Here is a 112,317-nt window from a genome sequence, read left to right as displayed (position 1 = left end):
TTCCCCGATCGGCCCGGCCAGCGCCAGCGCCTTTTCGGTCGGCTGCATGCCCGCGCCGGCACGCAGGAACAGTTCGTCCGCAAACAGCGCACGCAGCCTTCGCAACGCGCTGCTCATGGACGGCTGGGCGAGCCCGATGCGCTCGGCCGCCCGGGTGACGTGGCGCTCCTCCATCAGCGCTTCGAAGGCGACCAGCAGGTTGAGATCGACGGCGGATAAATTCATCATAGCAATAATGCTTATAAGAATAATCGATTTCAACAATGATTTGCCCCGGCCTATGCTTGTTGGTCGGACATGACGACGGGACCCAGGAATTTGGCGAGATTTGCGAGGCTGGTGCCAAGCGGGCCGACACTGCTGATCATCGGCGTGCTGGCAGGATTGGCTTTCCCCGCCTTGGCGGACGGCGCCCGCCCGCTGATGGCGGCGGCGATCTTCGTTCTGGTGCTAGGCACCTTCCTCCAGGTCGACGGCACGGCGTTCCGGCGCGCGTTGCGGCGGCCGCTGGTCTGGCTGCTGTTGCCGGCGCTGGCCATGCTGGCGAGCCCGCTTGCAGTCGGCCTTGCCGCGCGCGGCGCCGGCTTTCGACCCGAGCTGATCGTCGCATTGGTGCTGTCGGTGTGTGCGCCACCGTCGAGCGGCACGGCGGCCGTCGCGCGCATGCTCGGCTTCGATGCGACCATTCCGCTTGCCGTGACGCTGCTGTCGATGGCGCTGGCGCCGGTTACCGTGCCGCTGATCGCCGCGGGATTTGCCGGTCTCGCGCTCGATCCGCTGGCGCTTGCGACGCGGCTGGTCCTCCTGGTTGGCGGCGCCGGCGCGTTGGCGTTGCTGTTGCGCCGTCAGGCCGCTGCACGATTGGTGCAGCATGCGCGCATCATCGACGCGCTCGTGCTGGCCTCGCTGCTGCTGTTCGCGATCGCCACCATGGCGGGGGTGCGCACCCAGATCGAAGCGCAACCGGCCGCCGCGTTCACCTACGTCGGCCTTGCTTTCGCCTGCAATCTTGCCCTGCAATTGTGTGGCGCGCTGCTCACGCCGGGCAATCTGGCTGCACGGCTGACCAGCGGCCTCATTCTCGGCAACCGCAATGTCGGACTGGTCTGGTCGGCGATGGGCGCTGCGGTGTCGCCGATGACGGCGTTGTTCTTCGCCGCCACGCAGTTTCCGATCTATATGACGCCGCGGCTGATCGAGATGCTTGTTCGCCGCGAGCGCAAGGAGAATGCCTCACCATGAGCGCGACGATCCTGACCGAAGACCTCGCTGTCCGCTTCGCGCGCATCGCGCTCGGCCATGTCACGCGCGAATATCCGAACAAGCCGGATCACGTGCTGGCGGGGCGGCAGGACGCGCGCACGCCGCGCGAGCTGCATCCGGTGTTCTTCGGCAGCTACGACTGGCATTCCTGCGTCCACAGCTACTGGATGCTTGCCCGGCTGCTGCGCCGCTATCCCTCATCCCAAGCGGCGGACGATATCCGCGCGCTGTTCGACGCGCAGTTCGTTGCGGAGAAGATCGCGGCCGAATGCAGCTATCTCGCCGCCCCGACCGCGCGCGGCTTCAAGCGGCCTTACGGCTGGGGCTGGCTGTTGAAGCTCGCCGCAGAGCTCTCGCTCCTCGAGAACACCAACTGGCGCGACCGGATCGCTCCGCTTGCCGAGATCTTCGCGCAGCGCTTCCGCGATTTCCTGCCGCTCGCCACCTATCCGGTGCGGGTCGGCACCCATTTCAACACCGCGTTCGGACTGCGCATGGCAGCCGACTACGCCGCGGTGACACAGGACGATGCGCTCAGTGCGCTGTTGCGCGACACAGCGCTGCGCTGGTACGGCGCCGATCAGGACTGCCCCGCCTGGGGTGAGCCGAGCGGTGATGACTTCCAGTCGTCCGCGTTGATCGAAGCGGAGTGCATGCGCCGGCTGCTGGCACCGGGTGACTTCCTGCCCTGGTTCGACCGCTTCCTGCCGCGGCTCGAGCTGCGCGAACCCACAACCCTGTTCCGTCCCGCCACGGTCACCGATCGCTCGGATGGCAAGCTGGCACATCTCGACGGGCTCAATCTCAGCCGCGCATGGTGCTGGCGGGCGCTGGCCGGTGCGTTGCCCGCGGCCGATGCGCGCCGTCCGATCCTGCAGGATGCCGCGCGCCGGCATCTCGACGCCGGCCTGCCGCATATCGCCAGCGACTATATGGGTGAACACTGGCTTGCGAGCTTCGCGGTGCTCGCGATCGACGCCGATGGCTGACGAAGGCGCCGCCTACGCGACGCTTTCCAGGTAAGCTTCTTCCGCAGCCTGGATCGCGTCCGGAGTCCCGACATGCATCCAGACGCCGTCGAGGCGCAGGCCGAACAGCCGCTCCTGCTCGTTGGCGCGGTCGAATATCTTGGTCAGCGAGAACTCGCCGGCCGGCGCGTCGGCGAACAGCGCAGGCGACATGATCGCGGCGCCGGCATAGACGAACGGCACCACCTGGTGCTCGCGCCGCTTGCGCAACGCGCCATCCGGCAACATCGAATAGTCGCCGCGCCCGCCATAGCCGATGCTCGTAGCGGTCGGCGCCATCAGCAGCAGGATATCCATCCGCGCCGGATCGAAGGTTTCCGCGAGCCGCGCCAGATTGGAGCGCACGCCGTCGATCCACATCGTGTCCGCGTTCAGATGATAGAACGGCGCATCGCCGAGCAGCGGCAACGCCTTCACCACCGCGCCGCCGGTGCCGAGCACCTGGTCGCGCTCGTCGGAGATGATCACGCGCGGACGGCTGCGGGGCTTGACGTGCTCGATGATCTGGTCGGGCAAATAGTGCACGTTCACGACCGCTTCGCTGACGCCGGCGCCGGCGAGCTTGTCGAGCACATGGTCGAGCAGCGGCTGGCCGGCGACGCTGACCAGCGGCTTCGGCATCGTGTTGGTCAGGGGGCGCATGCGCACGCCGAGGCCCGCAGCGAGCACCATGGCTTTATGGGGAGTGACGGGCATCTTCCGGATATTCTCGGTCATCATCTCTCATGCGCCGATCATATCACGGCGATTCGGCAAGCACATCAATCAGACGCCATAGTCACGAGACATGACGGCCGTAAGACGGCAATGACGACCCTGGCCTAGACGTCGGCAGCTTGCGTGCCGCGTCTGGCGGTTTTCTTCTTCTTGTCGCCTTGTTTGAGAAAGTTGACGCCGATCTGGTCGCCATTGACCCATGCCAGCTCGCAGCGGCGATAGGCCAATCCTGTGGACGACAGCAGCAGAAAGAACTCCTTCAGGTTCAGGCCCTCGACCGAGCCGTCGACGGAGAGCTTGGCGCCCGTCTCCGACACGTCTTCCATGGTGCAGTCGCGCCGCCAGGTGCCGTCGATGCCCATCATGTGCGCTGCTATGCCGCGCTCAAACGTGACACGATCGCCCTTGCGTCGTTCCGTCCCCATCGTGTGGTCCCGCTCCAGATCCGGCCGCGCCATGGATCAGGTGCGGGCTCCGCAACCTTAGGGGAGGCGAGGCTAATAACCCGTAAACTACGGTACTGGAGGAGGGACGTTGGCTGTGTACCAGATGCGGAAGCTGGTCAGCGCGGGGTGAGCCAGCGACCGCTCGAGATAGGTCCAGATCCGCGGCTGGTGCTTGAGATATTGCGGCTTGCCGTCGCGGCGGTTGAGTCGCGCAAAGGTGCCGAGCAGGCGGGTGTTGCGCTGCGCCGACATGATCGCATAGAGCTCGGCGAAGCCGGCCGGATCGAAGCTTTCATCGGTCGCGCGCCGCGCCTTGATGTAGCGGGTCAAGAGCGACAGCTCGAGCTGCTCGGGCACATCGATCCGGGCATCCTGCAGCAGCGACACCACGTCATAGGCCGCGGGGCCGAGCAGCGCGTCCTGGAAATCGATGACGCCGACGCGCAGGATGCCGGTGCGTTCGGCAAGCCAGATGATGTTCGGCGAATGGAAGTCGCGGATCACCCAGGTCTGCGGTGCGGCTGCGGGCTTCTCCAGCAGGCCGCGCCACATCCCGAGAAATTCGGCGCGAAGCTCCTCGCTCGGCTGCGCGCCGCGGTCTGGCAGGTACCATTCCAGCATCAGCCCGATCTCGATCAGCCAGGCGTCGATGTCGAACACCGGGATGTCGTAGCTCTCGTCCGACGTCAGCGGCAATTGCTCCGGCAGCACCTCGCGGTGCAGCGCCGCCAGCATGTCGACGGCGGCCTCGTAACGCTCGGCGATCGGCTGCGGTGGGTCGCCCTCGATGACGCCCTCGGCGCCGAAATCCTCGGTGATGAGGAAGCCGGATCCGAGATCGATGTGACGGATCGCGGGCGCCGAGAAACCATGCTTGCGCAGGCCGTTTCCGATCGCGACGAACGGCCTGACGTCTTCGGCGAGATGCACCGCTGCGCTGTAGGACTGGCCGCTGTAGATCGCCGGGCCGTCGGGACGGCGCGGCGAGTTCATCAGGATGACGGTGCCGTCGTCGTTGCGCAGCCGCGCATAGGAGCGCGTCGAGGCATCGCCCGGCATGCGTTCGCGCCGGGCATTGAGAAAGCCCGCGCGGTCGAGGAACTGGCGCAGCTCGTTGAGCCGCGCGACCTTCGCCGCGCCCTTGCCATGGCCGGTGATCTCGGCCGCGCGTGCCGCCGATCCGAGCGCCGGGCGATGGCTGAACGCGATATCGATGCGGTCGGCGGGCATCGCGTCGGGCGCGCGCTCCGGCCACTCGATCAGCGCCACGACGTCGTCGGGCAGCGGCGACAGCCCAATCTCCTCGAGCTCGCCGGCGTCGTTGATGCGGTAGAGGTCGGCATGGACCAGCGGAAACGACGGCAGCTCGTAGCTCTGCGCCAGCGTGAAGGTCGGGCTCGGCACCTCCAGCGCGTCGTCGTCGGCGAGGTAGCGGATCAACGCGCGCGCGGCCGTGGTCTTGCCGGCGCCGAGGTCGCCGGACAGCGTGATGACGTCGCCGGCGCCGATCAGGAGCGCGAGGTCGGCCATCAGCTCTGCTGTCGCGGTCTCGTTCGCGAGTGCCACCGAGAATGTCGAGGTCGCCGTCATTCAGCAGCGTTGCGATGTGCGGTCTGGTCGATCGGGAAGTCGCAGGTCACGGTCGTGCCGCGGCCTACGGTCGAATCGACGCGCACCCGTCCGCCATGGAGTTCGACGAAGGAGCGGACCAGCGACAGGCCAAGGCCCGCGCCGCGGTGCCGCGAGCCGTGCGAATGGCTCTCGAACCAGTTGAACACCTTGTCGCGCATCTCCGCCGGAATGCCGGGACCGGCGTCGGTCACCGCAAACACCACGCTGTGCTCGGTGCGGTGGGCGCTGATCGTGACGGTGGCGTCGTGCGGCGAGAAGCCGACCGCGTTGGCGAGCAGATTATAGAGCACCTGCACCACGCGCCGCTCGTCGCCGACGAAGGCGCCGATGTCGGGCTCAATATCGACCTTGAGGGTGATGCGGTCGGTCGCGAGGCGGTCCTGGATACCTTCGGCGGCGGCCTCGATCGCCTGGCCGATATTGACCGGACCGAGCTCGAGCTTCATCGCGCCGGCGTCGATGGTGGCGAGATCGAGAATGTTGTTGGTCAGCGCCAGCAGCGCGTTGGTCGATTTGGTGACGTAGTCGAGATATTCGGCCTGCTTCGGCGTCAGCGGTCCGGTCGAGGGATCGCTGAGGAAATGCGCGAAGCCGATGATGGTGGTGAGCGGCGCGCGCAGTTCGTAGGAGACGTGGTGGACGAAATCCACCTTCATCTGGTCGGCGGCTTCCAGCGCCTCGTTGCGCTCGCGCAGCGCCCGCTCGACATTTTCGGTGTCGGTGATGTCCTGGAAGGCGAGCAGGGTCTTGCCGTCGGGCAGCGGGATGGTCATGCAATTCAGCACGCTGCCGTCCTTGCGCTCGAGCTTGAGCGCGACCTGGGCGCGGTTCTCGATCGCGGTGATCTGCTCGCGCAGCGTCCGCCAGGTCAGGGCGTCGTCGAACAGCGGCCGGCACAGCGCTTCCACCGCCTCGATATGCGGTTCGCCCTGCAGCGCGTCGGCCGGCAGCTTCCACATCTTGGCGAAGGGCGGGTTGAACAGTTCCGCGCGGCCGTTGCTGCCGAACACCGCGACCGCCTCGCCGAGATTGTCCAGGGTCTCGCGCTGCACCCGCGTCAGGCGGTCGTAGCGGCGCGCGAGGTCGAGGCTCTCGGTGACGTTGTCGAACAGATAGGTGACGCCGCCCTCGAGGTTCGGCGTGGTGACGACGCTGATGGCGCGGCCGTCGGGCAGGAACCAGGTGTAGGTCTCGGATTCGACCGCGCGATAGGCTTCGTGCAGCTTGGCCTTCCAGGCGCGGAAATCCGGCTGCTCGGGCAGCTTGCGGTTGGCGCGCAGCCGGTCCAGCACGCTGGAATCGTCGGGGTTGCCGTCGAGGAAGGCCTGGTCGAGGCCCCACAGCCGCCGATAGGACTCGTTGTAGAAGGTGAGCCGCCGGTCGGCATCGAACACCGCGACGCCCGAGGACAATTGGTCGAGGGTGCGCCGGTGCGCTTCGACCATCCGAGCGATCGCCGCGCGCAGCGCCGCAGCTTCGCTGGCGTCTATCGCGATGCCGGCGCTGCCGCCGGAGAGCTTGAGCGCCTGCACGTCGTAGATCCGCCGCTCGCCGCTGACCACGATCGGCAGCCGCGCGGCATAATTGGCGTTGTCGTTCAGCGCGCGGGTCAATTCGCCGCGCTGGTCGCTTTCGAGCAGTTCGAGATTGCGCTGCAGCGCATCCGACACGCTCTTGCCTTCGGTGGCGCGGACATAGGCCGCGTTGGCATAGCGCAGATTGCCCTCGAGGCTCTTGGCCCAGATCGGCCACGGCGCGGCGGCGGCGAAATCGCGCAGCAGCTCGGTTTCCTCCTGCAGCGTCTTGTAGCGCAGGTTGGATTCGGCGAGCTCGCGGCGCAGGCCGCCGAGCTCGCGGATCCGCACGATGGCCTGGCCGCCGATCGCGCGGCCCATCGCCTCGATGGCGCGGCCGGCCGAGGTCGAGAGGTTGAGCAGGAACGCCTCGCCCTTCTCGCGCAGCGCGTCGACGGCGTGATCCATCTGCAGCGCCGGCTCGGGCGGCAGCCAGGTTCCGAAGGCGAGGACGCGCTGCGGCGAGCCTTCCTGCGACATCACCAGCGAGATGTCGCCCGAGATCTGCGGCCGGTTGTCGCCGGCGGCCCAGGAGATCAGGACCTGCGGCTCGACGAACAGCAGCGCGCGCAGCCGGTCCGATTGCGCCTGCAGGTCGGTGATCTCGGACTGCAGCTGCTCCTCGTTCCTCGTCGCGCGCACCCGGGTGCGCATCAAGAGGATCGCGGCGACGGCCGAGAAGCCGACCAGCGCAAGCGACGTCGCGAGGACCGCGACCTCCTGGTGATTGAAGCCGAAATGATCCGACATCGCCTGGGCGACCGGGCTCTCGGCGGCCAACGCGGTGCGGGCCGGCAGCAATGCGGTGATGGCGAGCCCAATCATGCCGTCGCGCGCCAGTGAGGTGCATGACAGCAGGGTTCGACGCATTGCCGCGACTACGCCCGACATATGTTGCCCCAGAACGCACAAACCCCAGGCATGATCCGGAAAAGAGGAGACCGGTGTTCCCTCACGGCAAACGTACGACGTTTGTCCGCCGATCATGCCCAAGCAGGACCAGTCAGCCCGACGAAGACCCCCCGTCGCGCTCGAATCAAAACAGAATAGTCCCAACGGGACTCGGCGAGTAAGAGTCCAGACCGTGAACGCAGAATCCCCTGTGAAAAAATGCCGCCGGGTTGGGCGGATTTTATGCGAATTGACTCCGTATTGGTGCGGAGAGCGCGCACGAAGCGTGATCTTCCCGAGCTCGTCCGCACACTTCTCCGATGCGAAGGCGCTTGGCTCCCTCTCCCCGTTCTTACGGGGAGAGGGTTGGGGTGAGGGGCCGTCTCCGCATATCCGGTGATAGCTGCGTTCGCGGAGACTCCCCCTCACCCGGAACGCATCTGACGATGCGTTCCGACCTCTCCCCGCACGCGGGGCGAGGTGAAGTGGCGCCGCCGCTCGAGTGAAGTCGTCGCGCACTAGCGTCCGGTCGAGCCGAAGCCGCCGCTGCCGCGCCCGGTCGCCGGCAGCACGTCGACTGGAACCAGCTCGGCCCTGGTGACCGGCGCGATCACCATCTGCGCGATGCGCTCGCCGCGCCGGATCGAGAACACCTCGTGGCCGTGATTGATCAGCAGCACGTTGATCTCGCCGCGATAGTCGGCGTCGATCGTGCCGGGCGAGTTCAGCACCGTGACGCCGTATTTGGCGGCAAGGCCGGAGCGCGGCCGCACCTGGGCCTCGTAGCCCGGCGGCAGCGCGATCGTCAGTCCGGTCGGAACCATCTCGTAGCGGCCCGGCAGCAGCAGCAGCGGCGCCGACTGCGGCACCGCCGCAAGCAGGTCGAGGCCGGCCGCGTCGGCGGTCTGATAGATCGGCAGCAGGAGATCGGCGCCGTGCGGCAATTGGTGGACTTCGACCTTGATGGTGGCGCTCACGATGCGGTTCCTACGGCTCTAGAGCATGATCCGATTGAATCGGATCATGCTCTAATCCTTTTGTTTGGTCGCGTTTTCTTGACGCGAACCGGTGACCACTTCGCTCGAAAACGCTCTTGCGATGCGCGACACCAGCGCGGTCGCGACTTCCTCCTTGGTCATCACAGGCCAGGAGTCGACGGTGACGTCCTTGCCCTCGCGCGAGAGCAGGTGAACGGTGTTGCGGTCGCCGCCCATCACCCCGGTCGCCGGCGAGACGTCGTTGGCGACGATCCAGTCGCAGCCCTTGCGCGCGAACTTCGCCTTGGCGTTCTCGATCAGATGCTCGGTCTCGGCGGCAAAGCCGATCACCAGCAGCGGCCGCTGCTCCTTCAGCTTGGAAACTGTCGCGAGGATGTCGGGGTTCTCGACCAGCTGCAGCGGCGGCATGCCGGCCGCGGTCTTCTTCAGCTTCTGGCTGCCCTCGGTGGCGACCCGCCAGTCGGCGACCGCGGCGGCGAAGATCGCGACGTCGACCGGCAGCGCCGCCTCGACCCGGTGCAGCATGTCGCGCGCGGACTCCACGCGCATCACGGAGATGCCCTGAGGGTCGGCGAGCTCGACCGGGCCGGTCACCAGCACCACCTCGGCGCCGGCGGCGCGCGCGGCGGCGGCAATGGCAAAGCCCTGCTTGCCGGACGAGCGGTTGGCGATGTAGCGGACCGGATCGATCGCCTCATGGGTCGGGCCCGCGGTGATCAGCACCCGCTTGCCGGCCAGCGGACGCGGCTGCGGCGGACGCAGCATGCGGTCGGCGGCGGCTGCGATCTCGGTCGGCTCGGCCATCCGGCCGACGCCGGCTTCGCCGGCTTCCGCCATCTCCCCGGCATTGGGGCCGACGGTATGGACGCCGTCGCGGCGCAGCTGCAGCACATTGCGGCGGGTGGCCGGATTGTTCCACATCAGCGGGTTCATCGCCGGCGCCAGCAGGATCGGCCGGTTGGCCGCCAGCAAGGTGGCGGTGGCGAGGTCGTCGGCATGGCCCTGCGCCATCTTGGCCATCAGGTCGGCGGTCGCCGGCGCCACCACGATCAGGTCGCAGTCCCGCGCCAGGCGGATATGGCCGGCGTCGAATTCGCTCTCGGCGTCGAACAGGTCGGTGTAGACGCGCTCATGCGACAGCGCGCTGGCGGCGAGCGGGGTCACGAACTGCTGGGCCGCCTTGGTCAGTACGCAGCGGACCTGGATGTGCCGTTCCTTGAGCCGCCGGATCAGATCCAGCGCCTTATAGGCCGCAATCCCCCCGCCGATGATCAGGGTGACGCGCGGCTCGCCGGCCACGCTGGCGGCCCTTGGAGCAGGGGCTGCCACTGTCGCGGAACCTGGGCCGGGCGCCTCGGCAGGCTCCGAACCGCCGTCTGCGAGGTCCCGGAGGATCACCCGCACCTCCTCCTCGACCGAGCGGCCGTTTTTGGCGGAGCGCAGCCGCAGATAGGCCTTCAGCGTGTCGTCGAGTTTGCGGATGGTCAGGCTGGCCATGGCGTGCTGCCCTCAAAGCATGATCCGGAAAAGTGCGAAGCGGTTTTCCGGGAGCGATCATGCTCAAACAAATATGATAGCGATGCTATCACATGGTGCATGCATTGCAATCAGTGCGCCCGGATGGCGAAAAAGATCGCGATGGAGGCGATCGCAATGACCCAGAGGCCGACGGTCTGCACCCGCGCCTTGCGGGCCTCGGCGCGGGCCATTTCGTCGATCGAGTCCGACGACAGCATGTGGCCCTCCAGCGTCATGGTCTCGAGCTGCTCGAGCACCGTGACGGCGCGGTTGGCGATCGACGGCAGGTTGGCGAGGATGCGACCGAGTTCGCCCGCGCCCGATAGCGCGCCCTGGATGCGGCCGGCCGGGCCGAGATTCTGCGTGATCCATTCGCGCACCACGGGGTCGGCGATCTTCCAGATGTCGAGCTTCGGGTCGAAGCCGCGCGCCACGCCCTCGACCACCACCATGGTCTTCTGCAGCAGGATCAGCTCGGGGCGCGTCTGCATGTCGAACAGGCCGGTGACCTCGAGCAGAAGCGTGAGTAGCTTCGCCATCGAGATTTCCTCGGCGGTGCGGTTGTGGATCGGCTCGCCGATCGCGCGGATCGCTTGCGCGAAATTCTCCACCGAATGGTGGCCCGGCACGTAGCCGGCCTCGAAATGCACCTCGGCGACGCGGCGATAGTCGCGGGTGATGAAGCCGAGCAGGATCTCGGCCAGGAAGCGCCGCTCCTTCAGTCCGAGCCGTCCCATGATGCCGAAATCCACGGCAACGAGCCGGCCGGCCTCGTCGAGGAACAGATTGCCGGGATGCATGTCGGCATGGAAGAAGCCGTCGCGCAGCGCGTGGCGCAGGAAGCTCTGGATCACCTTGCGGCCGAGATCGGGCAAATCGACCTTGGCCTGCGCCAGCCGGACGTGATCGTTCAGCGCGATGCCGTCGATCCACTCCATCGTCAGCACGCTGTGCGCGGTGCGATCCCAATCCACCGCGGGGACGCGGAAGTCCGGATCGTCGCGGGTGTTCTCGGCCATCTCGGACAGCGCGGCCGCCTCGAGCCGCAGGTCCATCTCCATCGCGACCGAGCGTGACATCGTGTTGATGACCTCGATCAGGCGCAAGCGCCGCGCATCGGCGGAATGCGCCTCGGCCTTGTGCGCGACAAAGAAGAAGTCACTGAGGTCGCGGCGGAAACGCGCGGCGACGTTGGGCCGGAGCACCTTGACCGCAACCTGATGCCGCACGCCGTCGCGCTCGATTTCGCCGCGATGCACCTGCGCGATCGAGGCCGCGGCAACCGCAGGGCCCAGATGCACAAAGGCCTGCGGCAGCGGCCGTTCCAGCGATTGCGTGATGACGGTTTCGGCCGCTTCCTGCGCGAACGGCGGCAGCCGGTCCTGCAGGGCTTCGAGATCGCGCGCCATTGCCACGCCGACCACGTCGGGGCGGGTGGCGAGGAATTGCCCGAGCTTGAGATAGGCCGGTCCGAGCCGCGTCAGTGCGCGCGACAACCGCGGACCTGACTTGGCCGAGCGGCGCTCGATCAGCCGCGCCAGCTTCAGCGCGAGCTGCCCGGGCGGCGGCACCAGCGCGGGATCGACGACGCCGAACACGCCCTCGCGCGCAAACACGAAACCGGCGCGGGCGAGGCGCGTGATGTGGGTCAGTGCAGAGATCACAAACGCCAGCCCGAATGCAGCGCCACGATGCCGCCGGAGAGGCTCTGCCACTTCACGCGGGCAAAGCCGGCGGCGCCGATCATCTCGGCGAACGCGTTCGGCCGCGGGAATTTGCGGATCGACTCGACGAGATATTGATAGGACTCGGCGTCACCGGTGACGGCGCGGCCGAGCGGCGGGATCACCTTGAAGGAAAACAGATCGTAGATCTTGTCGAGGCCGGGCACGTCGACGGTGGAGAATTCCAGGCACAGGAAGCGGCTGCCCGGCTTGAGCACGCGATAGGCCTCGCGCAGCGCAAGGTCGATCTGCGGCACGTTGCGGATGCCGAACGCGATGGTGTAGGCGTCGAACGCGCGGTCGGCAAAACCCAGCGTCTCGGCATTGCCCTCGACGAACGACACGCGGTCATCGAGGTGCTGCTTGGCGGCGCGCTCGCGCCCGACGGCGAGCATATCGGCATTGATGTCGCAGACCGTGGCATGAAAGCCCGCGCCCGCGGTCTTGGCGGCCCGGAACGCGATGTCGCCGGTGCCGCCGGCGACGTCGAGCAGCGCGAACGGCCGGTCGCCCTTCGGCGGATCGAGCATCGTGATCATGACGTCCTTCCAGGCCCGGTGCAGGCCCGCCGACATCAGATCGTTCATCAGGTCGTAGCGGGACGCCACGCTGTGAAACACGTCGTTCACCAGCGTCTGCTTCTCGCCCAGGGGCACATCCCTGAAGCCGAAATGGGTGGTTTGATCCGGCCGATCCATCACTCAGAACTCTTACCCTTTTTGGTCGCGTTTTCTTCACGCGAACCGGTAGCCGCTTCGCTCGAAAAACGCTCCAGCCAAACCATAGCGCGGCGGCCGCAATGGCGCTATCACGTCACTTCCAAAAGGTGAATGCCTGCTATGCCGGAATTACCCGAAGTCGAGACCGTCCGCCGCGGCCTGCAGCCGGCCATGGAGGGGTCCAAGATCCTCAAGGCCGAGGCCCGCCGCAAGGATTTGCGGTTTCCGTTTCAAAAGGACTTTATCGCCCGGCTCGAGGGCCGGACCATCACCGGGCTCGGCCGCCGTGCCAAATATTTGATGGCCGACCTGAACTCCGGCGACGTGCTGCTGATGCATCTGGGCATGTCGGGCTCGTTCCGCGTGCTGAAGCAGGACGGCGCGGCGACGCCGGGGCAATTCCACCATCCGCGCAGTGACGATCGCGCGCATGATCACGTCGTGTTCCACATGTCGTCGGGCGCGGCCGTCGTCTTCAACGATCCGCGGCGCTTCGGCTATATGAAGATCATCGCGCGCAACGCGATCGAGGATGAACCGCTGCTGAAAGGGCTCGGTCCCGAGCCGCTCGGCAACGAGTTCGACGCGGCGATGCTGGCGCGCTCCTGTCACAACAAGAAGACCAGCCTGAAGGCCGCCCTGCTCGATCAGCGCGTGGTGGCGGGGCTTGGCAACATCTATGTCTGCGAGGCGCTGTTTCGTTCGCACCTGTCGCCGCGGCGATTGGCCGCGACGCTCGCGACCAAGTCCGGACAGCGCAAGGGCGTTGCCGGGGGCGAGCCGACCGACCACGCCAGGCGGCTCGTCGACGCGATCCATTCGGTGCTCAACCAGGCGATCAAGGCCGGCGGCTCCTCGATCAGCGACCATCGATTGACCAATGGCGATCTCGGCTATTTCCAGCATTCGTTCCAGGTCTATGACCGCGAAGGCGAGACGTGCCGCACCTCGGGCTGCGAGGGCATCGTCAGGCGCTTTACCCAGAACGGCCGTTCGACGTTCTGGTGCCCGAAGTGCCAGAAGTAGCAATGTTCGAGACCCCGCGCATCGCGACGCAGCGCCTGATCCTGCGGCCGCTTGCGCTGTCGGATGCTCCGGCGATCCAGCGGCACTTCAACAATTGGAACGTGATCAAGACTCTCGCCACGGTGGTGCCGTGGCCTTATCCCGGCGATGGCGCGGAAAGCTTTGTCAGGCGCGAGCTCGACAAGATCGCGGCCGGTGAGGAAAGCTATCAATGGGTGCTGGTGTTGCGTGCCGGCGATGCCGAGGCGATCGGCAACATCAATTTCCGGCCGCGCGCCGACGGCCGCAAGGGCAATCGCGGATTCTGGCTCGCTGAGCCGTATTGGAATCAGGGCCTCATGACGGAGGCGATCGCGGCGGTGAACGATTTCGCCTTCCTGACGCTCGGCCTCGATCACTTCCATGTCTGCAACGCGCCGTCCAACGTCGGCTCGCGCCGGGTCAAGCAGAAGACCGGGGCCGAATTCGTCGGCTTCGTCGAGCTTCCGCACCACAATGGCGAATCCAGAGCGGAGAAATGGAAGGTCGCGCGCGAGACCTGGCTGCGCGATCGCGCCAAGCCGTGACCTCAATTGCGAATACCGCCGCGGGGAAAAACGCCGTGTCTTGACCGCGCATAAAGGGTTGGCGAACATGGTCCATCGCTCCATCAAGAACGAGAACACAATGGCGATGAACGGCATGTCGATGAATGGCGCCTGGCGCGACCGCGCCGCGACAAGTTTTCAATGCGAGAAGCAGTCGGCCACCAGCAGCCGCGGCATGGTGGTGAGCAATCATCCGCTGGCATCGAGCGCGGGCGCCGAGATGTTGGCTGCCGGCGGCAATGCGATCGATGCGGCGATCGCCACCTTGTTCACCCTGACTGTGGTCGAGCCGATGATGGTCGGCATCATCGGCGGCGGCATGGCGCATATTCGCCTCGCCGACGGCAGCCATCGCTTCATCGACGGCCAGAGCACGGTGCCGCAGGCGGTGCGGCCGGATACCTACACCTCGAAGCCAGGATCGGCGCACGACGTGTTCGACACCGTCGGCAACGAGAATTTGAACGGGCCGAAAGCGGTCGCGGTGCCGGGCTCGCTGAAAGCCTGGTGCGAAACGCTGCGCCGCTTCGGCACCATGAGCCTTGCCGACGTGATGCAGCCCGCGATCAAGCACGCCGCGCGCGGCTATGCGGCGACGCCCTATTTGCACGAATGCATCACCGACGGCGCCGAGGAGATGCTGAAGGATAAACCGATCTCGGCGATCTATCTGCCTGATGGCACGCCGCTGAAGCCAGGCGAGCGCGTGGTGCAGGCGGAATATGCCGAGACGCTGAAATACATCGCGGATCATGGCGACAACGCGCTCTACCAGGGACCGCTCGGCGACATCCTGGTCGACTACATGAAAAAGAGCGGCGGCTTCATCGCACAGGAGGATCTCGCGACCTACAAGGCGGTCGAGCGGCAGCCGATCCGCTGCGACTACCGCGGCTGGGAAATCCTCGGGCCTCCGCCGCCCGCGGCATCGGGCGTGCATATCACGCAGATGCTCAACATCCTCGAAGGCTATGACATCGCGCGCCTCGGCTTCGGCACGGCCGAGACCATCCATTACCTTGCCGAGGTGCTGAAGATCGCCTTTGCCGACCGCGCGGCCGCGAGCGGCGATCCCGCCTATATCAACGTGCCGGTGGAGCGGTTGACCTCGAAGGCCTATGCCGAGGAGCGCCGCCGCGCGATCGATCCCGCCGCTGCGCAAGCCTGGAGCGCCGGCGTCACCCAGCTCGAAAGCGCGCACACCACGCACATGACCGCGGCGGATGCGATGGGCAATGTGGTCGCGACCACACAGACCATCAACAATCTGTTCGGCGCCAAGATCCTGATCCCCGGACTCGGCACCGTGCCGAACAACTACATGAACCTGTTCGATCCGCGGCCGGGGCACGCGCTGTCGCTGGCCGCCGGCAAGCGCGTCACCACCTCGATGTCGCCGATGATGGCGCTGCGCGACGGCAAGCTCGCCTACGCGCTCGGCCTGCCCGGCGGCAAACGCATCTTCCCGAGCGCGATGCAGGCGCTGATCAACCTGATCGACCACGGCATGAGCCTGCAGGAAGCGGTCGAGGCGCCGCGGGTCTGGACCGAGGGCAACGCGCTGGAGGTCGAGCAGGCAGTGCCGGAGGCCGTCCGCGCTGCGCTGTCAGCCAAGGGCCACAAGGTGCAGGTCGTGCCGACGGTGGCCGGCGGTATGAACGCGATCCAGTTTCATGCTGACGGCACGATGTCGGGCGCAGCCTGCTGGCGCGCCGACGGCACCCCGGTCGGCATTGCCGGCGGCCTCGCCCGCGCCGGGGTGCGCTTTGCGCTGAGGTGAGGTGAGGTGAGGTGGTTAGGCTCCCTCGCCCCGCTCTTGCGGGGAGAGGGTGGGGTGAGGGGCTCTCTCCACGAGGTGGTGTCCATTGATGGACCTGTACCCCCCCTCACCCGGATTGCATCTGGCGATGCAATCCGACCTCTCCCCGCAAGCGGGGCGAGGTAACTCTACTTCCTGACGCAGATCACGCGGACCACGGCGGCCTTGGCGTCCGCCGAGTCGCCCGACGCGGTGACGCCATGCGCCTTCAGGAAGCTGCGCACCGTGTCGGCCGGCACCAATGCGGCCTGCGCCGGCGGCGCAGCGTTTGCGGGGCCCGCGACGATAACGGGTTTCAGCGTCGCGATGCCGGCAAACCTGCCGCCGCCGTCGAGCGCCGCCGCGCCGGAGAACCCGAGCGCCGGCGCCGGTGACAGCGCCTGATCGCCGCCGCCGATCTGTGCGACCGAAGCCTTCACGCTGCTCGCGGCCGCTCCGCCGCCCTGGTTCTGCGGATCGGCAATCCCGGTGATGTCGAGCGCGGTCTGCGTCGCCTGGCCTGCGATATTGAGCGGCTTCAGCCCGCGCGCGCCATAGATGCGCAGCAGCGCGAGGTCGTGATCCTTATCGTCGGCGACCCGATCGGCATTGCCGTAGCCCGGGATCGTCAGCGCGATGCAGTCGTCGGTCGCCACGCGATCGGTCACGATGGCACCGTCATCGCTGACCACGACGCCGCTGGCATATTCGACGGTCTTGCGCGGCGGCGGACCGGCCTGCACGGCGGACGGAAATGCGTTGAAGGCGCTCGACATCGCGATCACCACCGGCTCGACCGTGGTCTGCATCGCCTGGTCATAGAGGATGGTGAGGATGCGGACCTCGTCACCCTTCAAGGTACCGCGCAAATAGAACTTCTTCAGCCCCTGCATGCCCGACAGCACGAAGAAATCCGGCTTCACCACGGTGTAGTCGATGGTGCGGCCGGCCGGTTCCTTCTTTTCCTGCTCGGCAAGCTTTGCGGTGGTCGGGCTGGCTTCCTTGCGCCGGGTCAGCAGCACCTGGACGGTGCCGGTCGGCGAGGTCCATTTGGCCCCGGCGGCATCGCTGGTGAGCTGCGGCACCAGCTTGGTGGGAATGCCGAGCCGCGCCCCGGTGGCCGGCTCGGTGACGATCCGCCAGCCGACACCTTCCTGCTTCCGCCGCGCCGTGTCGGCGAGCACGCCGCGCTCCTGCGGATTCAGCACCCCGGTCGGCTTGCCGCCGCGCTTCTTCTGGAATTCCTTGATCGCATTGACCATGCGCTCGCTGACGTCGCCGGTAATGGCGCCGTTATATTCGCCGACCCAGGCGAGGTCGGATTGCAGCGCCAGCCGCTCGGCCTGCGCCATCGCGCCAGCGGTATCCTCCGGCTTCTGCAGCCCGGGGCGTATCGGCACCGTCGTCACGGTTTTCGGCTTCGCCCCCGCCGTCGAGGGCGGCGTCATCTGGGCCTGCGCCATGCCCATGGAAGCGGCCATCAATGTTGCCGAAAGCACCGATCTCATGACAAATCCGGGGGGAATGACTGACACCATTGACGTCCAGGCAATTAAGCACATCTGCTTGGTCGGCAACAACCGCGCTCCGGTTCAGGGAACAGCGCGCAGGACACCGCAATGCTGAGTGCCGACGAGCTTGAACGTTATGCCCGCCATATCGTGCTGCGCGAGGTGGGCGGCCCCGGCCAGAATGCACTGAAAGAAGCGTCGGTGCTGGTGATCGGCGCCGGCGGCCTCGGCGCGCCGGTGCTGATGTATCTGGCTGCCGCAGGTGTCGGCCGGCTCGGCGTGATCGATGACGATATCGTCTCGCTCTCCAATTTGCAGCGCCAGATCATCCATGCGACGTCTGACATCGGCAAGCGTAAGGTCGACAGCGCGGCGGCGCAGATCCATGCACTCAATCCGCATGTGACGTTCGAGGTGCATCCGATGCGGCTCACCGCCGACAATGCGATGGCGCTGATCGCGAACTACGACCTCGTGCTCGACGGCTCCGACAATTTCGAGACCCGCTATCTCGTCGCCGATGCCTGCTTCCTCGCGAAGCGGCCGCTGATCACTGCCGCACTGGGCCAGTTCGACGGTTCGCTGACCACGATCCGCGCGCATGAGAAGAATGCGGAGGGCGAATTCAACCCGACCTATCGCTGCCTGTTTCCCGAGGCGCCGCCGCCGGGCACGGTACCGGCCTGCGCCGAGGCCGGCGTGATGGGCGCGCTCGCCGGCGTCCTGGGATCGATGATGGCGCTGGAGGCGATCCGCGAGATCGTCGGCTTCGGCGAGGGCCTGGTCGGTCGCCTTCTGATGGTGGATGCGCGCGCGATGCGGTTCGAAACCCTGCGCTACGCGCGCGATCCGCAGAACCCGCTCAATGGCGATGGGCCTGTCATCACTGACCTCGGCGCCCATCGCACCTGAGTGCTGCCGTCACCTGCTGGCCGGCTTCTCGCTGTCGAGATGCGCCATCTGCTCGGCCGCATAGCGCGTGCCGGCCGCGATATCCGGCGGGAAGGCTTTCGCCAGTGCCGCGAGATGAGCTTGCGTCAGCGTCAGCCTGGTCGCGCCGAGCGCTTCGGTGAGACGATTGCGGGTGCGGGCGCCGACCAGCGGCACGATCTCCCTGCCCTGCGCCGCGACCCAGGCGATTGCGACCTGCGCCGGCGTCGCCCCGATCTCGGCGGCAATGGCGCGCAACTGCTCCACCAGCGCGAGATTGGCATCGAGGTTCGCGCCCTGGAAGCGCGGCGTCATCAGCCGGTAGTCCCTGCCGATCTTGCCGGACTCCTTCGACCAGTGGCCGCTGATCAGCCCGCGCGACAGCACGCCGTAGGCTGTGATGCCGATGCCGAGCTCGCGGCAGGTCGTCAGGATGTCACGCTCGATGCCACGCTCGATCAGCGAGTATTCGATCTGGAGATCGACGATCGGATGCACGGCATGAGCACGGCGGATGGTGTCGGAGCCGACCTCGGACAGGCCGATATGTCTGATGTAGCCGGACTTCACCAGATCGGCGAGGCCGCCGATCGTCTCCTCGATCGGAACGTTGGGATCGAGACGTGCCGGGCGGTAGATGTCGATGTAGTCGGTGCCGAGACGTTGCAGCGAATAGGCGAGGAAATTCTTCGTCGCGGCCGGCCGGGTGTCCATTCCGGCGAATTCACCCGCGGGGCCGCGCAGCGCGCCGAACTTGACGCTGATCTGCAGCCGGTCGCGCGCGACGTCCTTCAGGGCTTCCTGCACCAGCATCTCGTTGTGGCCCATGGCGTAGAAGTCGCCGGTATCCAGCAGCGTGATGCCGGCATCGAGCGCCGCATGCACCGTGGCGATGCTCTCGCCGCGATCGGCCGGGCCATAGACCTCGGACATGCCCATGCAGCCGAGGCCGAGGGCCGAGACGGTGGGCCCGGTTGAGCCGAGTTTGCGTGTGTCCATGTGGATGTTCCTCGAACGTTGGCGGCGGAAAATCCGTCGCTAAATGCCGAGGTGATATGGGCCGGACGGTTTCGGACGATAAGCTGGACAATCGCGAATGGCTTGTTCACTATATCGAACAATGCAGGATTTCGACCTTCGCGACCTCGACGCCTTCGTGGCGGTGGCGCGCACGCGCAATTTCCGGCGTGCGGCGCTCGAGCAGCGCGTCTCGGTTTCCAGCCTCAGCCAGCGCCTGCGCGACATGGAAGAGCGGCTCGGCGTCCGCCTGATGAACCGCACCACCCGCAGCGTCGCGCTGACCGAGGCCGGCGAACTGCTGCTGGCCCGCGTCGCGCCGGCCATGGTCAACGTCGCCGATGCGATCACCGAGGTGCGCGGCCTGCGCGCCGAGCCGTCGGGGCGGTTGCGCATCAACGCGCCGCCGCCCGCGGTCGATCTGGTGCTGGCGCCGATGATCGCGCCGTTCCTCGCCAGATATCCACGGGTCGAGCTCGACGTCGTCGCGGAGAGTGCGTTCGTCGACATCGTCGCGCAGGGCTTTGACGCCGGCGTGCGTTACGGCGAGCACCTGGCGCAGGACATGGTCGCGGTCCCGCTCGGCGCGCCGCAACGTTACGCGATCGTGGCGTCCAGTGAGTATGTCGCAAGGCACGGCCGGCCGATGCATCCGAAAGATCTGCTGGCGCACCCCTGCATCCGCAGCCGATTCAGCAACGGCGTGATGTTCGATTGGGAGTTCGAGAAGAACGGCCGCGTGGTGAAGATTTCGCCGCCGGCCAGGTTGACCGCGACCCATCTCGGCCTCGCGCTGCGTGCGGTCCATGACGGCGTCGGCTACTGGGCGACGTTCGAGGGCTATGTCCGCTACGGCGTCAAGTCCGGCGCGCTGGTCAGCGTGCTCGACGACTGGTGCCCGCCGTTCGACGGACCGTTCCTCTACTATCCGAGCCGTCGCCAGCCGCCGCCGGCGCTCGCCGCGTTCGTGTCGTTCGTCGCCGACTGGCGCAAGCAGGCGCGACGGAAGAAGTAGAGCAGGACCTCGCCACATCGTCGTCCCGGCCTTGAGCCGGGACCCATAACCACAGCTCTTACAATGACCAGGGCTGGAGCTCCAGCTCGGTCCAATCATGAGCTTCGGTGGTTATGAGTCCCTGCGTTCGCAGGGACGACACCGAATGCGTGATTACAGCATGCGCCTCGCCGGCCGCACCGGCTCCTTTGCATGGGGTTGTTTTCGATATTTTGGCAGCGCGCCCCCGCGACGGCGGGGCTATCGCATATGACTACCCACGTCCCGTAGCCCGGATGGAGCGAAGCGTAATCCGGGGCGGTCTGTCCGCGGATACAGACCCCGGATTTCGCTGCGCTCCATCCGGGCTACAGATCTCTCTTCTCCTTCCCCCTGAAAGGCAGGGGTGTCCGGGGAAATTCAGGCATAGCGGAGCTCCATCTGGTCAGGTGAGATGGTTGATTTCCGACGGCTGGGGTTGATGGGCGGAGGTTTGTCGATGGCAGCGAGGGATCGACGCGTGAGCAGGAGCTGGCCGACGAGTTCGGCGAACCTGAGCGGGAGCATTTTGATGCAGTTGGTGTGAGCGGCGATGCGCAGCAGCAGGTAGGCAATCATCGCAGCGAGCACCTGAAGGCGGATCGCGTTGTCGTTGGCGCCGAGGAACTTGCGAATATCGAGATGCTGCTTGATCCAGCGGAACAGCAGCTCGATTTGCCATCGGCTCTTGTAGAGGGCGGCGATCTCGACGGCGCTACGGGCAAGGTCGTTGGTCAGGAGTGTGATCTTGCCGCCTTTCTCGCGTCTGATCTTGATGCGGCGGAGCGGGATTGGAAGGCGCGAATCGCCCTTGCTGGTGAGCTTCACCTCGTCATCGGCAAGGATTTCGAAGCCATCCCCGTTACGCTTGCGGATGGCGCGATGCCTGAGCGAGCGAAGACGGATGCTCGTCTTCGCCCGGGTAACGAAGAAAGCCTTGCTATCATTGATCTTCTGCCACCAGTCGAAACGGCAATAGCCCTTGTCAAACACATAGGTGGTGGCGGGCTGGATTGGGGTCTGTCGGCCGATCTCGATGTCATTGACGTTCGCGGCCGTCATCTCGACGCAGGTCGGGACATCGCTCCTTGGGTCGTAGACGACATGCAGCTTCATGCCGCGGATGCGGCCGTTCCACGTCGCCCAACTGCAGACCTTGCCGAGCGGGATCGGACTGGCGTCGATCAGACGCACCATCTCCATGCCTTCACTCCGCAGCTGGCGACGCGCCATCGCCGACAGCGCCGCAAAGGTTTGCGCGAAAATGCCGATCGGACGGCGGGCATTGGCATCGGACAACGTCGAGCGCGACAGCTTGCCGGTTCCCAAGTGATAGTGATGCTGCGAATTGGCGTTGAAGCCAGTCACCACCCCGCGCAGACTGCTGTTGCCGCTAAGCTGGGCATAGATCAGCGCCACCAGATGATCCCAGCTCCTGAACGACTTGTCGTAGGCATCCCCGTCCAGACGATCCACAACCGTCTGAAACTGCCGTCGATTGATCGGTTCAAGCAGCCTTCCAAAAATGCTACCGCGATATCGCATGCTCGGCCCTCTGTGTCTCGACAACCAGAAAAGACCGATTTGCCTCGGTCCTGCCGAGCATGCACCGCGACACAGTGAATCATTCCCCGGACACCCCTGCCTGAAAGGGGGAAGGTCGGGATGGGGGTCCAGCCACACGCACCGTCGCTCGTGGAGAGAGATGATCCCCACCCGCTTTGCTCTGGCGAGCAAAGCGACCTCCCCTTTTCAAGGGGAGGTTGGAGCTGCGTGGCTTGGATCGAGCGCGGCGTAATCCCGGCTACGAAATCACAGCATGCTCGGCAGCACGCGATCCGGCGGCTTGTGGGCGTCGAGGAAGGTTCGGATGTTGATGATCACCTTCTCGCCCATCTCGACGCGGCCTTCGATGGTGGCCGAACCCATATGCGGCAGCAGCGTCACCTTGCCGGCCTTGGCGAGCCGCACCAGCTTCGGGTTCACCGCGGGCTCGTGCTCATAGACGTCGAGGGCTGCGCCGCCGATATCGCCGGCTTCGATCAGCTTGATCAGCGTGTCCTCGTCGATCACCTCGCCGCGCGCGGTGTTGACGACATAGGCCTCTTTCCGGATCAGCTTGAGCCGCCGCGCCGAGAGCAGGTGATAGGTGGCCGGCGTGTGCGGGCAATTCACCGAGATGATGTCCATCCGCGCCAGCATCTGGTCGAGGCTTTCCCAATAGGTGGCCCCGAGCTCTTCGGCGATCATGGGCGCCACCGGGCGGCGGTTGTGATAGTGGATTTGCAGGCCGAAGGCGCGGGCACGGCGCGCCACGGCCTGGCCGATGCGGCCCATGCCGACGATGCCGAGCCTCTTTCCACCGATGCGGTGGCCGAGCATCCAGGTCGGCGACCAGCCCGCCCAATGCTGCTTGCCTTCGGTCAGGATCGAGGCGCCCTCGATCAGGCGCCGCGGCACCGCGAGGATCAACGCCATGGTCATGTCGGCGGTGTCCTCGGTCAGCACCTTCGGGGTGTTGGTCACGGTGATGCCGCGGGCATGCGCCGCGGCGACATCGATATTGTCGACGCCGTTGCCGAAATTGGCGATCATCTTCAGCTTGCAGTCGGGCTGATTGATCACGTCCTCGCGGATCATGTCGGTCACGGTCGGCACCAGCACGTCGGCGGTTCGCGCCGCCTCGGCGATCTGCTCCGGCGTCATCGGCGTGTCGTCGAGATTCAATCTGGCGTCGAACAGCTCGCGCATCCGGGTCTCGATCGAGTCCGGCAGCTTGCGGGTGACGACGACGAGAGGCTTTTTCTTCACCGACATGTCCTGCTTTCATGAGGCGCGCGGCTTGCCAAAAAACAAACCGTTCAGGCCTCATTAACCCGGTTGTTCGACACTGCTGATAGCCGCGCTGTCCCGGCGTTTCCTTCGCGTTTCCTAGGGTTCCCCGATACTTGCCCCGGCTTTTCGCCAAGGCGAAACGAGGGAAATTCGGGTGTTCTGGCTCTCAGGCGTTCCGTCCTCTCTAGCAGAAGGCCGGGCCAAGACAAGAACCCCTCGGGCTTGCAGTGCGGGAGCGAACGGGCGCGGGCGCAGGGGCCCTCGGGCGTGGTTTGGGTTGCAGTTCGCCGAATGCGGGTTGGGCATCTCGGCAGGAGACGGGTTGATGGTGGCGTTCTGGCGTTTCGGTTCATTGGTGGCGCTGGTCGGAAGCATGCTGAGTGCGTCGGTCATGCCCGGACATTCCGCCAAGGATTTGAGCCCCACCACCAGCGGCCTGCCGATCCCGCGCTATGTCAGCCTGAAGTCGGATCACGTGAACGTCCGGGCCGGCCCGACCAAGGACAATGACGTCGCCTGGGTCTACACGCGGTCGGGGCTGCCGGTCGAAATTACCGCCGAGTTCGAGAACTGGCGCCGGGTGCGCGATTCCGAGGGCGCCGAAGGCTGGGTCTATCATTCTCTGCTGTCCGGCCGCCGCACCGCCGTCGTCACGATGAAGAACAAGGACGATCTGGCCTCGCTCTACGATCGTCCCGACGCCACCAGCGCGATCGCGGCGCGCCTGCAGGCCGGAGTCGTCGCGCAGGTGAAGAAATGCGCCAATAACTGGTGCCGGGTCACCGGCAGCGGGTTCGACGGCTGGATCGAGCAGCAGCGCCTCTGGGGCGTCTACGCCGACGAGAAGGTGGACTGAGTTTTCCTCGTCCCGAACGACAATGGCCGGGACGAGCCCGGCCATCACAACTCAAATCGACGGTAAGACCGTTCAGCGCTTCTTGCGCAGCCGCACCACCATGTCGACGCGGGAGATCTCGTAGCCTTCCGGCACGTCGGGCATCTTCGACAGCACAAGGTTCGGGTCGGGAATGTCGACCAGCTCGTGGTTGTGCTCGAGATAGAAGTGGTGGTGCGTCGACACGTTGGTATCGAAATAGGTTTTCGTGCCGTCGACGCTGACCTGGCGCAGCAGGCCGGCGTCGGTCAGCTGGTTCAGGGTGTTGTAGACGGTCGCCAGCGACACCGGAACCTTGGCCAGCGTGGCTTCCTCGTACAGCATTTCAGCGGTCAGGTGGCGGGCACCCTTGCCGAACAACAGCCAGCCCAGCGCCATGCGCTGACGGGTCGGCCGCAGACCGGCAGACTGCAACATCTCGTTGACGTCATGCCACGGACAGCCGGTCAGGGCAGGGTGGTGCCCAACGCCCCGGGCAGCCGGGTGCACGGCATCATCGTTCACAGCCGGTACTTCCTCGTTCATATCCACTCTATGCACCCAACTCAGGCAATATTCCTCATAAATATAAAAAGGATGCCTATCAGATGCAAGTTTTTCGCAACTAGAACGAATCCAAGCTGCGGTAGAAACCTAAGGAGAAGCGGTCATTTATCCTCGGAATGCCGCTTTGCCGCCCAGTTGGCGCTATGTTAGAGAGCGCGCGGACCACATATGCGCTTTCGGCAGAGATAACAGGCCGTAGCGTACCCAGGTAGCGCCAAGATGCGGGACGGGTTATTCCGGTTCCCGTGGGTAGATCAAGGTCCGACCAAGCAAAGCGCTCATCGGGACATCAGAGGTGGAAAGAGGATGCTGGATCGGCGCGGCGGTTACGAATACGAGGATTTGCTGGCTTGCGGGCGGGGCGAGCTTTTCGGTCCCGGCAACGCCCAGTTGCCGCTGCCGCCGATGCTCATGTTCGATCGCATCAGCGAGATTTCGGAGAATGGCGGCGAGTTCGGCAAGGGGCTGGTGCGCGCCGAGCTCGAGGTGAAACCGGATCTCTGGTTCTTCGGCTGCCATTTCAAGAACGATCCGGTGATGCCGGGCTGCCTCGGCCTCGATGCCATGTGGCAAATGGTCGGCTTTTACCTCGGCTGGATCGGTGGCGAAGGTCGTGGCCGCGCGCTCGGCCTCGGCGAGCTGAAGTTCTCCGGACAGGTGCTGCCGCAAGCGCGCAAGGTTGTGTACAACATCGATATCAAGCGCGTGATGCGGTCAAAGCTCGTGCTTGGAATTGCCGACGGGTGGCTTTCCATGGACGACGAGATTATCTATCGCGCCAAGGACTTGAAGGTCGGGTTGTTCAAGCAGGGCACGGCTCCATCTTGAGCAGGATCATCATGCGGCAACATAAAGGCAGGGCGAGGCGAACATGAGGCGGGTTGTCATCACGGGGATGGGTATTGTCTCGTCCATCGGTAACAACACCCAGGAAGTGCTTGCGAGCCTCTACGAGGCGAAGTCGGGCATTTCGCGCGCGGAGAAGGCCGCCGAACTCGGCTTCCGTTCGCAGGTGCACGGTGCGCCGACACTCAATCCTGCCGAGGTGATCGATCGCCGCGCGATGCGGTTCCTTGCCGAAGGTGCGGCCTGGAATCACGTTGCGATGGAACAGGCGATCCGCGACTCGGGCCTCGAGGAAAGCGAAGTCTCCAACATCCGTACCGGCATCATCATGGGATCCGGCGGTCCGTCGACGCGCACGCTGGTGGAGGCCGCCGACATCGCACGCGCCAAGGGCCCGAAGCGCGTCGGTCCGTTCGCGGTGCCGAAGGGCATGTCCTCGACCGCGTCGGCGACGCTCGCCACCTGGTTCAAGATCAAGGGCGTGAACTATTCGATCTCGTCGGCCTGCGCGACGTCGAACCACTGCATCGGCAACGCCTATGAGACGATCCAGATCGGCAAGCAGGATGTCATCTTCGCCGGCGGCTGCGAGGAACTCGACTGGACGCTGTCGGTGCTGTTCGACGCCATGGGCGCGATGTCCTCGAAATACAACGACACGCCCGCCACCGCCTCGCGTCCTTACGATCTCAACCGCGACGGCTTCGTCATCGCGGGCGGCGCGGGTGTCGTGGTGCTGGAAGAGCTCGAGCATGCCAAGGCGCGCGGTGCCAGGATCTATGGCGAGGTCGTCGGCTACGGCGCAACCTCCGACGGCTACGACATGGTGGCGCCGTCAGGCGAGGGCGCCGAGCGCTGCATGCGCATGGCGATGTCGACGGTGAACTCGCCGGTCGACTACATCAATCCGCACGCCACTTCGACGCCCGCCGGCGATCCGCCGGAGATCGAGGCGATCCGCAAGGTGTTCGGCACCGGCGACAAGTGCCCGCCGATCTCGGCGACCAAGGCGCTGACCGGCCACTCGCTCGGCGCCACCGGCGTGCAGGAAGCGATCTATTCGCTGCTGATGCTGAACAACGGCTTCATCTGCGAGAGCGCGCATATCACCGAACTCGATCCGGTGTTTGCCGACATGCCGATCGTGCGCAAGCGCATCGACAACGCCAAGCTCAACACCGTGCTGTCGAACTCGTTCGGCTTCGGCGGTACCAACGCGACGCTGGTGTTCAGGCGGCTTGACGCGTGATTTCGCCTCTCCTCGCTTGCTGAGGGAGGTCCGCAGGCAGCGAATGGGAACATTGCAACGATCCGGAATGGGGTGGGAATGATTATTGAACCGCGCGTGCGAGGCTTCATCTGCACGACGGCACATCCCGTCGGCTGCGCCACGAATGTCCGCGAACAGATCGCCTATGTTCTGAAGCAGGGTCCGGTCGCCGACTGCCCGAAGCGCGTTGCCGTGCTGGGCTGCTCGACGGGGTATGGCCTCGCGAGCCGCATCGTCGCGACCTTCGCCGGCGGCGCCGATACGATCGGCGTGTCGCTGGAGCGCGAGCCGTCGGAAAAGAGAAGCGCCAGTGCCGGCTGGTACAACAACCGCGCCTTCGAGATCGAGGCCCAGAAGATCGGACGCTCGCCGCTCACGCTGGAGGGCGACGCCTTCTCCGACGAGCTGAAGGCGACCTTCATCGAGCGCGTGCGCGAGAAATTCGGGCAGCTCGACCTCCTGGTCTACAGCATGGCCGCTCCGGTCCGCACCGATCCCGACACCGGCAAGACCTATCGTTCGGTGATCAAGCCACTGGGCGCCCCGGTCGAGATCAAGACGCTCGACACCGAGGCCGGCGAGGTGTTCCAGACCACGCTCGAACCGGCGAGCGAGGAGCAAACGGCGGCCACCGTCGCGGTGATGGGCGGCGACGACTGGAAGCGCTGGATCGACCAGCTCGCGGATGCCGGCGTGCTGGCGCCGGGCTTCCGGACGCTCAACTACACCTATATCGGCAGCGAGCTGACCTGGCCGATCTACTGGAACGGCACGCTCGGCCGCGCCAAGGTCGATCTCGACAGCAAGGCGGAAGCGATCCGCGGCCGGCTCGGTGCGGACGCCGCCCGCGTCGTCGCGCTGAAGGCCGTGGTCACCCAGGCGAGCTCGGCGATTCCGGTGGTGCCGCTCTATGGCACGGTGCTGTTCAAGGTGATGAAGCAGCTCGGTCTCCACGAAGGCTGCATCGAGCAGATCGATCGCCTGTTCCGGACGAAGCTCGGTAAGGGCGTCGAGCTCGATGACGCGCAGCGCGTCCGGGTCGACGACTGGGAGCTGTCGCCCGAGGTGCAGACGGAAGTGTCGCGGCGCTGGCCACTGCTCACCACCGAGACGCTCGGCGAGTTGGCCGATCTCGGCGAGTACAAGAGCCAGTTCCTGCGCCTGTTCGGCTTCGGCATCGACGGCGTCGACTATACGCAGGATGTCGATCCCCGCGTCGTGCCGGGTTAGGCCGTTCGGGAAACATCGCAATCACAGCTTCGTAGCCCGGATGGAGCGCAGCGCAATCCGGGACAGTCCCTCTGTGGCAGAGAGCCCCGGATTTCGCTGCGCTTCATCCGGGCTAGATGTCTCACCCCGCCGCGATCTTCTCTGCGCGCTGGAACGCGGGCCGGGCCACGCAGCGGCCGATATAGGCCTCGAATGACGGCCGCGGCGGCACCATCTTGAACACGCGCACCGCAAAGTTCAGTCCCGCGCCGATCGCGATGTCGGCAGCGGAGAATTGATCGCCGAGGATCCATGGCCCCTTCTGCAGCTCGGCGTCGAGCACGTCGAACACCTGCGCGGCGCTGCCCCATGCCGCGGTGCTGGTCGGCACCTCGAGCTTGGTGAAGAGCTGGATCAGCGCCGGCTCGATGCAGCTCGGCGAGAAGAACAGCCACTGCAGATAGCGCGCCCGCTTTGGGTCCGTCGCTGCCGGCGCGAGTTTGGTCTCGGGATAGCGGTCGGCGATATAGGCGCAGATCGCGGCGGCCTCGGCGAGCTGCGCGTCGCCGTCGGTCAGCGCCGGCACCTTGCCCATCGGGTTGATCCTGAGGAAGTCCGGCGATTTCTGCGCGCCGGTGCTGATGTCGGTCAGCACCCGTTCGTATGGCAGGCCGGATTCCTCCAGCAGCCAGATGGCTGAGAACGAGCGCGAGCGCGGCGACCAGTACAGCTTGATCATGGCTTAGCCTCCGATGTGCGGTTTGTTCTCATCCACCGATAGTGCTTCATCATGAAGCCGGTGACCGGATTGGGCGCTTCCTTGTCAAACACAAAGCCTTCGCGCTCGTACCAGCGCCAGGCCTTCTCGTTCTCGCGGACGCATTTCAGCCGGATCTCTTCGGGCATCTGCCGGCGCGTGAAGGCAAGCAGCGCGCGTCCCAGGCTCCGGCCCTGATAGGCGGGGACCACCATCAGCTGATCGAGCAGCAAGGTCGGCAGGTGCAGCGCCAGCATGGCGGCGATGGCGCCGCGATCGTCGGCCACGAACAGGCTCCAGCCGCCGGCAATCTCGCGCGGCAGGCGGATACGCAGGTCGTTCAACAGGCTGTCGCTGGCTTGCGTGAGCCCGGTCGAAACCCAACTCGCCATCCAGGCGCGCGCGATCGCGTCATGTTCGTCGGGACGAGCGGGGCGGATGGTCGGCAGCGTCATTGTTCCCTATCGCGTTCGACGCCGGCGGCGCGACGCTGTGGGTGCATAAAGTTGAAAGCCCGCGATCGTCTCGCGGAGCTTTCAACTCTAGCGCAGTTGTGTGCGACCGGCGAGCCCGGCGGCTCACACGCCGAGCGTGCCGGCCTTTGCTGCCGCATAGCGCTCAGCCACGGCCTTCCAGTTCACCGTATTCCACCACGCCTTGAGATAATCGGGGCGGCGGTTCTGATAGGTCAGGTAATAGGCGTGCTCCCAGACGTCATTGCCGAGCAGCGCGCGCTTGCCGTCCATGATCGGATTGTCCTGGTTCGGCCGGGTCTCGATCGCGAGCTTGCCGTCCTTGGTCACGGTGACGAACACCCAGCCGGAGCCGAACACGCGCCCGCCGGCGGCGTTGAAATCGGTCTGGAATTTTTCCATGCCGCCGAGGTCGCGAGCGATCGCGGCGAGCACCTCGCCGTCCGCCTTGCCGCCGTTCGGTCCCATGATCTGCCAGAACATGGTGTGGTTGGCGTGGCCGCCCATGTTGTTGCGCACGCCGGTGCGGATCGCCTCCGGCACGCTGCCGAGATTGGCGAGCACCTCGACGACCGGCTTCTCGGCGATCTGCGGATTGTCCTTGGCGAAATTGTTGAGGTTGGTGACATAGGCCTGATGATGCCGGTCGTGATGGATTTCCATCGTCTTGGCGTCGATATGCGGCTCCAGCGCATTGGTGGGATAGGTCAGCGGATCGATCTTGAACGGTCCGGCTGGGACCTGCGCCGTGGCCTGCGCGAATGCCGTGCGCGATGCGGCTGCGGCCGCGGCGATGCCGCCTGCTGCGATGATCAAATGGCGTCGGGACATCGAGGACATCGTGGTTCTCCGTGCTGGGAAAGCTTCCTGATGTTAGGCCCGAGTTGTGAACGGGTTCCAGCGAATCCGGTCACAATGCCGGGTCAAAACCGCGCATGCCGATCAGCGGAGATTGATTTGCGTCCAATCTCGGCAAACCAAAAAGGGCGGCCACAGGGCCGCCCTTTTCGTAACAGTCGATTTGGTAACAATCGATTTGCCCTGGCTTACTCGCCGGCAGCTTCGCGCGGCGCCGCAGCCGGCGCTTCGGTCTTCTGCTTGGCCTCGAGATCTTCGCCGGTCTCCTGGTCGACCGCCTTCATCGACAGGCGGGTCTTGCCGCGATCGTCGAAGCCGAGCAGCTTGACCTTGACCTTGTCGCCTTCCTTGACGACGTCGGAGGTCTTCTGCACGCGGTTGGACGCGAGCTGGCTGATGTGGACGAGGCCGTCCTTGGCGCCGAAGAAGTTCACGAACGCGCCGAACTCCATCACCTTGACGACGGTGCCCTCGTAGATCTGGCCGACCTCCGGATCGGAGGCGATCGACTTGATCCACTTGATCGCAGCCTTCATCGCCTCGCCATCGTTGGAGGCGACCTTCACGGTGCCGTCGTCCTCGATGTTGACCTTGGCGCCGGTCTTCTCGACGATCTCGCGGATCACCTTGCCGCCGGTGCCGATCACTTCGCGGATCTTGTCGGTGGCGATCTTGAAGGTCTCGATGCGCGGTGCGTATTCGCCGAGCTCGGCGCGCGCCGCGGTCAGTGCCTTGGCCATCTCGCCGAGGATGTGGATGCGCCCTTCCTTGGCCTGGCCAAGCGCAACCTTCATGATCTCCTCGGTGATGCCCTCGATCTTGATGTCCATCTGGAGCGAGGTGATGCCGTGGTCGGTACCGGCGACCTTGAAGTCCATGTCGCCGAGATGATCCTCGTCACCGAGGATGTCCGACAGCACCGCGAAGCGCTGACCTTCGAGGATCAGGCCCATGGCGATACCGGCGGTCGGCCGCTTCAGCGGCACGCCGGCGTCCATCAGCGACAACGAGGCGCCGCACACCGAGGCCATCGAGGACGAGCCGTTCGACTCGGTGATCTCGGAGACCACGCGGATCGTGTACGGGAACTCGTGATGCGGCGGCAGCACCGGGTGGATCGCGCGCCAGGCGAGCTTGCCGTGGCCGATTTCGCGGCGCTTGGTGCCGCCGAGGCGACCGGTTTCACCGACCGAGTAGGGCGGGAAGTTGTAATGCAGCAGGAACGTTTCCTTGTACGTCCCCGACAGTGCATCGATGTACTGCTCGTCCTCGCCGGTGCCGAGCGTGGTCACGACCATCGCCTGGGTCTCACCGCGGGTGAACAGCGCCGAGCCGTGGGCACGCGGCAGCACGCCGGCTTCGGCGATGATGTTGCGCACGGTCTTGGCGTCACGGCCGTCGATGCGCTTGCCGGTGTCAAGGATGTTCCAGCGAACGATCTTGGCTTCCAGTTCCTTGAACACGCCGGCGACGCGAAGCTTGTCGTATTTCGGCTCCTGGCCTTCCGGGAAGAAGTGCGCCAGCACCTTCTCCTTGACGGCGCCGACCGCGGCATAGCGTTCCTGCTTGACCGGGATCGCATAGGCCTTGCGGAGCTCCTGTTCGGCGATGCCGAGCATCTCCTTCTCGATCTCCGAATTGTCGATTGTGGTGACTTCGCGCGGCTCCTTGGCGGCCTTCTCGGCGAGCTCGATGATCGCGTTGATGACCGGCTGGAAGTGGCGGTGGCCGAACATGACCGCGCCGAGCATCACGTCCTCGTTGAGCTCCTTGGCTTCCGATTCGACCATCAGCACGGCGTCGGCGGTGCCGGCGACGACGAGGTCGAGCTGGGTCTCGGTCATCTCGTCCAGCGTCGGGTTGAGCACGTATTCGTCATTGGCAAAGCCGACGCGTGCGGCGCCGATCGGGCCCTTGAACGGCGCGCCCGACAGCGTCAGGGCGGCGGAGGCGGCGACCAGCGACACGATGTCCGGATCGTTCTCCATGTCGTGCGAGAGCACGGTGACGATCACCTGGGTCTCGTTGCGCCAGCCGTCGACGAACAGCGGACGGATCGGGCGGTCGATCAGGCGGGAGACCAGCGTCTCCTTCTCGGTCGGACGGCCTTCGCGCTTGAAATAGCCGCCGGGAATGCGGCCCGCGGCGTAGGTCTTCTCCTGGTAGTCGACCGTGAGCGGCAGGAAGTCGACGCCCTCGCGCGGCGCCTTCGCCGCAACGACGGTGGCAAGCACCACGGTCTCGCCGTAGGTGGCCATCACGGCGCCGTCGGCCTGGCGGGCGATCTTGCCGGTTTCAAGTTTGAGGGGACGTCCACCCCAGTCGATTTCGACGGAATGCGAATTGAACATTTCGGTTTTCTTTCATGGTTTCACGAAAGCACGGCGCCCTGAAACACAAAGACCATGCCAAGACGGCGAGACACTGATGCGCTGTCGCGATCAGCATCCGGCGATCCTGCCATGGTCCCTGGATTTCGGATGGCGTCCATCCTTTCGGTCATCTGGGCATCTTGCCCGGTCCAGCGGCCGGATTGCTGCTGGACGCTAGTGTGCATGGCGCGACTGCCATGCTGCGCATGGTCATCTTTCGACAATTCGAAAGCCCGAGTTCACGGACGACCATGCGAAAACGCGCGCGAACCCTCGCGCGCGTGCTTCTCAAATCAACGACGGATGTTGTGCTTTTCGAGCAGCGCCTTGTAGCGCGCCTCGTCCTTGCGCTTGATGTAGTCAAGCAGGGAACGACGCGTCGACACGAGCTTCAGGAGGCCGCGGCGTGAATGGTTGTCCTTCACATGGCTCTTGAAGTGCTCGGTGAGGTTATTGATGCGTTCCGACAGGATCGCGACCTGAACCTCGGGCGAGCCGGTGTCGCCGGCTTTGTTGGCATTCGTCTTGATGACTTCCGCTTTGCGTTCGGCGGTAATCGACATCGTCAGTTACTTTCATCGTTGCGAGCCGGACCGGCAGTCAGTCCGTTCAGGTTGAACACGCGCTTGGGGATGAGTTCGCCATTGCCAATTTCGGCAAGCGCGAGAAGCCGGCCTGCCACCGTGACATAGACTGTGCCGCTGGTATTGGGCGCATCCCGTCCGCGCAACAAAACGGCCTGGCCCCTGTGGAGCCTTGCCGCATCAGCCCGTGTGACGGCCAGTGCCGGGATGTCGTCCAGCGCGGTCTCAACGGGCAAAAGCGCGTCGGCGAGGCTGCCCTCGCCAGACGCGGCTCTATTGCATAAAGCCTCCAACTGTTCCAGCGGAATCATGTCCCGTTCGGTAAACGGACCGACAAGGGTCCGCCGCAGGGCGCAGATATGGCCGAAACAGCCCAGAATCCGGCCCATATCGCGGGCCAGCGCCCGGACATAGGTTCCCTTGCCGCACTCGGCCTCGAACACGGACTGACCGTTATCGCCATGTTCCACGAGGGTTAATTCGTGGATCTCGACCGGGCGGGGCTTCAGTTCCACGGTCTCGCCGTCGCGCGCCAGATCATAGGCGCGCTCGCCCTGCACCTTGATCGCCGAATATTGCGGCGGGATCTGCTCGATCACCCCGGTAAAGCGCGGCAACAGGTCCCTAATCGAATCGGCGGTCGGCCGGCTCTCGCTGGTCCTGACCGGCCGTCCCTCGGTGTCGTCGGTGTCGCGCTCCTCGCCCCAGCACACCGTGAAGCGGTAGCGCTTGCGGCCGTCCATCACGAACGGCACCGTCTTGGTGGCCTCGCCCAGCGCGATCGGCAAGCCGCCGGAGGCGAGCGGATCGAGCGTGCCGGCATGGCCGGCGCGCTTGGCCTGAAACAGGCGCTTGAGTACCGCGACCGCCTGCGTCGAGGTCATGCCGATCGGCTTGTCGAGCACCACCCAGCCGTGGACGTCGCGCTTGTCGCGGCGCGGCTGCTGGTTCTGCCTGCCCTGCTTCTGGCGCGGGTCGTTGTTGGTGCGGCGCGCATCGTCGGTGCGCTGGCCGGCAAAAGCATCCCGCTCAGCGTCGCGCGCGTCGGCATCCTTCGCGTCGACAACGCTGTTGGTCGTCATCACAGTCATCACTCGTCGTCCGAATCGGGTGCAAGGTCTCGCTGCACCGCAGGTGTCCGCAGTAGTTTCTCGATGCGCTCCGCCTCGTCGAACCGCTCATCGACGCGGAAGCGAATGTCGGGTGCAAATTTCAGGTTGACGCGGTGCGCGATCTCGCCGCGAAGGAATTTCTTGTTGCGCTCGAGCGCGGATATCACCGTGTCGGTGTCGTGGCCGCCGAGCGGCATCACGTAGATCGTGGCGAGCTTCAGATCCGGCGACATACGCACCTCGGGAACGGTGATGATGTGGCCTTCCAGATCGGGATCGTGAACCTCACCCTGTGACAGAATCTCGGCAACTGCATGGCGAACCGTTTCGCCGACGCGCAGCTGACGTTGCGATCCGCCGGGGCTGGAACTCTTCTTTTGACGGGGCATGACCTTTTTCCAAAACCGTCGCGCCCGCCAGCCGTGGCCGCGGGCATCAATGTCCTTGCTTTGCTTTCAATCGGACGATGCGCTGGTGGCCGGACTAAAGTCCGGCCACGCCGTCGCATTTTCAGTTAAATGGACCCAACGCCTAGCAAGATCTGCGCTTCGTAAGATTTGGACTTACAGAGAGCGCTGGATCGTCTCGATGCGGTAACACTCGATCACGTCGCCGACACGCATGTCGCCGTAGTTCTCGAACGCCATGCCACACTCCTGGCCGGAGACCACTTCCTTCACTTCATCCTTGAAGCGCTTCAGCGTCGACAGCTTGCCTTCGTGCACCACGACGTTGTCGCGGATCAGGCGAACATTGGCGCCGCGTTCCACGGTGCCGTCGGTGACGCGGCAACCCGCGACCTTGCCGACCTTGGAAATGTTGAACACTTCCAGGATCTGCGCGTTGCCCAGCATGGTTTCGCGCAGCGTAGGCGCGAGCAGGCCGGACATCGCCTTTTTGATGTCATCCACGAGGTCGTAGATGATGTTGTAGTAGCGGATCTCGATGCCGTTGCGCTTGGCCGCGGCCGCCGCTTCCTTGTTGGCGCGGACCGAGAAGCCGATGATCGCGGCGTTGAAGCCTTCCGCCAGCGTGACGTCGGATTCCGAGATGCCGCCGACGCCGGCATGCAGGATGCGGGCGGCGACTTCGTCGGTGCCGAGCTTCTCGAGCGAGCCCAGGATCGCTTCCAGCGAGCCCTGCACGTCGGCCTTGACGATCAGCGGGAACTCCTTGCGGCCCGCGGTCTTGAGCTGCGACATCATCTGCTCGAGCGAGCCGCGCATGCCCGAGATCGAGGCCGCGGCATTCTCGCGCTTCTGGTGCGCGCGATAGCTCGTGACCTGACGGGCGCGGGCTTCGTTCTCGACAACAGCGAGACGATCGCCGGCTTCCGGCGGACCGTTGAAGCCGAGCACCTCGACCGGCACCGAAGGGCCGGCCTCTTCGAGATTCTCGCCCTGGTCGGAGATCAGCGCGCGGACGCGGCCCATCTCGGCGCCGGCCACGATGATGTCGCCGACGCGCAGCGTGCCGCGCTGCACCAGCACGGTCGCGACCGGACCGCGTCCGCGATCGAGCTTGGCTTCGATCACGGTGCCTTCCGCCGGACGCTCCGAGTTGGTCTTCAGGTCGAGGATTTCAGCCTGCAGCGCGATCATCTCGAGCAGCTTGTCGAGATTGGTCTTGTTCTTGGCCGAAACCTCGACGTCGACGACGTCGCCGCCGAGCGATTCGACCTGCACCTCGTACTGGAGCAACTCGGTGCGCACGCGCTCCGGCCGCGCATCCGGCTTGTCGATCTTGTTGATCGCCACGATCATCGGCACCTTGGCCGCTTTGGCGTGATTGATCGCCTCGATCGTCTGCGGCATCACGCCGTCATCGGCCGCGACCACCAGCACGACGATGTCGGTGACCTTGGCGCCGCGGGCGCGCATCGCGGTGAACGCTGCGTGGCCGGGCGTGTCGATGAAGGTGATCTTGGTGCCGCTCTCGGGCGACAGCACCTGGTAGGCGCCGATATGCTGGGTGATGCCGCCGGCTTCGCCCGATACGACGTTGGCGTGGCGCAGCGCGTCGAGCAGCGAGGTCTTGCCGTGGTCGACGTGACCCATGACGGTGACCACCGGCGAGCGCGGCTCGGTGTCGGTGGAATTGTCGACGACGTCGAACAGGCCCTCTTCCACGTCGGACGCCGCGACGCGCTTGACGCTGTGGCCGAGTTCTTCAGCGATCAGTTGCGCGGTGTCGGCATCGATCACGTCGGTGATCTTGTGCATCGCGCCCTGCTTCATCAGCATGCGGATGACGTCGACCGCGCGTTCCGACATGCGGTTCGCGAGTTCCTGGATCGTGATCGCTTCCGGAATGGTGACTTCGCGGATCAGCTTTTCCTTCGGTTCGTTCGACGCATGCCCCTTCAGGCGCTGGGTGCGGCGGCGGAACGAGGCGATCGAACGCTCGCGCACGTCGTCGGCGTTGAGCGCAGTGGTCAGAGTGAGGCGGCCGCGCTCCTTCTGCGGACCGGGCTTGTGGGTGGTCTTCGGAGCCGCGGCGGGGCGCACGGCGCCGCCGGGGCGGCGCACCAGGCGCGGACCTTCGTCTTCGTCCGGCCCGGCCGCAACTGCCGCCGGCCGCGGCGCAGAGGCTGGTGCGCGCGCGGTTGTCGTGGTGGTCGGGCGTGCTGCGGGCGCGCGGGCAGGCGGAGCAGACGCAGGTGCGGCTGTCGCGGGCCTGGCCGCTGTTGTGGCCGGAGCGCCGGGTTTGGCTTCGCCCTCGCCAAAGCGGCGCTTGGCCTCGACCTCGGCCTTGCGCTTGGCCTCTTCCTCGTGGCGGTGGCGCTCCTCTTCCGCTTTGCGGCGGGTTTCGGCGGCCTCGCGCTCTGCCTTCTCGGCAGCCTCGCGGACGGCGCGGCGCTTGGCTTCCTCTTCGGCCTGGCGGCGCTCCTCGATGTCGCGCTGACGGGCGTCGGCCAGCGCGCTGGCGCGCGCGGAACGCTCGTCCTCGGTCAGGGTCGGCAGCACCACGCCGGAGCGGGTGTTACGCTGTTGCTGGCCGGGAGGCGGGCCTGAGGGGCGGCCGAGCGGCGGCCTGGCGGCCGGCGCCGCAGGCTTTGCAACCACGGGTTCCGGCGCGTGCGCCTCGCCGGGACCATCGCCACCGACGCGACGCTTGCCGCGCTTCTCGACCACGACCTGCTTGGTCCGGCCGTGGCTGAAGCTCTGGCGCACGGTGCCCGTCTCGACGCGCGGCTTCAGCGACAACGTCTTGCTCGGGACACTCAAAGTCTTGTCGCCAGGGGTCTTGGTATCAACCATTCAGCAGTCCTAATCTCGTTTCGCTGTGCGTTTGCCGCACAAATCCTTCAACGTGTCGTCGTTTGCTGAGCATGACCGGTCGGAAAGACGGCGTCCGCCTTCCCGGATCACGCTCTGGAATTTCTGGCCGCTTCGGCGGTCTTGTCGTCGTCGGCCATCCGGTATCGGACCAGCATCTGGCAGCGCGACAGGAACGTCTTGCTCGCCGGGCCCGCGAGCAGCGCAGCATGTATCACATTTGACCGCCCAAGTGCCAAATCCAATTCTTCCGACGTCAAAACATTGACGACGGGGATTACCGGCGATTCACCACGTTTTTCGCCCCTTTGCCCCACGATCGCGTCCAATTTGCGGATTCCGTCCGCCGCGCCGTCGGAAGCGTGGATCAGGGCTGCAGTTTCGTTCCGGTTGAGTGCGTCCTCGACCTTGCCGAAGCCCGAAACCACCTGACCGGCCTTGGCGGCCATTGCCAGGGCCTCGGTGACGCTGCGCACCAGGAGGGTGTCGGTATCGGTGGGAAGGGTCGGCGCGACGCGGACATCGCGCTTGAATCCCTTGCTAAATTGGTGACGGCGGACGGCTTCCGCAACGCTGCGCCGCGACGCGGAAACCCAGAGTCCGCGGCCGGGCAGCTTGCGCTTGATATCCGGGATCACCTCGCCCGTGGGCGCGACGACGAACCGGATCAGCTCGTCGATCGGACGCACCTCGCGGCTGACCGCGCACATCCGCGTGGTCGCGGACTTCTGCGTCCGCGGCCCATCGTCGAGATCGGGGTCAGCCTGAGCCAGCATCCGTGGGGCATCTCCTTACGAAGCCGTCGTTTCTGCTTCGGCGGCCTCGGCCTCCTCAGCAGGCTTGGCGAGGTCGGCCTCGGTGATCCAGCCGGCCTTCAGACGGGCCTGCATGATCAAGGCCTCGGCCTCGTCGCGCGAGATTTCGATGCCGTCGAGGAACCCGGCATGCTTGGTCGGCTCGCCGCCTTCCTTGCGCTCGGTCCAGCCGACCAGATCGTCGGTGGCGCAGCCGGCGAGATCCTCGACCGTCTTCACATCGTTCTCGCCGAGCTTCACCAGCATCTTGCCGGTGATGCCGGGCACGTCCTTCATGGCGTCCTCGACGCCGAGTTCCTTGCGCTTGGCTTCCAGTTCCGCCTCGAGCTGTTCCAGATATTCGCGGGCGCGGGTCTGCAACTCGGTGGCGGTCTCCTCGTCGAAACCCTCGATGCCGGCGAGTTCCTTGACATCGACCAGCGCGAGTTCCTCGACCGAAGTGAAGCCTTCGGAGGCGAGCAGCTGGCCGACCACCTCGTCGACATTGAGCGCTTCCATGAACACGCGGGTCGAGTTCTCGAAGTCGGCCTGGCGGCGCTCCGACTCTTCCTGCTCGGTCAGGATGTCGATGTCCCAGCCGGTCAGCTGCGAGGCGAGGCGGACGTTCTGGCCGCGGCGGCCGATCGCCAGCGACAGCTGGTTGTTGGTGTCGGGAACCACGACCTCGATGCGCTCGCGGTCCTCGTCGATCACGACCTTGGCGACTTCAGCCGGCGCCAGCGCGTTGACGACGAAGGTCGCAATGTCGGGCGACCACGGGATGATGTCGATCTTCTCGCCCTGCAGCTCGTTCACCACGGCCTGCACGCGCGAGCCGCGCATGCCGACGCAGGCGCCGACCGGGTCGACCGAGGAATCGCGCGAGATCACGCCGATCTTGGCGCGCGAGCCCGGATCGCGGGCGACCGCCTTGATCTCGACGATGCCGTCGTAGATCTCCGGCACTTCCTGTGCGAACAGCTTCGCCATGAACTGCGGATGGGTGCGCGACAGGAAGATCTGCGGACCACGCGTCTCGCGGCGGACGTCGAAGATATAGGCGCGGACGCGGTCGCCGTTGCGGAACACTTCGCGCGGCAGCATCTCGTCGCGGCGCACGATCGCTTCGCCACGGCCGAGGTCGACGATCACGCTGCCATATTCGACGCGCTTGACGATGCCGTTGACGATGTCGCCGATGCGGTCCTTGAATTCCTGGTACTGCCGGTCGCGCTCGGCCTCGCGCACCTTCTGCACGATCACCTGCTTGGCCGACTGCGCGGCAATGCGGCCATATTCCAGCGGCGGCAGCGTGTCGGCGATGGTGTCGCCGACCTGAGCGCCCGGATTGGCGCGCTGCGCGTCGTGCAGCGAAATCTGGTTCGACGAGTTTTCGACGACGTCGACCACCAGCATGTGTCGGGTCAGTCGCAGCTCGCCCTTCTTGGCATCGATCTCGGCATGGACGTCGGTCTCGCTGCCGTAGCGGGCACGCGCGGCCTTGGCGATGGCGTCTTCCATCGCCGCGATCACGATGGAGCGGTCGATCGACTTTTCGCGCGCAACTGCGTCTGCGATCTGCAGCAGTTCGAGTTTGTTGGCGCTGACTGCCATGGCTTAGTCTCCTTCGGATGGATCGATCTCGCCACGGCGCGCGCGCTCGGCCGCCAGGCGGTGCTTTTTGGTGTTAGTCGGAGCCGGTTTCTTGCCGGGCTTGTGAGCAGGCTTATCACCAGGCTTGGGTTTCGGCTTCTGGCTCTTCGCCGGATCGCTCTTCTTGGCGTGGGCCGGTTGCGGCGGCGCGAGGCCGAGCTCGCGGCGCAGCTCGCGCTCGGCGGCCTTGCCGCGGCGCATCGATTCCTCGATCAGCTCATCGGTCAGCACCAGCCGCGCGTCCGAGATGTCCTCCATCACCAGGAGAACCTCGGCGTCCTCGTCCGGACGCGGATCGTCGCGCCTGATGCGCACCGCATCGCCCTCGACGCCGGCAAGCACACCGCGGAACCGCTTGCGGCCCTGATGCGCCACCGCCATCTCGATCTTCACGAGATGCCCGGTGTAGCGCTCGAAGTCGGAGCGGCGCACCAGCGGGCGGTCGATGCCGGGCGAGGAGATTTCCAGCCGGTAGGCGCGCTCGATCGGGTCGGCGACATCGAGCACCGGCGACAGCGCGCGCGAGATCGCCTCGCAATCCTCGAGCTGCATCGAGCCGTCGGGGCGCTCCGCCATGATCTGCACGGTGCAGCCGGCATCGCCCGAGACCTTGATGCGCACCAGGCGATAGCCCATGCCCTGCAGCACCGGGACCGCGACCGCGGCGATGCGCGCCGCAACCCCGGGCTCGACGACGAGACGCGGCTCGGCGAGCAGTTCGGTGTCCACGGACGTGGCGGTCGGTTCGGTCATATCCAGTGTCAAAGGCTGTCTAAGGTCTAAAGGCTGCTGAGGTCTGTTGTGTTGTTCAGGTGGCCTTAAGGGGCCGCTAACGCTACCCAAACCGGACCCGGCCTCGTTGGGTCCCGTCAGGTAATAAAAAAGAGCGGGTCCCGGGGGGCCCACTCTCCTACGCGATCGTATGAGATACCATAAGTTGCGCTGGATATAGCTCTTTTGCCCGGGTCCGGCAAGGCCCCCGGGTCCGGCGGGAGGCGATTTTACGGCTCTCCGGATGCCGGATTGATCTAACCCCCCGTTTACGAACGGGACCATAGATTGCCGAAAATCGGCAGAAGTCGCCGGTTGGACAAGGCTCATGACGACAGCCCCCGCGCTGATTCCGGAACTCGACGACATCGTTCGCCGTGGCGACCCCAAGCGCCGCGCCGAGGCCGCGCGGCGGCTCGGCGAGCTGTTCCTGCAGGGCGCCGCGAGTTTTCGCCCCGACCATATCGACTTGTTCGACAGGGTGCTGACCAGCCTGGTCCCGCACGCCGAGCTTGCCGCGCGGGTCGATCTCGCCGAACGGCTCGCGCTGCTCGCCAACGCGCCGCGGCATCTGGTCGGGCAGCTCGCCCGCGACGACGAGGTCGCGATCGCGGGGCCGCTGCTGCGCCGATCGCCGGTGATTGACGAAAAGGTGCTGGTCGAGATCGCCAATGCCAAGGGCCAGGGCCATCTGCTCGCGATGGCCGAGCGATCGAAGCTCTCGACTGCGCTGACCGACGTCCTCGTCCGACGCGGCGATCGCGACGTGATCCGATGCGCGGCCGGCAATGCGGGCGCGGCGTTCTCGGACGCCTCCTTCACGACGCTGGTACAACGCGCCGGCCAGGACGGCGTGCTGACGCTGCGGATCGGCCGCCGCGATGATCTTCCGCCCGAACATCTGAAGGGCCTGCTCGCCGGCTCGATCGACGTGATCCGCCGCCGTCTGCATGCCGTCGCCAAGCCGGAACGCCAAGCCGAGATCAAGCTGGCGATGACCGAGATCGAGGGCGTGATCGTTCAGGTCGAGGGCCGCGATTTCACGGCCGCGCAGCGCGCCATCCTGGCGCTGCATCGCGCCGGCGAATTGAACGAGGCCGCGGTGGCCGGCTTCGCAAAGGCCTTCAAATATGAGGAATGCGTGGCGGCGCTCGCCGCGATGGCCGGCGTGAAAATCGTCGCGCTCGATCGCCTGATCTCCGGCGACCGTTACGATCCGATCCTGATCGCGAGCAAGACGATCGGCTTCGAATGGCCGACCGTGCGTGCCCTGATCCTGATGCGGCTCGGGCCCAACCGCGTGCCGTCTCCCGCCGATATCGAAGGTGCGCGGGTGAATTTCGTGCGCCTGATGCCCTCGACGGCGCAGCGCGTCGTGGAGTTCTGGAAGTCGCGCTAGTCCGCAAGGGGACTCTTCATTCCGTCATCCTGAGGAGCGCGCATTTGCGCGCGTCTCGAAGGATGCACGGCCACGCTGTTGCAGCCGGGCCGTCGTGCTTCGAGACGGCCGCTTTGCGGCCTCCTCAGCATGACGGATCATAGTGCACACTTCCCAAACCCAAAATCGTTCCGCTATGCTTTCCGCAAGGCGCGACACAGCGCCAACAGGGAGATCGCCATGCTGACGGACGCCGACATCCAATCGCACGCCGCGCGGATCCGCGACGACGGATACACCGTGATCGAGCGCGCCGCCTCGCCCGATCTGGTCGAGGGGTTGAAGGCGGCGGTGCTGAGAATCGAGAGCGAGCGCAATCTCGCACCTGCCAGGACGTCGTTCGAAGGCTTCAAGACGCTGCGCATCAACAACCTCCTGACCTATGACGATCTGTTCTGGGAGGTGCCGCTGCATGACAACGTGCTGCCGGTGGTCGAACGCGTGCTGGACAGGGAATGCCTGCTCTCGTCGTTCTGCTCGCTGGTGCTCGGGCCCGGCCAGGAGGCGCAGCCGATTCACGAAGACACCCAATTGATCCCGTTGCCGCGGCCGCACATTCCGATCACGATCAATGCGATCTGGGCGCTGTCCGATTTCCGCGAGGATAATGGCGCGACGCGGATCATCCCGCGCAGCCACAAATTCGATTCGTCGCCCGAATACGGCAAGGAGTACGACGCGGTCACCGCGACCATGCCGGCCGGCAGCGTGATGCTGTTCGACAGCGCGCTGTGGCATGGCGGCGGCGCCAACAGCAGCGACGCCAGGCGCTTTGCCTTCTCCTGCGCCTATTGCTGGGGCTGGATGCGGCAGCAGGAGAATCTGCAGCTCGGCATTCCGCGCGAGACCGCGGCCCGCTTTCCGCGCCGTTTGCAGGAATTGTGCGGCTACAGCGTCTACAAGGGCCAGTTCGGCCACATCGACAATCACGATCCGATCGAGCTGCTCGGCCGCGAGCGCGGCAAGCGGATGGTGTGGCAGGCGACCGACGTCAGGAAGGCGCGGCTGGCGGGGCAGGCGTGAAGATATCCGTCATTCCGGGGCGGCGCGATAGCGACGAACCCGGAATCTCGAGGTTCCGGGTTCGATGCTGCGCATCGCCCCGGAACGACGGCGTCAAGGCAAGCGCTTGAACCTCAAATACGCCGCCTTGCGCCCCTCGCGCTCGGCTTTGGCGCCGTAGCGCGTCATTGTGTAGTTCGGCCACGGCTGCTGCCAGTCGATCGCGCGCTCGGCGAGCCAGGCGAAGTCGGGCGAGCGCATCAGATGCGCCAGCGTCCAGGCGCAATAGTCGTCGATGTCGCTGACGAAGCGGAATTCGCCGCCCGGCGGCAGCAATCGTGTCATCGCAGCGACCGTTGCATCCTGCACGAAGCGCCGCTTCCAGTGCCGCCGCTTCGGCCAGGGATCGGGGTGAATCAGGTCGATGCGCGCAAGCGAGCGCGTCGGCGCCCAGGCCAGCAGTTCGGCCGCGTCGCCGGCGAACAGGCGGATATTGCCGATATTCAGCGCCTCGATCTGGGTCAGGATCTTCGCCATGCCGTTGACATAGGGCTCGCAGCCGATGAAGCCCGTGGTCGGAAAGGCCTGTGCTTCCGCGATCAGATGCTCGCCGCCGCCGAAGCCGATCTCGAGCCTGACATTCTCGATGCCGTCATCGAACAACTCGGTCAGCGCCTCGGGCGCGGGCGCCGAGATGTCGACCGCCAGATGCGGCAGCAGAGTGTCGATCAGGTCGGCCTGATGCGGGCGCAGCTTGTGGCCCTTGCGCCGTCCGAAGAACGAGCCGCGCGCATGCGCCATCGCGCCGTCGTCGGGGGAATCGCGATCGCCGCGGTCGCCTGGAGCCGGTGTCATCGCAGCGTTTGATAGAGACGGTGGAGCAGCCGCGCGCGCGGCTCGATCGACGAGATGTAGAGCTGCTCGTAATGGGTATGCGCGCCCTTGCCGTCGACGCCGAGGCCGTCGAGGGTCGCAGTGTGTGGCGCGGTGAAATTGCCGTCGGAGCCGCCGCCGGTGAACACATCCGCCAGCTCGAAGCCGAGCTCGGCGGCCAGCCCCTTGGCGTGCTCGTAGAGCGCGGCGCCGGCGTTGCTTTTCTCATAGGGCGGACGGTTCAATTCGCCCGATATCTTCACGCTGACGCCCTCGGTGCGTGAGGTGATTCCGAGGATCCTCGGCACCAGCTCGTCGGCGTCGGCCATCGTCGGCACGCGCATGTCGACTTCCGCATAGGCCTCCTCGGCGATCACGTTCGGCTTGGTGCCGCCGCGGACGACGCCGACATTGACGGTGACGCCGCGCTTCAGGTCGTTCATCGCCTCCAGCGCCTGGATCACATTGCCGAGCTCCCGGATCGCGCTGCGGCCGTCCTCGGGGCGCGTGCCGGCATGGGCCGGCGCGCCCTTGATGAACACGTCGAAACGCGCAACGCCCTTGCGTCCGGTGACGATCTTGCCGCCGTCGCGCGCCGGCTCGGTCACCAGCACGTATTTCGCCTTGCGGCCCTCGGCCTCGATCAGCGCCCGCGAGGTCGGGCTGCCGATCTCCTCGTCCGATACGTAGAGCTGGGTGATGCCGAGCGGCGGGCGCGCGTCGTCGGCGCAGACCTGCCTGAACGCATGATGGGCGAGGTAGGCTCCGCCCTTCATGTCGTAGATGCCGGGGCCGAAGGCGCTGTCGCCGTCGACCTTGAATGGTAACCGTTCGATGAATCCCATCGGATGAACTGTGTCGAGATGGCTCAGCACCAGGATGCCCGGCGCGTCCTGGCCCCAGGACGAGCGCGTCACCAGGTGATCGCCGCAGCCGTCGCGTCCCGCAATGCGCTCCACCGTGGCCGGCAGGTCGCGATAGCCCGACGCGACGAGATCAGCCAGCTTGTTGACCTGATCGGGCCGCTCGGTCGGAGATTCGATCTCGACCCAGCGGCGGATGCCGTCGAGAATCACGGCGGTTTCGAACGGATTGCTGGACATGCTGTTGTCGTCGCCTGTGAATTCGCTTTGTCATTGCGCGCACGCGCCGAAGCACGATCAGGAATCATGCTCAAAGGAGGCGCTCAAGCGCGATGATGCTCAAGCTGAGCTCATCGCGTTGGCGCGCGCGCCGGAATGGCATATTCCAGATTTGACGATCTCTCAAACGGATATGGCTGAATCAGGCCTGCTCGGCCGCCTCGCGCGCCGCGATCTGCTCGACCAGTTCGACGATGCTGCGGCGGAGCTTGGCGTCCGCAATCCGCGTGAAGGCGCGGGTCAGGGCCAGGCCCTCGGCGGTTGCCAGAAAATCGGAGACATAGGTCGGCGAGGCACCCTCGCTGAAGCCGTCGGCGGTCTTGACCCCGCTCGGGCCGCCGTCGAACAGGAAGGAGACCGGCACCTGCAGGATTTCGGAGATCTGCTGCAGCCGGCTGGCGCCGACGCGGTTGGTGCCCTTCTCGTATTTCTGCACCTGCTGGAACGTCAGGCCTAGCGCCTCGCCCAGTTTCTCCTGGCTCATGCCGAGCATGATGCGTCGCATACGGACGCGGCTGCCGACATATTTGTCAACAGGATTGGGCGCTTTGGTGGACATCTCCAACTCTCCTAAGGGATTGCGCGCCCGTGGATGAGGCAAGTTGGAAGTGGAGTATGCCTCAGGCGCCGGTGCCGTCAAATCCTGCAAGGAGGATCGGGACGAAATGCGGACAATTTGCGCAAAGGGGCTGACTTGGCTTGTGATTTCGCGTGGACCCGTACAATGCGAAGTGCACGGTCGATCTGTCAACTGGTGGAATCATACTGAGGTAAATTTCGACGTTTTTTCGGGTTCGTGACAACCGGCGATATGCAGCCGTCAGGGTTTTCGCCTCACAAACCGCCGCCGCAACACGAACGCCAGGGCTGTGATCACAATCACAGCGGCGGGGACGTTCCCGACACGCGCATAGATCGTCGGCGCGATGGCCGCCGGCAGGCCGGCATCGAGCACGCCTTCGATGCCGAGCCCGAGTTGTGCAACGATCCGGCCAACCGGGTCGATCACGGCCGAGATGCCCGTATTGGCGGCGCGGACCATCGGCAGGCCTTCCTCGATGGTGCGCAGCCGGGCCTGTTGCAGGTGCTGGTAAGGGCCGGTCGAAATTCCGAACCATCCGTCATTGGTGACATTGACGATCCAGCCGGGACGGTCGTCGCGGCTCACGACATTGCCGGGAAAGATCGCCTCGTAGCAGATCAGCGGCAGGGCGCGTGGTGCATTCGGAATATCGAGCGTGCGGCGGATCGTGCCGGGAATGTAGCCGCCCTGCACCTTGGTGAGCTGCACGAAGCCGAGCTTCTCCATCCAGTCCTGGAACGGCAGATATTCTCCGAACGGGACTAGATGCAGCTTGTCGTAGACCGCGAGCACGCTGCCGTCGTGGTCGATGACGTAGATGGAATTATAGGCGCGCGTGACGCGGACGCCGGGCGGCAGATCGGGCGCGCGCACCGAACCCGTGATCAGCACGGTTCCCTTCGGCAGCAGGTCGGCGATCTGCGCCATCGCGTCGGTTTCCTTGGTCAGGAAGAACGGAAACGCGGATTCCGGCCAGATCAGGATGGTGGCATCCTTCGCGCCGGTGGCATGCGGCCCGGAGGCGCGATCCGACAGGGTGAGATATTTCTGCATCACCGCCGCCTTGGCGGAGTAGTTGAACTTGGCGTCCTGCTGCAAATCGGGCTGCATGATGCGCAGCTTGACGCCGTCGACCATCCTGGTCGGCTGCTGCGCGAGGCGGACCACGCCGAACGCCAGCATCGCCGCCAGCACCAGCACCGCGGCCACCGGCGCGCGCCACGGCTTGCGGCCGCGCGAGCCGCCGTCGATCAACACGGCCGGGCTTGCGAAGATCGCGACGGCCAGGAACGTCATGCCCCACAGCCCGATCAGCGACGCGGTCTGCGCCAGCGCCAGCGGCTCGGCCAGTGCGTAGCCGAACGCATTCCACGGAAAGCCGCTGAGGAGATGGCCGCGCAGCCATTCCGAAATCGTCAGGCTGACCGCGAGCGCCAGCACGCGCGAGGCGTCGCGCGGCCAGATCAGCCGCGCCAGCGCGAAGCCGAAGGCGGTGAACAAAGCGAGATAGGCAGGCAGGCCGAGCACCGCGAACGGCGTCAGCCAGGCGAAGGTGTCCGCATCGACGAAGAAGGCGTAGCCGATCCAGTACAGTCCCGGCACGAAATAGCCGAGGCCGAACCAGAAGCCGGACAGCGCCGCGGCAGGCAGACCGCGCCAGCGGCCGGCCGCGCTGCCGTCGATCAGCCAGACCGCGATGGAAAAGGTGAGAAACAGAACCGGCCAGGCGTTGAACGGCGCCATCGCCAGCGCAGACAGCGCGCCGGCCGTGAGCGCGAGGACGGCGCGTTTCCATCCCCAGGTCAGGATGATTGCAAGGCCGATCGATCGGAGCTTGTCGGACAGCCTCACTGCGGACCGGCTCCCTCGCCGGGCGGCGGCATGTTGTCATTCGCCTGCGGGTTTCCGGAGTCCGGCGACTGCTCGCGGCGCCGCTCGCGCTCCTTGCGCGGCGTCGGCCGCTCCTTGCGCGCGGTGATGCGCACGCGCTTGACCCGCCGCGGATCGGCGTCGAGCACCTCGACCTCGTAATTGCCGGGCCCCGAAATCACCTCGCCGCGTACCGGCAGGCGCCCGACGAACGATACGAGGTAGCCGCCGAGCGTCTCGACCTCCTCGCCGGCGTCGCCGATCACGAAATCCTCGCCGATCACTGAGCGGACATCGTCCAGGCTGGCGCGCGCGTCGGCGATGAAGGAGTTGTCCGGCTGGCGCACGATGGACGGCGGCTCGTCGGAATCGTGCTCGTCGTCGATCTCGCCGACGATCTGCTCGACGATATCCTCGATCGACACCAGCCCGTCGGTGCCGCCATATTCGTCGACCACCAAAGCGAGATGGATCCGCGAGGCCTGCATCTGCGCCAACAGGTCGATCGCGCGCATCGATGGCGGGATGTAGAGCAGCTTACGGATGATATTGGCTTCCGACAACGGCAGCGCGAGGTCGACGCTGCGCAGATCGAGCCCGGCCGGGAACGGCTTCTTGCGCCGCGTCTTGGTCATGTCGGTGACGCGGGCCTTCGCGGTCATGAAGGCGAGCAGGTCGCGGATGTGCACCATGCCTTCGGGGTCGTCGAGGGTTTCGTTGTAGACGACGAGCCGCGAATGCGCCGCGCTCTCGAACAGGCTCATCAATTCGCCGAGCGGGATGTCGCGCTTGACCGCGACGATGTCGGCGCGATGCACCATGACGTCGGCGATCCGCCGCTCGTTCAGCGACAGGATGTTGCGCAGCATGGTGCGCTCGATCGCCGAGAAGCCGACGTCGTCGGGCGTCGAGGCGTCGAGCACCACCTGCAAATCGTCGCGCACCGAGCCGGCCTTCCAGCCGAACAGGGTGCGGATCGCGCGCACCAGCCAGCCCTCGGCCGCCGGGCGCTGCACCTCGCCCTCGTGCACCACGGCGGGCAGGTTGCTCACGTTGCGCGGGTTGTCGTGCGTCGGTTCGGAATCCGGCATGTCAGGCGATCCGATCCGCATAGGGGTCGGGAATGCCGAGGGAAGAGAGGATCTCGCGCTCGAGCGCCTCCATGTTCTCGGCATCGTCGTCGTTCTCGTGGTCGTAACCGATCAGGTGCAGGAAGCCATGCACCGCGAGATGGCTCAAATGATGGTCGAACGGTTTCTGTTCTTCATCGGCTTCCCGCCGTGTCGTCTCATAGGCGATCGCGATGTCGCCGAGCATGCGCGGGGCGTCGTCAGGTCCGCCGCCGGCGGCGCCCTCCGGCTGCAGCGCCGGGAACGACAGCACGTTGGTCGGCTTGTCGATGCTGCGCCAGTTGGCGTTGAGCGTGCGGATACCGGCATCGTCGGTCAGCATCACCGCAAGCTCGGCGTCGGCGACATCGGAATCGGCGATTTCAGCGGCAGCCTCGATGGCGCGGTGGATCACCGCGTCGGCATTGGGCTCGGCCTGCCAGCATTCGGCGGTGACGAGAACCTCGGTGGCAGGAAAAGCGGACACGTTGGTTTCAAAATCTGCGTTATGGCCGGATCCCGCATCGTGCGGGCTCGCGGCCGAAGCTATTGGTCTCAAGATCTGGCGTTTGCCGGCTTTTGCGGCAATCCCTCATAGGCGGCCACGATGCGCGCCACCAATTCATGGCGGATGACGTCCTCGGCCTTGAAATGCACCTGGGCGATGCCCTCGACGCCGTCGAGCAGCTTCACGGCTTCCGTGAGGCCCGAGGCCTGGCCATGCGGCAGGTCGACCTGCGACGGGTCGCCGGTGACGATCATCCGGCTGTTCTCGCCGAGACGCGTCAGGAACATCTTCATCTGCATCGTCGTGGTGTTCTGCGCCTCGTCGAGGATGATGGCGGCATTGGTCAGGGTGCGGCCGCGCATGAAGGCGAGCGGGGCGATCTCGATCTCGTTGCCCTGCAGCGCGCGCTCGACGACGCGGGCGTCCATCAGATCGTACAGCGCGTCATAGATCGGGCGCAGATACGGATCGACCTTCTCCTTGAGGTCGCCGGGCAGGAAGCCGAGCCGCTCGCCGGCTTCCACCGCGGGCCGCGTCAGGATGATGCGATCGACCTCCTTGCGCTCGAACAGCTGCGCGGCGTGGGCGACCGCGAGCCAGGTCTTGCCGGTGCCGGCCGGGCCGATGCCGAACACCAGCTCATGCCGCTTCAGAGCGCGGATGTAGGAATCCTGCGCCGCGGTGCGGGCGCGCACCGGACGCTTGCGCAGATTGATGGTCTCGAAGGTCGGCTTGGCGGTCTTGTTGTCGAATTCGAACAGCGAGCCCTGTGCGATCACGGCGCGGATCGCGCCTTCGACCTCGCCCTGATCGAGGTCGTGTCCTTCGACGGCCTGCGCGTAGAGCGTCTCCAGCACGCGCCGCGCCGCGTCGCAGCCGTCGCGGGAGCCTGCGATGGTGAGATGATTGCCGCGGGAATCGACCACGACGCCGAGCCGCCGCTCGATCAGCGCCAGATTCTGTCCGTAGGGGCCGACCAGCGCGGATGCCGCGCGGTTGTCGTCGAAATCGATGACGACCTGAGTTTCAGGGGGCCGGGTCTCAGGTGGCATTTGCATGTCGCGGTCAGGTTTGCGGCTGGGAGCGAGCGAAGACGAATCCGATGCGCTTTTGGGCAAGGATTTCAGGCTCCAATGGTCTGCGAAATGAGGCCGGGCACGGGTCGCGTCGCGAGCTCGCCGATCAGGCTGTAGCGCTCGAGGCTGTCGATCCTCACCGGGAGGACCTGGCCGATGATGTCAGGCGACGCCATCACATGGGCGGGCTGCAGATAGGCGGTACGGCCGACGATCTGGCCCGGATTGCGCGCGGCGCGCTCGAACAGCACATCGACCGTTGTGCCAATCGCAGCCCGGTTGAAGGCCGATTGCTGGCTGTCGATCAATTCCTGAAGCCGCCCCAAGCGCTCGTCCATCTCGGCTGCTGACACTGTCTCCCGCATCTCCGCCGCCGGCGTGCCCGGCCGTGGCGAATACTTGAATGAATACGCCGCAGCGTATCCGATTTGCGTGACAAGCGCGAGGGTGGCGGAAAATTCTTCCGCGGTCTCTCCGGGGAAGCCCACGATAAAATCTGATGAAAAAGCAATGTCTTGCCGCGCGGCGCGGAACCGGTCGATGACACGCCGGTAGTCATCGGCGGTATGTTTGCGGTTCATGGCGGCAAGGATCCGGTCCGACCCCGATTGCACCGGCAGGTGCACGAACGGCATCAATTCGGGCAAATCGCGATGGGCCGCGATCAGGGCGTCGTCGACGTCGCGCGGATGGCTGGTCGAATAGCGCAGCCGCGCGACGCCGGGGATCTCGGCGAGGCGCTGCAACAATTTGCCGAGCGGCCAGACGCGGCCGTCGGGGCCTTCGCCATGATAGGCGTTGACGTTCTGTCCGATCAGCGTGAATTCGCGCACGCCATTGTCAGCGAGCTGCTTCACATCGTCGATGATCCTGGCGACCGGACGCGAGACTTCCGCGCCGCGCGTGTAGGGCACCACGCAGAAGGTGCAGAACTTGTCGCAACCTTCCTGCACCGTGACGAAGGCGGAGATGCCGCGGGCGCGGATCGCATCCGGCTTCGGCTGCGGCAGGAAGCCGAACTTGTCCTCGACCGGGAATTCCGTTTCCAGCGCGCGGCCGTTTGCCTTGGCGCGCTTCAAGAGCTCGGGCAGATGATGATAGCTCTGCGGCCCGACCACGATGTCGACGGTCGGCGCGCGATGGATGATCTCTGCGCCTTCGGCCTGCGCGACGCAGCCGGCGACCGCGATCTTCATCTCGCGGCCCGCCCGCGCGGCCTCGTCCTTGGCGACGCGCAGCCGCCCGAGCTCGGAATAGACTTTCTCCGACGCCTTCTCGCGAATGTGGCAAGTGTTGAGGATGACGAGGTCGGCGTCTTCGGCGCTCGCGGTCTCGACAAAGCCCTCGCCGGCCAGCGTGTCCGCCATGCGTTGCGCATCGTAGACATTCATCTGGCAGCCATAGGACTTGATGTGCAGCTTGCGCGGCGTCGTCATGGAACCCTGAGAGTGAAAAATGGAAACGGCGCCATCGGGGCGCCGAGGCTGAAATATAGCTTAAACCGGGGAAAATCCAGCGGTCTGGACGTCATTCCGGGGCGATGCGTCAGCATCGAACCTCAGGTGCGCAATTGCGCACCGGGGAATCTCGAGATTCCGGGTTCGCTCCCTTCGGTCGCGCCCCGGAATGACCTCGCAGGGTCAGTCAGCGCTCGCCGTGGCCCCCACCCGGGCGATCAAATCGGGCAATTTCCGCATATCGGCGAAGGTGACGGCCGCGCCGGCCTGGCGCAGCATGTCCTCGTGTTCCGCCGTGCAATGGCTGCCGCCGTAAAAACCGAGCACGGTCATCCCGGCGGCGCGGGCGCCGGTGACGCCGGCCACGCTGTCCTCGATCACGACGCAACGCGCAGGGGTCACGCCCATCTGCGTGGCCGCGAACAGGAAGAGATCGGGCGCCGGCTTGCCGCGCTTGACCTGCGTGGCGGAGAAAATATGCGGTGCGAGCTGGTCGTAGAGCCCGGCGCAGGTCAGGCCGTGATGGATCTTTTCCGGCGTGCCGCTCGACGCCACGCATTTCGGCAAGCCGAGCGCGGCAATGGCGTCACCGACATGCGCGATGGCGCTGAGATCGTCGGCATAGAAACTGAGCGTCGCGTGCTTGACCTCGGCCTCGAAGGTCTCGGGCAGCGCGCGGCCGATCTCGGTCTCGACAATCCGCCGCGCCTCGCGGTCGGACACGCCGAGGAAGCGCTTCAGCACGCCGTCAGGCGTAATCGGAAAGCCGTGCCGCGTCAGCGTCTCCGCATGCGCGCGACAGGAGATCACCTCGCTGTCGACCAGCACGCCGTCGCAATCGAAGATGACGAGGTCGAAACTCACCCGGCTTACGACTTGCTGTCTTCGTCGAGCGGGACGCAATACAGCTCGAGACGGTGATCGACCAGCTTGTAGCCGAGCTTGCGCGCGATCTCGGCCTGCAGCTTCTCGATTTCCTCGGAGGTGAACTCGATCACCTTGCCGTCGCGCAGATTGATCAGGTGGTCGTGATGGCTCTCGGGCATCTGCTCGTAGCGCGCGCGGCCCTCGCGGAAGTCGTGGCGCTCGATGATGCCGGCATCCTCGAACAGCTTGACGGTGCGATAGACGGTCGAGATCGAGATCTTGTCGTCGACCGCCACGCAGCGGCGATAGAGCTCCTCGACGTCAGGGTGATCCATGGCCTCCGCCAGCACGCGTGCGATCACACGGCGCTGTTCGGTCATGCGCATGCCGGTCGCGGCGCAGCGCGCCTCGATGCCGGTATTCTTCTGCGCAGGCGTGATTTTCACCGTCGTCATGGGTCCTTGGCAGGTCCTTGGCCAGTCCTTGGGCCTTGGATGGCAGAGCAGGGCGCTGTTCTGCCATCGCGCCGATGTTACGACAAGTCGCGGCGCATCAGAAGCGCGTTCAAATGTTCCCCGCCGGGCTGCTTGTAGTAGCGTTCGCGGCGGCCGATCACGCCGAATCCGGCCTTTTCGTAGAGCCGTCGCGCCGGCTGATTGTTCTCTTCCACCTCGAGGAAGATGGTGCGGATGCCGCGGCCGGCAAGATGGCCGAGATGGGTCAGCAGCAGGTCGCGCGACAGGCCGCGGCCGCGCTGATTGGAATCGATCGCAATCGACAGAATTTCGGCTTCGTCCGCTGCCATCCGTGAGACGGCAAAGCCGATCACCTTGCGTCCCTGCCGCAGCCGGTGCACCAGCGTGTTGCGCTCGGTCAGCATCGCCTCGAATTCGCCCTCGCCCCAGCCGCGATGAAACGACGCGCCGTGCAATTGCGCGAGCCGCGCCGCATCGCGCAGCGATGCAGGCTCGACCGCGGGCGGACCGCCGCCCCACCATCGTGACAGCCAGCCGATCATGTCGATCGCGGCGTGCTGATTTCGAGCCGGTCCTTTGGCGGCTTGGCGTCGGGCGCACGTAGATAGAACGGCCGCGGCGGCGCGGTTTCAGGATCCACGGCCGCGCCGATCCAGGCGACCCAGGTAATATCGGGCGCGGGCTGCCGGTCGACCTTGACCGGCGGTGCTGCGTCGGCGGGCCAGCGCTCGGCGAGGATATCGGCGGCGTTGCCGACCAGATGCAGCGCGCCGTGTTGGGAGGCCTCGAGCGCTTCCGCGATCGGCGCCACCTTCGGCTTGATGATCGGGCTGCCGTCGCCGCCGACCAGCTGGAAATAGACGTGATCATGCCGCGCATCGATCGCCGACAGGATCGCGGCCGCGCCATTCTCGGCGACGACGGGCGCGGCGTAGGCGGCGAGCGTCGACAGTCCGACCACCGGCTTTTCCGCGGCCAGCGCCAGGCCGCGCGCCGCCGAGAGGCCGACGCGCAGGCCAGTGAAACTGCCGGGGCCGGTGGTGACGGCGATGCGGTCGAGCCCGGCAAAGCCGATGCCGCTCTCTTTCATCACCCGAGCGATCAGCGGCATCAGCGCCTCGGCATGGCCGCGCTGCATCGCCTGCGATTCAATGGCGATTGTATTGCCGGAGGTGGTGTCGAGCACCGCCGCGGAGCAGGCGTCGAGCGCCGTATCGATGGCGAGAATCATCATGGGAGGGCGAATGGCGAATAGGGAATGGCGAACAGGGATCCAGAGGAGAATGCTATTCGCGATTCGCCACTCGCCATTCGCCGCTCCATCACATCGGCCGGACTTCCTGCACGTCGGGCACGAAGTGCCGGAGCAGGTTCTGGATGCCGTGTTGCAGGGTTGCGGTCGATGACGGGCAGCCGGCGCAGGAGCCCTTCATGTTGAGGTAGACGATGCCGTCCTTGAAGCCGCGGAAGGTGATGTCGCCGCCGTCATTGGCGACCGCGGGACGCACGCGGGTCTCGATCAGGTCCTTGATCTGCTCGACCGTCTCGGCGTCGGCCTCGTCGAAGAACTCGTCTTCCTCATCGCGGGCGTCGTCGCTGGCCGCGGTGCCGTCGGCGAGCAGCGGCGCGCCGGACATGTAGTGCTCCATGATGGCGCCGAGGATCGCGGGCTTGAGGTGCTGCCAGTCGCCGTCCGCCTTGGTCACGGTGATGAAGTCGCCGCCGTAGAACACGCCGGTGACGCCGGATACGGCGAACAGCCGTTCGGCGAGCGGCGAGCGTGCGGCGGATTCGGGCGAGGAGAATTCCATGGTGCCGCTGTCGAGCACCATGCGGCCCGGGATGAATTTCAGCGTGGCGGGATTGGGCGTGGCTTCGGTCTGAATGAACATCTGCTGTCTCCGGCGTCGCCGGTTCAAGGCCGGCGCGTTGGGTTCCATTATAGCGTTTTCGAGCGAAGTGACACCGGTTCGCGAAGAAAACGCGTCAAATCAAGGAGTCAGATGGCAACTAAAAAGCCCGCGATCAAGCCGCAAAACCGCGGTTCCAGGCGCATACCCATGCCCGGAAGCGGGTCCGGCGCCGGTAACGCGTTAGGACAGGGCGTCGATCTCGGCGTCGGTCAGGCCGCCCGGCACGATGGTTACCGGGATCGGGAATGCCCCCATGGTCTTGGCCATGGTGGTGATGATCGGCCCGGGCCCCTCGGCGCCCGGGTTGGCGGCCAGCACCAGCGCTGCGATATCGACGTCCTTGTCGATCACGTCGAGGATCTGTTCGATCGGGTCGCCCTCTCGAATCACCCGCTCCGGGGTGATCGCGGCGATGCCGTTGGCGCGGCCGGCGGCGCGGTCGAGCGCCTCGTTGGCGGCCTCCTCGGCCTCCGCGCGCATGATGTCGGCGACCCCGAGCCATTGCTGGTTCTGGTCCTCGGTCTCGATCACCCGCAGCATCACGACGCCGCCGCCGACCCGGATCGCCCACCGGCTGGCGTAATAGACTGCGCGGTCCCATTCCGCAGTGTCGTCAACGATGACGAGGCATTTCGGCTTGTGACCTGACTCGTAGCTTCGTCGCTGGGTGGTCATGCATGTCCCGGTGCTGAACCAAACCAACCGATGGTGCCATACTCCCTCGCCGTTTGGGAGAGGGAGCGCGCAGTTCCTGCCTTGTGTGTCAGCGCGGGCGGATGAAGCCGACGATATCCTTGGTGATGCGCATGGTCTCGTCGGCGATGCCGCGGGCGCGGTTGGCGCCGTCGGCGAGGACCGCGTCGACATGGCCGGGATCGGCGACCAGCTTCTTCATCTCGGAGGCGATCGGCGCCAGTTTCGCGACGCAAACCTCGACCAGCGCGTTCTTGAAGCTGGAGAACTGCCCGCCGCCGAACTGCGTCAGCACCTCCTGCTTGGAGATGCCGGCCAGCGCCGCGTAGATGCCGACCAGGTTGTCGGCCTCGGGGCGCGTCTCCAGGCCCTTTGCCTCCGACGGCAGCGGCTCCGGATCGGTCTTCGCCTTGCGGATCTTCTGCGCGATGGTGTCGGCGTCGTCGGTGAGGTTGATGCGCGAATTGTCCGACGCATCCGACTTCGACATCTTCTTGGTGCCGTCGCGCAGGCTCATCACCCGCGTCGCCGGCCCCGTGATCAGCGGCTCGGGCTGCGGGAAGAACAGGCCGTCGGCGAAACCATGACCACGAATTGAATCAGCGAAATCGTTGTTGAACTTCTGCGCGATGTCGCGGGACAGCTCCAGATGCTGCTTCTGGTCCTCGCCGACCGGCACATGGGTCGCGCGGTAGAGCAGGATGTCGGCGGCCATCAGCACCGGATAGTCGTAGAGGCCGACCGAGGCGTTCTCGCGGTCCTTGCCGGCCTTCTCCTTGAACTGCGTCATGCGGTTCAGCCAGCCGATCCGCGCGACGCAGTTGAAGATCCAGGTCAGCTCGGCATGGCCGGCGATCTGGCTCTGGTTGAACACGATGTGCTTCTTGGCATCGATGCCGGCGGCGATGAAGGCCGCGGTGACCTCGCGGGTGTTGCGGGCGAGCTCGGCCGGGCCGCCCCAGACCTCGACGCCCTGCGTGATCGCATGCATGTCGACGACGCAATAGATGCAGTTGTGGGTCTGCTGCATCTTCACGAAGTTGACGATGGCGCCGAGGTAGTTGCCGAGGTGCAGATTGCCCGTCGGCTGGACGCCTGAGAAAACCCGTTCAACGAACGCCATGGTCTAATTCCCGGAAATGGCTAGTTTTGCCGCGTCGTTTGCCACTTAAGCTCCGCGCGCGCAAGTCAGGCGGGGCGCCTTTGCCTGACGGCGTTAACCGCCTCGCGCCAGCCGGTGACGCCGAAAAGCTGCAAGAACAGCCCGTAAGCGGCGATACCTGCCGCGATCAGCACGAGCAGGGAGGCTGCTTGCACGAAACCGTGGCTGCCGGCTGACGGCAGCCCGCCCTCCGCGAGCCAGAGCAGGGCGCCCATCGCGAGCGCCGCGGCCAGGATGCGTGGCAGCCGGCGGCGCGCATCGGCGTCGATCGAGAAGCCGAAGGTCGCGGCTCCCTTGCGGATCAGTGCCAGTGCGTTGCTCCAGGCGCCGAGCGCGATGCCTGCGGCAATTCCGCTCGCCCCGAAGAGATGGCCGAGCAGGAAGGCCGCCGCAATCGCCACCACGACCGCTTTCAGCGTCGCGAGCAGCGGCGTCAGAGTGTCCTCGCGCGCAAAGAATGCCGGCGACAGCGCCTTCACCAGCACATGCGCCGGCAAGGCCAGCGTCAGCCAGATCAAGGCTTGCGCGGTTGCCGCGCTATCCTGGGCGGTGAACGCGCCGTGCTCGAACAGCATCCGCACGATCGGTTCGCTCAGCACCATCAGGCCGAGCGTCGCCGGCAGCGCCAGCCCGACCGCGAGCTCGAGGGCACGTGATTCCGCATGCGCGATTGCGCTGGATTCGCCGCTGCGCACGGCGCGCGTCATCTCCGGGATCAGCACGGTGCCCATGGCGACGCCGACAATGCCGAGCGGCAGCTCGAGCAGGCGGTTGGCGAAATAGAGCCAGGACACCGCCGACGGCGAGGTCGATGCGATCACCGCGCCTGCCACCATCAGCCATTGCGGCGCGCTACTCGCGACCATGCCGGGGATCGCGCGGCCGAGAAAGCCGCGCATGTCAGGATCGAAGGACACGCGGAGCGGCGAGGCGAGCCTTGCGCCGCGCAGCGCCAGCATCGACAGTTGCAGGAAGCCGGCGATGCCGATCGTTGCCGCCATGACAATCGCGGCCTGCGCCGGCTCCTGCTGCCGCACCAGCAGCACGGCCATCACCGATATCAGCGCGATGTTGAACAACAGCGGCGAGAACGCGGTCAGCGCGAAACGTCCCTGGGCGCTGAGCAGCGCCATCATCACGGTGACCGGGCCGGCGAAGGCGAGATAGGGCAGCATCAGCCTTGCATCGTCGACGGCGAATTGCAGCGTGTCGCGGCCGACAAAACCCGGCGCGATCGCCGCGATCACCAGCGGCATCAGCAGGCCGATGACGAGCGCGGATGCGATCACCGCGGCGCTGACGGTGCCGAGCACGCGGCCGGCAAAGGCGGTTGCCGCCTCCAAGCCGCCGGCATCGCGTGCCTTCAGCCAGGCCGGCACCAGGGCGGCATTCAGTCCGCCCTCGGACAACAGCCGTCGCACAACATTCACAAGCTGGAATGCCGCCAGGAAGGCATCCGCCACCGGTCCCGCGCCCAGCAGCGCCGCGATCGCGGAATCGCGCACGAAGCCGAGCAGTCGCGAGGCCAGCGTTCCCGAGGAGACCGTGAGGAAGGAGCGGAACATGAGGTCTGTATAGCAGCAGCGCGCTTTGCTGCCAGCGGCACTCTAACGGACCCGTCATCCTGAGAGCCTGACTGAAAAATGGGTGAGTGATCTCAGTGGGGTGTGATTCCATCGGATTTGCAAAGATTCGAGGGAGAGCACGATGCCCTGGACCAAGATCACTCGGGAGCAATATCGGCGGGACGATCTGCGTTATGCAAGCGATATGACCGATGCGGAGTGGGCGCTGATCAGACGCCTGTTGCCGCGAGCGAACCGGCGCGGCCGGCCGCGTAAGACGGAGCTGCGTCGTGTGATCGAAGCGATCCTCTATATCGTTTCGACCGGCTGCCAGTGGCGGGCGTTGCCGCAGGAGTTCCCGCCCTATTCGACGGTGCAGGGCTATTTTTATAGATGGCGGGATACAGGCCGGTGGCAGAGGATTGTCAGCGTGCTTGTCCGACGGGCGCGAAAAAAGCTTGGACGGACACCGAAGCCGACGGCAGCCGTGATCGACAGTCAAAGTGCGCCGACCACCCAAGCTGGCGGACCGCGCGGCTACGATGCAGGCAAGCGCATCTACGGCCGCAAGCGGCATATCGTGACGGATACCAATGGCCTCCTCCTCGGGGTTCATGTTCATCCGGCCAACGTTCAGGACTGCCATGGCGCCGTACCGCTGCTGAAGAACGTGCGGATGAACTTCCCCCGGCTGCGCCACGTCTTTGCCGACCGGATCTACCGCGGAAATCAACTCCTCGACGCGCTCTCAGACTGCGGTCCATGGACTGTCGAGATCGTCGAGCGGCCTCAAGGCGTCAAAGGCTTCCAGCTTCTGCCGAGGCGGTGGGTGGTTGAACGCACATTCGCTTGGTTCGGCAGATGCCGCCGCCTCGCCAAGGACTTCGAGGCGACGGTGGCAACCGAAGCTGCCTGGCTGCTGATTGCACACATCAGGCTCCTGACCCGCAGACTCGCGGCTGCAGCTAAGGTTGGGTGATTTATGAGTCAGACTCTGAGGTGCGAGCCTTGCGGCGCAATTGCGCCGCTGGGCGAGCCTCGAAGGATGAATCGGCCGGCGTGGGGCCGCGCATCCTTCGAGACGCGCGTTCCGCGCTCCTCAGGATGACGGAACGTAGATCTCGGGATGACGGAACGTAGAGCTTCCCTTGCTGCCCCGAGGCGTAACGTGATAGGCCGCCACTCTTGTTGGGTGGCGTTAACACAGGGCAGGTCTATGGCTGACGCAAAATACGACGTTCTTGGGATCGGCAACGCGATCTTCGACGTGCTGGTGCAGACCGACGAGGGGTTCCTTGCCCGTCACGGCATGACCAAGGGCTCGATGCAACTGATCGACGAGGCGCGCGCCACCGCGATCTACAGCGACATGGGGGTGGCGACCGAAATGTCGGGCGGCTCGGCCGCGAACACCATCGTCGGCGTCGGCAATCTCGGTGCCCGCGCCGCCTATGTCGGCAAGGTCAAGGACGACCAGATCGGCAAGCTCTACGTCCACGACATCCGCGCCGCCGGCGTCGCCTTCGACACCGCGCCGGCCAGGACCGGACCGGCCACCGGCTGCTCCTACATCCTGGTGACGCCGGACGGGGAGCGCACCATGAACACCTATCTCGGCGCCGCGCAGGATCTGACGCCGGACGATATCGATCCGAACCAGATCGCAGCCGCCAGCATCATCTATCTCGAGGGCTATCTCTGGGATCCGAAGAACGCCAAGGACGCTTTCGTGAAGGCGGCTGATATCGCGCATGGCGCGGGCCGCCAGGTCGCGCTGACGCTGTCGGATTCGTTCTGCGTCGATCGCTACCGCGACGAATTCCTCGACCTGATGCGTAAGGGCATCGTGGACCTGGTGTTCTCCAACGAGTCCGAGCTGCACTCGCTGTACCAGACCTCGGATTTCGACACCGCGCTGAAGCAGTTCGGCAAGGACACCAAGCTCGGCGTCGTCACCCGCAGCGAGAAGGGCTGCGTCGTGATATCAGGCGACAGCGTCGTCGCGGCGCCGGCCTCGCCGATCGACAGGCTGGTCGACACCACCGGCGCCGGCGATCTGTTCGCCGCCGGCTTCCTGGTCGGTCTCGTGCGCAATGTCGGCCATGAGAATGCCGGCCGGCTCGGCGCGCTCGCCGCAGCCGAAGTGATCCAGCACATCGGCGCCCGGCCGCTGGTGTCGCTGCAGGATCTGGCGAAGCAGCGGGGGCTGCTGGTTTAAGGGCGCCGCTCTTTCTCGCCTCGCCCCGCCTGCGGGGAGAGGCCGGATCGCATCGCAAGATGCGATCCGGGTGAGGGGGAGTCTCCGCGTACTCATCTTCATCCAGTTTGCGGAGGCGGCCCCTCACCCCGACCCTCTCCCCGCAAGAGCGGGGCGAGGGAGAAGAGAGATCACGCCGTCTTCGCCGCCTTGAGCCCGAGCCGCTGCTCCACCGCGTCGCGCATCACGAACTTCTGGATTTTCCCCGTCACCGTCATCGGGAATTCCTCGACGAATTCGACATAGCGCGGGATCTTGTTGTGGGCGATCTGGCCATGGCAGAAGGCGCGGACCTCGTCGGCGCTGAGCGTTTCACCCTGCCTGATCCTGACCCAGGCGCACAGCTCCTCGCCATAGCGCTCGTCGGCGACGCCGAAGATCTGCACGTCCTGGATCTTCGGATGGCGGTAGAGGAATTCCTCGATCTCCCTCGGATAGAGGTTCTCGCCGCCGCGGATCACCATGTCCTTGATGCGGCCGACGATGTTGCAGTAGCCCTCGTCGTCGATCACGGCGAGATCGCCGGTGTGCATCCAGCCATTGGCGTCGAGCACGTCTGATGTCTTCTCCTTCTCGTTCCAATAGCCGAGCATGATGCTGTAGCCGCGGGTGCAGAGCTCGCCGCGTTCGCCGCGCGGCACCACCTTGCCGTCGAGATCGACGACCTTGACCTCGACATGCGGATGGATGCGACCGACGGTGGAGACGCGGCGCTCCAAGGGATCGTCGGTCGCGCTCTGGAAACTCACCGGGCTGGTTTCGGTCATCCCATAGGCGATCGTCACCTCGCGCATGTTCATCTCGGTGTTGACGCGCTTCATCACCTCGATCGGGCAGGGCGCGCCGGCCATGATGCCGGTGCGCAGCGACGACAAATCGAAGCGCGCGAAGTCGGGATGGTCAAGCTCGGCGATGAACATGGTCGGCACGCCGTACAGCGTCGTGCATCTCTCCTGCGCGACCGTGGTCAGCGTCGCCAGCGGATCAAAACCTTCGCCGGGATAGACCATGGTGGTGCCGAGCGTGACCGAGGCGAGGTTGCCCATCACCATGCCGAAGCAGTGATAGAGCGGCACCGGAATGCAGATGCGGTCCGCTTCGGTCAGCCGCATGGCGAGGCCGGTGAAGTAGCCGTTGTTGAGGATGTTGTGATGGGTCAGCGTCACGCCCTTGGGCGAGCCGGTGGTGCCGCTCGTAAATTGAATATTGACCGGGTCGTCGAATTGCAGGCTTGCGCCAAGCGCCGCAAGCTGCTCGCGAGGGCGATCGCCGCCCATCTGCGATACCGCATCGAACGGAATGGTGCCCGGCGCCGCCGGTCCGCCGATCTGGATCACGGCGCGCAGTTGCGGCAGCCGCGCCGAGCGCAGATGGCCGGGCTCGGAGCTCGCAAGCTCGGGCAGCAGCGTGTTCAGCATCTCCATATAGGCCGAGGTCTTGAATGCGGTCGCGGTCACGATCGCGGCGCAGCCGACCTTGCCGAGCGCGAATTCCAGCTCGCTGAGGCGATAGGCCGGATTGATGGTGACGAGGATCAGTCCGGCTTTCGCGGCGGCGAATTGCGTCAGCGTCCATTCCGGCCGGTTCAGCGACCAGATCCCGATCCGCTCGCCGCGTTGTAGCCCGAGCGCGATGAAGCCCGCCGCCAGCGCCTCGACGTGACAGGCGAATTCGTTCCAAGTCCAGCGCACGTTGTGGCTCGGCGAGACCAGCGCCTCGCGCTCGCCCCAGCGCGCCCGTGCACGGTCGAGGCTGCGGCCGATGGTTTCACCGAGCAGCGGCGTATCGGAAATGCCGCAGACATAGCTGTCTGCCTTGCTGTCTCCCTTGGGTGTGGGTGCCAAGCTCGTCCTCCTCGCGGTCGTGTTCGTGTCGTCGCGCTTTTTTGCGCGATCTTAGTCGTTTGGCGCCGATGGGACAGGCCCGACCTATGGCGGGTATGGTTTTCGATTGTGGCGGCGACGGGTTCCGCTTCACCTCGCCCCGCGTGCGGGGAGAGGTCGGATCGCATCGAAGATGCGATCCGGGTGAGGGGGAGTCTCTGCGAGTCCAATTGCGACCGTCTGCGCGGAAGTGGCCCCTCACCCCAACCCTCTCCCCGTAAGAACGGGGAGAGGGAGAGGAGTCCCGTCACGGCTGGTACGACTTATCTCATCGAGCCTTACGCCGCCCTTTGCCCGCTACCGGCGTCGAGCCCGGCATAGATGCCCTTCTCGAAGCCTGCGAAGGCTTCCAGGCTGTGCTTGTCGGCGAACGGCAACAGCTGGGTCAGGATCACGCCGCAGACGTCGCGCGACGGATCGATCCAGTAATAGGTGTTGGCAAGGCCCGCCCAGGCGAGGCTGCCGGCGCTGCGGCCTTCCGGCGTCTTGGCGGTGTTGATGAGGAAGCTCAGTCCCCACTTCTTGACGATGTCGGGATAGAGATCGACATCGTTGGTGTACATCGGCAAGGCCGTCGTCATCTTGCCGACGGTGAGCTCGCCGATGTGATTCTGCCCCATGGTCGCGACCGTCTCGGCCTTCAGCACCTGGTTGCCGTTGCCTTTGCCCTTGTTGAGGATCATCTGGCAGAACTTGATGTAGTCGGCCGCGGTCGAATACAGGCCGCCGCCACCCATGTGGAATTCAGGATTCTGCTCGAGCTCGAACGGGATTGCCGCCAGCGTGCCGTCCTCGCCGCGGGCATGCATGCCGACCAGCCGCTTGCGCATGTCGTCGGAGATCTTGAAGGCGGTGTCGCTCATGCCGAGCGGCGCGAACACGTTGTCGCGCAGATAGGCATCGAGCTTCTTGCCGGATGCGGCCTCCACCGCCTTGCCGACGAAGTCGATATTGGTGCCGTATTCCCAGCGCGTGCCGGGATCGGTCATGATCGGCGTCTTGAGCGCGGCATTCAGGCAGGTGATGATGCCGGGCGTGCCGGTCTTTTCGAGATACTTGCCGAGATTGCCGTCCCACATGTCGTAGGCGAAGCCGGCGGTGTGGGTCATGAGCTGGCGCAGCGTGATCGGCTTTTTCGCCGGCCGCAGCTGCGGTTCGCCCTTGGCGTCGAAGCCGTCGAGCACCTGCACCGCGGCGAGATCGGGCAACAGCTTGCCGATCGGCTCATCGAGCGAGAGCTTGCCCTGCTCGACGAGCTGCATCGCGCCCGCCGAGGTCACCGCCTTGGTCATCGAGGCGATCCAGAACACGTTGTCTGCCGTCATGGGATCGCTCTTGGAGAGGTCGCGCTTGCCGAACGCGCCTTCGTAGATCACGTCCTTGCCGGTGGCCGCGATGGCGACCACGCCGGGAATTTCCTTTGCCTCGCTCTTCTGGCGCAATACCTGATCGATCTGAGCCTTGCTCTGCATTGGGGGCTTCCTCCGGTGGGGTTTATTGTTTTGAAGTGGGCGGATCATCCTCCCGCTTTTCCGCTCCCGCAAGGCGGGCGCGATGCGACGACGTCGCGATGTCGTGAAGGCCGGCCGCCAGGAACGGCCTTGGTCGGGAGGCGTTCACCACGCGCGTAGATTTTGCAGGGGACTTCGAGCAAGTCCCGGTGACCTTCGCGGGTGGCCACGGTAACGTGATCAAGGAATGATTTTCGTACCTGATTATTTGCATTAACGCATTCAGATCGCTGCACAAACGGTGCGGCGGATTGGACCGGATTTGACGAAAAGATTCGTCATTCCCGCCTTGCGGGGGCGCAACAATGATTTCGACATGGAGTGAATGGAAGCGCTATCCGCGGCCGGGCCGCGGCGAGAATATCGAAGCGCCGATCAGCCCAGGTCTCTACGAAGTCCGCTACGCAGGTACCGGCGCACTGCACTCCTTCGAGGCCGTCGAGAATGTCGCGCGGGCGCTGGCGCTGCTGCAGACCGGCGCCAAATCCTGGTTCGGCCGCCGCGATGCGCGGGCGCAGGCCGACCTCGAATACCGGACCTGCGCGACCTCGACCAAGGCGGACGCCAAGGCCGCGGCCGAGCGCATGATCGGGCGTCGTGAAACCTATATGTCCGGCGGCGCGGTCTGATCAGAGCCGTCATTCCGGGGCGATGCGCAGCATCGAACCCTCAGGTGCGCAACTGCGCACCGAGAATCTCGAGATTCCGGGTTCGGCTCTTAGAGCCGCCCCGGAATGACAACCCTCCAACAATCGCGCCGCGTTTGCGTCCAAGCAGGGTCGCGCCCGGCGCCGGTGCATCGCAGCGGCTTTCCGCTTATATAGGCGGCGAACACCGCCAAGAAATTCCAGAAATGACAGGAGTAACGCCATGACCCCGCCCGTTGCCGCACGCGCCACCCAATCCGCAGCATCCTCCCTGCAGAGCCGCCTGAAGGACCCCTCGCTGCTGCGCGACCGCTGCTACATCGACGGCGCCTGGGTTGGTACCCCCGAATTCGCCGTCAACAATCCGGCGACCGGCGTCGAGCTGATCAAGATCCCGCAGCTGAGCGCCGATGACGCGACCAAGGCCGTCGAGGCCGCCGAGCGCGCGTTTCCGGCCTGGGCCAAGCTGACCGCGAAACAGCGCTCCAACATCTTGCGCAAATGGTTCGATCTGATCATCGCCAACCGCGAGGACCTTGCGCTGATCCTGACCTCCGAGCAGGGCAAGCCGCTGGTGGAAGCGCTCGGCGAGGTCGATATCGGCGCCGCCTATGTCGAATTCTTCGCGGAAGAGGCGCGTCGCGTCTATGGCGAGACGATTCCGACCCAGCGTCCGGACGCGCGCCTGCTCGCGATCCGGCAGCCGATCGGTGTCTGCGGCGCCATCACCCCATGGAATTTCCCGAACTCGATGATCACCCGCAAGGTCTCGCCGGCGCTGGCGGCCGGCTGCACCGTGGTGCTGAAGCCCGCCAACGAGACGCCGCTGTCCGCGCTCGCGCTGGTTGCGCTGGCCGAGAAGGCCGGCGTGCCGAAGGGCGTGTTCAACATCATCACCGGTGATGCGCCGCCGATCGGCAAGGTGCTGTGCGAGCATCCGGCGGTGCGCTTCGTCGGCTTCACCGGCTCGACCGAGGTCGGCAAGATCCTGTACCGGCAGGCGTCGGTCGGCGTGAAGAAGCTCGGCCTCGAGCTCGGCGGCAACGCGCCGTTCGTGGTGTTCGACGATGCCGACATCGATGCCGCGGTCGAAGGCGCCATCGTTTCGAAGTATCGCAACATGGGCCAGACCTGCGTCTGCGCCAACCGTCTCTATGCCCAGGACAAGATCTACGACGCGTTCGTCGCGAAGCTGTCGAAGAAGGTCGCGGAGATGAAGATCGGCGACGGCACGGAGCAGGGCGTGACGCAGGGGCCGCTGATCAACATGGAAGCGATCGAGAAGGTCGAGCGGCACATCGCCGACGCTGTCAAGGGCGGCGCCAAGATCGTGACCGGCGGCAAGCGCTCGTCGCTCGGCCGCAGCTTCTTCGAGCCGACGGTGCTGTCGGATGTGCGGCCGGACGCGCTGGTCTCGCACGAAGAGACCTTTGGCCCGCTCGCGCCGGTGATCCGCTTCAAGGACGAGGCCGACGTGATCGCGATGTGCAATGCCTCGCCGTTCGGCCTCGCCTCCTACTTCTATTCGCGCGACATCGGCCGCGTCTGGCGCGTCGCCGAGGCGCTGGAGTCGGGCATGGTCGGCGTCAACTCCGGCCTGATCACGACCGAAGTGGCGCCGTTCGGCGGCGTCAAGGAATCGGGCCTCGGCCGCGAAGGCTCGCGCCACGGCATGGATGAATATGTCGAGATCAAATACGTGATGATGGCCGGCGTCTGATCGCCGTCATTACCTTTGAGAGTGTAGCGAGATTAGGCCGTATCGTGACGGCAACTGCCGCTGCGCACCCTCTCCCCGTTCTTGCGGGGAGACGGTTGGGGTGGGGGCATGCCGGGCAGCATCCATTGCCGGCCCGACGGCGGCGATCACGGCGAGTGGATCAAGCTCGGCTGGGCGTTCAACGCGGAACAGATCACCGAGCCGGTTCGCGAGCCGGAACTGAATCCCTATTTCCCCGAAGTCGTGCTGCGCGCGGCGAGCCGGCTGCAGCCAAAGCTCGCGCACTATCTCGGCGCGCTACCGCGCGACCGCGTGCATTACGGCGGCTACTATCCGATGACGAGAGAGAATTGGCCACTGATCGGGGCGGCGAAGACGCCAAGCGTGTTCCTCGCCACCGCGCTGTCGGGCTACGGCACGATGGGCGCCCGCGCCACCGGCGACCTCTGCGCCCGCGCTGTGGTCGGCGCGCCCGTGCCAGTCTTCGCCCGCAGCCTTTCGCTCGCGCGCTATGACGACAAGGCGCTGATGGGTCAGCTTGCGGCGAGCGAAAGCCGCGGGTCGCTGTAGTTCTCGCCTTCGTAGCCCGAATGAAGCGAAGCGAAATCCGGAGTCTCTCCGCATTACCTTCCCCTGAAAAGGGGAGGTCGCTTTGCTCGTCAGAGCAAGCGGGTGGGGATCAGCTCTCTCCGCATACGGCATCGCCTGCGGCTCACCCCATCCCGACCTTCCCCCTTTCAGGAAAAGGAGAAGGCTAGCGAGACATAATCTTCAGCCGTGGCCGCTCTCACTGCCGAAGGCGCCGTGACGGCCGACGCCGGAGGCAAAGCGCGCCGCGCCCGACAGCGTTTCGCCTGACGCTATCACGTCGAGCCCGCCGCGCATCTCGTTCCTGATTGCCTCTTCCTCGTCGAGGTCCCACTGCCGCAGCGCCGACAGCCGGTCGGCGCGCAGGCAGTTCTGCGGGAATCTCGCGATGTCCTTGGCGAGCGAGATGGCGTGCGCGCGCGTCTCGCCCTTCGGCACCAGCCGGTTCGCGAGCCCCATGCGATGCGCCTCGGGCCCGGCAACCGGGCGTCCGGTGAGGATCAGGTCGATCGCCTGCGAATGGCCGATCAGTCGCGGCAGGCGGATGGTGCCGAGATCGATCAGCGGCACGCCGAAGCGGCGGCAGAACACGCCGAAGGTTGCGTCCTCGGCCACGACGCGCATGTCGGCCCACAGCGCGAGCTCCATGCCGCCGGCGACCGCAAAGCCTTCGATCGCGGCGACCACCGGCTTCGAAAGCCGCAGCCGGCTCGGTCCCATCGGCGCGATCGTGTTGTGGCCGCCGACCTCGCGCTTCTTCTCGGGATCGCCCGCCGCCACCGCCTTCAGATCGGCGCCGGCGCAGAAATAGCCGCCGGTGCCGGTGAACACCGCGACGGATGCGCTCGCATCCGCATCGAAGGCGAGAAACGCGTCATACAGCTTGCGCGCGGTGGCGCCATCGACGGCGTTGCGGTTGTGCGGACGGTTGATCGAGATGATGGTGACAGGACCGTCGCGCTCGACGAGCACGGTATCGGCATCGGACATGGGGCGCTCCCAGGGCTGTTCTTGTTGTGCCGGAGAGTGGCTCAGAGGTGAGTTCGGTGCAATCCCACGACAGACAGCGCAATTCCGCAGGGTGGGCAAAGCGAAGCGTGCACCGCTCATTCCCCGTCATCCTGAGGTGCGAGCGGAGCGAGCCTCGAAGGATGGACGGCCACCAGCCGGGCCGTCGACCCTTCGAGACGGCCGCGTTGCGGCCTCCTCAGGGTGACGGTGAAAGAGCGAACGCGCCGACGGTGCAGCTAAACCTTCAGCTCGCTTCCCGTCACGCGGCGATACGCTTCCAGATACCGCTTGCTCGTCGCATCCACCACGCTGGCCGGCAGCGGCGGGGCCGGCGCGTCGCCGTTCCAGCGACCGGCGCGGCGCTCGACGTCGAGATAGTCGCGCAGTGGCTGCTTGTCGAAGCTCGGCTGCGACTGGCCGGGCTTGTAGGCATCGACCGCCCAGAACCGCGACGAATCCGGCGTCATCACCTCGTCGATCAGGATGATGTGGCCGTCCTTGTCGCGACCGAACTCGAATTTGGTGTCGGCGATGATGATGCCGCGGGCGCGGCTGGTCTGCTCGCCATAACCGTAGACGTCGCGCGCCATCTTCTCCAGCGTCGCGGCGACGTCGGCACCGACGATCTCGCGCACCCGCTTAATCGTGATGTTCTCGTCATGGCCGGCCTCGGCCTTGGTCGCCGGGCTGAAGATCGCGGGCTCGAGCTTCTGGCTCTCGACCAGGCCCGCCGGCAGCTTCTCGCCGGCAAGCGTGCCATCGGCCGCGTATTCCTTCCACGCCGAGCCGGAGATGTAGCCGCGGATCACGCATTCGATCGGGAACACGGTGGTGCGCTTGCACAGCATCGCGCGGCCGAGGATGTCGGCGCGATGATCCTTCAGTTCAGGCACCGCGCGGATGATCTCGTCGGCATCGGCGCTGATCATGTGATGCGGCACGGTGCCCTCGAGCTGCCGGAACCACCAGGCGCTGATCTGGGTCAGCACCGCGCCCTTCATCGGAATGGTTTCCGCCATCACCACGTCGAATGCCGAGATGCGATCGGTGGTCAGCAGCAACACGCGATCGTCGCCGACGGCGTAGATATCGCGCACCTTGCCGCGGCCGATCCTGGGCAGGGGCAAATCGCTGGATAGCATCGCGGTCATGGCGTGATCTCTCTAGGTGGCCTTCAAAGACGAGCGCCCGCACACGGCCGTGCGGGCGTTCGAGGTTATCACAGGAAATAGCTCACTCCGGCAGCGGAATGAACTCGTGTTCGTGCGGAACCTGCGCGAAACGGCCGGTTTTCCAGTCCTGTTTGGCCTGCTCGATCCGCTCCTTCGAGGACGAGACGAAATTCCACCAGATGTGGCGCGGCCCCTCCAGCGCGTCGCCGCCGAGGAACATCATGCGGGTCGGCCGCAGCGTCTTGACGGTGATGCGGTCGCCGGGCCGGAAGATCAGGAGCCTCGGCCCCTCGTGGCGGTCGCCCGCGATCTCGACCTCGCCGTCGACGAGGTAGATCGCGCGTTCCTCGTGATCGGGGTCGAGCGGCACTGAGGTGCCGGCCTTCGCGGTCACCTCGGTGTAGAACCAGGGCGAGACCATGCTGACCGGTGAGGTGATGCCGAACGCCGAGCCGGCGATGATGCGCGCGGTGAAGTCGCGCTCGGAGATCATCGGCAGATCGCCGGCGCCATAATGCTGGAACGACGGCGCGATCTCCTCCTTGCCCGCCGGCAGCGCGATCCAGCTTTGCAGGCCCAGCATCTTCTGGCCGTCGCGGCGCTGCACGTCGGGGGTGCGCTCGGAATGCGCGATGCCGCGGCCTGCGGTCATCAGGTTCATCGCGCCGGGCTGGATCTCCTGGATGTTGCCCTCGCTGTCGCGGTGCATGATGCTGCCGTCGAACAGATAGGTGACGGTGGCGAGCCCGATATGCGGATGCGGCCGCACGTCCATGCCCTTGCCGGCGAGATACTGCACCGGCCCGAAATGGTCGAAGAAGATGAAGGGTCCCACCATCTGGCGCTTGCCGTGCGGCAGCGCGCGGCGCACCGCAAAGCCGTCGCCGAGATCGCGGGTGCGCGGCACGATGATCAGATCCAGCGCGTCGCAGGTCTTGGGATCGCCGAGTTCGGGATCGGTCGAGGGCTGCCAGCTCATGTCGGACTCCTTACAGTAGTGTAGCGATGATACTCCAATTGTCGTCCCGGCCAAGCGAAGCGCGAGCCGGGACCCATAACCACAGGGCGCGGTGATGGAGCAGGGCTGTGGCCAGGGCTTCGTCTAACAACGAAGCCCTGTGGTTATGGGTCCCTGCTTTCGCAGGGACGACAGAACTACTTCTGGCGCGTGCGCGCGCGTGATAACAGCGTAATCTTGGAAACCGGAGGTGCCGATGGTTTCTCTGATCAAGCCAGGCGCAAGACTGCTGCAGGTCGATGGTCCCGTGATCGAGACCGCGCGGCTCATCCTGCGGCCGTGGCGCGCATCCGATGTTGTTGAGAACACGAAAATGCTGTCCGATCCCGAGACGGCGCGCTTCATCACGCCGGATCATCAGCCGGTCACGTCGGCGCTGAAGGGCTGGCGCAATGCCGCCGTCATCTCGGGCCACTGGGCGCTATACGGCTTCGGCATGTTCGCGGTGGAGGAGAAGTCTTCCGCCCACTACATCGGGCGCGTCGGCCCGTATTATCCGCCGGAATGGCCGGGCTTCGAGGTCGGCTGGGGCATTGCCAAAGAGCACCGCGGCAAGGGCTACGCGGTGGAGGCGGCGCGGGCCGCGATCGATTGGGTATTCGACAACTTCACGGTCGACCGCATCATCCATTGCATCGATCCGGCCAACGTCGCCTCGCAGGCGGTGGCGCGGCGACTCGGTGCCGTGAACGAGGGGCCGGGCAGGCTCGAGGGCGATGTGGTCGATATCTGGGTTACGTCGCGCCAGCGCTGGCAGCGTGAGCCATCTTGAAAAACCATGTCCGACCGACGATTGTTCGGCGATGACATCGGCTGCTTCAGATTGGGCCGCACTTGAACTCTGCCTGCGCAGCGCCAGCGTGGCGCTGCTGCTGGTGCTTGCCGTCTTGCTGCTGACTGATTTTCGTAAGGCGCTTTCCGGGCGCCTTGCGGCCGCTTTCGCGCTCGGTTCGGCCGCGCATGCGGTGACTGCGTCGATCGGTGCCGGGCCGCCGGTCTCGGACTGGCATGCGCCACTGATCGCGCTCTCGACCGGCGATATCGTGGTGTTCTGGCTGTTCACGCGCGCGCTGTTCGATGACGCGTTTGTGCTGCGCTGGTGGCACGGCCTGATCTGGGCCGCGGTCGTGGCCTACAGCTTCGTCAGTTGCATGTGGATTGCACCCGCCGGTCACGCGCAGATCGCGATCATCATGGTCAATTCGCTCACGCTCGTCTTCGTTGCGCTCGCGGTGGCGCAAACCATCGGATCGTGGTCGGCGGATCTGGTCGAGCGTCGCCGACGTGTCCGCGTCTTCATCGTCGCCGCGTCTGCGCTGTACGGCGGATTCAATGCGCTGCTTCAGATTGCCTATGCCGGCAGCCGCGTGACCGTGGAATGGGCCAACTTGGTGAACGCGGCCGTGCTCACCGCCATCGTGGCCGCAATCACCTGGGCGATGATGCGCGTCGACGGCGCCGACCTGTTCACGGTGCCGGCGGAAGCCGTCGTGCTGACGAAGCCGGCCGCGGCTGAGGAGGCGGCCGACCGCAAGCTGGTCGATGCCCTGATGCGGCTGATGGCGGACGAGCGCATCTATCGCCACGACAACGTCACGATCGGCACGCTGGCGACCCGGTTGAAAATCCCCGAATATCGTCTCCGACGGCTGATCAACCAGCGGCTCGGCTACCGCAACTTCAATGTCTTCTTGAACAACCACCGGATCGAGGAGGCCAAGGCGGCGCTCGCCGATCCCTCCCAAGCCGAAGTCCCGGTCATCACCATCGCCATGGACGCCGGCTTCCAGTCGCTCGGCCCCTTCAACCGCGCCTTCAAGGCGACCACCGGCGTGACGCCGACGGAGTACAGGAAGCTGAAGGCAAGCGCGGTGTAGATGTCCTGCTTGCGGCGGATACCGCTGCACCCTCTCCCCTTGTGGGAGAGGGTGGATTCGATGCGGTAGCATCGAAGCCGGGTGAGGGGTTTGTCTCCTCGGATAGAGACCCCTCATCCGTCGCGGACTTCGTCCGCGCCACCTTCTCCCACAAAGGGAGAAGGTAGGAGGCGTCGCGATTACAGGCCCTTGTAATCGCTGTAGAATTCCAGAATCGACCAGTCGCCTCCAATCCTCGGCCAGCCCGATTTCCGAATCCGGCGAGCGCTATCCCACCCCCTGCGGCCTGATCCCGGCCATGCCCATCGCGTCATAGCCGGAGGATCCCGTGACCCGTCGAAAGCTCTTTCTCATTCTCGCCGCCACCACCGCCTTCGGTGCGTTGGCGCTGTCCGCCGCCCGCGCCCGCGATGTGCCTGAGGTCGCGACCGGCTTTGTCGCCAATGCGATCTGCTCGGAGACCTTCGTCAGCGGGCTCGACCCCAGGCGAAACCTGACCGAGACCACTGACGCGATGCCGGGGGCCGGCCTGATCACCTGGGCGATGGACACCGAGGTCGACCTCGACCGCAAGGACGTCACCGTGACGCTGTTCGGGCTTGGCCGCAGCCATGCGGTCTATCGCGAGGGCATGGGCTGCACGCTCGAACATGGCGAGACGCTGGCCGGGACTGCGCTGCCGTCCGCCGAGCGGCAGGCCGCGCTGCTGCCCGAGATCGCGGGTCCGGAGCTCGTCCCGCCGCAGACCCCGCAGCTTGCGGCTGCGCTCGACCGCGCCTTTGCCGAGCCGGCCGAGCCGCCGTTCCGCCGCACCCGCGCTGTCGTCGTGATGAAGGATGGCCGCATCGTCGCCGAGCGCTACGCCAACGGCATCGGCATCGACACGCCGCTGCTCGGCTTCTCCATGAGCAAGTCGGCGATCTCGGCCCTGATCGGAATCCTCGTCCGCGAGGGCAGGCTGACGCGCGACCAGCCGGTCCCGATCGCGGCCTGGCGGAATCCCGACGATCCGCGCCACGCGATCACGGTCGACGAGCTGTTGCGCCACACCGCAGGGCTTGCGCTCGGCAGCTCGCTGCAGGCGTCGCTGGCATCCGTGCTCGAGCCGGTCAACCGCATGAAGTTCATGGAATCGGATATGGCCGCCTTCGCCGAGAGCGCTCCGCTGGAGAGCGCGCCCGGCCGGGTCTGGAACTATCACGACGGCAACTACCTGATCCTCTCGCACCTGATCCGCAACGCCGCCGGCGGGCATGCGACTGATGTGATGCGCTTCGCGCGTGAGGAGCTGTTCGGACCGCTCGGCATGCGCAATGTCGTGATGCAGTTCGATGCTGCGGGCACGCCGGAAGGATCGGGCGCGATGATGGCGAGCGCGCGCGACTGGGCGCGCTTGGGTCAGCTCTATCTCAATGACGGCGTGGTTGGCGGCAAGCGCATCCTGCCAGAGGGCTGGGTGAAGTACTCGGCATCGCCGACGCCGAATGCCTGGGTCGGCTATGGCGCGGGCTTCTGGACCAATCTCGGCGAGAGCTTTGGCGCCCACTACCGTGTCGAGCACGGTTGGCCGCGCGATGCCTTCTTCGCCAAGGGCACGATCGGGCAGTATGTGATTATCGTGCCGTCGCAGCACCTCGTCATCGTCCGGCTCGGCCGCTCGCCGAACATGCCGCCCGAGGCGGACGGTGTGTTCGATCTGGTCCGTGACGTCGTCACAGCGACGTCTGCAAGTGCGCGGCTCGCGGGCGGCAATTGACCGGCATGTCACACAACACCCGCGCGATCGTGAATTGAATCTCGGCCTCCGGAATTTTCTGATGCTGTGGCGCATCTCGCGAGGAGGCGCGCCATAGTTTCTTGAAGCACGCGTCAACCGGAGACCATCATGCCGAAAGCCTACTGGATCGTGCACGTCACGGTTCACGATGAAGCCCGCTATCCCGAATATCTCGCCGTCGCGATGCCGGTGTTCGAAAAGTACGGCGCCAATTTCATCGTGCGCAACGGCCCCTATGACGTGATGGAAGGCGCAACGCGCCAGCGCAACTTCGTCATCGAATTCAGGGACCGCGCCACCGCGATGGAATGCTACACCTGCCCTGAATATCAGGCCGCGAAGGCGATCCGGCAGAAATACTCGGAGGGGGATTTTGTGATTATCGATGGAGCGGAGTAGGACGCGCCGTCATTCCAGGGCATGCGAAGCATGAGCCCGGAATCCATTTCGCCACGCGGGCGATGACACCGCGCTGTTTGACTTCTTGAATTACGACGCATCCCCGCCGTCGTCGTCCCGGCGAAGGCCGGGACCCATTACCCCAAATGAGACTTGTTGCGCGACGCTGGGGCCACGATCCCGTTCATGATCAAATGCGGTGGTTATGGGTCCTGGCTTTCGCCAGGACGACAGCTGTGGGCGTGGCGTGCAGCCTGCGCCTCGAACGCCCCGCCTACTGCCTTCCCAGCTGCGTTGCCTTCTCCACGCGATCGAAGCGTTCCAGCGTCAGGATGGCGTCGGCGAGCTGGTCGGCCCGCTTGTCGAGCACCGGGCGGGCCAGCGTCAGGAATTTCTGCTGCATCGCCTTTGCGTCGGGGAAAGAGGTCGGCTCGCCGGAGGGATCGGCGTAGAGGCGCTCATGGGTGCCGTCATCTGTCGTGATCGAGACGCGGGCGCCGAACGGATGGGTGCGGCCGACCTCGAGCCGGTCGTCCTGCACCACGTCGAACTTGTCGGCGAGCGCGTCGATGGCCTTGTCGCCCAGCCGGTCGTAATCGTCCCAGCCGAAATGGCCCTGGTCGAGCGCGATCGCGCCGGTGAAGAACATCGAGAACTGGCCGCCGACCACCGAGGTCGGGTGGCGCTTGGTGGCGGCGTCGCCGGTCAGCGTGATGCCGTTGCGGTGCAGACCGATTTCGACCTTCCTGATCTGGTCCGGCGTCAGATTGTGCTCGCGCCGCATCGCGATCAGCGCGTCGATCGCGGCGTGGGTGTAGCGGCAGCTCGGATACGGCTTCACGCCGATCTTCAGCGTCTCATAGGTGTGGCCCAAGTCCGCCACCGCCTTGTCCGGATGAGCGTCATCGGTATAGCCGACCAGAAGGCCGTGTTTGCCTTCGACCGACTCGCTCGAGCCGATGAAGTCGTTGCGCGCCAGGGTCGCGGCGATCACGCCGTTCATCGCGGCGGCGCCGACCTGGTAGCGCTTGTTCCAGGCGCCGTTGACCAGGAATTGCAGCGAGCCCGCGGCCTGGCTGCCGGAGACGCCGAACGCAGAAATGATCTGATCCTTCGACAGGGCGAACAGCTTGGCTGCCGCCGCGGCGGCGCCATAGGTGCCGGCGGTCGCGGTCGGATGGAAGCCGCGGGCGTAATGCGAGGTCGGGTCCAGCGCGTTGCCGAGCCGGCAGCACACTTCATAGCCGGCGACGATCGCGGTCAGCACGTCGCGGCCGGAGGCGCCGACCATCTCGCCGACCGCGAACGCGGCGGGCACCACCGGTGCGCTCGGATGCAGCGAAGAATCGGCGTGGGTGTCGTCGAAATCGAGCGAATGGCCGAGCGCGCCGTTGAGCAGCGCCGCGACCGCCGGGGTCCAGGTCTTGGTGTCGCCGAATACGGTGGCTTCGCCCTTGCCGTCGAGCGCCAGCGCCTCCAGCATCTTCATCAGCGACGGCGTCGATTCCGCATCGCGCCGGGCGCGGATGGTGCTGCCGAGGAAATCCAGCGTCAAAACCTTGGCTCGCTCCAGCACCTCCGGCGGAATGTCGGAATATTTCAGGTCGGCGACATAGGCGGCGAGCGTTGCGGTTTCGTGGGCCATCGTGTTTCCTCAATTTTGCGGCGCAGGGTAGGCGGGCAGGTCAGGCCTTTCAAGCCACCTTGCCGCCGCGGGCAGCTGCCATGCTCCAAATCGGTTAGCTTCAAGTCATGTAACACGGGCCTTTCCTTTGATTGCGGATCACGGTGCATGAGGACCTTCGCAAAACGCATGTTCGACCAGCTCTGGGCTCGCAAGACGCAGCTGGCGCTGGCGGTCCGGATCGCGTCCGCCGGCGTGGCGGCCTATACCATCGCGCTGGCGTTCAACCTGATGCTGCCGCTCTGGGCGGTGCTGACCTCGCTGATCGTGACCCAGATGAGCGTCGGCCGCTCGCTGAAGGCCAGCCGCGACTACATGCTCGGTACCATCGGCGGCGCCGTCTATGGCGGCGCGATCGCGGTGCTGATCCCGCATTCCGGCGAGGGCAGCCTGCTGGCGCTGCTGGTGCTGGCGATCGTGCCGCTGGCCTTCATCGCCGCGCTCAATCCGAGTCTGAACTCTGCGACCGTGACGGCAGTGATCGTGCTGCTGCTGCCGACGATGCATCACTCCAACCCGCTGGATTCCGCGATCGACCGCGTCCTCGAGGTGACGGTCGGCGCGCTCACCGGGCTTTTGATCTCGTTCCTGGTGCTGCCGTCGCGCGCGGTCAGTCAGATCAGGGTCAATGCATCGAACCTGCTGGAGCTGCTGTCGGCGGCGTTCGCCGAATTGCTCGCCGGCCTGACCCGCGGCCTCGACAACGACGCGCTGCACCGGATCCAGGACGGCATCGGCACCGCGGTGAGCAATCTGCACGCGACCGGCCTTGAGGCCGAGCGCGAGCGCTCGATGCATCTGTCGTCGGGACCGGACACCGGGCCGTTGCTGCGAACCATCCAGCGGCTGCGGCACGACGTCGTGATGATCGGGCGCGCCTGTGTGGTGCCGCTGCCGGCCGATATCCAGGCGAGGCTGGCGCGGCCATTGGCCGACGTCAGCAAGGCGATCGTGACTTACATGGTGGCGGTCGCGACCGCGTTGCGCGCCGGCAGCGGCCCGGCCGACATGGTGCCGGTCGATGCCGCGCTGCATGCGTATAGCGAGGAGGTCGCCGCGGTGCGAAGGGATGGGCTGATCCGTGGCCTGCCGGTCGATGCCGCCGAGCGCTTCTATGCGCTTGGCTTCTCGCTCGACCAGATGCGGCAGAATCTCAACGACCTCAAGCGCTGCCACGGCAATTGGTGTACCAACGCCGAGGCCTCCGAGAAGATCGTCGCCGACACGCCGGAGAAGAGCCCGGCTTGAGATCGAGTAGTAGTTCAGCCTCCGGCCTTGCGCAGCATCGCGGGCACGATCAGGCGGTGGAACGGCAGGATTACCGCGAGATAGGCGCGCCCGAACCAGTTGTGGGTCAGCACCAGCGTGGTCGCGGTGATGCTGCGCACAGCTCCCGCGGAGGCGACGTCGACGACGAGCCTGAAGTCGAGATGCTTGTCGTTGAAGCCCGCGACCAGCCGCTCCGGCGTCTCACTGACCACCGGAAAGATCCCGATCATGTCGCGTGTCGCGCCGTCGGCTGCGCCCGAGGTTTTCAGGCCAAGCGGCGCGACGATGAAATTACGCAGGGCAAGCAGCCATTCGATCCAGCGCGGCTGCCGCGCCACCATCGCCTCGGCGGCGTGCCGCGCATCGAGGTCGGGGCGCGCGGTCGCGATGCGGAACGCGTCGACGAACTGCGCGCCAGCGAGCAGCGCGGCGGAATCCACGTTCGGCGTGACCTCGTCGACCCTCATTTGCCCAGTCTGCGTGCCAGCAGGCGGAAACGCAAGACAAGGAGGGTCGCATAGACCGCCGTCCCGAGCGACAGCCCGATCCAGACACCGGCGGCGTCGAGCTTGACCCAGAAGGCGAGCGCTGAGGCCGACGCGAAGCCGATCAGCCAATAGCTGATGACGGCAAACAGCAGCGGCACCTGGGTGTCGTTCATGCCGCGCAGCGCGCCCGCGGTGGTGGTCTGGATGCCGTCGGCGATGAAGAAGGTCGCGCCAATCAACAGCAGCGCCGCGGTGAGCTGCGCGGTGGTATCGGAGGCCTCGCCGAGGAACAGCGCCGCGATCTCGAAGCGGGCCAGGATCACCGCGAACGTCATGATGCTCATGAAGATGCCGCTGAGCGCGATCGCGACAAAGCCGGCGCGCTGCACCGCGTCGGTATCGCGGCGGCCGACGGCCTGGCCGACCCGCACGGTAGCGGCCATGCTGACGCCGAACGGCACCATGAACAGGATCGCCGCGATCTGCAGCGCGATCTGGTGCGCGGCCAGCGCCGTGGTGCTGATCAGCCCCATCAGCAGGCCGGCCGCACCGAATAGGCCGTATTCCAGCAGGAAGGCGATCGAGATCGGCGCGCCGACGGCGACCAGCTTGCCCATCAGCGGCCAGTCGATGCGCCAGACGCGGCTGAATACGTGGTACTTGCGGAACGGGCGGCGGCGCGCCGCGAACCACACGCCGGCAAGGAAGGTGCCGAGATTGACGATCGTGGTCGCAAGCCCGGCGCCGAACATGCCGAGTTCGGGCATGCCCCATTTGCCGTAGAGCAACAGGTAGACCATCAGCGCATTGGCCGGGATCGCCGCGAGCGTGATCCATAGCACCGGCTCCGGCCGGTTCACCGCGCTCATGAAGCCGCGGAGCGCGATGAACCACAGCGCCGGCAGGATGCCCCAGGCGAGACCGAACAGATACTGCTGCGCCAGATGCGCGGTGGCCTGGGTCTGGCCGAGCATAAGCAGGATGCGCTCGCCCTGGAACGGCAGCGCCATCAGCGGCAGCACCATGAAGAAGCCGGCCCATAGGCCGACGCGGAGCGCGCGCCGCATCACGCGCGGGTTGCGCGCGCCGAACGCCTGCGCGGCCAGGGGCGAGACCGCCGACATCATGCCCATGCCGATGGTGAAGCTGACGAAATACACGGTGTGCGCCAGCGCCGCGGCGGCGACGTTTTCGCTGCCGAGCCGGCCGATGAAGGCGAGATCGGTCGTCATCATCGCGATCTGCCCGAGCTGCGTCAGCGCGAGCGGCACCGCGAGCTTCAGCGTTTCCGCGAGCTCGGCCGTGAGCAGGTTGCGAGGGACGACAACGGCCGCGTTCGGCGCGGCCGGGTCGATCTTGTCGATGCAGGTCATGACGGCACGCTTAGCACGGCAAACCGGCCGGAAGGATGGCCAAGCTGCCGCAGGGAATCACGATCGCGCGGGAATCCGCTTGATCTTGGCGCCGAGGGCGTTGAGCCGCTCATCGATCCGCTCATAGCCGCGCTCGATCTGGTCGGCGTTGTTGATGGTGGAGGTGCCCTCGGCACACACCGCGGCCAGCAGCATCGCCATACCGGCCCGGATGTCGGGCGAGTTCATCGGCGCGCCGCGCAGCCGGCTGGGGCCGGCGACGATCGCGCGGTGCGGGTCGCACAGCACGATGCGGCCACCCATCGCGATCAGGTTGTCGACGAAGAACATCCGGGATTCGAACATCTTCTCGTGCATCAGGATGACGCCGTCGCACTGCGTCGCGGTGACGATCGCGATCGACATCAGGTCGGCCGGGAAGGCCGGCCAGGGCTGGTCCTCGAGCTTCGGCACATGGCCGCCGAAATCGTCCTGGATCTTCATGGTCTGGCCGGACGGTACGACGAGGTCGTCGCCCTCGATGCCGCAGACGATGCCGAGCCGCTCAAAGCCCATCCGGATCGAGCGCAGATGCTCGACGCCGGCGCGCGCGATGCGCAGCGGCGAGCGGGTCACCGCGGCGAGCCCGATCAGCGATCCGACCTCGATATGGTCGGGCTGGATCGCGAAAGTCGTGCTGCCGAGCGTTGCCGGCCCGTGCACGATGATGGTGTTGGTGCCGACACCTTCGATCCTGGCGCCGAGCGCGATCAGGAAATTGGCGAGGTCCTGCACATGCGGCTCGGAGGCCGCGTTGCGCAGATAGGTGGTGCCGCGGGCGGCGACCGCGGCGACCAGCGCGTTCTCCGTCGCGGTGACGCTGGGCTCGTCGAGGAACACGTCGGCGCCCTTCAGCCGCGTGGCGCGGAATTCGAGCCGGTGCGTCGCGGTGACGGTGGCGCCGAGCTGCTCGAAGGCCAGGAAGTGCGTGTCGAGCCGGCGGCGGCCGATCACGTCGCCGCCGGGCGGCGGCAGCGCGACCTCGCCGCAGCGGGCGAGCAGCGGGCCTGCGAGCAGGATCGAGGCGCGGATGCGCGCGCATAGCGCCGGATCGAGATCGGCGGCGCGGATCTCCTTGGCATGAATCTGCAGCGTGTTGCGCTCGGTCCATTCGGCGGTGGCGCCGACCGAGCGGCACAATTCGACCAGCGTTTCGGTGTCGCGGATGCGCGGCACGTTGGTCAGCGTGACCGGGTGCTCGGTGAGCAGTGCCGCGGCGATGATCGGCAGCGCGGAGTTCTTGTTGCCCGACGGCTCGATGGTGCCCGAAAGGCGGCGGCCGCCTTCGACGATGTATTGGATCGGCGGCACGCGGAATGTCCCCTAACGCATCATTCAGACTGGGCCATTGGAAATTCCGCAACGGAATCAACGGCCATCCGGCACCGTAACACAACTGGCGGCGCAGCTTCCACACGAAAGGTAGCGCCGCGACGGCGCCGAAAAGCGCACACCCGCTTGGCCGTGCGCGGAACCTAGATGTCGATGGTTGCGCTGAGCGAATTGTCCTGGATGAACTCACGGCGCGGCTCGACCACGTCGCCCATCAGCTTGGTGAAGATATCGTCGGCCTCGTCGACCTCCTTGATCTTCACCTGCAGCAGCGAGCGCGCCTCGGTGTCCAGCGTGGTCTCCCAGAGCTGCTCCGGGTTCATCTCGCCGAGACCTTTGTAGCGCTGCAGCGAGATGCCCTTGCGGGCGGCGTCGGTCACGGCCTCGAACAGGTCGATCGGGCCGTGGATGATCTGCTCGGCATCCTTGCGCCGCAGCTTGCCCGCGCGCACGTAGATCTCTTGCAGTTCGGTCGCGTATTCATCGAGCTTGCGGGCGTCGGCCGAGCCGAGAAACGCGTCGTCGATCACGGCGAATTCCCTGACCCCGCGCACGGTGCGCTCGAACTGGAACCCCTGGCCTTCCGTGAAGGTGCCGATCCAGCCGCGCTCGACCTCTTCGGCCACGGCGTCCAGCCGCTTGGCGATGTATTCGGCCGCCGAATTGGCGGTGGCGATATCGCTCGTGATCCTGGGATTGAGCACGCCCGCGATCGCGGCCTGCTCGATGACGGCGCGATTATAGCGGCTATGCAGGTTGCGCAGCACCGAGCGGATGACCCGGGCGTCTTCGACCAGCGACAGCAGATCACGGCCCGAGCGGTCGTCGCCGGAGGCCGGCTTGAAGACGCATTCGTCGAGCCCGGTCGAGATCAGGTAGTCCTCGAGGGCGCGCTCGTCCTTCAGGTATTGCTCGGACTTGCCGCGCGAGACCTTATAGAGCGGCGGCTGTGCGATATAGAGATAACCGCCATCGATGATCGAGCGCATCTGACGATAGAAGAAGGTCAGCAGCAGCGTGCGGATATGGGCGCCGTCGACGTCGGCGTCGGTCATCACGATGATCTTGTGATAGCGCAGCTTGTCGACCGAGAAATCGTCGCTGATGCCGGTGCCGAGCGCGGTGATCAGCGTGCCGATCTGCTCGGACGACAGCATCTTGTCGGGACGGACGCGCTCGACATTGAGGATCTTGCCGCGCAGCGGCAGCACCGCCTGGAATTCGCGGTTACGGCCCTGCTTGGCGCTGCCGCCTGCCGAGTCGCCCTCGACGATGAACAGTTCGGATTTGGCCGGGTCCTTCTCCTGGCAGTCGGCGAGCTTGCCGGGCAGCGAGGAGACGCTGAGCGGATTCTTGCGGGTCAGCTCGCGGGCCTTGCGCGCAGCCTCGCGGGCCGCGGCGGCCTGGATCACCTTGCCGACGATCTCCTTGGCTTCCTTCGGATTCTCCTCGAACCAGGCGGCCAGCGCCTCGTTCAGGACGTTCTCGACCACCGGTCGAACCTCCGAGGACACCAGCTTGTCCTTGGTCTGCGACGAGAATTTCGGATCGGGCACCTTCACCGACAGCACCGCGGTGAGGCCTTCGCGGCAATCGTCGCCGGTCAGCGCGATCTTTTCCTTCTTCGCATTGGCCTCGGCATAGCCGTTGACCTGGCGCGTCAGCGCGCCGCGGAAGCCGGCCAGATGGGTGCCGCCGTCGCGCTGCGGGATGTTGTTGGTGAAGCACAGCACGTTCTCGTGGTAGCTGTCGTTCCACCACAGCGCCGCCTCGACGCCGATGCCGTTGGCTTCCGAACGCACCATGATCGGTGCCGGCACGATCGCCTTCTTGTTGCGGTCGAGATATTTGACGAATTCCTCGACGCCGCCGGAATAGTGCATCTCCTCGCGCTTCTCGACCGCGTGACGCATGTCGGAGAGCACGATGTTGACGCCGGAATTGAGGAAGGCGAGCTCGCGCAGCCGGTGCTCGAGCGTCGCGAAATCATATTCGATGTTCTTGAAGGTCTCGACCGAGGCGAGGAAGGTGACCTCGGTGCCGCGCTTGCCTGGGGCATCGCCGACCACTTTGAGCGGCGCCACGGCATCGCCGTGCGCGAATTCGATGTAGTGCTCCTTGTCGTCGCGCCAGATCCGCAGCGCGAGCTTGCTGGAGAGCGCGTTGACGACGGAGACGCCGACGCCGTGCAGGCCGCCGGAAACCTTGTAGGAGTTCTGGTCGAATTTTCCGCCGGCGTGCAGTTGGGTCATGATGACCTCGGCTGCCGAGACGCCCTCTTCCTTGTGGATGCCGACCGGTATGCCGCGTCCGTCGTCGTACACGGTGACGGAATTGTCGGCGTTGAGGGTGACCAGGACGCGGCTGGCGTGGCCCGCCAGCGCCTCGTCGATCGCATTGTCGACGACCTCGTAGACCATGTGGTGCAGGCCGGAACCGTCGTCGGTGTCGCCGATATACATGCCGGGGCGCTTGCGGACGGCGTCGAGGCCCTTCAGCACCCGGATCGATTCCGCGCCATATTCGGCCGGAACGGGATGCTCAGATTCGGCAGGGGTCTGCCGGGCAGGTTCAGTCATGTGAGGCCTTCGAGGATATCCGAATCAGCTGCGCAATATGAGGCGCTGATTCCGCTATTTGTGCCATGAAAGAGGGGTTGCGCCTAGCGCAAAGTCTCCATCTACAAACTATTGAATAAATAGGATTTTTTAGGCCTGTTTCAAGGCTTTCAAAGGCCGATTCCGGCCATCTCGAAAAGCCCGATTCGAAGGCGGATTCGGGCCCCTCTCGGAGCAGATTCCGCACCCTCAGCCGCGCCGTGTGGCGCGGCCGGATTCGACGTCGAAAATCTCTCCCCGAGGGCCGATGTCGACGAACGCCGCGGGATCGGCGCCGGTCATCCAGACCTGCGCGCCGAGCTTGGCGAGCTCGTCGAACAGCGCCTTGCGGCGGTTCGGATCGAGATGGGCGACGACCTCGTCGAGCAGCAGCAGCGGCACGATGCCGGTCATCTCCGCGACCATCGTGGCGTGCGCCAGCACCAGCCCGATCAGGAGCGCCTTCTGCTCGCCGGTCGAGGCGTCACGCGCCGGCATGTTCTTCGGCGCGTAGACCACCTGCAGATCGGTCAGATGCGGGCCGTCGAGCGTGCGCCCGGCGGCGGCATCGCGCGGCCGGCTGGCGCGCAGGATCTCGCGGTAGCGGTCCTCCACCGCCGTTGCAGGCTCCTGCAGCAGCGCATTCTCCATCCAGCCGTCGAGCATGATCTCGGCGGAGGGGAAGGCCGAGGCCGCGCCGCGCTCGCGCAGCATCACGGCGAGCTTGGCGGCGGTCTGGCCGCGTGATGCGGCGACCGCGACCGCAAGCTCGGCGGTCTCGCGCTCGATCGCATCACACCAATGGTCGTCATAGTTGCGCACCTCGAGCAGCCGGTTGCGCGAGCGCAGCGATCGCTCCAGCGCGGAGACGCGGCTGGAATGCTCGGAATCGATCGCCAGCACCAGGCGGTCGAAGAAGCGCCGCCGTTCCGAGGCGGCGCCCATGAACAGGCCGTCCATCGCCGGCGTCAGCCACACGATGCGCAGATGATCGCCGAACGCGGTTGCGGACCCCACCGGTTCGCGGTCGATGCGGCAGCGCCTCGCGCTGCCGGCGTCGCCGGTCGGCGGATCGATACCGGTGCCGAGCGTCGCAAGGCCGAGCGCGCCCTCGACTTCGGCGGAGACCGCCCAGGAGCCGTCGCCCTGGTTGTCGGCGATGTCCTCCAGCGTCGCGCGGCGCAGGCCGCGGCCCGGCGACAGGAACGAGACCGCTTCCATGCAATTGGTCTTGCCGGCGCCGTTCGGCCCGACCAGCACCACCATGTCGCCGGCGACCTGCAGCGTCGCCGTCCGGTAATTGCGGAAATGCGTCAGCGACAGGCGATGAATGCGGGACGGGGTCATGTTACCTTGTCATTGCCGGGCTTGACCCGGCAATCCATCGTCCGCGTCAGCGGACAATTTCATCATATAAGTCTCGCCAGTCGGGATTGCCGGCAACGATCAGATCGATCTTCCACTCACGCGACCAGTGCTTGATATTCTTCTCGCGCTGAAGTGCGGCGGCAATCGTCTCGTGTGCCTCAAAATAGACGAGCGTCTTGATGCCGTACTTCTTGGTAAAGCCCTCGGCCAGACCTTCGCGATGCTCGTAGACGCGCCGGACCAGATTATTGGTTACACCGACGTAAAGGGTTCCACCGGGCTTGCTGGCGAGGATGTACACCCAATAGGTCATCTCTTGCTCGATGGATGGCCGGGTCAAGCCCGGCCATGACGAGAAGGAGGAATCACACCCGCATCGGCATCAGCACGTAGAGCGCGCCCTTGCTGTCGCGGTCCTGCACAAGGGTCGGCGAGCCGGGATCGGCGAGCTTCAGCACTGCGACCTCGCCTTCAATCTGGGCGGCGATGTCGAGCAGATAGCGCGAGTTGAAGCCGATATCGAGCGCGTCGGAGGCGTACTCGACCTCGAGCTCCTCGGTGGCGCTGCCGGAATCCGGGTTGGTGACCGAGAGCACCAGCTTGCCCGCGGACAGTGCGAGCTTCACCGCGCGGCCGCGTTCGCTGGAAATCGTCGAGACGCGGTCGACGGCGGCCTCGAAATCCTTCTTGTCGACGACGAGTTCCTTGTCGTTGTTCTGCGGAATGACGCGGCCGTAGTCCGGGAAGGTGCCGTCGATCAGCTTCGAGGTCAGCACCACATTGCCGAGCGTAAAGCGGATCTTGCCGTCCGACAGCTCGATCGAGATCTCGGCGTCGTCGCCCTCGATCAGCCGCTGCACCTCGCCGACCGTCTTGCGCGGGACGATCACGCCGGGCATGCCGGTTGCGCCCTTGGGCAGCGCGAGGTCGATCTGCGCCAGCCGGTGACCGTCGGTCGCAACGCCGCGCAGGGTCGCCGCCTTGGCGCTGCCGGCCGCGTGCAGATAGATGCCGTTGAGGTAGTAGCGGGTCTCTTCGGTCGAGATCGCGAACTGCGTGCGGTCGATCAGGCGCTTGATGTCGGACGCCGGCAGTGAGAACGAATGCGTCATGTCGCCGGCGGCAAGGCCCGGGAAGTCGCTCTCGGGCAGCGTCTGCAGCGTGAAGCGCGAGCGGCCGGCACGCACGGCCAGCACCGAGCGGTCGCCGTCGGCTTCCAGCACGATCTGCGAGCCGTCGGGCAGCTTGCGGACGATGTCGTAGAACATGTGCGCGGGCACCGTGGTCGAGCCGGCGGTTCCGGTCTCGGCGGCCAAGGTCTCCGTCACCTCGAGGTCGAGGTCGGTCGCCTTCAGCGACAATTTGGCGCCCTCGGCGCGGATCAACACGTTGCCGAGGATCGGGATGGTGTTGCGGCGCTCGACCACGCGGTGAACGTGACCCAGCGATTTCAGGAGTTGCGCGCGCTCGACGGTGACCTTCATTGCAATACCCGCCAGATCCCTCAGATGGAAAAGCCGGGCGGCCGTTCAGGGCAGCACCGCGGCATTGGAAACCCGAAAAGCCGGATCAATACCGGATTTGATCAAACCCACGGGGGGACCGCAAGGTGGCGCGGATGGGCGGCCGGTGCAAGGGATACGGGCGTGAAACGAGCCCCGTTCCCCACGTTTTGGATCGGAAAAAAGTTTAGCCCTCCCCTTTGGCAAAGGGGAGGGCGATGGAACGAGCCGGCCGGATGAAGCGGCCCTATTCCTGCAGCTGGCGCTTCAGCGATTCGACTTCCTCCGAGAGCGCCGTGTCCTTGGCGACTAGTGCCTCAATCTTGCGCACGGCGTGCAACACCGTGGTGTGGTCGCGGCCGCCGAAGCGCCGGCCGATCTCCGGCAGCGAGCGCAAGGTCAGCGTCTTCGCCAGATACATCGCGACCTGGCGCGGGCGCACCACATTGGCGGTACGGCGGGACGACAGCAAGTCGGAGCGGCTGACATTGTACTGCCGGGCGACCACGCGCTGGATGTCCTCGATCTTGATCCGCTTCGGCTCCTGCGGGCGGATCAGGTCGCGCACCTCGCGCTCGGCCATCTCCAGCGTCACCGGCTGGTTGTTGAGCTTGGAGTGCGCCAGCAGGCGATTGATCGCGCCTTCAAGGTCGCGGCCGTTATGGGTGATGGTGCGCGCCAGATAGTCGAGCACTTCCTCCGGTACATCGAAGCTCGCATGGTGGGCGCGGGCGGCGGCGACGCGCGACTTCAGGATGCCGAGCCGCAGCTCCTCGCCGAGCGAGCCCATCTCGACCACGAGGCCGCCCGCAAGTCGCGAGCGCACGCGGTCGTCGAGGCTTTCCAGATCCGACGGCGGACGGTCGGCAGCGATCACGACCTGGCGGCCGGCATCGATCAGCGCGTTCAGCGTGTGGCAGAACTCGGCCTGCGTCGACTTGCCCTGCAGGAACTGCAGATCGTCGATGACCAGCACGTCGATGCCGCGCAGCGCCTCCTTGAAGGCCAGCGCCGTCTGCGTCTTCAGCGCCGCGACGAAGCCGTACATGAACTTCTCGGCGGTGAGATACAGCACCTTGCGCTCGCCGCCGGAATTGCCGGACCAGGTCACCGCCTGCAGCAAATGCGTCTTGCCGAGGCCGACGCCGGCATGAATGTAGAGCGGGTTGAACATCACGGGATCGCCGCGGCGACCTTCCGCGACCTGGCGGGCCGCCGCATGAGCCAGCGTGTTGGAACGGCCGACGACGAAGCTGGCGAAGGTCAGGCGCGGATCGAGCGGCGAGCCGCCGAGCGCGTCGTGGCTCGCGGACACCGGCGCGGTCGCAACCGAGCGCAGTTCAGGCACGAGCCGGCCGTCAGTGCGCTCGATGCGGCGCACTTCGACGGGCGCAACCGTTTCCTTCACCGGAGCCGTCGCGCGGATCGCCGAGCGCACGGTGAGGTCGATGCGATGCACTTCGGGCATCTCGGCCTGCCAGCAGGAGAGCACGCGTTCGGCATAGTGCGCCTGGATCCAGCTCTTGAGGAACCGGGTCGGAACCGACAGGTGCACGCTCTCGTCGTGCACGCTCTCCAGATCCATCCGAGCGAACCAGCTCGTGTAGACGTCCTCGCCAACGCTCGTCCGCAAACGTCCCTTCACCCGCGACCAGCGATCCTGTTCCGTGTTCGTCATTGCCTTCGTACTTCCAAGTCTGAGAGATGATCGTTGCGAAAGCGCCGTGCAGGTTTCCTGCCGCGGCGCGACCTCTAGCGGGCGCGGTCTGCTCCGGACAAAGCTCTCCCGTGTGGCGTCCATGCGCCACCCGACAGATCAGCTGTTTGGAGAAGATGCGCCCCGCGAGGTCAGCGCGTACTCGACGGACGCTTCGGGTGGGAGCTGACGTCCGAGGGGTTGATTACGGCACCACTGGAAATTTGCGCTTCGGCTGTCGTTGGTTCGACTGCAGTGATGATACCGTAAGCCATATGACCTCCCCCTCCCGCCGCGACGTATCGCGGCAAGTTGTCAGCTTGCTCGTGTCTTCAAATTCGAACTGCTGCTACCGAACACCGAAATGCCCGGCGCTTCGCCGCCGCCGTGTCGTCGTCAACCCGTTCACTCGCTCCGCGTTCCCGCTGCCAAATTCCGACTGACGTCCTGGTCTCTCTTGTTCGATCCCCCAAATTGCCGGGGACATCGCCGGAGAAATTTTGACACAGGTCGACCGTCCTCATATCGCTATGAGCCGTCAATTCAGCTTCGCTTGGAAAGCGTCGCTAACGCACACACCGCCGCCGATTTGTGCGTCCGCCCCTGGGTCTCAAACCGCGCTGATCTGGAGAGCCGTGGGCGTCGCGAACAAGAAATAAATACACCAAGCTGATTTTCTGACAATCCGTGGATTCGACGGGGATCGAGACTCTTCGCGACTGTTGCGGCGTTGCCGATGCTGAGTTGCGAAAGCAAGTTTTTGAATCAGCGCACAGATTCACGCGTGTCACAAACGACGGTGCAATACCAAAAATTTTTCATAGAAAATTTACATTTGGTCTCGCGCCGGTCATTTTTCCAATCGCTGTTCGGCGCTATGTGCATAAGTAATTCGCGAGACGTCATTTTTCTCGATTACTTTTGCAGGGTAACCCCGCTTCGCAAGTTTCGTCCGCGAAATGCTCGCGCGCTATTCCATCTATCTAGCTTAGCGAAGAACAATCTGTGGGCGAGTGCGGCGCGTTAAGCATGTCGAGCCGGTAGAACTACGGACGCGACGAAACATGACACGCAGTTCGTTGCGCGGCAACGCGAAGTGTTCTCGCACTATGAAACTTCCACGACAAAAGTCGAGACAAAAACAAAAAGCCCGGCGCGAGCCGGGCTTCGTGACAAATGTGTTTTCCAGTCAGCTCTGGTGGCAAGCCGTTACTTCGCGAGCTTGGCGATGCTCTGCGTGAGGCGCGACACCTTACGGCTCGCGAGGTTCTTGTGAATGATGTTGCGCTGCGCTGCCTTCATCAGCTCGGGCTCAGCGCGGCTCATCGCCTTCAGTGCCGCCTCGCGGTCGCCGCTCTTGATCGCTTCCTCGACGGTGCGCACCGCGCCACGCATCTGCGTGCGGCGCGACTTGTTGACGATGGTGCGGCGGGCAATCTTGCGGGTCGCCTTCTTGGCGGAGGTGGTGTTGGCCATGGTTCTCTAACTGTCCTTCGGCGGTGATCGCTCGGTGGTCGGGCTTGCGCGCACCGGCCGGTTCAAATCTCAACTCTGATGTATTTGTCCAAGGTGGTTTTCTTGGGTGTCCTTGAGGCGGCCATGCGAAGAGCGCAAAATGCTGCCTCCGCATGCGGCACTGTCCAAAGAACAGCGGCGGCAGGATTGCGCCCGCCGCCATCGGTCGGTCTTATAGATGGCGCGGGCTTAAGCGTCAACGCTTTCGGGACCCCAAAAGGGCCCGAAATCGTCCCTGCGGGGGCCGGATAAGCCGCTGAAGAGGTTGAATTTCCGGGGGGCGCCCGGTAAGGCCTGACGACGCGTGGGGCGCGACTGGGAGTTAGGGTGACGCATGATCCGCGGCTTTTTCCGTCTGATCGGCCTTCTGCTGCTGGCCGGCAGCTTCATCTTCATGGTCTATGACGGGGCCCGCTACGTCGCCGACCAGAGCCTGCGGTTCACCCAGTTCGGCCAGTTCTGGAACGACATCCACCAGTCGAGCCAGCAGGCATTCCATGCCTGGGTGGATCGCTTCGCGCCCTGGCTCTGGAATGACGTGATCCGCCTGCTTCTGGAGCAGCCGGTATTCGCGGTGCTCGGCATTGCCGGCATCCTGCTGATGATCCTGTTCCGGCCGCGTAAGCCCCTGATCGGCTACGCGCGCGACTGACTTGTCGGCAGCCCTCCTTGGCTGCACTCCCCTTGGCCGCAGTGCCCCGTAACGGGGCTGCCATCATCCGCGTAAGGACATATATAGGTGACAGCCGGCCCGCAGGCCGTTGCCGCGTCGGCCGATGTCCCGCCTGGAGGTGTCCATGTTGTTCATGCGCAAGACCACCGCGTTGCCGAGCGCCGCCGAGGCGCTGCCGGGCCGCGCGACGCCGATCCCGACCGCGATCACCCATTTCGTCAATGGCAGCAAGTTGCAGCCGCCTTATCCGCAAGGCCTCGAGCAGGCGGTGTTCGGGCTCGGCTGCTTCTGGGGCGCGGAGCGCAAATTCTGGGAACTCGGCGAGGGGATCTACACCACTGCGGTCGGCTATGCCGGCGGCCACACGCCGAACCCGACCTATGAGGAAGTATGCTCGGGGCGCACCGGCCACACCGAAGTGGTGCTGGTCGTGTTCGACCCGAAGAAGATCTCCTACGAGAAGCTGCTGAAGACGTTCTGGGAGAACCACAACCCGACGCAGGGCATGCGCCAGGGCAACGACATCGGCACGCAATATCGCTCCGCGATCTACACGTTCAGCGACGCGCAGCGCAAAGCCGCCGATGAGTCGCAGGCGATGTATCAGAAGGCGCTTGCCGCCAAGGGCCTCGGCGCCATCACCACCGAGATCGCGCCGGCCGGTGAATTCTACTTCGCCGAGGACTACCACCAGCAATACCTCGCCAAGAATCCGGCGGGCTATTGCGGGCTCGGCGGCACCGGCGTGTCCTGCCCGATCGGCGTCGGCGTCACCGCCTGATCGTCTTGTTGAGAAAGAGCTCGCTCTGGAAAGCCGGTTTGCGCTCTTCCCGGGCACGGCTCCAAGCCAATGGGAGGCCGGCTGTTCCGGCCTCCCGCTCGATCCTCGAAAACCCTTTGTTAACCATAAGTGGTGCAAGACTGGGCCTGTCTCGCCGTTGAGGGATAGGTCCGGTGCCGGTTGCACGCGCGTTACGATTGCCGATCACTGCCGTTGTGGCTGCGCTCGCGCTGTCTGGTTGCATGAGCACGTCCGGTCCCGTCGCCGTCGGCCCGCAAGGCGTCGATGCCGTCACCTACGGCCCGGCCTACGCACCCGCTCCGGTTGCCGATGCAGGCGGCGGCGGTGCGATCAGCGCATTGCGTTCCGCCTTCGCCAGCACGTCCCCTGGTTATGGCTATGCCGCACCGGCCGCCGCCCCGGTCGTCTATGCCGCCGCCTCCCCGGGTGGACCCCCCGCCGGTTACGACAACGGCTATCACCTTGGCCCCGGCGACAAGCTTCGCGTGGTGGTCTACGGCCAGGAAGGCCTGACCAATTCCTATGCGATCGACGCCGCGGGCGCGATCACCATGCCGCTGATCGGCTCGGTGCCGGCGCGCGGCCGCACGCCGGCCGGGCTTGCCGGCGAAATCTCGGCACGGCTGCGCAACGGCTATATCCGCGAGCCTTCGGTGGCGGTCGAGATCGAGTCCTATCGTCCGTTCTTCATCCTCGGCGAAGTCCAGGCCCCCGGCCAATATCCCTACGTGCCGAACATGACGGTCGAGAGCGCGGTCGCGATTGCCGGCGGCTTCTCGCCGCGTGCCCGCCGCGACAGCGTGACGCTGACCCACACCGATGCGTCCGGCTCCGGGCGCTTTGTGGTGCCGCTGGGCACGCCGATGAGCCCGGGCGATACGGTATTCGTCGGCGAGCGCTGGTTCTGAAGAAGGATAGTGTCCTTCTTCATTCCGGGATGGTGCGTTAGCACCAGACCCGGAATCTCGAGATTCCCAGATGCGCAATTGCGCATCTGTGGTTCGATACTGGGCATTGCCCCGGAATGACGCTTGCAGCGTCACTTCTTCAGATGCTTTGCGAAAAACTCCATGCTGCGCGGCCAGGCGATGTCGGCGCTTGCCTTGTCGTAGCTGGCGCGCTCGTCGCAATGGAAGCCGTGCTGCGCGCCGGGATAGATGAAGACCTCGACCTCGGGCCGCTTCGACTTGATGGTCTCGACATCGCTCAAGGGAATGCCGGCATCCTTCTCACCGAAATGTAGCTGCGTCGGCACCGCCGGCTTGTCGTCGGCGAAGCGCACGACGGCGCCGCCGTAATAGCCGACCGCGGCGGACAGCCCGGCCAGCTTGGTGGCGGCAGCATAGGCGACGCTGCCGCCGAGGCAGAAGCCGATGATGCCGACCGGACCGACCGACTTCACAGCGTCGATCGCCGCCTGGGTGTCGCGCAGCATCGCGGCCCAGTCCGGATTGGCGACGAACTTCCGCGCCTCGGCGATCTCGTCGGGGGAATAGCCGCTCTGGAAGTTCGGCGTGATGCGGTCGAAGATCGAAGGTGCAACCGCGGCATAGCCTTCCTTCGCCAGCCGGTCGCAGACCAAGCGGATGTGGTGATTGACGCCAAAAATCTCCTGGATCACGACGACCGCGCCCTTCGGCGCGCCGGCAGGATCGGCGCGGTAGGCGCCGAGTTCAAATCCGTCGGAAGCTTTCAGTTTGATGTCTTGTCCCATGGTCCATCCTTGTCAGTTTGGGGGTTGCATGAAGCTTTCGATGATGAGGTCCAAAGCGCGATGACATCGTCATCGCGCTTTAGCTCTCGTTTGAGCATGGCCTTTCGGAAAACCGCTTCGCACTTTTCCGGACCATGCTCTAGCGCCACATCCAGTTCTCGCCCCAGTCGGCCTTCCAGCCGGTCAGCCGGTGTTTGCGGAATTGGAGGAAGAGACGGTCGTGGTGCGGAAACAGCCCGCTGCCGCCGAGGTCGCGGAAGGTCAGGAATATCTCGTTGCCGGGCCGTCCGCTGACATAGGTGAGCGGCGTGCCGAGCGCGCGCTGCGCGTCCGCAACGCCCATGCCGAACGCCAGCGGCGTGGTGTTGGACAGCGTCGCGGTGAAAGTGGACGGGGCTGTGACGAACGGCAGCTTCTGCGCGTTCGCCCCTGTCGTGGCCGCAGTCAGCAACAAGGCAACGGCGACTGACTTCATGGCGCGGTCTTTCCCGGCGCGCCGGCCTCAAGGCCATCCAGGAACGGCAGCACCGCGGTGATGAAGGCCTGCGGCTGGTCGATGTTGACGGCATGGCCGGCGTTCGGAATCACCGCCTTCTGTGCACCGGGGATCTTCGCCGCCATGTAATCGGACGCCGCCAGGAACGGCGTGTCGTCGGCGCCGACCACAACCAGCGCTGGCGCCTGGATCCCGGGCAGCGATTCGATCACCCGTGCATCACGCTGGGCCAGCATGCCGCGCGCCGCGAGCGCGAGGCCCCTGGCGTTGCGATGGGTGACCGACGCGCGCTCGGCGCTCAACGATCTAAGCACCTCGAGCCCTTCGCGGTCGAAGCGGTCGCCGGTCTCGCGGGCGCGCTTGTTCCAGACCTCACGGGCGTCGTCCTTCTTGAAGCCCGGGCCGGTGTCGATGATCAGCAGCGCCCGCACCCGTTCCGGATGGGCGCGATGAAAGGCAAGCGACATGTAGCCGCCGAGCGACAGCCCGCCGACGATCGCCTTGTCGGCGCCGGCGGCGTCGAGCAGAGCGGCGATGTCGTCGATCGTCAGCGCTTCGCTATAGGCATCGGGATCGTCGGGATAGTCGGACTGGCCGTGCCCGCGCATGTCCCACAGGATCAGCTTGTGCCGCCGCGACAGCGCCTCGATCTGGCCTTGCCACATCGCCGAGGTCGAGGAATAGCCGTGGGTCAGGATCAGCGGCGGGCCGCTGCCGTGAACCTCGTAGTAGATCTCGACGCCGTTGCGGTTGAGCTTGGCCATTGACGGGCTCCTTGTGTTTCTCTCGCCGCTGTCGTCGGACGGCGTTGCCGGCGCTTGCTGCCGACGCTTTGAGCAAGCGCCTGGCGATTAGACACCAACGCTGCCATTCCAAAAAGCGTCATGCCGTTGCCGCATCGCACAACAGTCATCTTCGGAAATTTATTCTTTTCGAGCAATTCCAAATTGGATTGCCTCCAGCCGGGAACCGGATCATTGTTTCGGCAACTGTCGCTTACCCGGTGGGCGCCGGCCAAGACCCAACAGTGAGTTGCCGCCGTAAGCGGCTTCCTACACCGGAAGGGGAGAGAGATGCCAAATCTCAATATCAACGGACGGAATATGTCCGTCGAGGCGGCCAATGACACGCCGCTGCTTTGGGTCATCCGCGAGCAATTGCAGATGACGGGCACCAAATTCGGTTGCGGCGCCGGTCTGTGTGGCGCCTGCACGGTTCACGTCAACGGCGAAGCGGTGCGGTCCTGCCAGACCTCGGTCGCCGACGCCGTCGGCAAGAAGATCACTACCATCGAAGGCCTCTCCGCCAAGGGCGATCATCCCTTGCAGAAGGCCTGGGTCGCCGAGCAGGTGCCGCAATGCGGCTACTGCCAGTCCGGCCAGATCATGCAGGCGGCGGCGCTGCTGTCGAAGAACACCAACCCGACCAAGGAAGAAGTGGTCGCGCATATGGACGGCAATCTCTGCCGTTGCATGACCTATTCACGAATCCAGAAGGCGATCATGCGCGCTGCGTCCGACATGCGCACCGCATCGGCCACCGGATCCGAGCGGAGGGCCACATGAACAAGCACGTGAAAAACCTCGCGCCAGAGACGACCGATCTCAGCCGCCGTTCCTTCCTAGTCGGCACCGCTGCAACCGGCCTCGTGCTCGGCTACTCCGCGTCCGGCATCGACCAGGCGCTCGCGGCGCCCGCACCCGCCAACTTCGAGCCGAGCGTCTGGTATTCGATCGCGCCCGACGGCCTCGTCACCGTGACCTGCGGCAAGGCCGACATGGGCCAGCACGTCGCCTCGACCATGGCGCAGATCGTGGCCGAAGAGCTCGGCGCGAACTGGAAGGACATGCGGGTTCAGCTCGCCTCCAACGATCCGAAGTTCAACGATCCCGTGCTGGGCGCGCAGATCACCGGCGGCAGCTGGTCGACGATGATGAACTTCGATGCGATGAGCCGCGCCGGCGCAGCTGGCCGCATCGCATTGACCGAGGCGGCGGCGGCCTCCATGGGCGTGCCGGCCGGCGAGCTGGTGGTGCGCGATTCCAAGATCAGCCACGCGAAGTCGAAGAAGTCGATGTCGTTCGCCGAAGTGGTGAAGAGCGGCAAGGCGACCAAGACCTTCACGGCGGATGACCTGAAGGCGATCAAGCTGAAGACGCCCGACCAGTACACCATGATCGGCGTCTCGGTGCCGCAGCTCGACATCCCGTCGAAGACCAACGGCACGGCCAAGTACGGCATCGACGTGATGGTGCCGGGCATGGTCCACGGCGCGCTGGTCACCCCGCCGGTGCGTTACGGCGCCACCGTGAAGTCGGTCGACGATAGCGCGGCCAAGAAGCTGCCCGGCTTCATCAAGGCCGTCACCCTCGACGACAAGACCACAACCACGACCGGCTGGGTCGTCGCGGTCGCCAACACCTATGCGCAGGCGAAGAAGGCCGCGGCGGCGCTGAAGATCAGCTATGACGGCGGCCCGAACGCAAAACTGTCGAGCGAATCGCTGTTCGCCGAGGCCAAGCGGCTGCAGGGGCTCAGCGATTCCGGAGAGTTCTTCGTCAAGGACGGCGATCCGAACGCGGCCTTCGGCTCGGCGGCCAAGCTGTTGGAGGCGGAATACACCACCAACATCAACATCCACGCGCCGATGGAGCCGATGAACGCCACCGCGGAGTTCAAGGGCGACATCCTGCACATCTATTCCGGCAACCAGTTCGCGACGCGCTCCGGCGCGATCGCGGCCGGCGCCGCCGGGATCGATCCGAAGTTCGTGGTGATGCACCAGATGTGGCTGGGTGGCGGCTTCGGCCGGCGTCTCGACGCCGACATGATGGTGCCCGCGGTGCAGGCGGCGAAGGCCGTCGGCAAGCCGGTCAAGGTCATCTACACGCGCGAAAACGACATGACGATGGATTTCTCGCGTCCGCTGACCTACCAGAAGGTGAAGGCCGGCATGGATGGCGACGGCAAGATCGTCGCGATGAGCCACGACGTGGTCTCGGCCTGGCCGACCGCGCGTTGGGGAATCCCCGATTTCCTGACACCGTCGGTCGACAAGAAGGGTCCGCTCGACTCCTTCACCGTGAACGGAGCGGACTTCTTCTATACCGTGCCCAACCACTATGTGCGGGCGATCAAGAACGAGATGGCGCACAACGCCACCCCGTCGGGTCAGCTCCGTTCGGTGGCGCCGGGCTGGACGTTCTGGGCGGTCGAAAGCATGATCGACGAGATCGCGCATGCGACCGGCAAGGACCCGGCGCAGCTGCGCATCTCGTTGCTCGACGGCAAGGGCAAGAATGACGGCGGCGCGCAGCGTCTCCGCAACACCTTGCTCGCTGCGATGGGTCTTGCCGGCTACGGCACCAAGCAGCTGCCCAAGGGCGAAGGCATGGGGGTCGCCTGCGTGTCGTCGCAGGAGCGCGCCACGGCGAGCTGGACCGCCTGCGTTGCCCATGTCGCGGTCGCCCCGTCGGGCGAGGTGACGGTGAAGAAGCTGACGGTTGCGACCGACGTTGGTACGCAGGTGAATCCCGACGGCATCCGGGCCCAGGTCGAGGGCGCGGCGCTGTGGGGCATGTCGCTGGCGCTGTTCGAGAAGGCGACGTTGAAGGACGGCGGCATCGAGCAGACCAACTTCGACAGCTACACGCCGCTTCGGATGAGCCAGCTGCCGGAAGTCGCGGTCAACGTCATCGCCAATGGCGAGAAGGCGACGGGCGTCGGCGAGCCCGCGGTGACGGTGGTGGCGCCGGCGATCGGCAACGCCGTCTTCAACGCGGTCGGTGCCCGCGTTCGCGGCCTGCCGATCACCGCGGAAGCCGTCAAGGCTGCGATGAAGGCGTAACGGCCTGAACGAACAAGAACGCCGGAGAGCACAAGCTCTCCGGCGTTTTTCTTTGCTTCGCGCGTCGGCCGGGCAGTGACGGCATCAACTTCGACGCCGCAAAAATTCATGATTCGCTGCCGATCTGCGCAACTGCATCGATTTCCGGCCGGCCTGATTTTGCTGGCGGATTCGGCGATCCCTCAAATTGTATCCATTGCGCTTAAGCGCCGTTCAGCATCCCCATTAAGTCGGAGGGAACGCATCGTCAGGTAGCGTCCCGGCGTCGGTCGTTACCGCGACGGGGATTTCATGACAGCCTTAGCCAACAACCAGACTTCGAAGCGCCGCCTCCTGCTGGCGTCAGATCGAAGCGATCAGAGCAACGAGCTCGCCAACATCCTGCGTTCGGTGGGCGAGGTCGATACCGTTCCGACCTCTGACATTCCCGAGCAGCCGGCCCGCGATCTCTCCGGCATCGTCGTCGACATCAACCTGCGCTCGCCCGAAGCCGTGCAACTCGTCCGCGCCAAGCTGCAGGCCGACGCCTATCGCGAGATGCCGCGGTTGTTCGTGCTGGCGGATGCCTTGCATCACGCCTCGATGCAGGCCTGGGCGCTCGGCGCTACCGACACGATCTCGCGGCCGTTCGATGCGCGCGGCATCCTGCAGCGCATTCGCGCCGCATTCCCCGACAACAGCGGCTATGACGAGACCGATCGCGGCAAGGCGCTCAACCGCGGCGTCGAAGCCGCGCACGGCGTGATGGTCAAGATGTTCGAGCGGATGCGCGCCGGCGAGCCGCTCAAGTTCGAGGACATCGTCGCCGCCGAGAACAAGATCCTGAAGGCGATCAAGCACAATTCGCTGCGCGAATGGCTGACCACGGTCGGCTGCCATCACCAGGAGACCTATCGCCACTGCCTGTTCGTGACCGGTTTTGCGGTCGCCTTCGCGCAGCATCTCGGCATGCGCGACGACGATCAGCGCCGGCTCGCCCGCGCCGCGCTGCTGCACGACGTCGGCAAGGCCTTCGTGCCGGTCGCGCTGCTCGACAAGCCCGGCGCGCTGACGGTGGAGGAAATGGCCGAGATGCGCGAGCATCCGCGCCGCGGCTACGAGGCGCTGTCCGCGCAGGGCGGCTTCCCGCCGGAAATGCTCGACGTGATCCTGCATCACCACGAATTCCTCGACGGCACCGGCTATCCGAACGGCCTCAGCGGCAACCAGATCAGCGACATCGTCCGCGTCACCACGATCGTCGACGTCTATGCCGCTTTGGTCGAGAAGCGCGCCTACCGCCTGCAGTTCACCCACGCCAAGGCGTTCTCCATGATGGAGGAGATGGGCGGCAAGCTCGACCAGCAATTGCTGCAGGCGTTCCGCCCGGTGGCGTTCGGGCATTATTGAGCCCTCAACCCCGTCATTGCTTCGTCGCTTCGTCGTCGCAATGCCGGCTGAGGCGATGGCTCTAGCCAATCAACGCAAGTCGCGCTCCTTACCTCCGCCTAGATTCCGGTGATCATCGGCAAGACCGATGCTCCGACGCGTGAGGACGATCATGGATACGGCAACGACCGGGGATTTCGACATCCCCGCCGACATCGCGGCAACCCTCGTCGATCCCGTCGCCTATGCGGACGACCGCATCCACGACAGCTATCGCTGGCTGCGCGCCAACAACCCGTTCGGCATCGCGCGGCCCGAGAAGTTCGATCCGTTCTGGGTGGTGACCAAGCACGCGCATATCCAGGCGATCAGCCGGCAGAACGAGCTGTTCCACAACGCCGATCGGCCGACCACCCTGACGACGCAGGCGCTCGAGGAGCGCGTTCGCAAGATCACCGGCGGGCCCAACCTGGTGCGCTCGCTGGTGCAGATGGACGCGCCAGACCACCCGAAATATCGCGCGCTGACGCAAGGCTGGTTCATGCCGGCCAATCTCGGCAAGTTCGAGGCCCGCGTCCGCGAGATCGCGCGCGCCACGGTGCAGCGCATGCTCGCGAGGGGCGGCGCCTGCGACTTCGTCGAGGATGTCGCGCTCGGCTATCCGCTGCACGTCATCATGGAGATCCTCGGCGTGCCCGAGGCGGACGAGCCGCGCATGCTCAAGCTGACCCAGGAGCTGTTCGGCCCGCAGGATCCCGACACCGCGCGCGTCCGCGACGCGCTGAGCGCGGAGCAGGTCTCGGCGATGCTGCAGGCGATCATCGCCGACTTTTCCGCCTACTTCCGCAAGATCACCGAGGATCGCCGCCAGAACCCGCGCGACGATCTCGCCACCGTCATCGCCAATGCGAAGATCGGCGGTGACTACATGCCGGAGCACGATCAGACCAGCTATTACATGATCGTCGCGACTGCGGGCCACGACACCACCTCATCCTCGACCGCGGGCGCGATCTGGGCGCTGGCCAGGGACTCCGCGGAATTCGCCAAGGTGAAGGCTAACCCGGAGCTGATCCCGGGCCTGGTCGACGAGTCGATCCGCTGGATGACGCCGGTCAAGCATTTCATGCGCTCGGCCACCGCGGATACCGAGCTCGGCGGCCGCAAGATCGCCAAGGGCGACTGGCTGATGCTGTGCTACGCCTCGGGCAATCGCGACGAGGAGGTGTTCGAGGACCCCGATCGCTTCCGCAGCGACCGCAAGCCCAATCGCCATGTCGCGTTCGGCTATGGCGCGCATCTCTGCCTCGGCCAGTACCTCGCCAAGCTCGAGATGCGCATCCTGTTCGAGGAACTGCTGCCGCACCTGAAGTCGCTGTCGCTCGACGGCGAGGTGAAGATGACCCAAGCCTATTTCGTCAATGGCCCGAAGAAGCTGCCGATCCGGTTCGAGGTGAATTGAGTACTTGTCATTCCGGGATGGTCCGAAGGACCAGGCCCGGAATCTCGAGATTCCGGGTTCGATGCTAACGCATCGCCCCGGAATGACGCGATCAAGTCCGCCTCACTCCAGCATCTTCCTGAGCTCCGCCTTCGCGACCTTCTCCAGCGTCGAGCGCGGCATCTCGTCGACGAAGCGGATTTCGCGCGGCAGCTTGAAGTCGGCGAGGCTTGCGCGACAAGCGGCCATGACGTTGTCGTGGAGGTCGACGGGCAGCTTGGCGACGCCAGCCTGCGGGATGATGAAGACGACCGGGACCTCGTCCAGCATCGGATGCTTCTTCGCCACCACGGCGGCTTCGCGTACGCCCGGCACCACCGCGATCACCTGTTCGATCTCGGAGGCCGCGACATTCTCGCCGCCGACCTTCAGCATGTCCTTGGAGCGGTCGCCGAACTTGATGTAGCCGCGCTCCAGCATCGTGACGCGATCGCCGGTGATGAAGTAGCCGTGCTCGTCAAAACTCTCGCGCGTGGCCGTCTCGTTGTGTAGATATTCGGCGAACAGCGACAGGCCGGGAATGCCCTTGATCAGGAGGTTGCCGGTCTCGCCGACGCCGGTCGGCGCGCCGTCGTCATTGCCGATGCGGATTTCGTATTCCGGCGCGGCGCGGCCGATCGACATCGGCGTGTTGGGTTGATCGACCTCGCCGATGATGCCGTGGGTGATGGTCTCCGTCATGCCCCACCAGCCGATGATCTTGATGCCGAACACGCTGAACGCCGGCGGCTCGTTCACGGCGGTGCCCCAGAGCCGGAACTTGTGATTCTTCGGCACCTCGTGCTCCAGTAGCGCCTTCATGCAGAACGGGATCGTCGAGGTCCAGGTCGAGCCATGCTCGATCGCCACCGGCCAGAAGCGGCTCGCCGAGAAGCGCGGCTGGATCACGCAGGTGCCCCCGACCCACAGGCTCGCCAGCATCGAATAGGCCAGCGCGTTGGTGTGAAACAGCGGCAGATAGGTCTGGTGCACGTCAAAGGCGTGCAGGTCCTGATGCGCGGCGTTGATCTTGGCGCCCCACAGCGCGTTGGCGTGGGTCCACAGCACCGCCTTCGGCCGCGACGTGGTGCCGGAGGTATATTGCACGCTGCAGGGGGCGAGCGGATCGGTCGGGCGACGCGGCCGGTCGGCGCTGTCGGCAAACAGCGCGTCGAAGCTGTCGCCGCGCGCAGGCGACTGTGCCGGCGCTTGCCCGGCGTCGTGCGAGGTCACCGCGATCCAGCGCAGGCTCCTGCAGTTGGCGGCGATCAGTTCTGCATAGGCCGGCTGGGTGATCGCGGCGACCGCGCCGCAATGGCCGGCAAAATATTCGATCTCGGCGGCGGCGGAACGGGTGTTGGTGGTGACCGCGATGGCGCCGAGTTCGACGCAGGCGAACCACGACATGATCGCCTCGACGCAATTGTCGAGATGGATCAGGACGTAGTCGCCTTGCCGGATGCCGCGCTTCGCAAGGCCCGCAGCCAGCGCGCCGACCCGCTCATGGAATTCGCCGTAACTCCAGCGCCGTGCCGGCGCGTCGAACGGCGCCCAGATCAGGAATGGATGGTCGCGGCGCACCTCGGCGCGCATCCGCAGCAGCCATGGCACGTCGAGCCCCGCAAACGGTCCCACGACGCCTGGTGCTGGATTCGAGTTGGCCATATGTCCTCCCGCGCAGCCTTGTCGGCCGCCATTGGTCTTGGTTGGGAGCAGTTCTGCCATCGGTGTGCGCCGAGAGCAAATCGGGATTTGCAAAGCGGTTTTGCGCTGAAGCAATCTGTTCCGCCGCACGGAAGAGATCGATTTATTCGCGGCATCCGTCATCGGGCGCGCATTCGCACGCCGCGCCGGCTCGCAAGGACGAACGAAAGCTACGTCGCGTTCTTCTCGTATGACGAGATCTCGATCAGGCTGCCGTCGGGGTCGCGGCAATAGACCGAGCGCAGCGTGCCGCGCGCGCCCTGCTTGGCCACCGGGCCTTCCTCGATCCTGACGCCATTGGCCTTCAGATGTGCGACCACTTCCTCGGGCGTGCTCGAAGTGAGGAAGCAGAGATCGTCGCTGCCGGCCGCCTCGTGATCGGCGGTGAACCAGTCCACCTTGTCGGCATCGCGCGGCCGCACATTGATCTTCTGGTTGCCGAACACCAGCGAGGTGCGCGGTGTCTTGCCCTTGCCCGGGTCGAACACCTTCACCTCCATGCCGAGGATCCTGCTGTACCAGGCAACCGAGCGCACGACATCGGTGACGTTGATCACGAGATGGTCGAGCCCATTCACCTTGACGGACATGATCGATCCTCTTCGGTCCAGAGTGCTTTCGAGCGATGTGGTCGCCGGTTCTGGTGCGATCAGAGCCGAAGCTTAGTCTTTCGTCGCGGTCGGCGGCGCACGTGTCGCACTGGTCGCTTCAGGCATTGTTTGTTAAAACCGCGCCGCACGCAACGCAACAGAAACGGGCAGGGCGCCAAACCCTGCTGGATTGGGAGAAACTTCATGATTTCACGCCGTACCGCGCTGGGCCTGATCGGGTCGGGGATTTCGACATTCGCGATCGGCCGCGCTTCCGCTGCCGACTATCCGGCGCGGCCGGTGCGCTGGATCGTGGGTTATCCGCCGGGCGGCGCCACCGACATCATCGCGCGCCTGGTCGGGCAGCGGCTGTCGGAGAGGCTCGGGCAGCAATTCGTGATCGAGAACAAGCCGGGCGCCGGCAACAATATCGGCACCGAGGCGGCGATCAACGCCGAGCCGGACGGCTACACCGTGCTGCTGGTCAATCCGGCCAATTACATCAATGCCTCGCTTTACGCCAATCTGAAGTTCAACTTCGTGCGCGACGTCGCGCCGGTTGCTTCCTTCAATCGCGTGCCGAACGTGATGACCGTCAACAAGGACGTGCCGGCCAAGACCGTCGCCGAGTTCATCGAATATGTGAAGGCCAATCCCGGCAAGGTGAACATGGCCTCTTCCGGCAACGGCACCTCGGTGCATCTCTCCGGCGAGATGTTCATGGCGATGACCGGCTGCAAGATGCAGCACGTGCCGTATCGCGGCGCCGCGCCCGCGATCACCGACATGCTCGGCGGCCAGGTGCAGGTGATCTTCGACAACATGCCCTCGATCATCCAGCACATCCGCTCCGGCGCGCTGCGCGCGCTGGCTGTGACCTCAACGGAGCGATCCTCGCAACTGCCCGATGTTCCGTCGGTTGCCGAAACCGTAAAGGGCTACGAGGCGAGCGCGCTGTTCGGCATGGGCGCGCCGAAGAACATGCCGAAGGAAGTTATCGCCAAGCTCAACACCGAGATCAACGCCGTGCTCGCCGAACCCGACATGAAGAAGCGCCTGGTCGAGCTCGGCGGCGATCCGCTGATCCAGACGCCGGAAGCCTTCGGCAACGACATCAAGGCCGAGACCGACAAGTGGAAGAAGGTGGTCGAGTTCGCCGGCCTCAAGGTCGAGTAGGCCTCGCAAGAGGCGCGATGCTGGATCGCGCGGGACAAACGTGGCCCGCGTGGTACAGCCGGTCCCTGGCCGAAGCCGAATTCGTCGGCCTTGACCCGGAATAAAATGACGTTCAGGAACCTTATCAAAGGTGCCGCACCTGGCTAACTGCGGCGTCCGAGGAGCCGGATCATGCGCGCATCGGGATTGGCAATGCTTGTTCTGGGAACGATGACGCTCGCAGGCGCGGCGAGTATCACGCCCGCTTCCGCCGATCCTTATGACTACCCATGGTGCGCGCAGGGCCCGAGCCTGGGTTATCCCGGCGAATGCGCTTACCGGACCTACCAGCAATGCCTCGCGAGCGTGTCCGGCCGCTATCTCTATTGCGGCGAGAATCCGCGCTTCCTGTTCAGCGAACCGCCGCCGCCATCGGGCCGCTATCAGCGCCGGCACCGGACCGTATATCCCGACTAGCGTTGCGGCATCACCGCAAGGCAGTCTGTCGCCACCGTTCCTGACGTTCGTCCCTGCGTCGGGTCCATCCTGACGCGATCGTGAAGCCGCGCGCTTGACGTCGCGCCGTTCGCGTATATACTAAACCACATGGTTAAGTATGAGGACGAGACGCTGGACCGCACCTTTGCGGCGCTTTCCGATCCCACCCGCCGCGCGCTGCTGGCGCGGCTTGGCGACCAGGAAAGCCTGTCGGTGAGCGAGCTGGCGCAGCCATTCGCGATGTCGCTGCCGGCGATCATGAAGCATCTCGACGTGCTCACCGATGCGGGTCTCGTCGCGCGCGAAAAGACCGGCCGCACGGTGGCGTGCCGGCTCACCGCACGGCCGATGGAGCAGGCGATGAACTGGCTCAATCGCTATGCGCAATTCTGGTCCGACAATCTCGACCGCCTTGCCGCCTTTGTGGAGGAAGAACCATGGCAAACCAATCCGCCGCCGACGCCGGCCTCGCCGCGCGCCCAAGCCTCACCCTCACGCGGCGCCTCCGCGCGCGGCCGGAAAAAGTCTACGCCGCGTGGACCGAGCCGGAAAATCTAGCGCAGTGGTTCGGACCGGGTGGGGTCAAGCCGGCCACGACGCGTGCGGAGCTCGATGTCCGCGTCGGCGGACGCTATCGCATCGGATTCATCGGCACCAACGGCGAATATCACGAGGTCGGCGGCGTCTATCGTGAGGTGGTGCCGAACGAGAAGCTGGTGTTCAGCTGGGCCTGGCATTCGACGCCCGAACGCGAATCCGAGGTGACGATATCGATCAAGCCCGATGCCGGCGGTACGTTGCTCACCTTCCATCACGCGCAGTTCGTCGATGAGACCGCCCGCGACAACCACCAGCGCGGCTGGACCGCATTCCTCGGCAATCTGGAAAGCTTCGTCGACGCCTGACCTGCAAAGGAGCATCCCATGCAACAGCACATGATCGTCTCGCGCGAAGAATGGATCGCAGCCCGCAAGGCGTTGATGGCCGGTGAGAAGGAACTGACCCAGGCCCGCGAAGCGCTCAGCCGGCAGCGCCGCGAACTGCCCTGGGTCAAGGTCGACAAGGACTATGTGTTCGACGGGCCGGGCGGCAAAATGACGCTCGGCGATCTCTTCAAGGGCAGGCCGCAACTCGTGGTGCAGCATGTGATGTTCGCGCCGGAGTGGGACGCGGCGTGCAAGAACTGCTCGTTCTGGGCCGACGGTTTCGAGCGCATGGTTCCGCATCTCGCCGCGCGCGACACCACGATGATCGCGATCTCGCGGGCGCCGCTCATCAAGCTCGACGCATTCAAGGCGCGGATGGGCTGGACCTTCGACTGGGTCTCCTCGGGAGAGAGCGACTTCAACGACGATTACGGCGTGTCGTTCACGCAAGCGCAGATCGATGCGGGGAACGCGAAATACAATTATGGGAACGACGCCGCTCTATGGTCCCGAACTGCCCGGCATCAGCGTGTTCTTCCGCGATGAGACAGGGAGCGTGTTCCACACTTACTCGACCTTCGCGCGCGGCCTCGACATGATGAATGCCGCCTATCACTATCTCGACCTGACGCCACTCGGCCGCCACGAGGAAGGATTGCCCTATCCGATGGATTGGGTGCGGCTACGTGACCAGTACCAACCGGCGCCGGTTCAGGCATCCTGCTGTCACAGCTGATCGTCATTGCGAGGGGCTCGCGACAAAATTGCAGGGCAATTTTGCGTGGAAGCGACGAAGCAATCCATCTTCAGCGTTTGGAGAGATGGATTGCTTCGCTGGCGCTCGCAATGAGAGGGAGCCCAAACAGCAGGAAACCGCCCAATGCCTTACGTCGATGGATTCATCGTCGCCGTGCCGAAGAAGAAACTCAAAGCCTATGCGCAACTCTCGAAGAAGGCCGGTAAGGTCTGGCGCGAGTATGGCGCGTTGGATTATCGCGAATGGGTCGCCGACGACGTCAAGCCGGGCAAGCTGACCTCGTTTCCGCAGAGCGTGAAACTGAAGGCCGGCGAAACCGTCGTGTTTGCCTGGATCACCTACAAGTCGCGCGCCCAGCGCGACCGGATCAATGCCAAGGTGATGGCCGATCCGCCTGGCATCGATGAGCATGGATGACGTGCCGTTCGACGGCAAGCGGATGATCTATGGCGGCTTCGCCAGCCTGGTGAAGGTCTGACGCGGCACGGTTTCGCCGCAATCCGCGCAGTAACCGGCTGTTAAACATCACGCTCGGCAAGCCGCGCGATGCCGCTTGCGTTTACTTGGTGATCCCGTATACTTTGCATTACAAAGTTCGGGCGAATCATGCGTGACCTCGACAAGGCGTTGGCCGATATCCTCGCCATCCGCAGCCAGATTGCGGCCGGAACGGCGTTCCGCGGCTACGGTCCGGCAACCGTCGCCGCCACCAGCGGCATCGCGCTGGTCACGGCGCTTGCGCAATATCTCTGGCTCGCCGATCCCACCGCTCATCCGATCGCGTTCCTCGCAGGCTGGGCGGCGGCCGCGTTGGTCTCCGCCGTGCTGATCTGGATCGAGATGCAGGCGCGCTCGCGGCGGCATCATTCCGGCCTTGCGGACGCGATGGTCCAGCAGGCGATCGAGCAGTTCGTTCCCGCGGCGATCGCCGGCGTGCTGCTCGCGATCCTGCAATGGAAGTTCGCGCCCGAGACGTTGTGGATGCTGCCCGGCCTGTGGCAGGTGCTGGTCAGCCTCGGCGTGTTCGCTTCGGTCCGCCTGCTGCCGCGCACGATCGCGCTCGGCGGCGCCTGGTATTTCCTGTCGGGCTTCACGGTGCTCTTGATCGCAAGCCAGAGCCACGCGCTGTCGCCCTGGACCATGGGACTGCCATTCGCGATCGGCCAGTTGCTGCTCGCAGCGCTGCTCTATTTCGCTTCCGGAGGCCATGATGCCGAAGACTGACCTGACCACCGCGCCGTTCGCCTATGACGGCCTCGACCGCGTCATCCACGAGAAGGCGCGGCTCGGCCTGCTGACCTCGCTGATGGCGCATCCGAAGGGGCTCGCCTTTGCCGATCTCAAGCAGCTCTGCGGCCTGACCGACGGCAACCTCAGCCGGCACCTCCAGGTGCTGCAGGAGGCCGGTCTCGTCGACGTCATCAAGGGCTATGAAGGTAATCGTCCGCACACCACCTGCCGCCTGACCAAGAGCGGTCGTCGCCGCTTCCTCGACTATCTCGCCGTGCTCGAGCAGCTGGTGCGTGACGCGGCCAAGGCCGCCGGCACGGCCGAGAGGGCCGCCGGCACGGCAGAAAAGGCCGCCGGCAAGGACGACCGCGCAGCCGGCCGCCTCGGTATCCAGCCGGTTTGAACCATCTCATTTTGTCCGGAGACTTTGTGATGCAAAGTAACGTCGCGCTCAAGCCGGAAGCCGCCTTCAGGCTCCATGTCGGCATCATCATGGACGGCAATGGCCGCTGGGCAACGCGGCGCGGCCTGTCACGGCTGCGCGGACACGAGGCCGGCGTCGAGGCGATCCGCCGCATCGTCGAGGCCGCGCCGGACCAGGGTGTCGGCACGCTGACGCTCTACGCCTTCTCGAGCGATAATTGGCGCCGTCCGAAGGCCGAGGTCGCGGCACTGATGGGGCTGCTGCGCTTCTATCTCGCCAACGAGATCGCTGCGCTCGTGCGCAACGGCGTTCGCCTCACCGTGATCGGCCGCCGCGACCGGCTGCCCGACGGCATCGCCGCCGCGATCACGCGCGCCGAGGCCGAGACCGCCGGCGGCACCACGCTGCATCTGCGCATCGCGATCGATTATTCGGCGCGCGACGCCATCCTGAACGCCGCCGCGCGCGCGGCCGGCGCCGGCGAGCTCAGCCGCGAGACGTTCTCCGATCTCATTACCGGCGAGGCCGGGCTGCGCGACGTCGACCTGATCATCCGCACCTCGGGCGAGAAGCGGCTGTCGGACTTCCTGCTCTGGGAGGGCGCTTATGCCGAGCTGCATTTCACCGAGCGGATGTGGCCCGAATTCGATGCCGACGATCTCGCCGACGCACTCGGCTCCTTCCATCGCCGCGAGCGCCGCTTCGGCGGACTGACCGCGATCGCGCCGGCTGAGGTGCCGAACCTCTAACGCGTCAAGCCGCGCCAACTGCTCTATTCCTAAAGCCCGGCCGGGGGGTTGGGCTCTCTCTCACAAGATGCGGGGACGAACGATCACGCCAACCAAAGCGGGAGCGATCATCCATGCGCATTCTTCTCATCAACGTGCCGCATCCGGCGATCGGCAGCCGGATCCCCGACGACCATCTGCCGCCACTCGGCCTGCTGTCGATCGGCGGGCCGCTGATCGATGACGGCCACGACGTTGGTCTTATCGATGCTGAGTTCGGGCCGATGCCGGTCCAAGCCATCGTGGCGGAGGCATCGAGATTTGCACCGGATGCGGTGCTGTTCGGCCATTCCGGCTCGACGTCGGGCCATCCTGTCATCGCCGAGGTGGCGCAGGCGATCGTCAAGGCCGTGCCCGGTGTGCGGATCGTCTATGGCGGCGTGTTTCCGACCTATCACTGGCGCGACATCCTGCGCGAGGAGCGCTACATCACCGCGATCGTGCGCGGCGAGGGCGAAGAGACGGCGCGGCGTCTGATGCGAGCGCTGGAGGCCGGCGAGGATCTCCGTATCATCAACGGCATCGCATTCCGTGACGATTACGGGCCGCGCGTGACGCCGCCTGCGCCTGTCATCCGTGACCTCGATGCCTATCGCGTCGGCTGGGAATTGATCGATCACGCGCGCTACAGCTATTGGGGCGGGCTGCGTGCCGTCGTCGTGCAATTCTCGCGCGGCTGTCCGCATCTCTGCAATTACTGCGGCCAGCGCGGCTTCTGGACGCGGTGGCGGCACCGCGATCCCGTGCGCTTTGCGAAGGAGCTGGCGCGGCTCCATCGCGAGCACGGCGTCAAGGTGATCAATTTCGCCGACGAGAATCCGACCGTCTCGAAGAAGGCGTGGCGGGCCTTTCTCGAGGCCCTGATCGCGGAGGATGTCGATCTGATCCTGGTCGGCTCGACCCGCGCCGACGACATCGTGCGCGACGCCGATATCCTGCATCTCTACAAGAAGGCGGGCTGGCAGCGCTTCCTGCTCGGCATGGAGAACACCGACGAGAAGACGCTGGAGCTGATCCGCAAGGGCGCGACCACCACGATCGATCGCGAAGCCATCCGTTTGATGCGCCAGCACGGCATCCTGTCGATGGCGACGTGGGTGGTCGGCTTCGAGGAGGAGACCGATCGCGATCATTGGCGTGGTCTCAGGCAGCTGTTGTCCTATGATCCCGACCAGATCCAGATGCTCTACGTCACGCCGCATCGCTGGACGCCGTATTTCCGTCTCGCGGCGGAGCGGCGCGTCATCCAGACCGATCGCAGGCTCTGGGACTACAAGCATTAGGTGCTGGCGACCCGGCACATGCCGCCATGGCGCGTGCTGCTCTGGTTCAAGTTCACCGAGATGGTGCTGCAGTGCCGCCCGAAGGCGCTGCTCCGCGTGCTGCTCCACCGCGACGCCGGACTTCGTCACGCGATGCGCTGGTACACGCAGATGGGCCGCCGGGTCTGGCCGCACGAAATCCTCGGCTTCCTGCGCGACAAGAGGTTGAAGAACGGGCCCACCGTGCAGGAATTTTGGGGCGCGCCGCAGGATATGGAGGAGGAATCGATGTCGTCGCACCGGCCCGAGCGCCGCGTCGGCACATCACGCGCGGCGTAAGTCGATACCGTCTTGTCGGGTTCTGGATATCTGGCGCTGATGACTGGACGCCTCAGTCATCAGCGCGATAATTTCCAGGTCGGCTGCGCAGAACAAAAAGAACCGTGGCGGTCGAGGCGTCGAGTTGAGCATACAGGTTGCGATCTTAAAAATATTGGCCAGTCACGTCCGCGGCAAAGCCACAATCAATTCACTTAAGCACGATCTCGCCGTGCTCTCATCGAGCGGCGACGATTGGCATGCGCGGATCAAACGTCTGGCGTCGCGGGTCCCCGAACTCGACATCTTTAGCCATGGCTATGTGCTCCGTGACGTCGAAGGCTGGGAGATCACATCGGCCGGTCGCGAGTTCCTGCGTGCACTGGAAGCGGTCACGCAAGACAATCTGCCGTCCGCGCCATCGGCCGATACCGTAATCCGCGCCGAGGGCAGGCTGATCGTGGTCGGTCACCGCTTCAAGAATCGGGTGCGGGCACCGAGTGATCCCGAACAGAGCACATTGGCGCGCCGCCGGCCGATCCGCGAGCCGCATTGAACCTCACTGCGCTGCCCGCGACCTACCTTCGGGACGTGGCTCCGGAGGTCGCAAATGACTGCTTTGGCTCAATCGATCGCACGCGCGTTTCCGGCCAATTCGCTTCGGAGCAGCATCGCCCGGCATGTCCTGCTGCTTGCCTCCGCGGTCCTGTTCGTCGCGGCGCTCAGGGCAAGCTACGGCCTCGATCTCAGCGCTGGTCTCTTCTAGCCGCGCGACAAATTATCCGGCCTCAAGTCATATTGGGTTAACCGGACCGAGGTAGCCGGGCGCACGCTTTCCTTGCATCTCTAACCCGGGCCGGTCTTCCATGGATAAGCCGATGCACTGCCAGTGCGGCAGGACGCGAACCATTGTGCTCGACAAGCATTTCCGCACCGCGCTGGTATGCCCGAAATGTGATGAGGTTCAACTGACCGGGCCGGCGAGGCCGGAGGAACGGGTGTTGACCGCACGCTAAAGCGCGGTCGTGTTCGGCGCCGAAACCCGCTAGGTTCCGTCTGACGAAACGGACCAAAGCGAAACCCGATGCCGCAGCCTTCCGACACCGCCGCCATCACCCTTGCCGACATACGCCGTGCCGCGGATGTGATCCGGGATGCGGTCATGGTCACGGCCTGCAACGAGAGCCGCACGCTGGGCGAGATCTGCGGCTGCCGCCTGTTCCTCAAATTCGAGAACCTGCAATTCACAGCGACCTTCAAGGAGCGCGGCGCGCTGAATCGTCTGCAGGCGCTTTCGCCCGCGGAACGCAAGCGCGGCGTGATCGCGATGTCGGCCGGCAATCACGCCCAGGGCGTGGCCTATCACGCCAAGCGGCTCGGCATCCCCGCCACCATCGTGATGCCGATCGGCACGCCAATGGTGAAGATCGAGAACACCAGGCGGCACGGCGCCGAGGTCATCATCACCGGGCAGACGCTGGAAGAATGCTTCGCGTTCGTCGGCTCGCATGCCGCGCAGAAGGGCCTGATCCTGATCCACCCCTATGACGATCCGCTGATCATTGCAGGACAAGGCACGATCGGACTTGAAATGCTCGCGGCGGTGCCGGAGCTCGATATCCTGGTGGTGCCGATCGGCGGCGGCGGGCTGATCTCGGGCATCGCCACGGCCGCAAAGGCGCTGAAGCCGTCGATCCAGGTCGTCGGCGTGCAGGCCCAGCTCTATCCGTCAATGTACAATGCGGTCAAAGGCGAGCAGCTGCCGATGCGCGGCGACACCCTCGCCGAGGGCATTGCGGTCAAGGCGCCCGGGCAGATCACCACGAAAATCGTGCGCGAACTCGTCGACGACATCATCCTGGTCAGCGAGGACCAGATCGAGCGCGCGGTCGCGACCCTGATCTCGATCGAAAAGACGGTGGTCGAAGGCGCCGGCGCCGCCGGCCTCGCGGCGGTGCTCGCAGCTCCCGAGCGCTTTGCGGGCAGCTCAGTCGGCCTGGTGCTGACCGGCGGCAATATCGACACCAGGCTGATCGCCTCGGTCCTGACCCGCGAGCTCGCGCGCGAGGGACGGCTGACCCAACTGGCGCTCGACATCGTCGACCGGCCCGGACAGCTCGCGGCGGTGTCGATCCTGCTTGCCGATGCCGGCGCCAACATCATCGAGGTCTCGCATCAGCGCACCTTCTCCGACCTTCCGGCGAAGGCGACGCTGCTCGAGCTCGTGATCGAAACCCGCGACCGCGCCCATCTGGAGGACGTGCTGGCAAGGCTCAGCTCCGAAGGATTCGCGGTCCGGGAAAGTTAGCTGTCAGACTGCTTGACCGTCATCCTGAGGCGCGAGCGGAGCGAGCCTCGAAGGATGAATCGGCCACCAGCCGGGCCGTCGATCCTTCGAGACGCGCGCAAGTGCGCGCTCCTCAGGATGACGGATTTCAATGGGCGAACTAACCCTCGTTGTCACCCGCCGCCAGCTCGGCGAGCTTCGCGATGGTGTTGATGTTGCGCGCGGTACCCTTGGCGGCGGCGGGGATCTTCAGCTTCGAGCGGCCCATGCCGCTGCCATAGGCGACATAGATCTCGCGCTTGCCGAGCCGCACCTCTTCGTCCTGCTGGCCCTTGATGTCCTTCAAGGCATCCTTCGGCGGCGGCTCGTCGAGGAAGATCGCGACAGTATAGTTCGGCGGCGCTTTCGGAAACGGATTGGCCCTCAGCACCGCGGCGATCTCGTCCGCGCTCCGGATGACGACGCCGACCGGCTTGCCGGCATAGGCCTGCAGCCGCCGCTCCAGCGCGGCCTTGACCTTGGCCGCGCCGAGCTTCGAGGAGAATACGACATTGCCGCTGGCGATATAGGTCTGCGCGTCGGCAAATCCCTCGTCGACGCACATCGCCTTCAACTCGGTCATCGGCAGCTTGCCGGTGCCGCCGACATTGACCGCGCGCAGCAGGGCGACGTAACGCGGCATCGACTAGCCGTCGGCTTTCTTCTTCGTAGGCTTCTTGGCCGGCGGCGGCTCTTCCATCGCCTTCTTCATGGCGCGCGCATAGGCGTCGGCGGCGTTCTCGGCCGAATTCTGCAACCGCTTGGCGGTCGCGGTTGCGTTCATCATCGTGCTCTTGGCCAGGAAGCGGAAGCGCGCCTTGGTCTCCTTGTCCTTGGC

102 protein-coding genes and 4 pseudogenes (2 of these 106 cut by a window edge) are annotated in these 112,317 nt (G+C 65.4%); 43 read left to right on the top strand and 63 right to left on the bottom strand.

Annotated features, from left to right (window positions below; genetic code table 11):
- Nucleotides 1–264: the 5' portion of a LysR family transcriptional regulator gene (locus ACVIYL_RS08560; RefSeq protein WP_456778265.1), read on the bottom strand. 693 nt of this gene lie to the left of the window's left edge; the window shows 264 of its 957 coding nt (coding positions 1–264); it begins with the start codon at nt 262–264; the stop codon falls past the left edge of the window.
- Nucleotides 265–318: 54 nt separating this feature from the next.
- Between ACVIYL_RS08560 and ACVIYL_RS08555 the strand changes: the two genes are divergently transcribed.
- Both ACVIYL_RS08555 and ACVIYL_RS08550 read left to right on the top strand, forming a co-directional pair.
- Nucleotides 319–1,242: a hypothetical protein gene (locus ACVIYL_RS08555; protein ID WP_456778264.1), complete on the top strand. Its 924-nt coding sequence runs from the start codon at nt 319–321 to the stop codon at nt 1,240–1,242.
- Nucleotides 1,239–2,252: a DUF2891 domain-containing protein gene (locus ACVIYL_RS08550; RefSeq protein WP_456778263.1), complete on the top strand. Its 1,014-nt coding sequence runs from the start codon at nt 1,239–1,241 to the stop codon at nt 2,250–2,252. Before ACVIYL_RS08555 ends, ACVIYL_RS08550 begins: the two co-directional genes overlap by 4 nt.
- Nucleotides 2,253–2,264: 12 nt before the next feature.
- Here ACVIYL_RS08550 and ACVIYL_RS08545 read toward each other — a convergent pair whose 3' ends face one another.
- The 8 genes from ACVIYL_RS08545 to ubiE form a co-directional block, all read right to left on the bottom strand.
- Complete coding sequence (locus tag ACVIYL_RS08545; RefSeq protein WP_092081309.1) at nt 2,265–2,987, bottom strand: nucleotidyltransferase family protein; 723 nt, start codon at nt 2,985–2,987, stop codon at nt 2,265–2,267.
- Nucleotides 2,988–3,112: 125 nt separating this feature from the next.
- Nucleotides 3,113–3,433, bottom strand: a complete 321-nt coding sequence (locus tag ACVIYL_RS08540) for a PilZ domain-containing protein (protein ID WP_028337556.1) — start codon at nt 3,431–3,433, stop codon at nt 3,113–3,115.
- An 87-nt stretch (nt 3,434–3,520) separates the two neighbouring features.
- Nucleotides 3,521–5,044 carry a tRNA (adenosine(37)-N6)-threonylcarbamoyltransferase complex ATPase subunit type 1 TsaE gene (gene tsaE, locus ACVIYL_RS08535; protein WP_310880899.1) on the bottom strand — a complete coding sequence of 508 codons (1,524 nt, stop codon included), beginning with the start codon at nt 5,042–5,044 and terminating at the stop codon, nt 3,521–3,523.
- Nucleotides 5,041–7,551: an ATP-binding protein gene (locus ACVIYL_RS08530; RefSeq protein WP_456778262.1), complete on the bottom strand. Its 2,511-nt coding sequence runs from the start codon at nt 7,549–7,551 to the stop codon at nt 5,041–5,043. The genes tsaE and ACVIYL_RS08530 overlap by 4 nt, the downstream gene beginning before the upstream one ends.
- A 518-nt stretch (nt 7,552–8,069) precedes the next feature.
- Nucleotides 8,070–8,528 (bottom strand): dUTP diphosphatase, encoded by a 459-nt coding sequence (gene dut, locus ACVIYL_RS08525; RefSeq protein WP_076833820.1) that lies wholly within the window; start codon nt 8,526–8,528, stop codon nt 8,070–8,072.
- A 51-nt stretch (nt 8,529–8,579) separates the two neighbouring features.
- Entirely contained in the window at nt 8,580–10,046 is a 1,467-nt protein-coding gene (gene coaBC, locus ACVIYL_RS08520; RefSeq protein WP_456778261.1) for a bifunctional phosphopantothenoylcysteine decarboxylase/phosphopantothenate--cysteine ligase CoaBC, read from the bottom strand.
- 110 nt (nt 10,047–10,156) lie between these two features.
- Entirely contained in the window at nt 10,157–11,731 is a 1,575-nt protein-coding gene (gene ubiB, locus ACVIYL_RS08515) for a 2-polyprenylphenol 6-hydroxylase (RefSeq protein WP_456778260.1), read from the bottom strand.
- A complete protein-coding gene (ubiE, locus tag ACVIYL_RS08510; protein WP_057020427.1) occupies nt 11,728–12,489 on the bottom strand; it encodes a bifunctional demethylmenaquinone methyltransferase/2-methoxy-6-polyprenyl-1,4-benzoquinol methylase UbiE in 762 nt (253 codons plus the stop codon). Before ubiE ends, ubiB begins: the two co-directional genes overlap by 4 nt.
- 141 nt (nt 12,490–12,630) lie before the next feature.
- Between ubiE and mutM the strand changes: the two genes are divergently transcribed.
- The 3 genes from mutM (at nt 12,631) to ggt (ending at nt 15,903) form a co-directional block, all read left to right on the top strand.
- Complete coding sequence (gene mutM / locus ACVIYL_RS08505) at nt 12,631–13,536, top strand: bifunctional DNA-formamidopyrimidine glycosylase/DNA-(apurinic or apyrimidinic site) lyase (protein WP_456778259.1); 906 nt, start codon at nt 12,631–12,633, stop codon at nt 13,534–13,536.
- Nucleotides 13,537–13,538: 2 nt separating this feature from the next.
- On the top strand, nt 13,539–14,102 hold the full coding sequence (locus ACVIYL_RS08500; RefSeq protein ID WP_456778258.1) for a GNAT family N-acetyltransferase: 564 nt from the start codon (nt 13,539–13,541) through the stop codon (nt 14,100–14,102).
- Nucleotides 14,103–14,223: 121 nt separating this feature from the next.
- Nucleotides 14,224–15,903: a gamma-glutamyltransferase gene (gene ggt / locus ACVIYL_RS08495; protein WP_456781797.1), complete on the top strand. Its 1,680-nt coding sequence runs from the start codon at nt 14,224–14,226 to the stop codon at nt 15,901–15,903.
- A gap of 167 nt (nt 15,904–16,070) precedes the next feature.
- On the opposite strand, the gene ACVIYL_RS08490 is transcribed toward ggt, so the two are convergent.
- A complete protein-coding gene (locus ACVIYL_RS08490; protein ID WP_456778257.1) occupies nt 16,071–17,429 on the bottom strand; it encodes a serine protease in 1,359 nt (452 codons plus the stop codon).
- Between the two features lie 111 nt (nt 17,430–17,540).
- Here ACVIYL_RS08490 and ACVIYL_RS08485 point away from each other — a divergent pair, with 111 nt between their 5' ends.
- Nucleotides 17,541–18,344, top strand: coding sequence for a HesA/MoeB/ThiF family protein (locus ACVIYL_RS08485; RefSeq protein WP_456778256.1), 804 nt, complete (start codon nt 17,541–17,543; stop codon nt 18,342–18,344).
- 9 nt (nt 18,345–18,353) lie between these two features.
- Here ACVIYL_RS08485 and ACVIYL_RS08480 read toward each other — a convergent pair whose 3' ends face one another.
- Nucleotides 18,354–19,361, bottom strand: coding sequence for an aldo/keto reductase (locus tag ACVIYL_RS08480; RefSeq protein ID WP_456778255.1), 1,008 nt, complete (start codon nt 19,359–19,361; stop codon nt 18,354–18,356).
- A gap of 121 nt (nt 19,362–19,482) precedes the next feature.
- On the opposite strand from ACVIYL_RS08480, the gene ACVIYL_RS08475 reads away from it, so the two are divergent.
- On the top strand, nt 19,483–20,394 hold the full coding sequence (locus ACVIYL_RS08475) for a LysR family transcriptional regulator (protein ID WP_456781796.1): 912 nt from the start codon (nt 19,483–19,485) through the stop codon (nt 20,392–20,394).
- 399 nt (nt 20,395–20,793) lie between these two features.
- Here ACVIYL_RS08475 and ACVIYL_RS08470 read toward each other — a convergent pair whose 3' ends face one another.
- Both ACVIYL_RS08470 and ACVIYL_RS08465 read right to left on the bottom strand, forming a co-directional pair.
- Nucleotides 20,794–21,957: an IS4 family transposase gene (locus ACVIYL_RS08470; RefSeq protein WP_057015126.1), complete on the bottom strand. Its 1,164-nt coding sequence runs from the start codon at nt 21,955–21,957 to the stop codon at nt 20,794–20,796.
- 267 nt (nt 21,958–22,224) lie between these two features.
- The gene (locus ACVIYL_RS08465) at nt 22,225–23,229 is read right to left on the bottom strand and encodes a 2-hydroxyacid dehydrogenase (RefSeq protein ID WP_057015287.1); all 1,005 of its coding nucleotides are present in this window, start codon (nt 23,227–23,229) and stop codon (nt 22,225–22,227) included.
- A 346-nt stretch (nt 23,230–23,575) separates the two neighbouring features.
- Here ACVIYL_RS08465 and ACVIYL_RS08460 point away from each other — a divergent pair, with 346 nt between their 5' ends.
- Complete coding sequence (locus ACVIYL_RS08460) at nt 23,576–24,103, top strand: SH3 domain-containing protein (protein ID WP_225164092.1); 528 nt, start codon at nt 23,576–23,578, stop codon at nt 24,101–24,103.
- Between the two features lie 72 nt (nt 24,104–24,175).
- On the opposite strand, the gene irrA is transcribed toward ACVIYL_RS08460, so the two are convergent.
- Nucleotides 24,176–24,667 carry an iron response transcriptional regulator IrrA gene (gene irrA, locus ACVIYL_RS08455; RefSeq protein ID WP_456778254.1) on the bottom strand — a complete coding sequence of 164 codons (492 nt, stop codon included), beginning with the start codon at nt 24,665–24,667 and terminating at the stop codon, nt 24,176–24,178.
- A 327-nt stretch (nt 24,668–24,994) separates the two neighbouring features.
- On the opposite strand from irrA, the gene fabA reads away from it, so the two are divergent.
- From fabA to fabV, 3 genes are all read left to right on the top strand, one after another.
- Entirely contained in the window at nt 24,995–25,516 is a 522-nt protein-coding gene (fabA, locus tag ACVIYL_RS08450) for a 3-hydroxyacyl-[acyl-carrier-protein] dehydratase FabA (RefSeq protein WP_057015289.1), read from the top strand.
- 43 nt (nt 25,517–25,559) lie between these two features.
- Nucleotides 25,560–26,783 (top strand): beta-ketoacyl-ACP synthase I, encoded by a 1,224-nt coding sequence (fabB, locus tag ACVIYL_RS08445; protein ID WP_456778253.1) that lies wholly within the window; start codon nt 25,560–25,562, stop codon nt 26,781–26,783.
- Nucleotides 26,784–26,861: 78 nt separating this feature from the next.
- Nucleotides 26,862–28,034 (top strand): enoyl-ACP reductase FabV, encoded by a 1,173-nt coding sequence (gene fabV / locus ACVIYL_RS08440; protein ID WP_456778252.1) that lies wholly within the window; start codon nt 26,862–26,864, stop codon nt 28,032–28,034.
- Between the two features lie 121 nt (nt 28,035–28,155).
- Here fabV and ACVIYL_RS08435 read toward each other — a convergent pair whose 3' ends face one another.
- The 11 genes from ACVIYL_RS08435 to rimP form a co-directional block, all read right to left on the bottom strand.
- Nucleotides 28,156–28,752, bottom strand: a complete 597-nt coding sequence (locus tag ACVIYL_RS08435; protein ID WP_456778251.1) for a glutathione S-transferase family protein — start codon at nt 28,750–28,752, stop codon at nt 28,156–28,158.
- Entirely contained in the window at nt 28,749–29,225 is a 477-nt protein-coding gene (locus ACVIYL_RS08430; protein ID WP_456778250.1) for a GNAT family N-acetyltransferase, read from the bottom strand. Before ACVIYL_RS08430 ends, ACVIYL_RS08435 begins: the two co-directional genes overlap by 4 nt.
- A gap of 123 nt (nt 29,226–29,348) precedes the next feature.
- Nucleotides 29,349–30,083, bottom strand: coding sequence for a superoxide dismutase (locus tag ACVIYL_RS08425; protein WP_456778249.1), 735 nt, complete (start codon nt 30,081–30,083; stop codon nt 29,349–29,351).
- Nucleotides 30,084–30,289: 206 nt separating this feature from the next.
- Nucleotides 30,290–32,452 (bottom strand): polyribonucleotide nucleotidyltransferase, encoded by a 2,163-nt coding sequence (gene pnp / locus ACVIYL_RS08420; protein ID WP_050383431.1) that lies wholly within the window; start codon nt 32,450–32,452, stop codon nt 30,290–30,292.
- Between the two features lie 314 nt (nt 32,453–32,766).
- Nucleotides 32,767–33,036 carry a 30S ribosomal protein S15 gene (gene rpsO / locus ACVIYL_RS08415; protein WP_016844725.1) on the bottom strand — a complete coding sequence of 90 codons (270 nt, stop codon included), beginning with the start codon at nt 33,034–33,036 and terminating at the stop codon, nt 32,767–32,769.
- 2 nt (nt 33,037–33,038) lie between these two features.
- Nucleotides 33,039–34,148: a tRNA pseudouridine(55) synthase TruB gene (gene truB, locus ACVIYL_RS08410; RefSeq protein WP_253609844.1), complete on the bottom strand. Its 1,110-nt coding sequence runs from the start codon at nt 34,146–34,148 to the stop codon at nt 33,039–33,041.
- Nucleotides 34,148–34,558 carry a 30S ribosome-binding factor RbfA gene (gene rbfA, locus ACVIYL_RS08405; protein WP_456778248.1) on the bottom strand — a complete coding sequence of 137 codons (411 nt, stop codon included), beginning with the start codon at nt 34,556–34,558 and terminating at the stop codon, nt 34,148–34,150. The genes truB and rbfA overlap by 1 nt, the downstream gene beginning before the upstream one ends.
- 174 nt (nt 34,559–34,732) lie before the next feature.
- On the bottom strand, nt 34,733–37,429 hold the full coding sequence (infB, locus tag ACVIYL_RS08400) for a translation initiation factor IF-2 (protein WP_456778247.1): 2,697 nt from the start codon (nt 37,427–37,429) through the stop codon (nt 34,733–34,735).
- Nucleotides 37,430–37,536: 107 nt separating this feature from the next.
- Nucleotides 37,537–38,223 carry an RNA-binding protein gene (locus ACVIYL_RS08395; RefSeq protein ID WP_057015296.1) on the bottom strand — a complete coding sequence of 229 codons (687 nt, stop codon included), beginning with the start codon at nt 38,221–38,223 and terminating at the stop codon, nt 37,537–37,539.
- Between the two features lie 15 nt (nt 38,224–38,238).
- Nucleotides 38,239–39,855, bottom strand: coding sequence for a transcription termination factor NusA (gene nusA / locus ACVIYL_RS08390; protein WP_225164081.1), 1,617 nt, complete (start codon nt 39,853–39,855; stop codon nt 38,239–38,241).
- A 3-nt stretch (nt 39,856–39,858) separates the two neighbouring features.
- Nucleotides 39,859–40,647, bottom strand: coding sequence for a ribosome maturation factor RimP (rimP, locus tag ACVIYL_RS08385; protein WP_057015298.1), 789 nt, complete (start codon nt 40,645–40,647; stop codon nt 39,859–39,861).
- 346 nt (nt 40,648–40,993) lie between these two features.
- On the opposite strand from rimP, the gene ACVIYL_RS08380 reads away from it, so the two are divergent.
- Nucleotides 40,994–42,064: a DUF2336 domain-containing protein gene (locus ACVIYL_RS08380; protein WP_456778246.1), complete on the top strand. Its 1,071-nt coding sequence runs from the start codon at nt 40,994–40,996 to the stop codon at nt 42,062–42,064.
- Nucleotides 42,065–42,283: 219 nt separating this feature from the next.
- Nucleotides 42,284–43,126, top strand: a complete 843-nt coding sequence (locus tag ACVIYL_RS08375; protein WP_456778245.1) for a phytanoyl-CoA dioxygenase family protein — start codon at nt 42,284–42,286, stop codon at nt 43,124–43,126.
- A 93-nt stretch (nt 43,127–43,219) separates the two neighbouring features.
- Here the strand turns inward: ACVIYL_RS08375 and trmB are convergent, their stop codons facing one another.
- The 16 genes from trmB to murJ all read right to left on the bottom strand — a co-directional run bounded on the left by trmB (nt 43,220) and on the right by murJ (nt 58,398).
- A complete protein-coding gene (gene trmB, locus ACVIYL_RS08370) occupies nt 43,220–43,960 on the bottom strand; it encodes a tRNA (guanosine(46)-N7)-methyltransferase TrmB (RefSeq protein ID WP_456778244.1) in 741 nt (246 codons plus the stop codon).
- Nucleotides 43,957–45,081, bottom strand: coding sequence for a M20 family metallopeptidase (locus ACVIYL_RS08365; protein ID WP_456778243.1), 1,125 nt, complete (start codon nt 45,079–45,081; stop codon nt 43,957–43,959). Before ACVIYL_RS08365 ends, trmB begins: the two co-directional genes overlap by 4 nt.
- Before the next feature lie 181 nt (nt 45,082–45,262).
- On the bottom strand, nt 45,263–45,679 hold the full coding sequence (locus tag ACVIYL_RS08360; RefSeq protein ID WP_028335515.1) for a helix-turn-helix domain-containing protein: 417 nt from the start codon (nt 45,677–45,679) through the stop codon (nt 45,263–45,265).
- A 261-nt stretch (nt 45,680–45,940) separates the two neighbouring features.
- Nucleotides 45,941–47,554, bottom strand: a complete 1,614-nt coding sequence (lnt, locus tag ACVIYL_RS08355) for an apolipoprotein N-acyltransferase (protein ID WP_456778242.1) — start codon at nt 47,552–47,554, stop codon at nt 45,941–45,943.
- Nucleotides 47,551–48,663 carry a hemolysin family protein gene (locus ACVIYL_RS08350; RefSeq protein WP_456778241.1) on the bottom strand — a complete coding sequence of 371 codons (1,113 nt, stop codon included), beginning with the start codon at nt 48,661–48,663 and terminating at the stop codon, nt 47,551–47,553. Before ACVIYL_RS08350 ends, lnt begins: the two co-directional genes overlap by 4 nt.
- 1 nt (nt 48,664) lies before the next feature.
- A complete protein-coding gene (gene ybeY / locus ACVIYL_RS08345) occupies nt 48,665–49,168 on the bottom strand; it encodes an rRNA maturation RNase YbeY (protein WP_456778240.1) in 504 nt (167 codons plus the stop codon).
- Between the two features lie 68 nt (nt 49,169–49,236).
- Nucleotides 49,237–50,307, bottom strand: coding sequence for a PhoH family protein (locus ACVIYL_RS08340; RefSeq protein WP_077231173.1), 1,071 nt, complete (start codon nt 50,305–50,307; stop codon nt 49,237–49,239).
- 5 nt (nt 50,308–50,312) lie between these two features.
- Nucleotides 50,313–51,701: a tRNA (N6-isopentenyl adenosine(37)-C2)-methylthiotransferase MiaB gene (gene miaB / locus ACVIYL_RS08335; protein ID WP_253588338.1), complete on the bottom strand. Its 1,389-nt coding sequence runs from the start codon at nt 51,699–51,701 to the stop codon at nt 50,313–50,315.
- Nucleotides 51,702–51,905: 204 nt separating this feature from the next.
- A complete protein-coding gene (locus tag ACVIYL_RS08330) occupies nt 51,906–52,586 on the bottom strand; it encodes an HAD family hydrolase (RefSeq protein ID WP_456778239.1) in 681 nt (226 codons plus the stop codon).
- A gap of 5 nt (nt 52,587–52,591) precedes the next feature.
- A complete protein-coding gene (locus ACVIYL_RS08325) occupies nt 52,592–53,044 on the bottom strand; it encodes a Fur family transcriptional regulator (RefSeq protein WP_016840396.1) in 453 nt (150 codons plus the stop codon).
- A 77-nt stretch (nt 53,045–53,121) separates the two neighbouring features.
- Nucleotides 53,122–53,607, bottom strand: coding sequence for a ribosomal protein S18-alanine N-acetyltransferase (gene rimI / locus ACVIYL_RS08320; protein ID WP_057015309.1), 486 nt, complete (start codon nt 53,605–53,607; stop codon nt 53,122–53,124).
- On the bottom strand, nt 53,604–54,299 hold the full coding sequence (gene tsaB, locus ACVIYL_RS08315; protein ID WP_253605863.1) for a tRNA (adenosine(37)-N6)-threonylcarbamoyltransferase complex dimerization subunit type 1 TsaB: 696 nt from the start codon (nt 54,297–54,299) through the stop codon (nt 53,604–53,606). The genes rimI and tsaB overlap by 4 nt, the downstream gene beginning before the upstream one ends.
- Nucleotides 54,300–54,387: 88 nt before the next feature.
- Entirely contained in the window at nt 54,388–54,957 is a 570-nt protein-coding gene (locus ACVIYL_RS08310; RefSeq protein WP_028335524.1) for a NifU family protein, read from the bottom strand.
- Nucleotides 54,958–55,158: 201 nt separating this feature from the next.
- Entirely contained in the window at nt 55,159–55,653 is a 495-nt protein-coding gene (locus ACVIYL_RS08305; protein ID WP_028335525.1) for a universal stress protein, read from the bottom strand.
- 88 nt (nt 55,654–55,741) lie between these two features.
- Nucleotides 55,742–56,794, bottom strand: a complete 1,053-nt coding sequence (gene trpS / locus ACVIYL_RS08300) for a tryptophan--tRNA ligase (RefSeq protein WP_456778238.1) — start codon at nt 56,792–56,794, stop codon at nt 55,742–55,744.
- A gap of 65 nt (nt 56,795–56,859) precedes the next feature.
- Entirely contained in the window at nt 56,860–58,398 is a 1,539-nt protein-coding gene (murJ, locus tag ACVIYL_RS08295; RefSeq protein WP_456778237.1) for a murein biosynthesis integral membrane protein MurJ, read from the bottom strand.
- A 142-nt stretch (nt 58,399–58,540) separates the two neighbouring features.
- On the opposite strand from murJ, the gene ACVIYL_RS08290 reads away from it, so the two are divergent.
- Nucleotides 58,541–59,377: an IS5 family transposase gene (locus ACVIYL_RS08290; RefSeq protein ID WP_225164260.1), complete on the top strand. Its 837-nt coding sequence runs from the start codon at nt 58,541–58,543 to the stop codon at nt 59,375–59,377.
- Nucleotides 59,378–59,614: 237 nt separating this feature from the next.
- Nucleotides 59,615–60,616 (top strand): adenosine kinase, encoded by a 1,002-nt coding sequence (locus ACVIYL_RS08285; protein WP_456778236.1) that lies wholly within the window; start codon nt 59,615–59,617, stop codon nt 60,614–60,616.
- Between the two features lie 170 nt (nt 60,617–60,786).
- Here the strand turns inward: ACVIYL_RS08285 and ACVIYL_RS08280 are convergent, their stop codons facing one another.
- Nucleotides 60,787–62,499, bottom strand: a complete 1,713-nt coding sequence (locus ACVIYL_RS08280) for an AMP-binding protein (protein WP_456778235.1) — start codon at nt 62,497–62,499, stop codon at nt 60,787–60,789.
- Nucleotides 62,500–62,816: 317 nt separating this feature from the next.
- Nucleotides 62,817–64,010 carry a serine hydrolase domain-containing protein gene (locus tag ACVIYL_RS08275; protein WP_456778234.1) on the bottom strand — a complete coding sequence of 398 codons (1,194 nt, stop codon included), beginning with the start codon at nt 64,008–64,010 and terminating at the stop codon, nt 62,817–62,819.
- Nucleotides 64,011–64,354: 344 nt separating this feature from the next.
- On the opposite strand from ACVIYL_RS08275, the gene ACVIYL_RS08270 reads away from it, so the two are divergent.
- The 3 genes from ACVIYL_RS08270 (at nt 64,355) to ACVIYL_RS08260 (ending at nt 66,986) form a co-directional block, all read left to right on the top strand.
- Complete coding sequence (locus ACVIYL_RS08270; protein ID WP_092080983.1) at nt 64,355–64,678, top strand: hypothetical protein; 324 nt, start codon at nt 64,355–64,357, stop codon at nt 64,676–64,678.
- A gap of 241 nt (nt 64,679–64,919) precedes the next feature.
- Nucleotides 64,920–66,416, top strand: coding sequence for an NAD-dependent succinate-semialdehyde dehydrogenase (locus ACVIYL_RS08265; protein WP_456778233.1), 1,497 nt, complete (start codon nt 64,920–64,922; stop codon nt 66,414–66,416).
- A gap of 108 nt (nt 66,417–66,524) precedes the next feature.
- The gene (locus tag ACVIYL_RS08260; RefSeq protein ID WP_057015318.1) at nt 66,525–66,986 is read left to right on the top strand and encodes an FAD-binding oxidoreductase/lyase; all 462 of its coding nucleotides are present in this window, start codon (nt 66,525–66,527) and stop codon (nt 66,984–66,986) included.
- A gap of 201 nt (nt 66,987–67,187) precedes the next feature.
- On the opposite strand, the gene ACVIYL_RS08255 is transcribed toward ACVIYL_RS08260, so the two are convergent.
- The 3 genes from ACVIYL_RS08255 to ACVIYL_RS08245 all read right to left on the bottom strand — a co-directional run bounded on the left by ACVIYL_RS08255 (nt 67,188) and on the right by ACVIYL_RS08245 (nt 70,166).
- The gene (locus ACVIYL_RS08255; protein ID WP_456778232.1) at nt 67,188–67,994 is read right to left on the bottom strand and encodes a crotonase/enoyl-CoA hydratase family protein; all 807 of its coding nucleotides are present in this window, start codon (nt 67,992–67,994) and stop codon (nt 67,188–67,190) included.
- A gap of 257 nt (nt 67,995–68,251) precedes the next feature.
- A complete protein-coding gene (locus ACVIYL_RS08250) occupies nt 68,252–69,166 on the bottom strand; it encodes a phosphoribosylaminoimidazolesuccinocarboxamide synthase (protein WP_456778231.1) in 915 nt (304 codons plus the stop codon).
- Nucleotides 69,167–69,248: 82 nt separating this feature from the next.
- The gene (locus ACVIYL_RS08245) at nt 69,249–70,166 is read right to left on the bottom strand and encodes a pirin family protein (protein WP_028335539.1); all 918 of its coding nucleotides are present in this window, start codon (nt 70,164–70,166) and stop codon (nt 69,249–69,251) included.
- Nucleotides 70,167–70,401: 235 nt separating this feature from the next.
- On the opposite strand from ACVIYL_RS08245, the gene ACVIYL_RS08240 reads away from it, so the two are divergent.
- From ACVIYL_RS08240 to ACVIYL_RS08225, 4 genes are all read left to right on the top strand, one after another.
- Nucleotides 70,402–70,977 carry a GNAT family N-acetyltransferase gene (locus ACVIYL_RS08240; RefSeq protein ID WP_092080965.1) on the top strand — a complete coding sequence of 192 codons (576 nt, stop codon included), beginning with the start codon at nt 70,402–70,404 and terminating at the stop codon, nt 70,975–70,977.
- Between the two features lie 31 nt (nt 70,978–71,008).
- Nucleotides 71,009–72,082: a helix-turn-helix domain-containing protein gene (locus ACVIYL_RS08235; protein ID WP_456778230.1), complete on the top strand. Its 1,074-nt coding sequence runs from the start codon at nt 71,009–71,011 to the stop codon at nt 72,080–72,082.
- A gap of 328 nt (nt 72,083–72,410) precedes the next feature.
- Nucleotides 72,411–73,838, top strand: coding sequence for a serine hydrolase domain-containing protein (locus tag ACVIYL_RS08230; RefSeq protein ID WP_456778229.1), 1,428 nt, complete (start codon nt 72,411–72,413; stop codon nt 73,836–73,838).
- Nucleotides 73,839–73,967: 129 nt separating this feature from the next.
- Nucleotides 73,968–74,258, top strand: a complete 291-nt coding sequence (locus ACVIYL_RS08225) for a DUF1330 domain-containing protein (protein WP_310882972.1) — start codon at nt 73,968–73,970, stop codon at nt 74,256–74,258.
- A gap of 274 nt (nt 74,259–74,532) precedes the next feature.
- Here ACVIYL_RS08225 and ACVIYL_RS08220 read toward each other — a convergent pair whose 3' ends face one another.
- Nucleotides 74,533–75,903 (bottom strand): MmgE/PrpD family protein, encoded by a 1,371-nt coding sequence (locus ACVIYL_RS08220; RefSeq protein WP_456778228.1) that lies wholly within the window; start codon nt 75,901–75,903, stop codon nt 74,533–74,535.
- 147 nt (nt 75,904–76,050) lie between these two features.
- Between ACVIYL_RS08220 and ACVIYL_RS08215 the strand changes: the two genes are divergently transcribed.
- Nucleotides 76,051–77,190: an FUSC family protein gene (locus tag ACVIYL_RS08215; protein ID WP_456778227.1), complete on the top strand. Its 1,140-nt coding sequence runs from the start codon at nt 76,051–76,053 to the stop codon at nt 77,188–77,190.
- 14 nt (nt 77,191–77,204) lie between these two features.
- Here ACVIYL_RS08215 and ACVIYL_RS08210 read toward each other — a convergent pair whose 3' ends face one another.
- The 9 genes from ACVIYL_RS08210 to rpsT all read right to left on the bottom strand — a co-directional run bounded on the left by ACVIYL_RS08210 (nt 77,205) and on the right by rpsT (nt 89,082).
- Nucleotides 77,205–77,678, bottom strand: coding sequence for a DUF2867 domain-containing protein (locus ACVIYL_RS08210; protein ID WP_057015327.1), 474 nt, complete (start codon nt 77,676–77,678; stop codon nt 77,205–77,207).
- On the bottom strand, nt 77,675–79,072 hold the full coding sequence (locus ACVIYL_RS08205) for an MATE family efflux transporter (RefSeq protein WP_168856624.1): 1,398 nt from the start codon (nt 79,070–79,072) through the stop codon (nt 77,675–77,677). Before ACVIYL_RS08205 ends, ACVIYL_RS08210 begins: the two co-directional genes overlap by 4 nt.
- A gap of 57 nt (nt 79,073–79,129) precedes the next feature.
- Nucleotides 79,130–80,422 carry a UDP-N-acetylglucosamine 1-carboxyvinyltransferase gene (gene murA / locus ACVIYL_RS08200; RefSeq protein ID WP_172646288.1) on the bottom strand — a complete coding sequence of 431 codons (1,293 nt, stop codon included), beginning with the start codon at nt 80,420–80,422 and terminating at the stop codon, nt 79,130–79,132.
- A 164-nt stretch (nt 80,423–80,586) separates the two neighbouring features.
- Entirely contained in the window at nt 80,587–83,022 is a 2,436-nt protein-coding gene (gene gyrB / locus ACVIYL_RS08195; protein ID WP_057015330.1) for a DNA topoisomerase (ATP-hydrolyzing) subunit B, read from the bottom strand.
- A 228-nt stretch (nt 83,023–83,250) separates the two neighbouring features.
- Nucleotides 83,251–84,387 carry a DNA replication/repair protein RecF gene (gene recF, locus ACVIYL_RS08190; RefSeq protein ID WP_057015331.1) on the bottom strand — a complete coding sequence of 379 codons (1,137 nt, stop codon included), beginning with the start codon at nt 84,385–84,387 and terminating at the stop codon, nt 83,251–83,253.
- Between the two features lie 46 nt (nt 84,388–84,433).
- Nucleotides 84,434–84,721 carry a GIY-YIG nuclease family protein gene (locus ACVIYL_RS08185; protein ID WP_212057902.1) on the bottom strand — a complete coding sequence of 96 codons (288 nt, stop codon included), beginning with the start codon at nt 84,719–84,721 and terminating at the stop codon, nt 84,434–84,436.
- 52 nt (nt 84,722–84,773) lie between these two features.
- Nucleotides 84,774–85,892, bottom strand: coding sequence for a DNA polymerase III subunit beta (dnaN, locus tag ACVIYL_RS08180; RefSeq protein WP_074126563.1), 1,119 nt, complete (start codon nt 85,890–85,892; stop codon nt 84,774–84,776).
- A gap of 265 nt (nt 85,893–86,157) precedes the next feature.
- Nucleotides 86,158–87,588 carry a chromosomal replication initiator protein DnaA gene (gene dnaA, locus ACVIYL_RS08175; protein WP_092080949.1) on the bottom strand — a complete coding sequence of 477 codons (1,431 nt, stop codon included), beginning with the start codon at nt 87,586–87,588 and terminating at the stop codon, nt 86,158–86,160.
- A 1,227-nt stretch (nt 87,589–88,815) separates the two neighbouring features.
- The gene (rpsT, locus tag ACVIYL_RS08170) at nt 88,816–89,082 is read right to left on the bottom strand and encodes a 30S ribosomal protein S20 (RefSeq protein WP_057015335.1); all 267 of its coding nucleotides are present in this window, start codon (nt 89,080–89,082) and stop codon (nt 88,816–88,818) included.
- Nucleotides 89,083–89,455: 373 nt separating this feature from the next.
- Between rpsT and ACVIYL_RS08165 the strand changes: the two genes are divergently transcribed.
- The 3 genes from ACVIYL_RS08165 to ACVIYL_RS08155 all read left to right on the top strand — a co-directional run bounded on the left by ACVIYL_RS08165 (nt 89,456) and on the right by ACVIYL_RS08155 (nt 91,504).
- A complete protein-coding gene (locus tag ACVIYL_RS08165; RefSeq protein ID WP_016842666.1) occupies nt 89,456–89,773 on the top strand; it encodes a hypothetical protein in 318 nt (105 codons plus the stop codon).
- Between the two features lie 145 nt (nt 89,774–89,918).
- On the top strand, nt 89,919–90,575 hold the full coding sequence (msrA, locus tag ACVIYL_RS08160) for a peptide-methionine (S)-S-oxide reductase MsrA (protein ID WP_050383605.1): 657 nt from the start codon (nt 89,919–89,921) through the stop codon (nt 90,573–90,575).
- Between the two features lie 173 nt (nt 90,576–90,748).
- Nucleotides 90,749–91,504 (top strand): polysaccharide biosynthesis/export family protein, encoded by a 756-nt coding sequence (locus ACVIYL_RS08155; protein ID WP_168856621.1) that lies wholly within the window; start codon nt 90,749–90,751, stop codon nt 91,502–91,504.
- 131 nt (nt 91,505–91,635) lie between these two features.
- On the opposite strand, the gene ACVIYL_RS08150 is transcribed toward ACVIYL_RS08155, so the two are convergent.
- The 3 genes from ACVIYL_RS08150 to ACVIYL_RS08140 form a co-directional block, all read right to left on the bottom strand.
- The gene (locus tag ACVIYL_RS08150) at nt 91,636–92,310 is read right to left on the bottom strand and encodes a dienelactone hydrolase family protein (protein WP_456778226.1); all 675 of its coding nucleotides are present in this window, start codon (nt 92,308–92,310) and stop codon (nt 91,636–91,638) included.
- Between the two features lie 139 nt (nt 92,311–92,449).
- Nucleotides 92,450–92,785, bottom strand: a complete 336-nt coding sequence (locus ACVIYL_RS08145) for a hypothetical protein (protein WP_253605897.1) — start codon at nt 92,783–92,785, stop codon at nt 92,450–92,452.
- Nucleotides 92,782–93,570 (bottom strand): alpha/beta fold hydrolase, encoded by a 789-nt coding sequence (locus ACVIYL_RS08140; RefSeq protein ID WP_253605899.1) that lies wholly within the window; start codon nt 93,568–93,570, stop codon nt 92,782–92,784. The genes ACVIYL_RS08145 and ACVIYL_RS08140 overlap by 4 nt, the downstream gene beginning before the upstream one ends.
- 309 nt (nt 93,571–93,879) lie before the next feature.
- Here ACVIYL_RS08140 and ACVIYL_RS08135 point away from each other — a divergent pair, with 309 nt between their 5' ends.
- The 4 genes from ACVIYL_RS08135 (at nt 93,880) to ACVIYL_RS08120 (ending at nt 99,483) form a co-directional block, all read left to right on the top strand.
- Entirely contained in the window at nt 93,880–94,371 is a 492-nt protein-coding gene (locus ACVIYL_RS08135; RefSeq protein WP_026192016.1) for a (2Fe-2S)-binding protein, read from the top strand.
- A complete protein-coding gene (locus ACVIYL_RS08130) occupies nt 94,368–96,653 on the top strand; it encodes a xanthine dehydrogenase family protein molybdopterin-binding subunit (protein ID WP_253605901.1) in 2,286 nt (761 codons plus the stop codon). Before ACVIYL_RS08135 ends, ACVIYL_RS08130 begins: the two co-directional genes overlap by 4 nt.
- A 291-nt stretch (nt 96,654–96,944) precedes the next feature.
- Nucleotides 96,945–98,042 (top strand): HD-GYP domain-containing protein, encoded by a 1,098-nt coding sequence (locus ACVIYL_RS08125; protein WP_057015342.1) that lies wholly within the window; start codon nt 96,945–96,947, stop codon nt 98,040–98,042.
- A 151-nt stretch (nt 98,043–98,193) separates the two neighbouring features.
- Nucleotides 98,194–99,483 (top strand): cytochrome P450, encoded by a 1,290-nt coding sequence (locus ACVIYL_RS08120; RefSeq protein ID WP_456778225.1) that lies wholly within the window; start codon nt 98,194–98,196, stop codon nt 99,481–99,483.
- A 102-nt stretch (nt 99,484–99,585) separates the two neighbouring features.
- Here the strand turns inward: ACVIYL_RS08120 and ACVIYL_RS08115 are convergent, their stop codons facing one another.
- Entirely contained in the window at nt 99,586–101,166 is a 1,581-nt protein-coding gene (locus tag ACVIYL_RS08115) for an AMP-binding protein (RefSeq protein WP_456778224.1), read from the bottom strand.
- A gap of 209 nt (nt 101,167–101,375) precedes the next feature.
- Nucleotides 101,376–101,795, bottom strand: a complete 420-nt coding sequence (locus tag ACVIYL_RS08110) for a VOC family protein (protein WP_057015344.1) — start codon at nt 101,793–101,795, stop codon at nt 101,376–101,378.
- 204 nt (nt 101,796–101,999) lie between these two features.
- Between ACVIYL_RS08110 and ACVIYL_RS08105 the strand changes: the two genes are divergently transcribed.
- The 13 genes and pseudogenes from ACVIYL_RS08105 (at nt 102,000) to ACVIYL_RS08045 (ending at nt 111,461) form a co-directional block, all read left to right on the top strand.
- Complete coding sequence (locus ACVIYL_RS08105) at nt 102,000–102,971, top strand: Bug family tripartite tricarboxylate transporter substrate binding protein (RefSeq protein WP_016843619.1); 972 nt, start codon at nt 102,000–102,002, stop codon at nt 102,969–102,971.
- A 171-nt stretch (nt 102,972–103,142) separates the two neighbouring features.
- On the top strand, nt 103,143–103,427 hold the full coding sequence (locus tag ACVIYL_RS08100; protein ID WP_176936791.1) for a DUF3551 domain-containing protein: 285 nt from the start codon (nt 103,143–103,145) through the stop codon (nt 103,425–103,427).
- A 129-nt stretch (nt 103,428–103,556) separates the two neighbouring features.
- The gene (locus ACVIYL_RS08095; RefSeq protein WP_456778223.1) at nt 103,557–104,006 is read left to right on the top strand and encodes an ArsR/SmtB family transcription factor; all 450 of its coding nucleotides are present in this window, start codon (nt 103,557–103,559) and stop codon (nt 104,004–104,006) included.
- Nucleotides 103,991–104,353, top strand: a pseudogene (locus ACVIYL_RS08090) (SRPBCC family protein); the annotation flags it as partial. The gene ACVIYL_RS08095 and the pseudogene ACVIYL_RS08090, both read left to right, overlap by 16 nt.
- An 18-nt stretch (nt 104,354–104,371) precedes the next feature.
- Nucleotides 104,372–105,110, top strand: a pseudogene (locus ACVIYL_RS08085) (DUF899 domain-containing protein).
- Between the two features lie 144 nt (nt 105,111–105,254).
- Nucleotides 105,255–105,609: pseudogene (locus tag ACVIYL_RS08080) on the top strand (DUF1428 domain-containing protein).
- 128 nt (nt 105,610–105,737) lie between these two features.
- The gene (locus tag ACVIYL_RS08075) at nt 105,738–106,355 is read left to right on the top strand and encodes a hypothetical protein (RefSeq protein ID WP_057015349.1); all 618 of its coding nucleotides are present in this window, start codon (nt 105,738–105,740) and stop codon (nt 106,353–106,355) included.
- Nucleotides 106,342–106,764, top strand: a complete 423-nt coding sequence (locus ACVIYL_RS08070) for a transcriptional regulator (RefSeq protein WP_057015410.1) — start codon at nt 106,342–106,344, stop codon at nt 106,762–106,764. The genes ACVIYL_RS08075 and ACVIYL_RS08070 overlap by 14 nt, the downstream gene beginning before the upstream one ends.
- Nucleotides 106,765–106,793: 29 nt before the next feature.
- Entirely contained in the window at nt 106,794–107,534 is a 741-nt protein-coding gene (locus tag ACVIYL_RS08065; RefSeq protein WP_057015350.1) for a di-trans,poly-cis-decaprenylcistransferase, read from the top strand.
- 113 nt (nt 107,535–107,647) lie between these two features.
- A pseudogene (gene bchE, locus ACVIYL_RS08060) lies at nt 107,648–109,174 on the top strand (magnesium-protoporphyrin IX monomethyl ester anaerobic oxidative cyclase).
- A 211-nt stretch (nt 109,175–109,385) separates the two neighbouring features.
- The gene (locus tag ACVIYL_RS08055; RefSeq protein ID WP_225646649.1) at nt 109,386–109,709 is read left to right on the top strand and encodes an aminoacyl-tRNA deacylase; all 324 of its coding nucleotides are present in this window, start codon (nt 109,386–109,388) and stop codon (nt 109,707–109,709) included.
- A gap of 54 nt (nt 109,710–109,763) precedes the next feature.
- Nucleotides 109,764–109,919 carry a response regulator gene (locus ACVIYL_RS08050; protein ID WP_225162097.1) on the top strand — a complete coding sequence of 52 codons (156 nt, stop codon included), beginning with the start codon at nt 109,764–109,766 and terminating at the stop codon, nt 109,917–109,919.
- A gap of 318 nt (nt 109,920–110,237) precedes the next feature.
- Nucleotides 110,238–111,461 carry a threonine ammonia-lyase gene (locus ACVIYL_RS08045; RefSeq protein WP_456778222.1) on the top strand — a complete coding sequence of 408 codons (1,224 nt, stop codon included), beginning with the start codon at nt 110,238–110,240 and terminating at the stop codon, nt 111,459–111,461.
- A 139-nt stretch (nt 111,462–111,600) separates the two neighbouring features.
- Here ACVIYL_RS08045 and ACVIYL_RS08040 read toward each other — a convergent pair whose 3' ends face one another.
- Both ACVIYL_RS08040 and ACVIYL_RS08035 read right to left on the bottom strand, forming a co-directional pair.
- A complete protein-coding gene (locus ACVIYL_RS08040; RefSeq protein WP_456778221.1) occupies nt 111,601–112,122 on the bottom strand; it encodes a DUF1697 domain-containing protein in 522 nt (173 codons plus the stop codon).
- A gap of 3 nt (nt 112,123–112,125) precedes the next feature.
- Nucleotides 112,126–112,317 carry the 3' portion of a hypothetical protein gene (locus tag ACVIYL_RS08035; RefSeq protein ID WP_092080911.1) on the bottom strand. The gene runs 114 nt beyond the window's last position, so the window shows 192 of its 306 coding nt (coding positions 115–306); the start codon falls outside the window, past its right edge — the gene reads right to left on this strand; its stop codon occupies nt 112,126–112,128.

This window comes from Bradyrhizobium sp. USDA 3315, assembly GCF_054056795.1.
This window is presented reverse-complemented; position numbering and strand designations above follow the sequence as displayed.

What these genes read in the sequence shown, in the direction of transcription:
- ACVIYL_RS08550 (WP_456778263.1), top strand. Translation starts at nt 1,239, where the DNA reads ATGAGCGCGACGATCCTGACCGAAGACCTCGCTGTCCGCTTCGCGCGC.
- ACVIYL_RS08545 (WP_092081309.1), bottom strand. Translation starts at nt 2,987, where the DNA reads ATGCCCGTCACTCCCCATAAAGCCATGGTGCTCGCTGCGGGCCTCGGC.
- ACVIYL_RS08540 (WP_028337556.1), bottom strand. Translation starts at nt 3,433, where the DNA reads ATGGGGACGGAACGACGCAAGGGCGATCGTGTCACGTTTGAGCGCGGC.
- tsaE (WP_310880899.1), bottom strand. Translation starts at nt 5,044, where the DNA reads ATGACGGCGACCTCGACATTCTCGGTGGCACTCGCGAACGAGACCGCG.
- ACVIYL_RS08530 (WP_456778262.1), bottom strand. Translation starts at nt 7,551, where the DNA reads ATGTCGGGCGTAGTCGCGGCAATGCGTCGAACCCTGCTGTCATGCACC.
- coaBC (WP_456778261.1), bottom strand. Translation starts at nt 10,046, where the DNA reads ATGGCCAGCCTGACCATCCGCAAACTCGACGACACGCTGAAGGCCTAT.
- ubiE (WP_057020427.1), bottom strand. Translation starts at nt 12,489, where the DNA reads ATGGATCGGCCGGATCAAACCACCCATTTCGGCTTCAGGGATGTGCCC.
- mutM (WP_456778259.1), top strand. Translation starts at nt 12,631, where the DNA reads ATGCCGGAATTACCCGAAGTCGAGACCGTCCGCCGCGGCCTGCAGCCG.
- ACVIYL_RS08500 (WP_456778258.1), top strand. Translation starts at nt 13,539, where the DNA reads ATGTTCGAGACCCCGCGCATCGCGACGCAGCGCCTGATCCTGCGGCCG.
- ggt (WP_456781797.1), top strand. Translation starts at nt 14,224, where the DNA reads ATGAATGGCGCCTGGCGCGACCGCGCCGCGACAAGTTTTCAATGCGAG.
- ACVIYL_RS08490 (WP_456778257.1), bottom strand. Translation starts at nt 17,429, where the DNA reads ATGAGATCGGTGCTTTCGGCAACATTGATGGCCGCTTCCATGGGCATG.
- ACVIYL_RS08485 (WP_456778256.1), top strand. Translation starts at nt 17,541, where the DNA reads ATGCTGAGTGCCGACGAGCTTGAACGTTATGCCCGCCATATCGTGCTG.
- ACVIYL_RS08480 (WP_456778255.1), bottom strand. Translation starts at nt 19,361, where the DNA reads ATGGACACACGCAAACTCGGCTCAACCGGGCCCACCGTCTCGGCCCTC.
- ACVIYL_RS08475 (WP_456781796.1), top strand. Translation starts at nt 19,483, where the DNA reads ATGCAGGATTTCGACCTTCGCGACCTCGACGCCTTCGTGGCGGTGGCG.
- ACVIYL_RS08470 (WP_057015126.1), bottom strand. Translation starts at nt 21,957, where the DNA reads ATGCGATATCGCGGTAGCATTTTTGGAAGGCTGCTTGAACCGATCAAT.
- ACVIYL_RS08465 (WP_057015287.1), bottom strand. Translation starts at nt 23,229, where the DNA reads ATGTCGGTGAAGAAAAAGCCTCTCGTCGTCGTCACCCGCAAGCTGCCG.
- irrA (WP_456778254.1), bottom strand. Translation starts at nt 24,667, where the DNA reads ATGAACGAGGAAGTACCGGCTGTGAACGATGATGCCGTGCACCCGGCT.
- fabA (WP_057015289.1), top strand. Translation starts at nt 24,995, where the DNA reads ATGCTGGATCGGCGCGGCGGTTACGAATACGAGGATTTGCTGGCTTGC.
- fabB (WP_456778253.1), top strand. Translation starts at nt 25,560, where the DNA reads ATGAGGCGGGTTGTCATCACGGGGATGGGTATTGTCTCGTCCATCGGT.
- fabV (WP_456778252.1), top strand. Translation starts at nt 26,862, where the DNA reads ATGATTATTGAACCGCGCGTGCGAGGCTTCATCTGCACGACGGCACAT.
- ACVIYL_RS08435 (WP_456778251.1), bottom strand. Translation starts at nt 28,752, where the DNA reads ATGATCAAGCTGTACTGGTCGCCGCGCTCGCGCTCGTTCTCAGCCATC.
- ACVIYL_RS08430 (WP_456778250.1), bottom strand. Translation starts at nt 29,225, where the DNA reads ATGACGCTGCCGACCATCCGCCCCGCTCGTCCCGACGAACATGACGCG.
- ACVIYL_RS08425 (WP_456778249.1), bottom strand. Translation starts at nt 30,083, where the DNA reads ATGTCCTCGATGTCCCGACGCCATTTGATCATCGCAGCAGGCGGCATC.
- pnp (WP_050383431.1), bottom strand. Translation starts at nt 32,452, where the DNA reads ATGTTCAATTCGCATTCCGTCGAAATCGACTGGGGTGGACGTCCCCTC.
- rpsO (WP_016844725.1), bottom strand. Translation starts at nt 33,036, where the DNA reads ATGTCGATTACCGCCGAACGCAAAGCGGAAGTCATCAAGACGAATGCC.
- truB (WP_253609844.1), bottom strand. Translation starts at nt 34,148, where the DNA reads ATGACTGTGATGACGACCAACAGCGTTGTCGACGCGAAGGATGCCGAC.
- rbfA (WP_456778248.1), bottom strand. Translation starts at nt 34,558, where the DNA reads ATGCCCCGTCAAAAGAAGAGTTCCAGCCCCGGCGGATCGCAACGTCAG.
- infB (WP_456778247.1), bottom strand. Translation starts at nt 37,429, where the DNA reads ATGGTTGATACCAAGACCCCTGGCGACAAGACTTTGAGTGTCCCGAGC.
- ACVIYL_RS08395 (WP_057015296.1), bottom strand. Translation starts at nt 38,223, where the DNA reads ATGCTGGCTCAGGCTGACCCCGATCTCGACGATGGGCCGCGGACGCAG.
- nusA (WP_225164081.1), bottom strand. Translation starts at nt 39,855, where the DNA reads ATGGCAGTCAGCGCCAACAAACTCGAACTGCTGCAGATCGCAGACGCA.
- rimP (WP_057015298.1), bottom strand. Translation starts at nt 40,647, where the DNA reads ATGACCGAACCGACCGCCACGTCCGTGGACACCGAACTGCTCGCCGAG.
- ACVIYL_RS08380 (WP_456778246.1), top strand. Translation starts at nt 40,994, where the DNA reads ATGACGACAGCCCCCGCGCTGATTCCGGAACTCGACGACATCGTTCGC.
- ACVIYL_RS08375 (WP_456778245.1), top strand. Translation starts at nt 42,284, where the DNA reads ATGCTGACGGACGCCGACATCCAATCGCACGCCGCGCGGATCCGCGAC.
- trmB (WP_456778244.1), bottom strand. Translation starts at nt 43,960, where the DNA reads ATGACACCGGCTCCAGGCGACCGCGGCGATCGCGATTCCCCCGACGAC.
- ACVIYL_RS08365 (WP_456778243.1), bottom strand. Translation starts at nt 45,081, where the DNA reads ATGTCCAGCAATCCGTTCGAAACCGCCGTGATTCTCGACGGCATCCGC.
- ACVIYL_RS08360 (WP_028335515.1), bottom strand. Translation starts at nt 45,679, where the DNA reads ATGTCCACCAAAGCGCCCAATCCTGTTGACAAATATGTCGGCAGCCGC.
- ACVIYL_RS08350 (WP_456778241.1), bottom strand. Translation starts at nt 48,663, where the DNA reads ATGCCGGATTCCGAACCGACGCACGACAACCCGCGCAACGTGAGCAAC.
- miaB (WP_253588338.1), bottom strand. Translation starts at nt 51,701, where the DNA reads ATGACGACGCCGCGCAAGCTGCACATCAAGTCCTATGGCTGCCAGATG.
- ACVIYL_RS08325 (WP_016840396.1), bottom strand. Translation starts at nt 53,044, where the DNA reads ATGACGACGGTGAAAATCACGCCTGCGCAGAAGAATACCGGCATCGAG.
- rimI (WP_057015309.1), bottom strand. Translation starts at nt 53,607, where the DNA reads ATGATCGGCTGGCTGTCACGATGGTGGGGCGGCGGTCCGCCCGCGGTC.
- tsaB (WP_253605863.1), bottom strand. Translation starts at nt 54,299, where the DNA reads ATGATGATTCTCGCCATCGATACGGCGCTCGACGCCTGCTCCGCGGCG.
- ACVIYL_RS08310 (WP_028335524.1), bottom strand. Translation starts at nt 54,957, where the DNA reads ATGTTCATTCAGACCGAAGCCACGCCCAATCCCGCCACGCTGAAATTC.
- ACVIYL_RS08305 (WP_028335525.1), bottom strand. Translation starts at nt 55,653, where the DNA reads ATGACCACCCAGCGACGAAGCTACGAGTCAGGTCACAAGCCGAAATGC.
- trpS (WP_456778238.1), bottom strand. Translation starts at nt 56,794, where the DNA reads ATGGCGTTCGTTGAACGGGTTTTCTCAGGCGTCCAGCCGACGGGCAAT.
- murJ (WP_456778237.1), bottom strand. Translation starts at nt 58,398, where the DNA reads ATGTTCCGCTCCTTCCTCACGGTCTCCTCGGGAACGCTGGCCTCGCGA.
- ACVIYL_RS08290 (WP_225164260.1), top strand. Translation starts at nt 58,541, where the DNA reads ATGCCCTGGACCAAGATCACTCGGGAGCAATATCGGCGGGACGATCTG.
- ACVIYL_RS08285 (WP_456778236.1), top strand. Translation starts at nt 59,615, where the DNA reads ATGGCTGACGCAAAATACGACGTTCTTGGGATCGGCAACGCGATCTTC.
- ACVIYL_RS08275 (WP_456778234.1), bottom strand. Translation starts at nt 64,010, where the DNA reads ATGCAGAGCAAGGCTCAGATCGATCAGGTATTGCGCCAGAAGAGCGAG.
- ACVIYL_RS08270 (WP_092080983.1), top strand. Translation starts at nt 64,355, where the DNA reads ATGATTTCGACATGGAGTGAATGGAAGCGCTATCCGCGGCCGGGCCGC.
- ACVIYL_RS08265 (WP_456778233.1), top strand. Translation starts at nt 64,920, where the DNA reads ATGACCCCGCCCGTTGCCGCACGCGCCACCCAATCCGCAGCATCCTCC.
- ACVIYL_RS08260 (WP_057015318.1), top strand. Translation starts at nt 66,525, where the DNA reads ATGCCGGGCAGCATCCATTGCCGGCCCGACGGCGGCGATCACGGCGAG.
- ACVIYL_RS08255 (WP_456778232.1), bottom strand. Translation starts at nt 67,994, where the DNA reads ATGTCCGATGCCGATACCGTGCTCGTCGAGCGCGACGGTCCTGTCACC.
- ACVIYL_RS08250 (WP_456778231.1), bottom strand. Translation starts at nt 69,166, where the DNA reads ATGACCGCGATGCTATCCAGCGATTTGCCCCTGCCCAGGATCGGCCGC.
- ACVIYL_RS08245 (WP_028335539.1), bottom strand. Translation starts at nt 70,166, where the DNA reads ATGAGCTGGCAGCCCTCGACCGATCCCGAACTCGGCGATCCCAAGACC.
- ACVIYL_RS08240 (WP_092080965.1), top strand. Translation starts at nt 70,402, where the DNA reads ATGGTTTCTCTGATCAAGCCAGGCGCAAGACTGCTGCAGGTCGATGGT.
- ACVIYL_RS08235 (WP_456778230.1), top strand. Translation starts at nt 71,009, where the DNA reads ATGACATCGGCTGCTTCAGATTGGGCCGCACTTGAACTCTGCCTGCGC.
- ACVIYL_RS08225 (WP_310882972.1), top strand. Translation starts at nt 73,968, where the DNA reads ATGCCGAAAGCCTACTGGATCGTGCACGTCACGGTTCACGATGAAGCC.
- ACVIYL_RS08220 (WP_456778228.1), bottom strand. Translation starts at nt 75,903, where the DNA reads ATGGCCCACGAAACCGCAACGCTCGCCGCCTATGTCGCCGACCTGAAA.
- ACVIYL_RS08215 (WP_456778227.1), top strand. Translation starts at nt 76,051, where the DNA reads ATGAGGACCTTCGCAAAACGCATGTTCGACCAGCTCTGGGCTCGCAAG.
- ACVIYL_RS08210 (WP_057015327.1), bottom strand. Translation starts at nt 77,678, where the DNA reads ATGAGGGTCGACGAGGTCACGCCGAACGTGGATTCCGCCGCGCTGCTC.
- ACVIYL_RS08205 (WP_168856624.1), bottom strand. Translation starts at nt 79,072, where the DNA reads ATGACCTGCATCGACAAGATCGACCCGGCCGCGCCGAACGCGGCCGTT.
- gyrB (WP_057015330.1), bottom strand. Translation starts at nt 83,022, where the DNA reads ATGACTGAACCTGCCCGGCAGACCCCTGCCGAATCTGAGCATCCCGTT.
- recF (WP_057015331.1), bottom strand. Translation starts at nt 84,387, where the DNA reads ATGACCCCGTCCCGCATTCATCGCCTGTCGCTGACGCATTTCCGCAAT.
- ACVIYL_RS08185 (WP_212057902.1), bottom strand. Translation starts at nt 84,721, where the DNA reads ATGACCTATTGGGTGTACATCCTCGCCAGCAAGCCCGGTGGAACCCTT.
- dnaN (WP_074126563.1), bottom strand. Translation starts at nt 85,892, where the DNA reads ATGAAGGTCACCGTCGAGCGCGCGCAACTCCTGAAATCGCTGGGTCAC.
- dnaA (WP_092080949.1), bottom strand. Translation starts at nt 87,588, where the DNA reads ATGACGAACACGGAACAGGATCGCTGGTCGCGGGTGAAGGGACGTTTG.
- rpsT (WP_057015335.1), bottom strand. Translation starts at nt 89,082, where the DNA reads ATGGCCAACACCACCTCCGCCAAGAAGGCGACCCGCAAGATTGCCCGC.
- ACVIYL_RS08165 (WP_016842666.1), top strand. Translation starts at nt 89,456, where the DNA reads ATGATCCGCGGCTTTTTCCGTCTGATCGGCCTTCTGCTGCTGGCCGGC.
- msrA (WP_050383605.1), top strand. Translation starts at nt 89,919, where the DNA reads ATGTTGTTCATGCGCAAGACCACCGCGTTGCCGAGCGCCGCCGAGGCG.
- ACVIYL_RS08150 (WP_456778226.1), bottom strand. Translation starts at nt 92,310, where the DNA reads ATGGGACAAGACATCAAACTGAAAGCTTCCGACGGATTTGAACTCGGC.
- ACVIYL_RS08145 (WP_253605897.1), bottom strand. Translation starts at nt 92,785, where the DNA reads ATGAAGTCAGTCGCCGTTGCCTTGTTGCTGACTGCGGCCACGACAGGG.
- ACVIYL_RS08140 (WP_253605899.1), bottom strand. Translation starts at nt 93,570, where the DNA reads ATGGCCAAGCTCAACCGCAACGGCGTCGAGATCTACTACGAGGTTCAC.
- ACVIYL_RS08135 (WP_026192016.1), top strand. Translation starts at nt 93,880, where the DNA reads ATGCCAAATCTCAATATCAACGGACGGAATATGTCCGTCGAGGCGGCC.
- ACVIYL_RS08130 (WP_253605901.1), top strand. Translation starts at nt 94,368, where the DNA reads ATGAACAAGCACGTGAAAAACCTCGCGCCAGAGACGACCGATCTCAGC.
- ACVIYL_RS08125 (WP_057015342.1), top strand. Translation starts at nt 96,945, where the DNA reads ATGACAGCCTTAGCCAACAACCAGACTTCGAAGCGCCGCCTCCTGCTG.
- ACVIYL_RS08120 (WP_456778225.1), top strand. Translation starts at nt 98,194, where the DNA reads ATGGATACGGCAACGACCGGGGATTTCGACATCCCCGCCGACATCGCG.
- ACVIYL_RS08115 (WP_456778224.1), bottom strand. Translation starts at nt 101,166, where the DNA reads ATGGCCAACTCGAATCCAGCACCAGGCGTCGTGGGACCGTTTGCGGGG.
- ACVIYL_RS08110 (WP_057015344.1), bottom strand. Translation starts at nt 101,795, where the DNA reads ATGTCCGTCAAGGTGAATGGGCTCGACCATCTCGTGATCAACGTCACC.
- ACVIYL_RS08105 (WP_016843619.1), top strand. Translation starts at nt 102,000, where the DNA reads ATGATTTCACGCCGTACCGCGCTGGGCCTGATCGGGTCGGGGATTTCG.
- ACVIYL_RS08100 (WP_176936791.1), top strand. Translation starts at nt 103,143, where the DNA reads ATGCGCGCATCGGGATTGGCAATGCTTGTTCTGGGAACGATGACGCTC.
- ACVIYL_RS08095 (WP_456778223.1), top strand. Translation starts at nt 103,557, where the DNA reads ATGGTTAAGTATGAGGACGAGACGCTGGACCGCACCTTTGCGGCGCTT.
- ACVIYL_RS08075 (WP_057015349.1), top strand. Translation starts at nt 105,738, where the DNA reads ATGCGTGACCTCGACAAGGCGTTGGCCGATATCCTCGCCATCCGCAGC.
- ACVIYL_RS08070 (WP_057015410.1), top strand. Translation starts at nt 106,342, where the DNA reads ATGCCGAAGACTGACCTGACCACCGCGCCGTTCGCCTATGACGGCCTC.
- ACVIYL_RS08065 (WP_057015350.1), top strand. Translation starts at nt 106,794, where the DNA reads ATGCAAAGTAACGTCGCGCTCAAGCCGGAAGCCGCCTTCAGGCTCCAT.
- ACVIYL_RS08050 (WP_225162097.1), top strand. Translation starts at nt 109,764, where the DNA reads ATGACTGCTTTGGCTCAATCGATCGCACGCGCGTTTCCGGCCAATTCG.
- ACVIYL_RS08045 (WP_456778222.1), top strand. Translation starts at nt 110,238, where the DNA reads ATGCCGCAGCCTTCCGACACCGCCGCCATCACCCTTGCCGACATACGC.
- ACVIYL_RS08040 (WP_456778221.1), bottom strand. Translation starts at nt 112,122, where the DNA reads ATGCCGCGTTACGTCGCCCTGCTGCGCGCGGTCAATGTCGGCGGCACC.